The 112,142-nt window shown below is 62.2% G+C and carries 115 protein-coding genes (1 of these 115 only partly in view); 45 read left to right on the forward strand and 70 right to left on the reverse strand.

What is annotated here, in order from left to right:
• The 17 genes from HX812_RS02740 to HX812_RS02820 all read left to right on the forward strand — a co-directional run.
• On the forward strand, positions 1-150 hold the 3' portion of the coding sequence (locus HX812_RS02740) for a secretin N-terminal domain-containing protein (protein ID WP_038847896.1). 588 nt of this gene lie to the left of the window's left edge; only the last 150 of its 738 coding nucleotides appear in the window; the start codon falls outside the window, past its left edge; it ends in the stop codon at positions 148-150.
• A gap of 491 nt (positions 151-641) precedes the next feature.
• Positions 642-1,967: an isocitrate lyase gene (gene aceA / locus HX812_RS02745; RefSeq protein ID WP_003174717.1), complete on the forward strand. Its 1,326-nt coding sequence runs from the start codon at positions 642-644 to the stop codon at positions 1,965-1,967.
• A gap of 657 nt (positions 1,968-2,624) precedes the next feature.
• Positions 2,625-3,038 carry an NADH-quinone oxidoreductase subunit A gene (locus HX812_RS02750; protein WP_003219575.1) on the forward strand — a complete coding sequence of 138 codons (414 nt, stop codon included), beginning with the start codon at positions 2,625-2,627 and terminating at the stop codon, positions 3,036-3,038.
• Between the two features lie 10 nt (positions 3,039-3,048).
• A complete protein-coding gene (locus tag HX812_RS02755; RefSeq protein WP_016975544.1) occupies positions 3,049-3,723 on the forward strand; it encodes an NADH-quinone oxidoreductase subunit B family protein in 675 nt (224 codons plus the stop codon).
• Positions 3,724-3,796: 73 nt separating this feature from the next.
• Positions 3,797-5,581 (forward strand): NADH-quinone oxidoreductase subunit C/D, encoded by a 1,785-nt coding sequence (gene nuoC, locus HX812_RS02760; protein ID WP_033896875.1) that lies wholly within the window; start codon positions 3,797-3,799, stop codon positions 5,579-5,581.
• A gap of 2 nt (positions 5,582-5,583) precedes the next feature.
• Positions 5,584-6,081, forward strand: coding sequence for an NADH-quinone oxidoreductase subunit NuoE (nuoE, locus tag HX812_RS02765; RefSeq protein WP_033896837.1), 498 nt, complete (start codon positions 5,584-5,586; stop codon positions 6,079-6,081).
• Positions 6,078-7,433 (forward strand): NADH-quinone oxidoreductase subunit NuoF, encoded by a 1,356-nt coding sequence (gene nuoF / locus HX812_RS02770; protein ID WP_003174722.1) that lies wholly within the window; start codon positions 6,078-6,080, stop codon positions 7,431-7,433. Before nuoE ends, nuoF begins: the two co-directional genes overlap by 4 nt.
• 135 nt (positions 7,434-7,568) lie before the next feature.
• Positions 7,569-10,283 (forward strand): NADH-quinone oxidoreductase subunit NuoG, encoded by a 2,715-nt coding sequence (gene nuoG, locus HX812_RS02775; RefSeq protein ID WP_038850298.1) that lies wholly within the window; start codon positions 7,569-7,571, stop codon positions 10,281-10,283.
• A complete protein-coding gene (gene nuoH / locus HX812_RS02780; protein WP_017137518.1) occupies positions 10,280-11,287 on the forward strand; it encodes an NADH-quinone oxidoreductase subunit NuoH in 1,008 nt (335 codons plus the stop codon). Before nuoG ends, nuoH begins: the two co-directional genes overlap by 4 nt.
• An 11-nt stretch (positions 11,288-11,298) precedes the next feature.
• Complete coding sequence (gene nuoI, locus HX812_RS02785; RefSeq protein WP_003174725.1) at positions 11,299-11,847, forward strand: NADH-quinone oxidoreductase subunit NuoI; 549 nt, start codon at positions 11,299-11,301, stop codon at positions 11,845-11,847.
• A 9-nt stretch (positions 11,848-11,856) separates the two neighbouring features.
• Positions 11,857-12,360 carry an NADH-quinone oxidoreductase subunit J gene (gene nuoJ / locus HX812_RS02790; RefSeq protein WP_016974946.1) on the forward strand — a complete coding sequence of 168 codons (504 nt, stop codon included), beginning with the start codon at positions 11,857-11,859 and terminating at the stop codon, positions 12,358-12,360.
• Positions 12,361-12,362: 2 nt separating this feature from the next.
• Positions 12,363-12,671 carry an NADH-quinone oxidoreductase subunit NuoK gene (gene nuoK, locus HX812_RS02795; RefSeq protein ID WP_003174727.1) on the forward strand — a complete coding sequence of 103 codons (309 nt, stop codon included), beginning with the start codon at positions 12,363-12,365 and terminating at the stop codon, positions 12,669-12,671.
• Positions 12,668-14,521 carry an NADH-quinone oxidoreductase subunit L gene (gene nuoL, locus HX812_RS02800; RefSeq protein ID WP_038850297.1) on the forward strand — a complete coding sequence of 618 codons (1,854 nt, stop codon included), beginning with the start codon at positions 12,668-12,670 and terminating at the stop codon, positions 14,519-14,521. The genes nuoK and nuoL overlap by 4 nt, the downstream gene beginning before the upstream one ends.
• A gap of 64 nt (positions 14,522-14,585) precedes the next feature.
• Entirely contained in the window at positions 14,586-16,118 is a 1,533-nt protein-coding gene (gene nuoM / locus HX812_RS02805; protein ID WP_010209575.1) for an NADH-quinone oxidoreductase subunit M, read from the forward strand.
• A gap of 7 nt (positions 16,119-16,125) precedes the next feature.
• Positions 16,126-17,589: an NADH-quinone oxidoreductase subunit NuoN gene (gene nuoN, locus HX812_RS02810; RefSeq protein ID WP_028616809.1), complete on the forward strand. Its 1,464-nt coding sequence runs from the start codon at positions 16,126-16,128 to the stop codon at positions 17,587-17,589.
• A 238-nt stretch (positions 17,590-17,827) separates the two neighbouring features.
• On the forward strand, positions 17,828-18,178 hold the full coding sequence (locus tag HX812_RS02815; protein WP_038850296.1) for a toxin: 351 nt from the start codon (positions 17,828-17,830) through the stop codon (positions 18,176-18,178).
• A complete protein-coding gene (locus HX812_RS02820; RefSeq protein WP_033896843.1) occupies positions 18,168-18,482 on the forward strand; it encodes a DNA-binding transcriptional regulator in 315 nt (104 codons plus the stop codon). The genes HX812_RS02815 and HX812_RS02820 overlap by 11 nt, the downstream gene beginning before the upstream one ends.
• 35 nt (positions 18,483-18,517) lie before the next feature.
• On the opposite strand, the gene tagF is transcribed toward HX812_RS02820, so the two are convergent.
• The 16 genes from tagF to HX812_RS02900 form a co-directional block, all read right to left on the reverse strand.
• The gene (tagF, locus tag HX812_RS02825) at positions 18,518-19,063 is read right to left on the reverse strand and encodes a type VI secretion system-associated protein TagF (protein ID WP_038850295.1); all 546 of its coding nucleotides are present in this window, start codon (positions 19,061-19,063) and stop codon (positions 18,518-18,520) included.
• Positions 19,064-19,072: 9 nt separating this feature from the next.
• Positions 19,073-22,636, reverse strand: a complete 3,564-nt coding sequence (tssM, locus tag HX812_RS02830; protein ID WP_050572497.1) for a type VI secretion system membrane subunit TssM — start codon at positions 22,634-22,636, stop codon at positions 19,073-19,075.
• Between the two features lie 2 nt (positions 22,637-22,638).
• Entirely contained in the window at positions 22,639-23,910 is a 1,272-nt protein-coding gene (icmH, locus tag HX812_RS02835) for a type IVB secretion system protein IcmH/DotU (RefSeq protein ID WP_038850294.1), read from the reverse strand.
• A gap of 15 nt (positions 23,911-23,925) precedes the next feature.
• Positions 23,926-25,257, reverse strand: a complete 1,332-nt coding sequence (gene tssK, locus HX812_RS02840) for a type VI secretion system baseplate subunit TssK (protein ID WP_038850293.1) — start codon at positions 25,255-25,257, stop codon at positions 23,926-23,928.
• A gap of 27 nt (positions 25,258-25,284) precedes the next feature.
• Positions 25,285-26,703, reverse strand: a complete 1,419-nt coding sequence (tagH, locus tag HX812_RS02845; protein ID WP_177128212.1) for a type VI secretion system-associated FHA domain protein TagH — start codon at positions 26,701-26,703, stop codon at positions 25,285-25,287.
• An 18-nt stretch (positions 26,704-26,721) separates the two neighbouring features.
• Entirely contained in the window at positions 26,722-28,683 is a 1,962-nt protein-coding gene (locus HX812_RS02850) for a type VI secretion system Vgr family protein (protein WP_038850292.1), read from the reverse strand.
• A 6-nt stretch (positions 28,684-28,689) separates the two neighbouring features.
• Complete coding sequence (tssH, locus tag HX812_RS02855) at positions 28,690-31,329, reverse strand: type VI secretion system ATPase TssH (RefSeq protein ID WP_038850291.1); 2,640 nt, start codon at positions 31,327-31,329, stop codon at positions 28,690-28,692.
• Positions 31,322-32,341: a type VI secretion system baseplate subunit TssG gene (gene tssG, locus HX812_RS02860; RefSeq protein WP_038850303.1), complete on the reverse strand. Its 1,020-nt coding sequence runs from the start codon at positions 32,339-32,341 to the stop codon at positions 31,322-31,324. Before tssG ends, tssH begins: the two co-directional genes overlap by 8 nt.
• Positions 32,326-34,203 carry a type VI secretion system baseplate subunit TssF gene (tssF, locus tag HX812_RS02865; protein WP_038850290.1) on the reverse strand — a complete coding sequence of 626 codons (1,878 nt, stop codon included), beginning with the start codon at positions 34,201-34,203 and terminating at the stop codon, positions 32,326-32,328. Before tssF ends, tssG begins: the two co-directional genes overlap by 16 nt.
• Positions 34,200-34,718, reverse strand: coding sequence for a type VI secretion system baseplate subunit TssE (gene tssE, locus HX812_RS02870; RefSeq protein WP_038850289.1), 519 nt, complete (start codon positions 34,716-34,718; stop codon positions 34,200-34,202). Before tssE ends, tssF begins: the two co-directional genes overlap by 4 nt.
• A 149-nt stretch (positions 34,719-34,867) precedes the next feature.
• Entirely contained in the window at positions 34,868-35,350 is a 483-nt protein-coding gene (locus HX812_RS02875) for a type VI secretion system tube protein Hcp (protein WP_016978511.1), read from the reverse strand.
• A gap of 22 nt (positions 35,351-35,372) precedes the next feature.
• Entirely contained in the window at positions 35,373-36,872 is a 1,500-nt protein-coding gene (tssC, locus tag HX812_RS02880) for a type VI secretion system contractile sheath large subunit (protein WP_033896856.1), read from the reverse strand.
• 78 nt (positions 36,873-36,950) lie between these two features.
• Positions 36,951-37,451: a type VI secretion system contractile sheath small subunit gene (gene tssB / locus HX812_RS02885; protein WP_033896857.1), complete on the reverse strand. Its 501-nt coding sequence runs from the start codon at positions 37,449-37,451 to the stop codon at positions 36,951-36,953.
• Positions 37,452-37,488: 37 nt separating this feature from the next.
• Entirely contained in the window at positions 37,489-38,502 is a 1,014-nt protein-coding gene (gene tssA / locus HX812_RS02890) for a type VI secretion system protein TssA (protein ID WP_038850288.1), read from the reverse strand.
• A gap of 78 nt (positions 38,503-38,580) precedes the next feature.
• Positions 38,581-39,606 carry a catalase family peroxidase gene (locus HX812_RS02895; RefSeq protein WP_038850287.1) on the reverse strand — a complete coding sequence of 342 codons (1,026 nt, stop codon included), beginning with the start codon at positions 39,604-39,606 and terminating at the stop codon, positions 38,581-38,583.
• 51 nt (positions 39,607-39,657) lie between these two features.
• A complete protein-coding gene (locus tag HX812_RS02900; RefSeq protein WP_038850286.1) occupies positions 39,658-40,575 on the reverse strand; it encodes an anti-sigma factor in 918 nt (305 codons plus the stop codon).
• 482 nt (positions 40,576-41,057) lie between these two features.
• Here HX812_RS02900 and HX812_RS02905 point away from each other — a divergent pair, with 482 nt between their 5' ends.
• Positions 41,058-41,609, forward strand: coding sequence for an RNA polymerase sigma factor (locus HX812_RS02905; RefSeq protein WP_080642447.1), 552 nt, complete (start codon positions 41,058-41,060; stop codon positions 41,607-41,609).
• Positions 41,610-41,753: 144 nt separating this feature from the next.
• Here HX812_RS02905 and HX812_RS02910 read toward each other — a convergent pair whose 3' ends face one another.
• Positions 41,754-42,578 (reverse strand): arylamine N-acetyltransferase, encoded by an 825-nt coding sequence (locus tag HX812_RS02910; protein WP_038850285.1) that lies wholly within the window; start codon positions 42,576-42,578, stop codon positions 41,754-41,756.
• A 120-nt stretch (positions 42,579-42,698) separates the two neighbouring features.
• Between HX812_RS02910 and HX812_RS02915 the strand changes: the two genes are divergently transcribed.
• A complete protein-coding gene (locus tag HX812_RS02915) occupies positions 42,699-42,935 on the forward strand; it encodes a DUF6555 family protein (RefSeq protein WP_016979650.1) in 237 nt (78 codons plus the stop codon).
• 104 nt (positions 42,936-43,039) lie between these two features.
• Here the strand turns inward: HX812_RS02915 and HX812_RS02920 are convergent, their stop codons facing one another.
• Together HX812_RS02920 and HX812_RS02925 are read right to left on the reverse strand one after the other, a co-directional pair.
• A complete protein-coding gene (locus tag HX812_RS02920; RefSeq protein WP_038850284.1) occupies positions 43,040-43,414 on the reverse strand; it encodes a tautomerase family protein in 375 nt (124 codons plus the stop codon).
• A gap of 6 nt (positions 43,415-43,420) precedes the next feature.
• Positions 43,421-43,744 (reverse strand): carboxymuconolactone decarboxylase family protein, encoded by a 324-nt coding sequence (locus HX812_RS02925; RefSeq protein ID WP_038850283.1) that lies wholly within the window; start codon positions 43,742-43,744, stop codon positions 43,421-43,423.
• Positions 43,745-43,851: 107 nt separating this feature from the next.
• On the opposite strand from HX812_RS02925, the gene HX812_RS02930 reads away from it, so the two are divergent.
• A complete protein-coding gene (locus HX812_RS02930) occupies positions 43,852-44,739 on the forward strand; it encodes a LysR substrate-binding domain-containing protein (protein WP_038850282.1) in 888 nt (295 codons plus the stop codon).
• A gap of 114 nt (positions 44,740-44,853) precedes the next feature.
• Positions 44,854-45,084: a hypothetical protein gene (locus HX812_RS02935; RefSeq protein ID WP_038850281.1), complete on the forward strand. Its 231-nt coding sequence runs from the start codon at positions 44,854-44,856 to the stop codon at positions 45,082-45,084.
• Between the two features lie 290 nt (positions 45,085-45,374).
• Here the strand turns inward: HX812_RS02935 and HX812_RS02940 are convergent, their stop codons facing one another.
• Entirely contained in the window at positions 45,375-45,890 is a 516-nt protein-coding gene (locus HX812_RS02940) for a GNAT family N-acetyltransferase (protein WP_038850280.1), read from the reverse strand.
• Between HX812_RS02940 and HX812_RS02945 the strand changes: the two genes are divergently transcribed.
• Positions 45,883-46,146 (forward strand): hypothetical protein, encoded by a 264-nt coding sequence (locus HX812_RS02945; RefSeq protein WP_038850279.1) that lies wholly within the window; start codon positions 45,883-45,885, stop codon positions 46,144-46,146. The genes HX812_RS02940 and HX812_RS02945 overlap by 8 nt on opposite strands.
• 36 nt (positions 46,147-46,182) lie before the next feature.
• Here HX812_RS02945 and HX812_RS02950 read toward each other — a convergent pair whose 3' ends face one another.
• From HX812_RS02950 to HX812_RS02960, 3 genes are all read right to left on the reverse strand, one after another.
• Positions 46,183-46,629 carry a GNAT family N-acetyltransferase gene (locus HX812_RS02950; protein ID WP_038850278.1) on the reverse strand — a complete coding sequence of 149 codons (447 nt, stop codon included), beginning with the start codon at positions 46,627-46,629 and terminating at the stop codon, positions 46,183-46,185.
• Positions 46,630-46,937: 308 nt separating this feature from the next.
• Positions 46,938-47,138: a DUF6021 family protein gene (locus tag HX812_RS02955; protein ID WP_038850277.1), complete on the reverse strand. Its 201-nt coding sequence runs from the start codon at positions 47,136-47,138 to the stop codon at positions 46,938-46,940.
• Positions 47,139-47,152: 14 nt separating this feature from the next.
• A complete protein-coding gene (locus tag HX812_RS02960) occupies positions 47,153-47,329 on the reverse strand; it encodes a hypothetical protein (RefSeq protein ID WP_016979666.1) in 177 nt (58 codons plus the stop codon).
• 114 nt (positions 47,330-47,443) lie between these two features.
• Here HX812_RS02960 and HX812_RS02965 point away from each other — a divergent pair, with 114 nt between their 5' ends.
• Entirely contained in the window at positions 47,444-47,965 is a 522-nt protein-coding gene (locus tag HX812_RS02965) for a DUF3087 family protein (RefSeq protein WP_038850276.1), read from the forward strand.
• Here HX812_RS02965 and HX812_RS02970 read toward each other — a convergent pair.
• From HX812_RS02970 to HX812_RS03015, 10 genes are all read right to left on the reverse strand, one after another.
• Positions 47,962-48,429 carry an MEKHLA domain-containing protein gene (locus HX812_RS02970; RefSeq protein WP_235165510.1) on the reverse strand — a complete coding sequence of 156 codons (468 nt, stop codon included), beginning with the start codon at positions 48,427-48,429 and terminating at the stop codon, positions 47,962-47,964. The two genes, HX812_RS02965 and HX812_RS02970, sit on opposite strands and share 4 nt — an antisense overlap.
• A gap of 16 nt (positions 48,430-48,445) precedes the next feature.
• Complete coding sequence (locus tag HX812_RS02975; RefSeq protein ID WP_038850274.1) at positions 48,446-49,576, reverse strand: MFS transporter; 1,131 nt, start codon at positions 49,574-49,576, stop codon at positions 48,446-48,448.
• Positions 49,577-49,623: 47 nt separating this feature from the next.
• The gene (locus HX812_RS02980) at positions 49,624-50,988 is read right to left on the reverse strand and encodes an MFS transporter (protein ID WP_038850273.1); all 1,365 of its coding nucleotides are present in this window, start codon (positions 50,986-50,988) and stop codon (positions 49,624-49,626) included.
• Between the two features lie 86 nt (positions 50,989-51,074).
• Positions 51,075-51,527: an alpha/beta fold hydrolase gene (locus HX812_RS02985; RefSeq protein WP_050572494.1), complete on the reverse strand. Its 453-nt coding sequence runs from the start codon at positions 51,525-51,527 to the stop codon at positions 51,075-51,077.
• Entirely contained in the window at positions 51,520-52,269 is a 750-nt protein-coding gene (locus tag HX812_RS02990) for a DNA-binding domain-containing protein (RefSeq protein WP_038850272.1), read from the reverse strand. Before HX812_RS02990 ends, HX812_RS02985 begins: the two co-directional genes overlap by 8 nt.
• Complete coding sequence (locus tag HX812_RS02995) at positions 52,266-53,090, reverse strand: DUF692 domain-containing protein (protein WP_038850271.1); 825 nt, start codon at positions 53,088-53,090, stop codon at positions 52,266-52,268. The genes HX812_RS02990 and HX812_RS02995 overlap by 4 nt, the downstream gene beginning before the upstream one ends.
• Before the next feature lie 54 nt (positions 53,091-53,144).
• Positions 53,145-53,417, reverse strand: a complete 273-nt coding sequence (locus HX812_RS03000) for a hypothetical protein (RefSeq protein WP_038850270.1) — start codon at positions 53,415-53,417, stop codon at positions 53,145-53,147.
• A 26-nt stretch (positions 53,418-53,443) separates the two neighbouring features.
• Positions 53,444-54,205 (reverse strand): alpha/beta fold hydrolase, encoded by a 762-nt coding sequence (locus HX812_RS03005; protein ID WP_010209550.1) that lies wholly within the window; start codon positions 54,203-54,205, stop codon positions 53,444-53,446.
• Between the two features lie 18 nt (positions 54,206-54,223).
• On the reverse strand, positions 54,224-54,631 hold the full coding sequence (locus HX812_RS03010) for a DoxX family protein (RefSeq protein ID WP_033901356.1): 408 nt from the start codon (positions 54,629-54,631) through the stop codon (positions 54,224-54,226).
• Entirely contained in the window at positions 54,628-54,900 is a 273-nt protein-coding gene (locus tag HX812_RS03015) for a DUF2282 domain-containing protein (RefSeq protein WP_010209548.1), read from the reverse strand. The genes HX812_RS03010 and HX812_RS03015 overlap by 4 nt, the downstream gene beginning before the upstream one ends.
• A gap of 575 nt (positions 54,901-55,475) precedes the next feature.
• Here HX812_RS03015 and HX812_RS03020 point away from each other — a divergent pair.
• Positions 55,476-58,292, forward strand: coding sequence for a winged helix-turn-helix domain-containing protein (locus HX812_RS03020; RefSeq protein WP_038850299.1), 2,817 nt, complete (start codon positions 55,476-55,478; stop codon positions 58,290-58,292).
• Positions 58,293-58,505: 213 nt separating this feature from the next.
• Positions 58,506-61,976: a hypothetical protein gene (locus HX812_RS03025; protein ID WP_038846103.1), complete on the forward strand. Its 3,471-nt coding sequence runs from the start codon at positions 58,506-58,508 to the stop codon at positions 61,974-61,976.
• A 54-nt stretch (positions 61,977-62,030) separates the two neighbouring features.
• Here the strand turns inward: HX812_RS03025 and HX812_RS03030 are convergent, their stop codons facing one another.
• The 14 genes from HX812_RS03030 to HX812_RS03095 form a co-directional block, all read right to left on the reverse strand.
• Entirely contained in the window at positions 62,031-62,438 is a 408-nt protein-coding gene (locus tag HX812_RS03030; RefSeq protein WP_038846100.1) for a hypothetical protein, read from the reverse strand.
• Between the two features lie 74 nt (positions 62,439-62,512).
• Positions 62,513-63,559 (reverse strand): EscU/YscU/HrcU family type III secretion system export apparatus switch protein, encoded by a 1,047-nt coding sequence (locus HX812_RS03035; protein WP_033901353.1) that lies wholly within the window; start codon positions 63,557-63,559, stop codon positions 62,513-62,515.
• 3 nt (positions 63,560-63,562) lie between these two features.
• Positions 63,563-64,375, reverse strand: a complete 813-nt coding sequence (sctT, locus tag HX812_RS03040; protein ID WP_016978389.1) for a type III secretion system export apparatus subunit SctT — start codon at positions 64,373-64,375, stop codon at positions 63,563-63,565.
• A 6-nt stretch (positions 64,376-64,381) separates the two neighbouring features.
• Positions 64,382-64,651 (reverse strand): EscS/YscS/HrcS family type III secretion system export apparatus protein, encoded by a 270-nt coding sequence (locus HX812_RS03045; protein ID WP_016969171.1) that lies wholly within the window; start codon positions 64,649-64,651, stop codon positions 64,382-64,384.
• A 10-nt stretch (positions 64,652-64,661) separates the two neighbouring features.
• Complete coding sequence (gene sctR / locus HX812_RS03050) at positions 64,662-65,315, reverse strand: type III secretion system export apparatus subunit SctR (RefSeq protein ID WP_017137580.1); 654 nt, start codon at positions 65,313-65,315, stop codon at positions 64,662-64,664.
• On the reverse strand, positions 65,312-66,313 hold the full coding sequence (gene sctQ, locus HX812_RS03055; protein WP_038846096.1) for a type III secretion system cytoplasmic ring protein SctQ: 1,002 nt from the start codon (positions 66,311-66,313) through the stop codon (positions 65,312-65,314). Before sctQ ends, sctR begins: the two co-directional genes overlap by 4 nt.
• Complete coding sequence (locus HX812_RS03060) at positions 66,310-66,756, reverse strand: hypothetical protein (RefSeq protein ID WP_016978393.1); 447 nt, start codon at positions 66,754-66,756, stop codon at positions 66,310-66,312. Before HX812_RS03060 ends, sctQ begins: the two co-directional genes overlap by 4 nt.
• A gap of 16 nt (positions 66,757-66,772) precedes the next feature.
• A complete protein-coding gene (locus HX812_RS03065; RefSeq protein ID WP_033901351.1) occupies positions 66,773-68,095 on the reverse strand; it encodes a FliI/YscN family ATPase in 1,323 nt (440 codons plus the stop codon).
• A complete protein-coding gene (locus tag HX812_RS03070; RefSeq protein WP_038846094.1) occupies positions 68,092-68,676 on the reverse strand; it encodes a FliH/SctL family protein in 585 nt (194 codons plus the stop codon). Before HX812_RS03070 ends, HX812_RS03065 begins: the two co-directional genes overlap by 4 nt.
• The gene (locus HX812_RS03075) at positions 68,673-69,287 is read right to left on the reverse strand and encodes a hypothetical protein (RefSeq protein ID WP_038846093.1); all 615 of its coding nucleotides are present in this window, start codon (positions 69,285-69,287) and stop codon (positions 68,673-68,675) included. The genes HX812_RS03070 and HX812_RS03075 overlap by 4 nt, the downstream gene beginning before the upstream one ends.
• Positions 69,284-70,066 carry a type III secretion system inner membrane ring lipoprotein SctJ gene (sctJ, locus tag HX812_RS03080; protein ID WP_038846091.1) on the reverse strand — a complete coding sequence of 261 codons (783 nt, stop codon included), beginning with the start codon at positions 70,064-70,066 and terminating at the stop codon, positions 69,284-69,286. Before sctJ ends, HX812_RS03075 begins: the two co-directional genes overlap by 4 nt.
• 4 nt (positions 70,067-70,070) lie before the next feature.
• On the reverse strand, positions 70,071-70,505 hold the full coding sequence (locus tag HX812_RS03085) for a hypothetical protein (RefSeq protein WP_016978397.1): 435 nt from the start codon (positions 70,503-70,505) through the stop codon (positions 70,071-70,073).
• Between the two features lie 8 nt (positions 70,506-70,513).
• Positions 70,514-70,747, reverse strand: a complete 234-nt coding sequence (locus HX812_RS03090; protein ID WP_028616832.1) for a hypothetical protein — start codon at positions 70,745-70,747, stop codon at positions 70,514-70,516.
• Positions 70,748-70,759: 12 nt separating this feature from the next.
• Entirely contained in the window at positions 70,760-71,323 is a 564-nt protein-coding gene (locus HX812_RS03095; RefSeq protein ID WP_038846109.1) for a hypothetical protein, read from the reverse strand.
• A 48-nt stretch (positions 71,324-71,371) separates the two neighbouring features.
• Here HX812_RS03095 and HX812_RS03100 point away from each other — a divergent pair, with 48 nt between their 5' ends.
• Positions 71,372-72,136 carry a tetratricopeptide repeat protein gene (locus HX812_RS03100; protein WP_038846088.1) on the forward strand — a complete coding sequence of 255 codons (765 nt, stop codon included), beginning with the start codon at positions 71,372-71,374 and terminating at the stop codon, positions 72,134-72,136.
• 80 nt (positions 72,137-72,216) lie between these two features.
• On the opposite strand, the gene HX812_RS03105 is transcribed toward HX812_RS03100, so the two are convergent.
• The 7 genes from HX812_RS03105 to HX812_RS03135 all read right to left on the reverse strand — a co-directional run bounded on the left by HX812_RS03105 (position 72,217) and on the right by HX812_RS03135 (position 77,870).
• The gene (locus HX812_RS03105) at positions 72,217-72,597 is read right to left on the reverse strand and encodes a hypothetical protein (RefSeq protein WP_016977620.1); all 381 of its coding nucleotides are present in this window, start codon (positions 72,595-72,597) and stop codon (positions 72,217-72,219) included.
• Positions 72,598-72,611: 14 nt separating this feature from the next.
• Positions 72,612-73,892, reverse strand: a complete 1,281-nt coding sequence (locus HX812_RS03110) for a type II and III secretion system protein family protein (RefSeq protein ID WP_038846086.1) — start codon at positions 73,890-73,892, stop codon at positions 72,612-72,614.
• Positions 73,889-76,021: a type III secretion system export apparatus subunit SctV gene (gene sctV, locus HX812_RS03115; RefSeq protein ID WP_038846083.1), complete on the reverse strand. Its 2,133-nt coding sequence runs from the start codon at positions 76,019-76,021 to the stop codon at positions 73,889-73,891. The genes HX812_RS03110 and sctV overlap by 4 nt, the downstream gene beginning before the upstream one ends.
• Positions 76,018-76,353: a lipopolysaccharide assembly protein LapB gene (locus HX812_RS03120; RefSeq protein WP_016977474.1), complete on the reverse strand. Its 336-nt coding sequence runs from the start codon at positions 76,351-76,353 to the stop codon at positions 76,018-76,020. The genes sctV and HX812_RS03120 overlap by 4 nt, the downstream gene beginning before the upstream one ends.
• On the reverse strand, positions 76,353-76,709 hold the full coding sequence (locus HX812_RS03125) for a hypothetical protein (RefSeq protein WP_038846082.1): 357 nt from the start codon (positions 76,707-76,709) through the stop codon (positions 76,353-76,355). Before HX812_RS03125 ends, HX812_RS03120 begins: the two co-directional genes overlap by 1 nt.
• 26 nt (positions 76,710-76,735) lie before the next feature.
• Positions 76,736-77,623 (reverse strand): FHA domain-containing protein, encoded by an 888-nt coding sequence (locus HX812_RS03130; protein ID WP_038846080.1) that lies wholly within the window; start codon positions 77,621-77,623, stop codon positions 76,736-76,738.
• A gap of 85 nt (positions 77,624-77,708) precedes the next feature.
• A complete protein-coding gene (locus HX812_RS03135; RefSeq protein WP_016969018.1) occupies positions 77,709-77,870 on the reverse strand; it encodes a hypothetical protein in 162 nt (53 codons plus the stop codon).
• 601 nt (positions 77,871-78,471) lie between these two features.
• Between HX812_RS03135 and HX812_RS03140 the strand changes: the two genes are divergently transcribed.
• Positions 78,472-78,933, forward strand: coding sequence for a winged helix-turn-helix domain-containing protein (locus HX812_RS03140; RefSeq protein WP_038846108.1), 462 nt, complete (start codon positions 78,472-78,474; stop codon positions 78,931-78,933).
• Positions 78,934-79,048: 115 nt separating this feature from the next.
• Positions 79,049-79,570, forward strand: a complete 522-nt coding sequence (sodC, locus tag HX812_RS03145; protein WP_038846078.1) for a superoxide dismutase family protein — start codon at positions 79,049-79,051, stop codon at positions 79,568-79,570.
• Here sodC and HX812_RS03150 read toward each other — a convergent pair.
• On the reverse strand, positions 79,567-80,427 hold the full coding sequence (locus tag HX812_RS03150; RefSeq protein ID WP_038846076.1) for a Dyp-type peroxidase: 861 nt from the start codon (positions 80,425-80,427) through the stop codon (positions 79,567-79,569). The two genes, sodC and HX812_RS03150, sit on opposite strands and share 4 nt — an antisense overlap.
• Positions 80,428-80,565: 138 nt before the next feature.
• Here HX812_RS03150 and HX812_RS03155 point away from each other — a divergent pair, with 138 nt between their 5' ends.
• A complete protein-coding gene (locus HX812_RS03155; RefSeq protein WP_038846073.1) occupies positions 80,566-82,182 on the forward strand; it encodes an NADP-dependent glyceraldehyde-3-phosphate dehydrogenase in 1,617 nt (538 codons plus the stop codon).
• Positions 82,183-82,205: 23 nt separating this feature from the next.
• Positions 82,206-83,264: an FUSC family protein gene (locus tag HX812_RS03160; protein WP_038846105.1), complete on the forward strand. Its 1,059-nt coding sequence runs from the start codon at positions 82,206-82,208 to the stop codon at positions 83,262-83,264.
• A 181-nt stretch (positions 83,265-83,445) separates the two neighbouring features.
• Here HX812_RS03160 and HX812_RS03165 read toward each other — a convergent pair whose 3' ends face one another.
• Positions 83,446-84,204 (reverse strand): TetR/AcrR family transcriptional regulator, encoded by a 759-nt coding sequence (locus HX812_RS03165; RefSeq protein WP_038846067.1) that lies wholly within the window; start codon positions 84,202-84,204, stop codon positions 83,446-83,448.
• Positions 84,205-84,562: 358 nt separating this feature from the next.
• Here HX812_RS03165 and HX812_RS03170 point away from each other — a divergent pair, with 358 nt between their 5' ends.
• Genes HX812_RS03170 through HX812_RS03185 form a run of 4 tightly spaced genes read left to right on the forward strand, consistent with a single transcriptional unit; the run spans position 84,563 to position 89,186 of the window.
• On the forward strand, positions 84,563-85,267 hold the full coding sequence (locus tag HX812_RS03170; RefSeq protein WP_038846064.1) for an ABC transporter ATP-binding protein: 705 nt from the start codon (positions 84,563-84,565) through the stop codon (positions 85,265-85,267).
• Positions 85,264-86,481, forward strand: a complete 1,218-nt coding sequence (locus HX812_RS03175; protein WP_038846061.1) for an ABC transporter permease — start codon at positions 85,264-85,266, stop codon at positions 86,479-86,481. The genes HX812_RS03170 and HX812_RS03175 overlap by 4 nt, the downstream gene beginning before the upstream one ends.
• Positions 86,474-87,952, forward strand: coding sequence for a TolC family protein (locus HX812_RS03180; protein WP_038846057.1), 1,479 nt, complete (start codon positions 86,474-86,476; stop codon positions 87,950-87,952). The genes HX812_RS03175 and HX812_RS03180 overlap by 8 nt, the downstream gene beginning before the upstream one ends.
• Positions 87,942-89,186 (forward strand): efflux RND transporter periplasmic adaptor subunit, encoded by a 1,245-nt coding sequence (locus HX812_RS03185; RefSeq protein WP_038846054.1) that lies wholly within the window; start codon positions 87,942-87,944, stop codon positions 89,184-89,186. Before HX812_RS03180 ends, HX812_RS03185 begins: the two co-directional genes overlap by 11 nt.
• Positions 89,187-89,328: 142 nt before the next feature.
• On the opposite strand, the gene HX812_RS03190 is transcribed toward HX812_RS03185, so the two are convergent.
• The 11 genes from HX812_RS03190 to HX812_RS03240 form a co-directional block, all read right to left on the reverse strand.
• A complete protein-coding gene (locus tag HX812_RS03190) occupies positions 89,329-90,723 on the reverse strand; it encodes an FAD/NAD(P)-binding protein (RefSeq protein ID WP_038846053.1) in 1,395 nt (464 codons plus the stop codon).
• 12 nt (positions 90,724-90,735) lie between these two features.
• Positions 90,736-91,503, reverse strand: coding sequence for an ABC transporter ATP-binding protein (locus HX812_RS03195; protein ID WP_038846051.1), 768 nt, complete (start codon positions 91,501-91,503; stop codon positions 90,736-90,738).
• 3 nt (positions 91,504-91,506) lie between these two features.
• Positions 91,507-92,847 carry an ABC transporter substrate-binding protein gene (locus HX812_RS03200; protein ID WP_038846048.1) on the reverse strand — a complete coding sequence of 447 codons (1,341 nt, stop codon included), beginning with the start codon at positions 92,845-92,847 and terminating at the stop codon, positions 91,507-91,509.
• A gap of 21 nt (positions 92,848-92,868) precedes the next feature.
• Positions 92,869-93,918, reverse strand: coding sequence for a branched-chain amino acid ABC transporter permease (locus HX812_RS03205; protein WP_038846047.1), 1,050 nt, complete (start codon positions 93,916-93,918; stop codon positions 92,869-92,871).
• Between the two features lie 4 nt (positions 93,919-93,922).
• Entirely contained in the window at positions 93,923-94,804 is an 882-nt protein-coding gene (locus HX812_RS03210) for a branched-chain amino acid ABC transporter permease (protein ID WP_038846046.1), read from the reverse strand.
• Positions 94,804-95,574, reverse strand: coding sequence for an ABC transporter ATP-binding protein (locus HX812_RS03215; RefSeq protein WP_033901330.1), 771 nt, complete (start codon positions 95,572-95,574; stop codon positions 94,804-94,806). The genes HX812_RS03210 and HX812_RS03215 overlap by 1 nt, the downstream gene beginning before the upstream one ends.
• A complete protein-coding gene (locus HX812_RS03220) occupies positions 95,571-96,473 on the reverse strand; it encodes an AMP-binding protein (protein ID WP_038846044.1) in 903 nt (300 codons plus the stop codon). The genes HX812_RS03215 and HX812_RS03220 overlap by 4 nt, the downstream gene beginning before the upstream one ends.
• Positions 96,474-96,531: 58 nt before the next feature.
• A complete protein-coding gene (locus HX812_RS03225) occupies positions 96,532-97,911 on the reverse strand; it encodes an LLM class flavin-dependent oxidoreductase (protein WP_038846042.1) in 1,380 nt (459 codons plus the stop codon).
• Positions 97,911-98,237, reverse strand: a complete 327-nt coding sequence (locus HX812_RS03230) for an acyl-CoA dehydrogenase (RefSeq protein WP_038846041.1) — start codon at positions 98,235-98,237, stop codon at positions 97,911-97,913. The genes HX812_RS03225 and HX812_RS03230 overlap by 1 nt, the downstream gene beginning before the upstream one ends.
• Before the next feature lie 9 nt (positions 98,238-98,246).
• Positions 98,247-99,443 (reverse strand): SfnB family sulfur acquisition oxidoreductase, encoded by a 1,197-nt coding sequence (locus tag HX812_RS03235; RefSeq protein WP_038846039.1) that lies wholly within the window; start codon positions 99,441-99,443, stop codon positions 98,247-98,249.
• A gap of 154 nt (positions 99,444-99,597) precedes the next feature.
• The gene (locus HX812_RS03240) at positions 99,598-100,161 is read right to left on the reverse strand and encodes a helix-turn-helix domain-containing protein (protein ID WP_038846038.1); all 564 of its coding nucleotides are present in this window, start codon (positions 100,159-100,161) and stop codon (positions 99,598-99,600) included.
• A gap of 92 nt (positions 100,162-100,253) precedes the next feature.
• Here HX812_RS03240 and HX812_RS03245 point away from each other — a divergent pair, with 92 nt between their 5' ends.
• The 7 genes from HX812_RS03245 (at position 100,254) to HX812_RS03275 (ending at position 107,352) form a co-directional block, all read left to right on the forward strand.
• Positions 100,254-101,183 carry a DMT family transporter gene (locus HX812_RS03245; protein ID WP_038846035.1) on the forward strand — a complete coding sequence of 310 codons (930 nt, stop codon included), beginning with the start codon at positions 100,254-100,256 and terminating at the stop codon, positions 101,181-101,183.
• A gap of 129 nt (positions 101,184-101,312) precedes the next feature.
• The gene (locus tag HX812_RS03250) at positions 101,313-104,234 is read left to right on the forward strand and encodes a monovalent cation/H+ antiporter subunit A (protein ID WP_038846033.1); all 2,922 of its coding nucleotides are present in this window, start codon (positions 101,313-101,315) and stop codon (positions 104,232-104,234) included.
• Positions 104,234-104,578: a Na+/H+ antiporter subunit C gene (locus HX812_RS03255; protein ID WP_003192163.1), complete on the forward strand. Its 345-nt coding sequence runs from the start codon at positions 104,234-104,236 to the stop codon at positions 104,576-104,578. The genes HX812_RS03250 and HX812_RS03255 overlap by 1 nt, the downstream gene beginning before the upstream one ends.
• Positions 104,575-106,257, forward strand: coding sequence for a monovalent cation/H+ antiporter subunit D (locus HX812_RS03260; RefSeq protein ID WP_038846030.1), 1,683 nt, complete (start codon positions 104,575-104,577; stop codon positions 106,255-106,257). The genes HX812_RS03255 and HX812_RS03260 overlap by 4 nt, the downstream gene beginning before the upstream one ends.
• Entirely contained in the window at positions 106,254-106,742 is a 489-nt protein-coding gene (locus HX812_RS03265; RefSeq protein ID WP_038846028.1) for a Na+/H+ antiporter subunit E, read from the forward strand. The genes HX812_RS03260 and HX812_RS03265 overlap by 4 nt, the downstream gene beginning before the upstream one ends.
• The gene (locus HX812_RS03270; RefSeq protein WP_038846025.1) at positions 106,739-107,017 is read left to right on the forward strand and encodes a K+/H+ antiporter subunit F; all 279 of its coding nucleotides are present in this window, start codon (positions 106,739-106,741) and stop codon (positions 107,015-107,017) included. The genes HX812_RS03265 and HX812_RS03270 overlap by 4 nt, the downstream gene beginning before the upstream one ends.
• Entirely contained in the window at positions 107,014-107,352 is a 339-nt protein-coding gene (locus HX812_RS03275) for a Na+/H+ antiporter subunit G (RefSeq protein WP_016977444.1), read from the forward strand. The genes HX812_RS03270 and HX812_RS03275 overlap by 4 nt, the downstream gene beginning before the upstream one ends.
• Before the next feature lie 126 nt (positions 107,353-107,478).
• On the opposite strand, the gene HX812_RS03280 is transcribed toward HX812_RS03275, so the two are convergent.
• Positions 107,479-107,937 carry an HIT family protein gene (locus tag HX812_RS03280; protein ID WP_038849497.1) on the reverse strand — a complete coding sequence of 153 codons (459 nt, stop codon included), beginning with the start codon at positions 107,935-107,937 and terminating at the stop codon, positions 107,479-107,481.
• Between the two features lie 101 nt (positions 107,938-108,038).
• On the opposite strand from HX812_RS03280, the gene HX812_RS03285 reads away from it, so the two are divergent.
• Positions 108,039-108,368: a helix-turn-helix domain-containing protein gene (locus tag HX812_RS03285; RefSeq protein ID WP_038849474.1), complete on the forward strand. Its 330-nt coding sequence runs from the start codon at positions 108,039-108,041 to the stop codon at positions 108,366-108,368.
• On the opposite strand, the gene HX812_RS03290 is transcribed toward HX812_RS03285, so the two are convergent.
• Positions 108,365-109,147, reverse strand: coding sequence for an SDR family oxidoreductase (locus HX812_RS03290; RefSeq protein WP_038849475.1), 783 nt, complete (start codon positions 109,145-109,147; stop codon positions 108,365-108,367). The genes HX812_RS03285 and HX812_RS03290 overlap by 4 nt on opposite strands.
• Positions 109,148-109,383: 236 nt before the next feature.
• On the opposite strand from HX812_RS03290, the gene HX812_RS03295 reads away from it, so the two are divergent.
• Together HX812_RS03295 and HX812_RS03300 are read left to right on the forward strand one after the other, a co-directional pair.
• Entirely contained in the window at positions 109,384-110,136 is a 753-nt protein-coding gene (locus tag HX812_RS03295) for a 3-oxoacyl-ACP reductase family protein (protein WP_038849476.1), read from the forward strand.
• A gap of 23 nt (positions 110,137-110,159) precedes the next feature.
• Positions 110,160-110,747, forward strand: coding sequence for a TetR/AcrR family transcriptional regulator (locus HX812_RS03300; protein WP_038849477.1), 588 nt, complete (start codon positions 110,160-110,162; stop codon positions 110,745-110,747).
• Here the strand turns inward: HX812_RS03300 and lepB are convergent, their stop codons facing one another.
• A complete protein-coding gene (gene lepB, locus HX812_RS03305) occupies positions 110,748-111,416 on the reverse strand; it encodes a signal peptidase I (protein ID WP_038849479.1) in 669 nt (222 codons plus the stop codon).
• A 111-nt stretch (positions 111,417-111,527) separates the two neighbouring features.
• On the opposite strand from lepB, the gene HX812_RS03310 reads away from it, so the two are divergent.
• On the forward strand, positions 111,528-112,079 hold the full coding sequence (locus HX812_RS03310; RefSeq protein WP_038849481.1) for a dihydrofolate reductase family protein: 552 nt from the start codon (positions 111,528-111,530) through the stop codon (positions 112,077-112,079).
• Positions 112,080-112,142: the final 63 nt, after the last annotated feature.

A 112,142-nucleotide genomic window follows, 5' to 3' on the forward strand; every position in this document is an offset into this window, starting at 1 on the left:
ACAACTGTCAGCGGGCGACTGGGCGAGTGGATTCCCCTGGCTGGCATCAATCGTGAAACCCAGGCCGACAAATCCTCTACAACCCGCAGCTACTCTACTCAGGGACGCGATGACCTGACTGTGCGGGTCAAGGTCGACACCCTGAACTGAAGCACCAAAAACTGACTGATGAGTCGTATTAGACTAAAGATGTAGTGCTTTAAAAAAAGCACTACAAAACATTTGACGATCCAAAAAAGCATGGGCATGATGGCCTCGCTCCCGCTAATCAGGGGCCCTGGCAAGGGCCTTCGGATCGCGCTCCAAGCTACCCACCTGAGCCGATTCGTGTCTGTACCGCCCACAAGGCGTGTTTGACTTTGGTTGCGACTGGAACGAAGTTGTCCCGAGGGACGGAAGCTAACCAGGTAACCCGGCAACACGCTGCTGAACAACCAAGGGCCCACGACGCCTGAAGACAGTTCTCGGCCCGCCTTTACCTAATCCACCCTCTCGCCAATCGTTCATCCCGTCGCATTCCCCGCCAGACCCGACATGACCGCCTAAGCTTCTGGTCAGCGAGCAGCCCTGCCCCAGCATTTGAATGCAGGGCTGGCAAATGGATTTTTCCACCACAAGAAGACGCGACGAGGTTTACTTCCATGGCACTGACACGCGAACAGCAAATTGCAGCCCTCGAAAAAGACTGGGCTGAAAACCCACGCTGGAAAGGCGTGACCCGCGCTTATTCCGCTGCTGACGTCGTCCGCCTGCGTGGCTCGGTTCAACCTGAGCACACCTTTGCAAAACTCGGCGCCGAGAAGCTGTGGAACCTGGTGACCCAAGGTGCCAAGCCTTCCTTCCGTCCCGACAAAGATTTCGTCAACTGCATGGGCGCCCTCACTGGCGGCCAGGCAGTGCAACAGGTGAAAGCCGGTATCCAGGCGATCTACCTGTCCGGCTGGCAAGTGGCAGCGGACAACAACTCCGCTGAATCCATGTACCCCGACCAATCGCTGTACCCGGTGGACTCGGTCCCAACCGTGGTCAAGCGCATCAACAACTCGTTCCGTCGTGCCGACCAGATCCAGTGGAAAGCCGGCAAGAACCCAGGCGACGAAGGCTACATCGACTACTTCGCGCCGATCGTGGCCGACGCGGAAGCCGGTTTCGGCGGCGTGCTGAACGCCTACGAACTGATGAAGAGCATGATCGAGGCTGGCGCTGCCGGCGTGCACTTCGAAGACCAACTGGCATCCGTGAAGAAATGTGGCCACATGGGCGGCAAGGTACTGGTTCCGACCCAGGAAGCGGTACAGAAGCTCACCGCTGCCCGCTTGGCTGCTGACGTTGCCGGTACTCCTACCATTATCCTGGCGCGTACCGACGCCAACGCTGCGGACCTGCTGACTTCGGACTGCGACCCGTACGACCAGCCATTCGTGACCGGCGAGCGCACCCAGGAAGGTTTCTACAAGGTACGTGCCGGCCTGGACCAGGCGATTGCCCGAGGCCTGGCCTACGCGCCGTACGCCGACCTGATCTGGTGCGAAACCGCCAAGCCGGACCTGGACGAAGCCCGTCGTTTCGCCGAAGCGATCAAGAAGGAATACCCGGACCAACTGCTGTCCTACAACTGCTCGCCTTCCTTCAACTGGAAGAAGAACCTGGACGACGCGACCATCGCCAAGTTCCAGCGTGAACTGTCCGCCATGGGCTACAAGCACCAGTTCATCACCTTGGCCGGCATTCACAACATGTGGCACAGCATGTTCAACCTGGCGCACGACTACGCCCGCAACGACATGACCGCCTACGTGAAGCTGCAAGAGCAGGAGTTCGCTGACGCCGCCAAAGGCTACACCTTCGTGGCGCACCAGCAGGAAGTGGGCACCGGCTACTTCGACGACATGACCACCGTGATCCAGGGCGGCACCTCGTCCGTGACCGCGCTGACCGGGTCGACCGAAGAAGAGCAGTTCCACTAAGCACCGCGTACACGGCCACTGCGGCCCCAAGGAAGACCTAACCGCAGTGCCGCACAACAATCACGCCCCGACTGGTTCGGGGCGTTTTTTTGGGCGATAAGAAGCCTCCTGACACAATGAAGATCAAAATGTGGGAGCGGGCTTGCTCGCGAATGTGGTGTATCAGTCACTGATGTGCTGATTGACCCACCGCATTCGCGAGCAAGCCCGCTCCCACAAGGGGAATGCATTCAGCCTGAGGGTTTTGCGCAAAACATTGATCCAGAGCGGTGTTCGCGTGGATCAGATCGGTTAAAAGATCCCCGTCAGCAACTAAGCGGCACTCTAGCAAGTAACGGCAACTTCCCTCGCCACACGAGAAACATTCGCTTAAACCCCACGCAAACAATATTCATTATCATTTGGCGCATGAAAACTTCGTTACAGGATAAACAAAACACATTTGATTAAATGCCCGCTAATGCCCACCACACAAGGGCTACAGCCCCACGAAGGTGCACTATGTCCTTATTCCATCGAATAATTTCGCTATAGGAATTTTACTTGCCCGGTGTTTAGCCATAAAATCACCGCGATTGATTGCAGTGCGACATATCGTCACTGCATCGTTACTTTTTCGAGCTCAGAGACCTTTGCTCTCTGTTAAGGATTTCCAGCATGACCGAAGCGACAGGACTCATGGCCCACAACTGGGGCTTTGCCATTTTCCTCCTCGGTGTTGTCGGCCTCTGCGCCTTCATGCTCGGTGTCTCCAGCCTCCTCGGGTCAAAAGCCTGGGGCCGCAGCAAAAATGAACCGTTCGAGTCCGGCATGCTGCCTACAGGTGGCGCCCGCTTGCGGCTCTCAGCCAAATTCTATCTGGTCGCGATGCTGTTCGTGATCTTCGATATCGAAGCCCTTTTTCTCTTTGCCTGGTCTGTGTCCGTCCGCGAAAGCGGCTGGACCGGATTCGTCGAAGCTCTCGTTTTCATAGCAATTCTGTTGGCAGGCCTTGTCTACCTATTTCGAGTGGGCGCCCTTGACTGGGCTCCGGAAGCTCGTCGTAAGCGGCAAGCGAAGCTGAAACAATGAGGCTTTGGCGATGCAATACAATCTCACCAGGATCGACCCGGATGCTCCTAACGATCAGTACCCCATCGGCGAACGGGAAACCGTCTCCGATCCGTTAGAAGATCAAGTCCACAAAAACATCTACATGGGCAAGCTTGAAGACGTGCTGAGTGGCGCGGTCAACTGGGGGCGTAAAAACTCCCTGTGGCCGTACAACTTCGGCCTTTCGTGCTGCTACGTGGAAATGACCACCGCCTTCACGGCGCCCCACGACATCGCGCGCTTTGGCGCCGAAGTTATCCGGGCATCACCGCGCCAGGCGGATTTCATGGTTATCGCCGGCACCTGCTTCATCAAGATGGCGCCGATCATCCAGCGTCTCTACGAGCAAATGCTCGAACCGAAGTGGGTTATCTCCATGGGTTCGTGCGCCAACTCCGGTGGCATGTACGACATCTACTCCGTCGTTCAGGGGGTGGACAAGTTCCTGCCCGTGGACGTCTACGTGCCTGGCTGCCCGCCCCGCCCTGAAGCGTTCTTGCAAGGCTTGATGCTGTTGCAGGAATCGATCGGCAAGGAGCGTCGCCCGCTGTCCTGGGTCGTTGGCGATCAAGGCGTGTACCGCGCCGAGATGCCTTCGCAAAAGGAAGAGCGCCGCGAACAGCGAATCGCAGTCACCAACCTGCGCAGCCCTGACGAAGTCTGATCCAGCCCGCTTCTTTAAATAGAACGAACACCTGGCTTCATTCTTTACGTTGACCGAAAGCGATAAAAAAACCATGACTACAGGCAGCGCTCTGTACATCCCGCCTTATAAGGCAGACGACCAGGATGTGGTCGTCGAACTCAATAACCGTTTTGGCCCTGACGCCTTCACCGCCCAGGCCACACGCACCGGTATGCCGGTGCTGTGGGTGGCGCGTGCCAAGCTCGTCGAAGTCCTGACCTTCCTGCGCAACCTGCCCAAGCCGTACGTCATGCTCTATGACCTGCATGGCGTGGACGAGCGTCTGCGCACCAAGCGTCAAGGGCTGCCGAGCGGCGCCGACTTCACCGTGTTCTACCACCTGATGTCGCTGGAACGTAACAGCGACGTGATGATCAAGGTCGCACTGAGCGAAAGCGACCTGAGCATCCCGACCGTCACCGGTATTTGGCCCAACGCCAGCTGGTACGAGCGTGAAGTCTGGGACATGTTCGGTATCGACTTCCCAGGCCACCCGCACCTGACGCGCATCATGATGCCGCCAACGTGGGAAGGTCACCCGCTGCGCAAGGACTTCCCTGCCCGCGCCACCGAATTCGATCCGTTCAGTCTCAACCTCGCCAAGCAACAGCTTGAAGAGGAAGCCGCACGTTTCCGTCCGGAAGACTGGGGCATGAAACGCTCCGGCACCAACGAGGACTACATGTTCCTCAACCTGGGCCCGAACCACCCTTCGGCTCACGGTGCCTTCCGCATCATCCTGCAACTGGACGGCGAAGAAATCGTCGACTGCGTGCCCGACATCGGCTACCACCACCGTGGTGCCGAGAAGATGGCCGAGCGCCAGTCGTGGCACAGCTTCATCCCGTACACCGACCGTATCGACTACCTCGGCGGCGTGATGAACAACCTGCCGTACGTGCTCTCGGTCGAGAAGCTGGCCGGCATCAAGGTGCCCGACCGCGTCGACACCATCCGCATCATGATGGCCGAGTTCTTCCGCATCACCAGCCACCTGCTGTTCCTGGGTACGTATATCCAGGACGTCGGCGCCATGACCCCGGTGTTCTTCACCTTCACCGACCGTCAGCGCGCCTACAAGGTCATCGAAGCCATCACTGGTTTCCGCCTGCACCCGGCCTGGTACCGCATCGGTGGCGTGGCCCACGACCTGCCGAATGGCTGGGAGCGCCTGGTCAAGGAGTTCATCGACTGGATGCCCAAGCGTCTGGACGAGTACCAAAAGGCCGCGCTGGATAACAGCATCCTAAAGGGTCGTACCATTGGCGTCGCCCAGTACAACACCAAGGAGGCCCTGGAATGGGGCGTCACCGGTGCTGGCCTGCGTTCCACCGGTTGCGACTTCGACCTGCGTAAAGCGCGCCCGTATTCCGGCTACGAAAACTTCGAATTCGAAGTCCCGTTGGCGGCCAATGGCGATGCCTACGACCGTTGCATCGTGCGCGTCGAAGAAATGCGCCAGAGCCTGAAAATCATCGAGCAATGCATGCGCAACATGCCGGCAGGCCCGTACAAGGCGGATCACCCGCTGACCACGCCGCCGCCGAAAGAGCGCACGCTGCAGCACATCGAAACCCTGATCACGCACTTCCTGCAAGTTTCGTGGGGCCCGGTCATGCCGGCCAACGAATCCTTCCAGATGATTGAAGCGACCAAGGGTATCAACAGTTATTACCTGACGAGCGATGGCGGCACCATGAGCTACCGCACCCGGATCCGTACCCCAAGCTTCGCCCACTTGCAGCAGATCCCTTCGGTGATCAAAGGCGAGATGGTCGCGGACTTGATTGCGTACCTGGGTAGTATCGATTTCGTTATGGCCGACGTGGACCGCTAAGCATGAACAGCACGCTTATCCAGACAGACCGTTTCACCCTGAGTGAAACCGAGCGCTCGGCCATCGAGCACGAGCTGCATCACTACGAAGACCCGCGCGCGGCGTCGATCGAAGCCTTGAAGATTGTCCAGAAGGAACGTGGCTGGGTGCCGGACGGCGCCCTCTACGCCATCGGCGAGATCCTCGGCATCCCTGCCAGCGACGTTGAAGGCGTGGCCACGTTCTACAGCCAGATCTTCCGTCAACCGGTTGGCCGCCACATCATTCGCGTATGCGACAGCATGGTCTGCTACATCGGTGGCCACGAGAAAGTGGTTGACGCGATCCAGACCAAACTGGGCATCGGCCTCGGCCAAACCACCCCGGACGGCCGCTTCACGCTGCTGCCGGTGTGCTGCCTGGGCAACTGCGACAAGGCGCCGGCGTTGATGATCGACGACGACACATTCGGTGACGTGCAGGCAACTGGCGTGACCCAATTGCTCGAGGGCTACCCATGACCCTGACTTCTTTCGGCCCGGCCAACCTGATCAAGCGTTCGCCTGAAACCCACCCGCTGACCTGGCGCCTGCGTGACGATGCCGAGCCGGTATGGCTCGACGAATACCAGGCCAAGAACGGTTACGCGGCGGCGCGCAAAGCCTTTGCCGACATGGCCCAGGACGATATCGTCCAGACCGTGAAAGACGCAGGCCTGAAAGGCCGCGGCGGTGCAGGCTTCCCCACGGGCGTGAAGTGGGGCCTGATGCCCAAGGACGAATCCATCAACATCCGCTACCTGCTGTGCAACGCGGATGAAATGGAGCCGAACACCTGGAAAGACCGCATGCTGATGGAGCAACTGCCCCATCTGCTGATCGAAGGCATGCTGATCAGCGCCCGTGCACTGAAAACCTACCGTGGCTATATCTTCCTGCGTGGCGAGTACACCACCGCCGCCAAGCACCTCAACCGTGCGGTAGAAGAAGCCAAGGCAGCAGGCCTGTTGGGCAAGAACATCCTGGGTTCCGGTTTTGATTTCGAACTGTTCGTACACACCGGCGCCGGGCGTTATATCTGCGGTGAAGAAACCGCACTGATCAACTCCCTCGAAGGCCGCCGCGCCAACCCGCGCTCCAAACCGCCCTTCCCTGCCGCCGTCGGCGTGTGGGGCAAGCCGACCTGCGTGAACAACGTTGAAACCCTGTGCAACGTGCCGGCAATCATCGCCGACGGCGTGGACTGGTACAAATCGTTGGCCCGCGAAGGCAGCGAAGACATGGGCACCAAGCTCATGGGCTTCTCCGGCAAGGTCAAGAACCCTGGCCTGTGGGAACTGCCGTTCGGCGTGACCGCCCGCGAGCTGTTCGAGGACTACGCCGGTGGCATGCGCGACGGCTACACCTTGAAAGCCTGGCAGCCAGGTGGTGCCGGTACTGGCTTCCTGCTCCCTGAGCACCTCGACGCACAGATGTATGCCGGCGGCATCGGCAAGGTCGGCACCCGGATGGGTACGGGCCTGGCGATGGCGGTGGACAACACCGTGAACATGGTCTCGCTGCTGCGCAACATGGAGCAGTTCTTTGCCCGTGAATCCTGCGGCTTCTGCACCCCATGCCGCGACGGTCTGCCGTGGAGCGTGAAGCTGCTGATGGCCCTGGAAAATGGCGAAGGTCGCGAGGGTGATATCGAAACCCTGCTCGGCCTGGTCGGTTTCCTCGGCCCAGGCAAGACCTTCTGTGCTCATGCACCGGGCGCCGTGGAGCCATTGGGCAGCGCCATCAAATACTTCCGCTCGGAGTTCGAAGCCGGCATCGCGCCTACCAGCGCCGCCGTCCCGCCTCTGGCAAGGCCGATCGTAGTCGGCGCGTAACGCTTAAAAAGGCGAAGGGTCCGTGCCCTTCGCTTTCTCATGGGCTGACGCCGTAAAGGCTGTGTTGATGCCCATGAATAACAAGATTCCATTAGCCACGCCCGCTGACAACGGGCCAACGAAGAACTTTGAACCATGGCCACTATCCACGTAGACGGCAAAGCGCTCGAAGTCGATGGGGCAGACAACCTGTTACAGGCATGTCTCTCACTAGGCCTCGACATCCCGTATTTCTGCTGGCACCCCGCGCTTGGTAGCGTCGGTGCCTGTCGCCAGTGCGCGGTCAAGCAATACACCGACGAGAACGACACCCGTGGTCGTATCGTCATGTCCTGCATGACCCCAGCCACCGACAACACCTGGATCTCCATCGACGATGAAGAATCCAAGGCGTTCCGCGCCAGTGTCGTCGAATGGCTGATGACCAACCACCCCCACGACTGCCCGGTCTGTGAGGAAGGCGGTCACTGCCACCTGCAAGACATGACGGTGATGACCGGCCACAACGAACGCCGTTATCGCTTCACCAAGCGTACCCACCAGAACCAGGACCTCGGCCCGTTCATTTCCCACGAAATGAACCGCTGCATCGCCTGCTACCGTTGCGTGCGCTTCTATAAAGACTACGCCGGCGGCACCGACCTGGGCGTGTTCGGCGCCCACGACAACGTGTACTTCGGTCGCGTTGAAGACGGCGTGCTCGAAAGCGAGTTCTCCGGCAACCTCACCGAGGTCTGCCCGACCGGTGTGTTCACCGACAAGACGCACTCCGAGCGCTACAACCGGAAGTGGGACATGCAGTTCGCCCCGAGCATCTGCCATGGCTGCTCCAGCGGTTGCAACATCTCCCCGGGTGAGCGCTACGGTGAACTGCGTCGCATCGAAAACCGCTTCAACGGTTCGGTCAACCAGTACTTCCTGTGCGACCGTGGCCGTTTCGGCTATGGCTACGTCAACCGCGAAGACCGCCCGCGCCAGCCGTTGCTGGCCAATGGCGGCAAGCTGAGCCTGGACGACGCGCTGGATAAAGCCGCCGACCTGCTACGCGGCCGCAACATCGTCGGTATCGGTTCGCCTCGCGCCAGCCTCGAAAGCAACTTCGCGCTGCGTGAACTGGTCGGTGCCGAGCACTTCTACAGCGGTATCGAAGCCGCTGAGCTGGAGCGCATCCGCCTGGTCCTGCAAGTGCTGAACGACAGCCCGCTGCCGGTTCCGAACATGCGCGACATCGAAGACCACGACGCCATCTTCGTCCTCGGTGAAGACCTGACCCAGACCGCCGCGCGCATCGCCCTGTCCCTGCGCCAGTCGGTCAAAGGCAAGGCCGAAGACATGGCCGACGCCATGCGCGTCCAGCCTTGGCTCGACGCCGCGGTGAAAAACATCGGCCAGCACGCGCTGAACCCGCTGTTTATTGCAAGCATCGCTGAAACCAAGCTCGACGATATCGCCGAAGAATGTGTGCACGCAGCCCCAGACGACCTGGCCCGTATCGGTTTCGCCGTGGCCCACGCCCTTGACGCCAGCGCGCCTGCCGTCGAAGGCCTGGACGCTGAAGCCGTTGAACTGGCTCAGCGTATCGCCGACGCCCTGCTGGCCGCCAAGCGTCCACTGATCATCGCCGGCACCTCGTTGGGTTCCAAGGCGTTGATCGAAGCCGCTGCCAACATCGCCAAGGCCTTGAAGCTGCGCGACAAGAACGGTTCCATCAGTCTGGTCGTGCCGGAAGCCAACAGCCTTGGCCTGGCCATGCTCGGTGGCGAGTCCCTGGACGCTGGCATGCAAGCGGTGATCGACGGCAATGCCGACGCCATCGTGGTGCTGGAAAACGACCTGTACACCCGCACCGATGCCGCCAAGGTTGACGCTGCGCTCAACGCCACCAAAGTGCTGATCGTTGCCGACCACCAGAAGACCGCCACCAGCGAACGTGCCGACCTGGTCCTGCCAGCCGCCACCTTCGCCGAAGGCGACGGTACGTTGGTCAGCCAGGAAGGCCGCGCCCAGCGCTTCTTCCAGGTGTTCGATCCGAAGTACATGGACGCCAGCATCCTGGTTCACGAAGGCTGGCGCTGGCTGCATGCCCTGCGCGCCACCCTGCTGAACCAGCCGATCGACTGGACCCAGCTCGACCACGTCACTGCCGCCACCGCCGCGAGCGCGCCGCAACTGGCCCGTATCGTCGACGCAGCACCGTCCGCCGCGTTCCGCATCAAGGGCATGAAACTGGCCCGTGAACCGCTGCGTTATTCCGGTCGTACCGCCATGCGCGCCAACATCAGCGTGCACGAACCGCGTACTCCACAAGACCCGGACACCGCGTTTGCCTTCTCCATGGAAGGTTACTCGGGCTCCGCCGAACCGCGCCAACAGGTGCCGTTCGCCTGGTCGCCGGGCTGGAACTCGCCACAAGCCTGGAACAAGTTCCAGGACGAAGTCGGTGGTCACATCCGTGCTGGCGACCCAGGCACCCGCCTGATCGAAAGCACCGGTGACGCGCTGAACTGGTTCGCTGCCGTACCGCGTCCGTTCAACCCGGCCCAGGGTACTTGGCAGGTTGTGCCGTTCTTCCACCTGTTCGGCAGCGAAGAGAACTCTTCCAAAGCCGCGCCGGTTCAAGAGCGCATCCCAGCCGCCTACGTTTCCCTGGCCAAGTCCGAAGCCGACCGCCTGGGCGTCAACGACGGTGCCTTGCTCAGCCTGAACGTGGCCGGCCAGACCCTGCGTCTGCCGCTGCGCATCAACGACGAGCTGGGCGCTGGCCTGGTTGCACTGCCGAAAGGTTTCGCCGGCATCCCAGCGGCGATCTTTGGCAAAACCGTTGACGGTCTGCAGGAGGCAGCGCAATGACTTGGTTCACGCCGGAAGTAATTGACGTGATCATTTCGGTGGTCAAGGCCATCGTGATCCTGTTGGCCGTGGTCGTCGCGGGCGCCCTGCTCAGCTTCGTCGAACGTCGCCTGCTGGGCTGGTGGCAGGACCGTTACGGTCCGAACCGCGTTGGCCCGTTCGGTATGTTCCAGATCGCCGCCGACATGCTGAAAATGTTCTTCAAGGAAGACTGGACCCCGCCGTTTGCCGACAAGGTGATCTTCACCCTGGCACCGGTCGTGGCCATGAGCGCCTTGTTGATCGCCTTCGCGATCATCCCGATCACCCCGACCTGGGGCGTGGCGGACCTGAACATCGGCTTGCTGTTCTTCTTCGCCATGGCCGGTTTGTCGGTCTATGCGGTGCTGTTCGCCGGTTGGTCGAGCAACAACAAGTTCGCCCTGCTGGGCAGCTTGCGGGCTTCGGCCCAGACCGTGTCCTATGAAGTGTTCATGGGCCTCGCGCTGATGGGCATTGTGGTGCAGGTCGGCTCGTTCAACATGCGCGACATCGTCGAGTACCAGGCGCAGAACCTGTGGTTCATCATTCCGCAGTTCTTCGGCTTCTGTACCTTCTTCATTGCTGGCGTCGCCGTGACTCACCGTCACCCGTTCGACCAGCCGGAAGCGGAACAGGAACTGGCCGACGGTTACCACATTGAATACGCCGGCATGAAATGGGGCATGTTCTTCGTTGGCGAGTACATCGGCATCATCTTGATCTCGGCCCTGCTGGTTACGCTGTTCTTCGGCGGCTGGCATGGTCCGTTCGGCATCCTGCCGCAGTTGGCGTTCTTCTGGTTCTTCCTGAAGACCGCGTTCTTCATCATGTTGTTTATCCTGCTGCGCGCGTCCATTCCGCGTCCACGATACGACCAGGTGATGGATTTCAGCTGGCGCTTCTGCCTGCCACTGACCCTGATCAATTTGCTGGTGACGGCTGCCGTTGTGTTGTTGAACACGCCAGCCGGCGCGGTTCAGTGAGGATTTGACCCATGTTCAAATATATTGGCGACATCGTTAAGGGTACCGGTACCCAGTTGCGAAGCCTGGTGATGGTTTTCGGCCATGGCTTTCGCAAACGCGACACCCTGCAATACCCGGAAGAAGCGGTGTACCTGCCGCCGCGTTATCGCGGCCGTATCGTGCTCACCCGCGACCCCGATGGCGAAGAGCGTTGCGTAGCCTGCAACCTGTGCGCCGTGGCGTGCCCGGTGGGTTGCATCTCCCTGCAGAAAGCTGAAACCGAAGACGGTCGCTGGTACCCGGATTTCTTCCGCATCAACTTCTCGCGCTGCATTTTCTGCGGCCTCTGCGAGGAAGCTTGCCCGACCACTGCGATCCAGCTCACGCCGGATTTCGAGATGGCCGAGTTCAAACGTCAGGACCTGGTGTACGAGAAAGAAGATCTTTTGATCTCTGGTCCCGGTAAAAACCCTGATTACAACTTCTATCGTGTTGCAGGTATGGCCGTTGCCGGTAAGCCGAAAGGCGCCGCACAAAACGAAGCCGAGCCGATCAACGTGAAGAGCTTGCTGCCTTAAGGAAGAAAGATGGAATTCGCTTTCTATTTCGCGTCCGGTATTGCAGTGGTGTCCACGCTTCGCGTGATCACCAACACCAATCCTGTGCACGCCTTGCTCTACCTGATCATTTCGTTGATCGCCGTGGCCATGACCTTCTTCGCACTCGGCGCCCCGTTCGCCGGCGTGCTGGAAGTGATCGCCTATGCGGGCGCCATCATGGTGCTGTTCGTGTTTGTGGTGATGATGCTCAACCTGGGGCCGGCTTCGGTCGCCCAGGAGCGCGTCTGGCTCAAGCCCGGCATCTGGCTCGGCCCGGTCATCCTGGCAGCGCTGCTGCTGGGTGAACTGCTGTATGTGCTGTTCGCTCACCAGAGCGGCCAGGCCATCGGCCACACCACCGTAGACGCGAAAGCCGTGGGCATCAGCCTGTTCGGCCCGTACCTGCTGGTGGTCGAACTGGCTTCGATGCTGCTGCTCGCTGCAGCCATCACCGCCTTCCACTTGGGCCGCAACGAAGCCAAGGAGCAATGACGATGCCTGCTATCCCTTTGGAGCATGGTCTGGCGGTCGCCGGCATCCTGTTCTGCCTTGGCCTGGTCGGCCTGATGGTCCGCCGTAACATTCTGTTCGTGTTGATGAGCCTGGAAATCATGATGAACGCCGCTGCACTGGCGTTTATCGTTGCGGGTGCACGTTGGGGCCAGCCGGATGGACAAGTCATGTTCATCCTGGTGATCAGCCTGGCAGCCGCCGAGGCCAGTATCGGCCTGGCGATCCTGCTGCAACTGTATCGTCGCTTCCACACGCTTGATATCGACGCTGCCAGTGAGATGCGCGGATGAACATGATCTTTCTGACTTTCGTATTCCCCCTGATCGGTTTCCTGCTGCTGTCGTTCTCTCGCGGACGCTGGTCGGAAAACCTCTCGGCCCTGGTCGGTGTGGGCTCCATTGGCCTTTCGGCCATCGTGACCGCCTACGTCATCTGGCAATTCAACGTGGCGCCGCCGGAAGGCGGTCACTACACCCTGGTGCTGTGGCAGTGGATGTCGGTGGAGGGCTTCAAGCCCAACTTCGCCCTCTACGTCGACGGCCTGTCGATCACCATGCTCGGCGTGGTGGTGGGTGTGGGCTTCCTGATCCACCTGTTCGCGTCCTGGTACATGCGCGGTGAAGCCGGTTACTCGCGCTTCTTCTCGTACACCAACCTGTTTATCGCCAGCATGCTGTTCCTGGTGCTGGGCGATAACCTGTTGTTCCTGTACTTCGGCTGGGAAGGCGTGGGCCTGTGCTCGTACCTGTTGATCGGTTTCTACTACAGCAACCGCAACAACGGTAACGCCGCACTCAAAGCCTTTATCGTGACCCGTATCGGTGACGTGTTCATGGCCATCGGCCTGTTCATCCTGTTCCAACAGGTGGGCACGCTGAACATCCAGGAACTGCTGGTGCTGGCACCGCAGAAATTCCAGGTTGGCGATTTCTGGATCACCCTGGCTACCCTGATGCTGCTGGGCGGCGCTGTCGGTAAATCCGCGCAACTGCCGCTGCAAACCTGGCTGGCGGATGCGATGGCCGGTCCTACCCCTGTTTCCGCACTGATTCACGCGGCAACCATGGTGACCGCCGGTGTCTACCTGATCGCCCGTACCCACGGCCTGTTCACCCTGGCGCCGGACATCCTGCATCTTGTCGGCATCGTCGGTGGCGTGACCCTGGTGCTGGCCGGCTTCGCCGCGCTGGTACAGACCGACATCAAGCGGATCCTCGCCTACTCGACCATGAGCCAGATCGGCTACATGTTCCTGGCCCTGGGCGTTGGCGCCTGGGACGCGGCGATCTTCCACCTGATGACCCACGCTTTCTTCAAGGCCCTGCTGTTCCTCGCTTCCGGTGCGGTGATCGTTGCCTGCCACCACGAGCAGAACATCTTCAAGATGGGCGGCCTGTGGAAGAAACTGCCACTGGCCTACGCCAGCTTCATCGTCGGTGGTGCCGCCTTGGCCGCCCTGCCGCTGGTGACCGCCGGTTTCTACTCGAAAGACGAAATCCTCTGGGAAGCCTTTGCCAGCGGTAACCAGAACCTGCTGTACGCAGGCCTGGTGGGTGCGTTCATGACCTCGCTGTACACCTTCCGCCTGATCTTCATCACCTTCCACGGTGAAGCCAAGACCGAAGCACACGCAGGCCATGGCATCTCGCATTGGTTGCCGTTGTCGGTGCTGATCATCCTGTCGACCTTCATCGGCGCCCTGATCACCCCACCGCTGGCCGGTGTCCTGCCAGAAAGCGCCGGCCATGCCGGTGGCGCTGCCAAGCACAGCCTGGAAATCGCCTCGGGCGCCATTGCCATCGCCGGTATCCTGCTGGCGGCCCTGCTGTTCCTCGGCAAGCGTCGCTTCGTGACCGCCGTGGCCAACAGTGGCATTGGCCGTTTCCTGTCGGCCTGGTGGTTCGCTGCCTGGGGCTTCGACTGGATCTACGACAAACTGTTCGTCAAGCCTTACCTGGCCATCAGCCATGTACTGCGCAAAGACCCGCTCGACCAGACCATCGGTTTGATCCCGCGTGCCGCCAAGGCCGGTCACACCGCCCTGAGCCGCAGCGAGACTGGCCAGTTGCGCTGGTATGCAGCGTCCATGGCTGCCGGTGCGGTACTGGTGATCGGCGCCATCGTCGTGGTAGCGGCCTGACCATGTCTATGAACCTTGCGAACATTGCCAACTTTGCGAACTTGCGAAAGGAAACGAGCCTGTCATGATTCTGCCCTGGCTAATCCTGATCCCCTTTATCGGCGGCCTGCTCTGCTGGATGGGTGAACGCTTCGGCGCCACCCTCCCCCGCTGGATTGCGTTGCTGACCATGTCCCTGGAACTCGCTCTTGGCCTCTGGCTGTGGGCCCATGGCGACTATTCATTTGCTCCGGCACCGGGTGTCGATCCAACCTTCGCGCTTGAATTCAAGCACGTGTGGATCCAGCGCTTCGGCATCAACGTGCACCTGGCCCTCGACGGCCTGTCGCTGTTGATGATCCTGCTGACCGGCCTGCTGGGTATCCTCTCGGTACTCTGCTCCTGGAAAGAGATCCAGCGTCACGTGGGCTTCTTCCACCTGAACCTGATGTGGATCCTGGGCGGCGTTGTCGGCGTGTTCCTCGCCCTCGACCTGTTCATGTTCTTCTTCTTCTGGGAAATGATGCTGGTGCCGATGTACTTCCTCATCGCGCTCTGGGGTCACAGTTCTTCGGACGGCAAGAAAACCCGGATCTACGCGGCGACCAAGTTCTTCATCTTCACCCAGGCTTCCGGCCTGATCATGTTGGTGGCGATCCTGGGCCTGGTACTGGTCAACTTCAACAACACCGGCGTGATTACCTTCAACTACGCCGACCTGTTGAAAACCAAGATGTCCCTGACCACCGAGTACATCCTGATGCTGGGCTTCTTCATCGCGTTCGCGGTGAAGCTGCCGGTGGTGCCGTTCCACTCCTGGTTGCCTGACGCTCACGCCCAGGCGCCGACCGCAGGTTCCGTGGACCTGGCCGGTATCCTGCTGAAAACCGCTGCCTACGGCCTGTTGCGTTTCGCCCTGCCGCTGTTCCCGAATGCCTCGGCCGAGTTCGCGCCGATCGCCATGACCCTGGGTCTGATCGGGATCTTCTACGGTGCGTTCCTGGCCTTCGCACAAACCGACATCAAGCGTCTGATTGCCTTCTCGTCCGTTTCCCACATGGGCTTCGTGCTGATCGGCATCTACTCCGGCAGCCAACTGGCGCTGCAAGGCGCCGTAATCCAGATGCTGGCCCACGGTGTCTCGGCCGCTGCCCTCTTTATCCTGAGTGGCCAGCTGTACGAGCGCCTGCATACCCGTGACATGCGTGAAATGGGTGGTGTGTGGTCGCGCATCGCGTACCTGCCGGCGATCAGCCTGTTCTTCGCCGCCGCGTCCCTGGGCTTGCCGGGCACCGGCAACTTCATCGGCGAGTTCCTGATCCTGATGGGTGCATTCGTGCAAACACCGTGGATCAGTGCGATTGCTACCTCCGGCCTGGTGTTTGGTTCGGTCTACTCGCTGATCATGATCCACCGCGCCTACTTCGGCCCGGCCAAGTCCGACACCGTCCTGCAAGGGATGGATGCTCGCGAACTGATCATGGTGCTCGGCCTTGCGGTGCTGCTGATCTACATCGGCGTGTACCCGCAACCGTTCCTGGACACTTCTGCCGCAACGATGCATGGCGTGCAGCAGTGGTTCGGCACCGCCTTCTCTCAACTCGCTTCGGCCCGGTAAGAGCGCTATGGAATTCACGATCCAACACTTTATCGCGCTTGCGCCGCTGCTGATTACCAGCCTCACCATCGTGGTGGTGATGCTGGCAATCGCCTGGCGCCGCAATCATTCGCAAACGTTCCTGCTGTCCTGTGCGGGTCTGAACCTGGCCCTGCTGTCGATCATCCCGGCCCTCAAGGTCGCGCCATTGGCGGTCACGCCGTTGATGATGGTGGATGACTTCGCCCTGCTGTATATCGCGCTGATCCTGGTCGCGACCCTCGCCTGCGTCACCCTCGCCCACGCCTACATGGGCGAAGGCGGCACCGGTTACCCAGGCAACAAGGAAGAGCTGTACCTGCTGATCCTGCTGGCTGCGGCCGGCGGTATCGTGCTGGTCAGCGCACAGCACCTGGCGGGCCTGTTCATCGGCCTGGAACTGCTGTCGATCCCGACCTACGGCCTGGTGGCCTACGCCTTCTTCAACAAGCGCTCGCTGGAAGCCGGCATCAAGTACATGGTGCTGTCGGCCGCCGGTTCCGCGTTCCTGTTGTTCGGTATGGCCCTGCTCTACGCCGAAGCTGGCAGCCTGAGCTTCACCGGTATCGGTCACGCCCTGGCCACTACCAACATGCCTGCGCCAATCGCCCAACTGGGCCTGGCCATGATGTTGATCGGCCTGGCGTTCAAGCTGTCGCTGGTGCCGTTCCACCTGTGGACCCCGGACGTGTACGAAGGCGCCCCGGCGCCGGTGGCGGCGTTCCTGGCCACCGCGTCGAAGGTTGCTGTGTTTGCGGTGATGGTGCGTCTGTTCCAGATCTCCCCTGCTGCCAACACCGGTGTGCTGAGCACCGTGCTGACCGTGATCGCCATCGCGTCGATCCTGTTCGGTAACCTGCTGGCCCTGACCCAGAACAACCTCAAGCGTCTGCTGGGTTACTCCTCCATCGCGCACTTCGGCTACCTGCTGATCGCCCTGGTGGCGAGCAAAGGCCTGGCCGTGGAAGCCATGGGCGTGTACCTGGTCACCTACGTGATCACAAGCCTCGGTGCATTCGGCGTGATCACGTTGATGTCCTCGCCGTTCAAAGGCCGTGACGCCGACGCCCTGTACGAATACCGCGGCCTGTTCTGGCGCCGTCCGTACCTGACCGCCGTACTGACCGTGATGATGCTGTCCCTGGCCGGTATCCCGCTGACCGCAGGCTTCATCGGTAAGTTCTACATCGTCGCCACCGGTGTTGAAGCCCATGAATGGTGGCTGGTTGCCTCGCTGGTACTGGGCTCCGCGATTGGCGTGTTCTACTACCTGCGCGTGATGGTCACCCTGTACCTGATCGAGCCAAACCTGCGCCGTGTGGACGCCGAGCTGCATTGGGAGCAGAAGGCAGGCGGCGTGATGCTGCTGGCCATCGCCCTGCTCGCGTTCTTCCTGGGCGTGTACCCACAACCGTTGCTCACCCTGGTGCAGCACGCGGTACTGGGCGTTTGATCGCTTAGCGGGATGCAGTCAACAAAACGGCGCCTTCGGGCGCCGTTTTGCGTTTCTGGGGGAGTGGCTTTTACCCTCCCCTATTCACGGAAATTTCCTCAGCCATCTGCCTCCTCATCCGGCATCTACTCGATGAAGGCCGCCGTATGGTGTCTGCGTTTTAGGAAAGTTCCCACAGCAGGGTCACTTGACCCATCGCGGGTGGGCCACCAAACTATACGCAGGCTACGTACAGAACATGGATGCTCTATTTATCGAACTGCCGGCCTTCGAGCGGCATCGCAAGGACTATCTGAGTGACGAGCTTTTCCAGGGTTTTCAACAAGAGTTGATGAAAAACCCGGAAGCAGGAGATGTGATCGAGGGAACAGGCGGACTGCGCAAGGTTCGCTTCGTCGATGAGCGACGCAACAAAGGCAAGCGCGGTGGCCTGCGGGTCATTTACTACTGGTGGTCGGGCGGCACGCAGTTCTGGCTGTTCACCCTGTACGGCAAGCACGAACAGGATGACCTGACACCACAGCACAAAAAAGCCCTAAAACACCTGCTGGACAGGGAAATCAAAGCGAGAACACATCATGAAACGTGAAATCTTTTCCGAACTGGTCGAAGGCTTCGACGCCCTGGCAGACGAACGCCAAGGCAAAGTCACCCTGCGAACCCACAAGGTTCACCTCAAAAACCTGGCGCCACTCACCGCCGAGGAAGTGGTCGCGGTGCGCCAACAACTCAACCTCTCCCGGTCGGTGTTCGCCATGTACCTGCGCACCAACACCCGCACCCTGGAAAACTGGGAGCAAGGCCGGGCCAAGCCGAACGCCCAGGCTGCTACGCTGATCCGCCTGGTGGCACGTTTCCCGGAAACCGTGGCGCAACTTGCTGCATTGGGTTGATCAGCAAAGCCCCGACAGGTTCGGGGCTTTTTCATTCAGGGCCATGGGCCGCCGAGCATGTCGGCATAGGTCTCAGCATCGGGCAATCCCTCCCCTTCCCAACGCGTCGGCGCAACGTGGGGGGAACCTTCGCTCCAGAACAACACCCGCATGGCGGGATCTGCTCGTTCGATAAGCATGGGCAATGGCAACGCCTGTACTGACTCATCAAATACTTCGAGGGAAAACGCCTCGCTCAAGGCTGACAACGCCAAGCGCTCCACCTCACCATGCCAGGTCGCATCCAACAGCAGCCCGTCTCCAACTGCCGCAGCAACGGTCAGTGGAAAATAGCGCCCCACCCGATCCACACTGGGAATCATCACCCCGGCCCAGCCTTGTTCACCAAATACACCCGCCGTCAACGCAAAGTGCCAGATCGGACTGCACAGATACACCTCCAGCCATTGCTCGCCCAGACGCTCATGACTGCACTGCAAACCGGCCTGCAACCAGGCGTCCCACGGGCCAAGGAATTCCGGTGCCAAGCGACGACTGACAAAGTCTCCCAGGGTGGGAACCTTGCCGAAAAATCCATTCATGGTGGTTTCCTAAAAGCTGCCCGGGCAATGGAACGGCTCGAAGCTGTCGCGGCGGAATGGGTTGATCACACTGCTAGCGCGCAGCAGATACGCCACCCGATGGCCTTCCAGGTTGAAGGTCAGTTGCAGCTGTTCGCCCTGGGTGTTCACCACAGCCTTGTCCATCATGCGCAGCCAACCCCAGGGGCCGTCACTGCGCAGTGGGCTGGCCAGCCCTGGCGTGGCGTCCAGACGCACCAGGCCGCCGGACTTGCCGCTGGGCAGCGAGATACTGGCAAAGTCGGGCACAGTTCCGGCGTCAAACACCACCGGCTGGCCATCGATATCCAGCGTGACCTTGCTCAGTGCCGGGTCTGCCCCCAGGGGTTTCAAGTCAAAACGCATGGACGGCTGGCGCGCACCGGCCACGAAGAACATATCGCGCAACCTGGCGCCACGCTGGAATTGATTGAGTACATCCTGGGAGATATTCAGCGGCGTCACGCCAGTTGAACGCCAACGCCACTGGCTGCCGCTCATGTCGACATACGCCGCAAGGTTTTTGCTGAAAAAATCGTCCATCAACCCACCTGGGCCGAAAAACTTGCCGAAGTCATCGGCGGTGGCATCGCGGGCCGAGCTGCGCACCAGCGGATAACGCCCATCGATGGCCGCCCGACAGAACGGTGCGCCGCTCGCCTCCCATAGTGCATTCAACCGGGCTTTTTCATTGCCAAGGGTCAGCGCCGTGCCCCCCGATTCCACATCCCGCAGCAGCGTCGACAACGGCGCAGGCTGCGTGTCACCCGAGCGTTTCAAGCGCCCCAACACCTCGTTGGAAGGTGCCGGCGCAGCACTGCGGCGCGCGGCGTCAGCGCTGTCGAAGAATTGCCCGGCGTCCTTCAACGACGCCAACACCTCATCCACCGGCTGCGGGCCGGTGCCGTTGCCCACCAAGCGATGCAGCGCGGCGAAATGCTGGTCCACCGGGTTGGCCGACGCGTCCGCCACCGGTGCCGGGCTATCGCCACCCAGCGCCGATTGCAGCTTTTGCGTGGCCGCAGCGATCTTGTCGCGCACGCGCTGATCGGTGTCCTTGACTGTGGTCGAGGTCAACGCCCCCTCCAGCGTGGTCTCCTTCGACACCGCCACCAGCAACGCGCGCAACGGTGAATCACTGGCGGCGAGCACATTGGTCACCAACGAGGCCTGGCCAAGGCTGGTCAACGGTGCCAGGTGCACATCCGCGAGGAAACTGTCCCATTGGCGGATGTAATCGGCGTAGTAAAGCTCCAGCACCGCCGCCTGCATGGCCGGGATGGCGCCGGCAATCTGCGCCGACTCCTGGCGGTCCAGCACCCAACTGTCCTTGGCCATCTCGGCCACGGCCTGCGGGGTCTTGCGAGTCAGTTCTCGGTAGCCGGCGATGCTGTAGACGCCACTCACCCCACGGGACAACGGCTCGCCACTGGCACGGGTCATCAGCGACGAAACATCCCGCCCCACCGCACTGTTCACACTCAGCTCGGGCAGGTGTTGCTGATCGACCTGGCGCTTCACCCGGTTATAGATGCGCTGGGACAACGGCATACTCGCCAGCGCCAGGCGCACCTTGGCCACCAACGCGCTGTCCAGTTGCACCGGCTCGGCCTCGTCGTCAGCTTCCAGCAGCGCCGCAACATGGTCCGACAGTTGCTGCAACTGCGCAGGCGTGGCCTGGGGCAGTTCGCGACGCCAGTCCACATCGACCCAGGCCTGCACCGAAGGCGCGTCGAAGAACTGCCGCTCGCCGAGCATCAAGTAGGCGCGCAAGGTTTCGTAAAGAAACTCCTGATTGCTCGCATCGCCACGGCGCAAGGCGTTTTCCAGGTTGGCGACGATATGCGGCAACAAGGTGCTGCGCAGCAAGCGCCGATACAACGTGACCGCGCCCGCACCGAGCTTGTGGCCCTGGTACAGGCCCATGCGGCTGAGCAACGGCACACTGCGGTCGTCGTCGCTGTAGCCGCTGGGCAACGCGCGCGCGGCATTCAGCAGCGGCAGGGTAACCAGCACATCGCCTTCGGCCGGCAGTGACTTGGCCAATTGCGCGACGTTGGTGGCGGCACTGGACGCATCGGCGATCAGTTGCAGGTTGCGGGTATAACTGATGGTCATGCCGACCAGCAGCAGGACGAACGCCACACCCGCAGCTATGCGCCCCGCCCGGCCGAGCAGACGTCGGCGCCGTTGCTCCTGGTGATTGACCCCGGCGAGCCCGGCTTCCTTGAAGATCACCTCGCGCAGCAGGCGGGTGATGAAGTAACTGCGCCCACTGGCGACATTCGGTGCCAACACCTTGCGGCCGAGGCCGAAGGACGCCGCCAGCGAGGTCAGCACCCGATCGATCGGACTGCCCTCCTGGGTGCCACTGGTGAAATACACACCCCGCAGCAGTGCCGGTTCCTGGTAGCGATTGGCTTCAAAGACTGTATTGAGAAAACGCGTGAGGCCGTCGCCCAGGCTGGCGAACTGTTGCGGGAAGCTGTAGAGCAACGCGCGTCGTGACAAGTCACGCTCCTGTTGCAAACGCTCCAGCACACGCCGTTGCAACTGACGCTCCAGGGCATCGAACTCGCCCGGGAACGACGCCAGGCCCGTTTCCACCTGGGGTGGCTGGGCCAACGGAAAGGTCACGCCCCACACCTGCGCGCGTTCGTCGCGGCCGAAGGTTTCGAAGAACTCCGAAAAGCCCGCGAGCAAGTCGCACTTGGTGATGATCACATACACCGGGAAGCGCAGGCCCAGGCGCTCGTACAGCTCATTGATGCGCGCGCGGATCGCCACGGCCTGGGCCTGGCGCTGGGCGTCGGTCTGTTGCAGCAAGTCGCTGACGCTCAAGGCCACGATCACACCGTTGACCGGGCGTTGGCGGCGGTACTTTTTCAGCAGGTCGAGGAAGCCGCCCCACGCGGCCTTGTCCACTTCGGTGTAGCTGTCCTGGGTGGTGTAGCGCCCGGCAGTGTCGAGCAGCACCGCTTCATCGGTGAACCACCAATCGCAATGCCGCGTGCCGCCGACACCGCCGATGGCACCGCTGCCCATGGCCTCGCGCAGGGGAAATTGCAACCCGGAATGGGTCAGTGCCGTGGTCTTGCCGCTGCCCGGCGCGCCAACAAACATGTACCACGGCAATTGATACAGGTACTGCCCGCTCATCTTCCAGCCAGGATTGGCCTTGCGCAGCACCGCCATGGCCGAACGCATGCGTTCGCCCAACTCGGCCACTTCGGCCTGGGACTCACGCACGCCGGGCGCCACCGTTGGCGCATCGGCCACGCCCGCCATCAAACCACGGTTGGCACGCCAGGCCCGCCACAGGCGCCAGGCAAAATAGCCGGCCCACACCAGCACGAACAAACCGATCAAACCCCAGCGCCGCGACTCCGGCGCCAGTGGCTCGCTGCCGTTGAACGCCAGCAACGGGCCCTCGTACCACACCAGCAGGGACAGCAAGGCCACACCGATCAGCGACAACAACCAAGGCTTGAGCAGCCACAGGATGAAGCGCTCCACCGGGGACCATAACAACGAAAACAGCGTCGAAAAATTCATGGCTATTGCGCCTGGGAAGGGATCAATACGGTGATATCGACGCGGCGGTTACGCGCGCGATTCGCCGCTGAATCGTTGGGCACCAAGGGTTCGGCTTCGCCACGGCCTTCGCTGCGGTAACGCTCCACCGGCCCGGCCCGTTGTGCCAGCAAGCGTGCGACGGTCTTGGCCCGCGCCTGGGACAGGTCAAAGTTGGAGCCCAGTCGTGAGGTCGCCGAGGGCCGCACGTTGTCGGTATGCCCGACCACCACCACATCCCCCGGCACCGTAGCCAGGGCATCGCCGATGCGCGTAAGCAAGCCGTCGAAGTTGCTCGACACTTCGGCACTGCCGGAGGCGAACACCCCATCGCCGCGCAGGGTGATGACCGAGCGATCAGCGCTGTCTTTCACCGCCACTAGCCCCTGGGCCACTTCCGGCGCGAGGAACCCGGCCAGGCGCACGGGCGCAGGCGTGGCCGGCACCGCCACCTTGAGCGGCGAAGCCACACGGATCGCACCGAGTTGGGCAAACACCGGGTCGGACGCACGATTGAGCAACCAGCTGTAGGTCAGTTGCACGCTCAACAGCAGCACCGCCGCCACCGATGCCAACACCCACAACGGTACCCGCCGCAACATCGAGGCCTGCGGCGCTTCGGCACCGCGCCAACGCGGTGACAGGTCTTGTTCCTGATTGCCACGTTGCTGGTTGATCAAGTGCAGCAGGCGTTCACGCAACAACCCCAACTGATCCAGGCCGCGATCCAGCACGCGATAACGTCCTTCCAGGCCCAGCGCCATGCACAGGTACATCAACTCCAGCACATCGATATGGGTGCGCAGGTCCTGGCTCAGGCGCTGCAGGATCATGAAGAACTTCTCGCCGCCCCACGCCTCGTTGTGGAAGGTCACCAGCAGGCTGCGGCTGCCCCACACTCCGGCGCCCCACGGGGTGCTGGCGATGGTTTCGTCGACCAGGGTGCACAACGCGTAGCGCGCGGCGGCCACGGTTTCCACGTCGACCTGGCTGGCGCGGGCCTGGGCTTCGAAGGCCTGCACCGCCTGGATCAGGCGCTGGCGCAGGCTTTCCATATCCGGCATGGCCGTGAGACTGCGCAACGGCACCACCAGGTCCAACAGCGGGTTGGCGGCACGCACCAGCGGGTTGAGCCCCTGGCCCTGCAACACCATGGCTTCGCGCTGTACCGGTGTTACCGGCGGTGCTGCCCTGCGTCCGCCTGGAGTGGGAATCAGCAGGGTGCGATCCGGGTCGCCTTCAAAAGTGTCGTTCACGTCAGTCACCTTGCCTTAGTTGCGGATCGCCCAGAACTGCATGTCCAGCCCTGGGAACACCCCGGCGATATGCAGGGCAAAGCCGGCCGACTGGCTCAGCAATTGCCAATATTCGCTGCTGCGATCGAGTTCGAAATAGGTAAAGCCGGCGTGGAACGGCAACTGGCGTGGCGCCACCGGCAAGGGGCGCAGACCGATGCCCGGCAGTTGCAGGTTGACCAAGTCGCGAATCTTCTCCACCGAGCCGATCTTCACCTGCGGCGGGAAGCCGTTGCGCACGCTCTCGGCGGACATCTGCGCCTGCACCGCCAGGATAAAGGTGGCCGAACGCAGCAACTCCTGGTCGGGCAGCACCGCCACGCGAATGCCGTACTGACGCTCCTCCAGCGGGATCGCGATGGCGCGCGCATCCATCACCGTCGACAGTGCGCGGCGCAGGTCGAGTATCACCGGGGCGAAGGTTTCCGCCAGGGCCGCATGGCGGTACGCCGGGTAGGCAGAGGCACGCTTGTCATCGCGGGTAAAGGTCGCCAATTCACCGGCCAGGCTCGCGAGGTCGCGGTACAACTGCTCGGGATGCAGGCCAGTCATCGCGGCCAAGTGGCGCACCAACGGCAGGCTGCGATTGAGTACCTGCAACAGCAGGAAGTCGGCGATTTCTGCGGCGCCGCTACCATCGGGTTGAGTCAGGCGCGACGCCAGCGCCTCGACCCGCTGCTGCACCAGGCCCAGCAGCTCATCGACAAACGCCCCCAGGCGTTCGGCGGCACGGATGTCCAGGCACGGCGGGCAGTAAGTGCGGTCGAGCACCACGCTTTTGTCGGCACGTTTTTCCACCACATGGGCGATGCCCAGGGTGGTGTAGGCATCCGCTACATCGCCTTCAAACGCCAGGCGCAGGCGCAGTTTGCCGATGCTCATCAACGCGCTGCTGTCCAGGCCATTGCTGTCCCAGGCTTCGTACTCGCTGCTGCGATGGCGGGCGAAGTTTTCAAAACCGGGGTTGTCATCCACCTCCGACACGCCAGGACGCAGGCTGGGCAGCGCCAACACCACTTTCAGGTCGCGGGCGTCGCTAGGGATCTCCAGGGGCAACGGCATTTCATCGCCGAAAGGCAGGCCAACCGGCGTGCCGTCAGGCAACACGCCGCTGAACGACAACAAGGACAACTTGCCCATGGCCAACTGCTGCGGGTCGATTTCCAGCGTGGAAAAACCCCAACTGTAAGCACGCAAGGCACTGACGCGGGCTTCCAGTTGGGCCTGCAGGAAACGGTCATGTTGTTGCAGGTGTTGAGGCTGCAACAGCATGCCTTCGGACCAGACGACTTTGTTATTCCAGGACATGAATTCTTCTCAATAAAAGGGCTGGAGTCAGGAGCGCATCCGCGCGACCTGTTCCTCATAAGCCTTGGAAAACAGCTCACCAAACAATCGCTGCAAATCCTCATCGGCATCCCGTGCCAGGTCTTCGTAGCGCTCCACCAAGCGGTCCCACAACCGCGCCTTGCGCCGCGCCGGCATCCATTTGTCCAGCGCGCCATGGGTGGTGCGGCGTTGCTCGACCCGTGCCGGATCAAAGCGCTGCACCACCGCGCCAAGGGCCGCGCGCATGCCGGCGATCACCGCCAGTTCATGGGCCTTGAGGTCTTCAAACGAGGCGTTCATCGCCTTGACCGGGCGCATATAGGCCGGCGAGTCGCCACCGAGCATCTGGGTCAGGGCGCTGTCGGCGTCGGGGAAGAATTTGAGTGGGTTGTTGGAATAGGCGCCGATCATGGTCATGTCGATATGGCTTTCGCGCTTGGTCAGCGCGCGGGCCATGAGCACATCCATGGTGCCGGTGGTGGTGGCGCGGAGCATTTCGCCGACCAACTGGGCCAGCTCCGTGGGGGTACGGGTGGTGTGCAGGTCGGGGAGGCCCAAGCCTTGGAGCAACGCATGCAACACAGCGTCATCACTGTTGGACGCGGTCAATGTGGGAGCGGGCTTGCTCGCGAAGGTCTCCAAGACGATCGGTTGTTCCTGGATGACCGCGTTATCGTTCTTCGCGAGCAAGCCCGCTCCCACATGGGGTTCCGGGGCAACCGTGGGTTGGGTGGACAGGCCAAACAACGGGTCGTAATCCTCCGGAATCACCTGCGGCTCCGCTTGCCACAACGGCGCGTTGAACGCCTGCAACTGCGGCGGCACGTGGTCACTTTCAGTGCCGCGAAACGCCGGCGTCAGCGATGGATTCAACCCCAACGGGTCCGACAACGGCATGGCCCCGTCAAACAACGAGCCGCCCTCCAGGATGCGCGCACCGGCCAGGTCATCATGCAGCAGCACCGGCACCACCACTTCAGGGTTGCGCACCAACGGCTGGGGCACTTCCAGGGGTGGCAGCGGCGCGGCCACGGGCGGCGGTGGAGGCACAAACAACGGCGGCAGGATCCGCGTCGCCAGGGCATCGTCTTCGGGTTCGACGGCGGCTGGCTGCTCCAGGCGTACTTCCAGGGCGTAATCACCGATCACCAGGCGATCGCCCTCCTCCAGCACGCGCTCGCGCCCGTTACCCAGCGGACGCTCATTGACCAGGCTGGGATTGCTGCCGGTGTCAGTCAGGTAAAACTCGGCGCCACGCAGCTCGATGCGCGCATGCACCCGCGAAATGTACTTGCCTGGGTCGTCCAGGGTCAGGTCATTGTCCGGCCCTCGGCCGATGGAGCCACCCACCTCGGTAAACCGGCAGATCACGTCACCGGGCATCGGTTGGTCGCGGTAGCTTTTGACCAGCAGGATCAGGTTCATAGCGGGCTCCTGTAAGGGTTATTTGCCATCGTCGGCCTCCTTGGGCGGCAACGGCACGCCGGCAGGTCCGGTGGCGGCCGACAGCGCCAGCGCGGTCGCGGCAGTGCCGGCCTGGGGCAAGGGGATGGGAATGGTCGAGGCGAGAATCATCGCCGGGGTGATCGTGAGAAAGGTCGTGCCGACCTTCATGGTGATGGTCGCCCCGGCTTCGATCACCACGTTCATGCCACCCTTGATATGCACGTCGAGGCCGGCAGTGACGCCGGTCTTCAACTTGCCATCGATGATCATCTGGGTGCCGGCAGTCATCGACACCGCGCCCGTGGCTTTCTCATTGCGATTGCCGCCCACCGAGGAATGCCGGTCACCGCCGACCTTCTCGCGCAGGTCGTTGTCGACTTTTGAATGGCGGTCACCGCCGACCCAGTCCAGGGAGTCCTTGAGCACCCGCTGGTCGAGGTTCTTCTGGGCGTGCAGAAACACCTGCTCCGCGCCTTTCTTGTCTTCGAAACGCAGCTCGTTGTAGCCACCGCCGCCCTTGGATGAGTTGCTTTTGATCGTCGAACGCGTGGCATTTTCCGGCAGCGCATAGGGCGGCAGGGTGTCGGCGTTGTAGACACTGCCGGTCACCAGCGGTTGGTCGGGGTCGCCTTCCAGAAAACTCACCACCACCTCCTGGCCGATACGCGGCGTGTACAACGCGCCCCAGCGTTTGCCGGCCCAACCCTGGGCCACACGAATCCAGCACGAACTGTTTTCATCGCGCTTGCCTTCGCGGTCCCAGTGGAACTGCACCTTGATGCGCCCGTATTTATCGGTCCAGATTTCCTCGCCTTGCTTGCCCACCACCATGGCCGTCTGCGGGCCGTGCATCAGCGGCTTGCGCGACACACACGGCGCACGGAATTGCTGCTGGCGCGACAGGGCCACGAACTCGCAGGTGAGCACCGGCTCAGGATGGTCCGGCGGCGTGGGCTCGTAGGTGTCCGAGGACAAGCGATAGCGCGCCTCCAGCAACAGGAATTGCGCGTTCTGCTCGCTGCGCGGGTGTTCGGTCAAGGTCATCAGCGCGCCCGGAAACAACCCGCGCGCGCGGGTGGCGCCAGTGACGCGCTGGGTGCCGGTGTGCAGCGACTCGATCAGCGTGCGCGCGTAGGTTTCGCCCTGTTTGCGCTCGGTGTACTTGCCGGGGTAGTCGTAACGTTCATGACGCGACTGCGGGTAACTGCCGGCCAGGGTCGACTTGGCCAACAGGTTGGCGCTGGGCTTTTCGAAGTCGAAGTCCTGCAGGGTGTAGCCGCCCGGCTCCACCTCGCCACTCATGCGCCAGTCGTAGATCACTTCGCTTTCGCGCATGGCGTGGTCTTCGGCGGGCATGAAACGCACCTGGGCGTACCCCGGCGCGGGCGAATGGGCACCGTAAGAATCAGCCAGTACCAAAGTGTGACGCCCGGCCGCGCTCTTGAAGAAGTAGTAGATGCCCTGCTGTTCCATCAAGCGGCTGACAAAATTGAAGTCGCTCTCGCGGTACTGCACACAGTAGGTCAGCGCCTTGTAGCTGGCGCTCAAGCCCGAGGTGTCGACATCCGCAATGCTGTAGGGCGCGAACACCTGCTTGAGGATGTCCGGCACGCTCAGTTCCTGGAAAATCCGGCAGTCGCTGGCCAACGTCAGGAACCACAGCCACGGTCGCAACACCGCCGTGTAAGTGGCGTAACGCCCCTGGCGACCGGTGAACGCGAAGTGGCTGACGTGCCCGTTGAAGTAGCGGCTGCCGCCCTTGGGCAGGTCCACCGCGACGGTCATCTGGGTGGCCAGCAGGTCATCGATATTCAGGTCGGCCCGTTCGCTGTACAGCTCCAGCCGGTATTCGCTGAGCTGAGACAGGCCCTCCTGCGCCTGCATGCGTCGAAACAGCAGCACGTCGGTGCCCAACACGCTGGTGAGCTGTATTTCACGGTGAATCTGTAAGGTCGCCATAGTCGGTTACCGGTCGGCCTCGCAAAACGCATAGGCAAATTCACCGTTTTCCACGCTGACCTGTACCTGAGTCGCCGGCGTGCCCTGCAGCAGGCGCTTGAGAAACTCGGTACTGATCGCCGGCAGCATCGAGTTGGTCAGGATCGCGTCGATCATCCGCCCGCCGCTTTCCAACTCGGTGCAACGGCTGGCGATCAGCTCCACGACGTCCTCGCTGAAGGTGAACGGGATCTTGTGGCCCTCGGCGATGCGTTTCTCGATACGCCCCAGTTGCAGGCGGATGATGCTGCCGAGCATGGCGTCGCTCAGCGGGTAATACGGGATGACCACCAGGCGTCCAAGCAGTGCGGGCGGGAACACCTCCAGCAAAGGCTCACGCAGCGCCTTGGCGATGGTGTCCGGCGCGGGCATGCTGGTTTGCGGGTGGCGGCACAGGCGGCTGATCAACGCGGTGCCGGCGTTGGTGGTGAGCAGGATCAGGGTGTTCTTGAAGTCGATGATCCGGCCTTCGCCGTCCTCCATCCACCCCTTGTCGAACACCTGGAAAAACAGCTCGTGCACGTCCGGGTGGGCCTTCTCCACCTCGTCCAGCAGCACCACGCTGTACGGCTTGCGTCGCACCGCTTCGGTCAGCACGCCGCCTTCGCCGTAGCCCACGTAACCGGGCGGCGCGCCCTTGAGGGTGGAGACGGTGTGCGCCTCCTGGTACTCGCTCATGTTGATGGTGATAACGTTCTGCTCGCCGCCATACAACGACTCGGCCAGGGCCAGCGCGGTTTCGGTCTTGCCCACCCCGGAAGTCCCAGCGAGCATGAACACGCCCACGGGTTTTCCGGGGTTGTCGAGGCCGGCGCGGGAGGTCTGGATGCGCCGTGCGATCATCTCCAGCGCATGGTCCTGGCCGATGATGCGCTGGCCCAGGCGGTCGGCCAGGCGCAGCACGTTTTCGATCTCGTTCTTGACCATGCGGCCCACGGGAATACCGGTCCAATCCTGCACCACCGAGGCGACGGCCTGTTCATCGACGCTGATGAGTACCAGAGGATGTTCGCCCTGCTGTGCGATCAATTCGTCCTGCAGTTGGCGCAGCTCGGCCAGGCCAGCTTCGCGGTCATCGGACTCGGCCAATTGACTGCGCAGGCGCTGGATCTGCTCCACCAGCGCCAGCTCGTTATCCCAGCGCCCCTCCACTTCGTCCAGGCGTTCACGTTGACTGGCCAGCAAGGCTTCGACCGAGACGCGACGGCTGGCGGTGTCCACGCCAATGGCGGTCTCGCGTTCGATGATTGCCAGCTCGGTTTCCAGGGACTCGATACGGCGCCGACTGTCATCCACCTCGGCCGGGGTCGCGTGCAGGCTGATGGCGACGCGAGCGCAGGCTGTGTCGATCAGGCTGACGGCCTTGTCTGGCAGCTGCCGCGCCGGGATGTAGCGGTTGGACAAACGCACCGCCGCTTCCAGCGCCGAATCGAGGATGTGCACCTGATGATGGTTCTGCATGGTTTCGGCAATGCCGCGCAGCATCAGGAGCGCGCGGGCTTCATCCGGTTCGTCCACCTGCACGGTCTGGAAACGTCGGGTCAACGCCGGGTCTTTCTCGATGTGCTTCTTGTACTCGGCAAAGGTCGTCGCGCCTACCGTGCGCAAGGTGCCTCGGGCCAGTGCCGGCTTGAGCAGGTTGGCGGCATCGCCGGTGCCGGCAGCACCGCCCGCGCCGACCAAGGTGTGGGTCTCGTCGATGAACAGCACCACCGGCTTGACGCTGGCCTGCACCTCATCGATCACCGAGCGCAGGCGCTGTTCAAACTCGCCTTTCATGCTCGCGCCGGCCTGCAACAGGCCGACGTCGAGGGCCAGCAGCTGTACGTCCTTGAGGCTGGGCGGCACGTCGCCACGGGCGATGCGTTGGGCAAACCCTTCGACCACGGCGGTCTTGCCGACGCCCGCCTCGCCCACCAGGATCGGGTTGTTCTGGCGGCGACGCATGAGGATGTCGATCACCTGGCGAATCTCTTCATCGCGACCGACGATGGGGTCCATCGTGCTCGTACGCGCTTGTTCAGTGAGGTCGACGGTAAAGCGCTTCAAGGCTTCCTGCGGTTTGCTCGGGGCCAGCGCGCCGAGGTCTTCGCCGGGCGCCTGGTAGCCGTCGCTGGCGCTCATCCGGGCTTCGGGGGAGTCCTTGAGCAACGCTGCGAATCGTTCGCTCAAGTCATCGATACCGACCTTGTTGAATTCACGGGAAACCCCATACAAGCCGTTGCGCAGGCTGGGGGTTTTCAGGAGTGCCAACAGTAAATGGCCGGAGCGCACCTGGGACTCGCCGAGCATCAACGTGGCATACACCCACGCACGTTCGACGGCCTCTTCCACTTGCGACGACAAGTCGGTGACCGACGTCGAACCACGGGGCAAGCGGTCGAGGGCCGCCGTCAGGTCACGGGCCAATACGGCCGGGTCGATGCCGTAATGGCGGATCAGCCGCAGCAGGTCCGAGTCGGTCAGTTGCAGGATCTGCTGCAACCAGTGCACCAGCTCCACATAGGGATTGCCGCGCAGCTTGCAGAACACGGTGCTGCTTTCAATCGCCCGGTAGCACAGGCTGTTGAGTTTGCCGAAAAGCGCGACGCGACTGATATCAGCCATGGGCAGGTCCTTGAGGGGTAATGGAGAGGCGCGGGTTGATCAGCAACTGCCGATCATCCTGCTCGGGGGCCTGGCTGCTCAGCCAACTGGTCCAGCCCAGGGGCGCAGAACCGAGGCGCAAGCCAGGCAGTTGTTCTTTCTTGACGATCAAGTTGACGTCCCAATCCAGCGCCAGGCCGACGTATTGGCGCACCCAGTCCTGCACGCGCTGCAGGCTGTCGCCACCGGGCAGCAGGCGACGGGTTTGCGCCAGGTCAAGGGGGCCGATCAAGAGGCGGAACTTGTGCTGGGTGTTCCAGACTTTCCTGCCCATCACGGTGGTCTGGCCGAGTACGGCGGCATCGGGGCCGCTGCGCAGCGCGCACAGGCCGTCAGCGGGCAATTTCATCCAGTGGCCGACAAACTGCTCGACCCGCACCGGCACGCCGAGGTAGTCGGTCAGTAGCGCGGCCAAGCCCTCGGCATTGCGCGTCTGCGGGCCCAGGCGTCCGGCGAAGTGCAGCTTGGCCACGTCGGGCACTGCGTTGCGGTCCAGCAATGACGTCTGGCCGATGCCGATCAGGGAGCCCAGGTACTGCGCAAAACGGTCCGTTCCCGGGCGGTCCAGGCTCACCGCTGGCTGGGCGCTGGCCCAGGCGCGGTAGAACAGGCTGATCATACGGTGGTGGAACACGTCGCAGAACGCCGCGAGTGTGGGGTCGTTGCGGTTGCGTTGGCGGTCGCGGATGTATTCGGTGAGGTGAATCGGCAAGGGGCCGTTGGCGCCCATCAGGCCAAAGAAATTCAACAACAACTTGGGCGCAGCGCCGGGCGTGAGCGCAGCGATCATCGCCGGCTCGAACGCCAGCGACGGCTGCTGCCCGAACCGCACGGCCTCATCCGCCGGGCGCGCGGCCTGGCCGATGCGCGGCAAGTGCGCAAACGCGCACTCCAGCTGACGCAGCGCGCCGTAGAAATCGAAGCGCGCCGGGTGCGCCTCCAGGGCGCCGAGCAGGGTCAGAGGATCTCGCATCTGCCCACCCGCGCCGGCCATTGCATGATCACGCCACGCGTGGTGCTCTTGATCAACGTTTCGGTGAACGCGTTGAGCGACACGTACTTGGCAAAAAACTGCTCCAGCACCGAGCCCAGCACAAATACACCAGCGCCTTCGAACGCCGCTTCATCCAGGGTCACGCAGACCTGCAAGCCACGGCCATAGGTGATCGGCCCTGGCAACGGCAGGCGCCGCACGATGCTTTCGGCTGTCACCGAACGCAGGCCTTCGATCTGCTTGTGGGCGGCTTCGTCTTCAATACGGCAATACAGGCGCAGCAACTCGCGCAAGGCACTGGCGCCCTGCTCCTTGTCCTGGTCCAGCAGCGACAGGTAGTTGAGGGACAAATGGCTGACCAGCCGCCATGCGGTTTCGCCCTCGGCAAAGGATGGCGCCGGCACCGTGGGCCCGGTGAGGCATCGCACCGCCTGCACCGGCGCGCCGGACTCGACGCTAAAATCAGTGCGGCCACTGCCCACCGGCATGCTCAACACCAGGTCGCGGTTGCTGCACAGGGTGTCGATGCCCAACTGGCGCAGGTCGCTGCGGTGCGGGGCTTCCTGGGCGTCCACCAGGGACAGGAACAACTCGCTGCCGATGTAGCTGGAGCGCGGGCCTTGGCGGTGCTGTTGCTCGGACAACACCCGCGCATCCCGGCGCACTTGGTAAAAGGCGTTAGGCGGCTTGCGGGCGTGCAGATCATTGGCGCGGTAGAACGACTCGAAGGTCTGACTGGCTTCTGCACCACTGCCATAGCCGGTCACACCTTCGATCTGGTAGATCTCGTAATCCATCGGCCGCGTGCGGTCCGCAATCACGTGGTATTCCGACTGCTGGTCGGACAGGTGCACACGCTCGGCGCGCATCGGGAACAGGTTGATCGCCGGCGTGCAGTAAAGGCCGAAATTGGCTGCGCTGAGGCTTTGTTCCAACAGCGGATCGAGCTTCTTGAACAGCACGATCACGTCCAACTGTTCAGCGCTGCAGCGGCTGACGCTATTGGCCAGTCCCACCACGTCGGCAAACATGAAGCGCTGCGGCATGGCGAAGTATTCCTGCAACAGCCGATAGCCCTGGAACTGACGCGGGCCGGTGGGGAGCAACGCTTCGCTGTCGCTGTAGCCCAGACTGCGAATCGCGCTCTTGGGCAGGAACTGGTGCCAGTCCACATGCTCCTGCACCGGCATCACCAGCACGCCGACGGCCTGGGCCAACAGGTGTTCAAGGATGCGCGACGGCATCGCGTCGCCGCCACGGATGTGCAGCGGCAGGTTATCGAGGGACAGGTCGCTGAAGGTCAGGCCGGCACCGACCCTGAGGCGCAGGCGCAGGGCCGCCTTGACCCCGCCGAGGCGCGACAGATCAACACCCGCCACGTGTGCGCCGCAGGCAAAGTAGCGCGCCTCGACCAGCTCGACCGGCCACAGGGTCACATCATGGGCAGTGCGGAATTCGCAGGCGGTCTGGTCGCCCTTGCCCAATTGGCTGTGCAGCGCGGTGTCGCGTGGCACCTTGAACCCAGAGGCCAGGCTGCCCTCGCCCATGTCCGGCTGCAATTGCACCACCGCCATCGACGGCGTGGGCGCCAGGTATTGCGGGTACACCAGCTCCAGCAAATGGTTGGTAAAGCGTGGGAACTCGGCGTCGATCTTCAACTGCACCCGCGCCGCCAGAAAGCTGAACCCCTCCAGCAACCGCTCCACATAAGGGTCGGCACAGGCGTAGGTTTCCAGCCCCAGGCGTCCAGCGACCTTGGGGTAGTCACGCGCGAACTCACCGCCGACTTCCCGCAGGTGAGCCAGTTCACGTTCGTAATAGCGCAGCAGTTTGGCGTTCACCGCACGTCCCTTGTCTCGATATCGAAGACCCTGGCCTCGCCTGCTTCCAGGTCGAGTTCGGTCTTCAGGTACAGGCGCTCGGGCAACGGTTGGCCCCAGAGTTCGCCATGGATTTCAAAGGCCATCTGGTTAGGACTGGCCGTGGCCCCCGAGGGCGCCACCGGCACCACCCGCACGCTGTTGCGTAAAATCCGCGGTTCAAAATCCCAGATCGCCTGGCGGATGCGCCGCCCAAGCTCGTCACGGTCCAAACCGGCGGCGGTCTTGCCGGCAAGATCCGGCAGACCAAAATTGACCACCGACTGCATCGCCAGTGGGTAGGCGCTCAAGTCACGAAAACTGCCCAGGCTGGTGCTGTTGAGCAGCCACCCCAGGTCACGCAACACCGCCTGGCGCAGGCCGCGCATGGACAGCACGCGCTTGTCCCGAGGCTCCACGGCATGCTCGGTGTCGTCATCGCTCAGACGGTCCAGCAACGACGGTTGCAGGCGTTCGCGACTGGTGAGTTCAGCCATGGGGTGGATCTCCCTCTAAACGTTGTGGGTGTGGTTGTGGTGAGCGGGCTTGCTGTGGTGAGCCCGCTCACCACAGAAGCATGCTCGCCACAAGAAGCCTGCTCAGCACAAACACAACAGGCTCTATACCCACACCGAAGACTGCCGCATCAGATTTTCTGGTTCTTTTCCAGGTCCCACTTCTTCGGTGTGCCGGTGATCACGGTGTCGCCGGTGAAGGAGTCGAACTCGTAGCTGATGGTGGTGAAGTTGATCGAGATGGTTTCGCTCGGGCGCTCGCCGTTGCTGCTGGCGGAGTAGGAACTGATGATCGCGCTGCCGAGGATCAACTTGAGGAACACCTGTTGCTTCTTGTCCGGGCCGCCGGTCTGGATGAAGTGGATCTCGGCATCACCCAGGCTCTTGCCGCACACGGCCTGCATGAACAGGTCGGCGGAGGCCAGGTCGGTGACCTTGGTCATGGAGATTTCCGAGAACGACGGGTTGCTGGTGTCGCGGTCGGCGCCGCCGCCGCTGGTGGATATCGCCCGGCCGACACCCATCTGGATCGCATCGATGGTGATCCAGTCCTTGTGCCCGTCGACGGTGGAAGTGCCTTTGATCTGGGTGCCTTTGAAGTTCAGCAAAATCATGGTGGTTACCTTTCAGGGTTGATCAGTTGGATTTGGTGGACGGCAGCTTGGAGACCAGGCGCAGGGACACGGTCAGGCCTTCGAGCTGGTAGTGCGGGCGCAGGAAAAACTTGGCGCCGTAGTAGCCGGGGTTGCCTTCGATTTCTTCCACCACCACTTCAGCGCCGGCCAGTGGCTTGCGTGCTTTGTCAGCGTCGGTGGCGGTGGCCGGGTTGTGTTCCACGTAGCGGCCGATCCAGTTGTTGAGCCAGATCTGCATGTCGTCGCGCTCCTTGAACGAGCCGATCTTGTCGCGCACGATGCACTTCAAGTAGTGGGCGAACCGGCAGGTGGCGAACAGGTACGGCAGGCGCGCGGCCAGGTTGGCGTTGGCGGTGGCGTCCGGGTCTTCGTACTCGGCCGGCTTGTGCATCGACTGCGCGCCGATGAAGGCCGCCAGGTCGCTGTTCTTCTTGTGCACCAGCGGCATGAAACCGTTCTTCGCCAGTTCCGCTTCACGGCGGTCGCTGATGGCGATTTCAGTCGGGCAGGTCATGTCGACGCCGCCGTCATCGGTCGGGAAGGTATGCACCGGCAGCCCTTCCACCACACCGCCGGATTCGATGCCGCGAATCTGCGAGCACCAGCCGTAGTGTTTGAACGAGCGGTTGATGTTCACGGCCATGGCATAGGCGGCGTTGGCCCAGGTGAAGTCCTTGGCGCCAGCGGCGTCGGTGGTTTCTTCGAAGTCGAACGCTTCCACCGGATTGGTCTTGGCACCGTAAGGCGCGCGGGACAGGAAACGCGGCATCGCAAGACCCACATAACGCGAATCTTCACTGGCACGGAAGCTGCGCCAAGCTGCGTGTTCCGGGGTCTGGAAGATTTTGGTCAGGTCGCGCGGGTTGGCCAGTTCCTGCCACGACTCCATCAGCATCACGCTGGGGTCGGCGGCGGTGATCAACGGACAGTGCGCCGCCGCACTGACGCGGGCCATCTGGGTCAACAGCTCCACGTCCGGGGCGCTGTTGTTGAAGTAGTAGTCGGCCACAAACGCGCCATAGGGCTCGCCACCGAACTGGCCGTATTCCTCTTCGTAGAGTTTCTTGAAGATCGGGCTCTGGTCCCAGGCCACGCCCTTGAACTTGCGCAACGTCTTGTGCACTTCGTTCTTGGAAATGTTCATCACGCGGATCTTCAGCGACTCGTCGGTCTCGGTGTTGTTGACCAGGTAATGCAGGCCACGCCAGGCGCTTTCCACGCCCTGGAATTCCTCGTGGTGCAGGATGTGGTTGACCTGTTCGGTAAGCTTCTGGTCGAGGGCGGCGATCAGGCCTTCGATGGTGCCCAGCACGTCGTGGGGCATCAGCTGAGTGCCTTGCAACGCTTGCTCGGCCAGGGTGCGCACGGCGGTTTCCACCGCTTCCTTGGCTTTGTCGGTCTTGGGCTTGAACTCTTTTTGCAACAGGCTGGCGAAGTCGCCGGCGTCGAACTCGGTGGTGACCAGCGGCTGTCCGGCCTGTTCCGATTGCGGAGTGGACATGACGGTTTCCTCGAATTTTGGGCAAAGCCTCCCCGTACCGGGGCAAACGAGGCTCCGGCAGAGTCAGCGGTTATTCAGTTATTCAGGCTGTTTGGGCGCAGTGCTCAAAGCCTGCATCACGCTCGGGTCGGCGAGCAGTTTGGCCAGCAGTTCCTCGGCACCCACCTTGCCGTCCATGTAGGTCAGCAGGTTGGACAATTGGCTGCGCGCGGTGAGCAGTTGGTTGAGGCTGGGCACCTTGCGTGCGATGGCAGCCGGGCTGAAATCGTCCATGGTTTCAAAGGTGATCTCCACCGGCAGGTTGCCCTCGCCGCTCAGAGTGTTGGGCACCTGGAACGCCACGCGCGGCTTCATCGATTTGAGGCGCTCGTCGAAGTTGTCGATGTCGACTTCCAAAAACTTGCGCTCGGCCACCGGCGGCAACGGCTCGGCGGGTTTGCCGGAGAGGTCGGAAAACACCCCCATCACGAAGGGCAACTGCACGGTTTTTTCCGAGCCGTAGATCTCCACGTCGTATTCGATCTGCACACGTGGCGCCCGGTTGCGAGCGATAAACTTCTGACTGCTTTCTTTGGCCACAGGACGAGCTCCGGTGAGTGGGTTTGATACAAAAGGGTCAGTTGTCGCTGTTGCGAATACCGCTGACCAGCGCCAGTTGCGCAAGACCATCGGGAGCGAGGTCTTGCAGCAATTCCATGAAATTCTTGTCGATCAGTTTCTTCGCCCGTTGCAGCAGGAACGGCACGGGGCTGGCCGGTTCGTGGGTCTGGAAATAGATGCACAGGCGGTCGAGCGTCTGGCGCGCGTCTTCACGGCTGTTGATCTCGCCACGGTTGGGTTGCGGCGTTAAGGCCGGGGCATCGGCCGTGATAACCGGTGCTGCCACATCCAGTTGCGGACGACGGATCACGTCACCGGCACGCCGCAACAGTGTGGCCAGGCTGCTCAGATCGATAGCGCGGCCGACGCCGACTTTCTCCGTGAGCAGCTGCTCGATCTGCACACTCAGCGCCAGGGCCTGGGCCAAAGCGGTTTCGGTGGCGTTAAGCTCAAGTGGGTCCGCCTCGGCCAACGCGCCTTCGATCACGGCCGGGCTGAGGTCACCGCTGGGTTCGGTGGTGGCCAGGTCGATCTGGCGCAGGCTCAAGCTGCCCACACTGCGTGCCGTGATCAACGGCGTGCCCAGCAGGTCGCGCAACAACCCGGACGGCTCGCAGAGAAACGCCAGGATGTTGATGCGCAGCAGCGGGTCGTGGTCATCATCGGGATCAAGTTGGGGATGCAGGCCATCCCAGCAGTGTTCCAGCAACCCATGGATCAGTTGCAGGCCCGCAGCCAGGCCGGAGATACCGTGCAGGTTGAGCTGGGCGCGGGTCAGCCAGATTGCCAGGCGCAGGTCGCGGCTACGCTCCAGCAGCGGCAAGGCCAGCAACATCACCCGCTTCCAGTTCGGTTCGATGGCTTGGGTGATGGTGTCGCCGTATTGCACCTCGGGCTTGCCCAGGGCTTCTTCTTCCAGCTCGAGGAATTCAGGGTCGTATTCGACGTTCACGCCGCCGCCATTTGCCTCGCCCAGGGGCAAGGCCAGCGCGGTGAAATCCAGTGGTTGAGCGTCGGTGGGCAGGCCCATCGCAATTCCCTCGTTCAAGTTGTTCTGGGAATAGAACAAGCGAGGGAAATGATTTATTCCGAGGGCTTGGAAAAATTCTTAACGCAGGCGCTCTTCGCTGATGCGCCGGCGATGGGATTCGGCATAGGCCGCCTTGCGCGCCAGCAGCAGCGGGTCATCCGAAGGCGCAATCCCCGCTGGCAACTCCAGCGGGTTGAAGTCGATGTCGCGGCACGCACCGTCGACCTGGGCTTGCTGGTCATCGATCACCAGCACACCGGCATCGATCTGCCGACGCCCCTCGGGCCAGCGCACGGTGGCATCGGTGGTGACATCGCCAGGATCGGCCAGCGTGATAATCAGGTGCCAGCGTACCGGCCCCTGCTCCAGTTGCGTGGCAAAGCCGAAGGCGAGGAAGTCGGGGTCGCTGCGCTGCGCGGCGGTGATTGCTTTGTACGGTGTCTCGGGCACCATGCTCCAACGCACGAACCGTTCCTGGCCCTGGGCGTTGATCATGCGAAAGGCGTTGACGCTGTAGTACGTGGTGTTATCAAAACCGGAAGAGCCTGGATGGTCAGCGAGCCATTGTTCGAACGGGCGCATCTCCGGATGGGCGCGCTTGAAGGCCTGCATCTTTTGCGGGTCCGGAGCGTTATCGCCATAGGTCGGCATCGAGGCGCGCAACTGCTGGTAAAGACCTTCGGGGGTGTTGACCGGGAACACCGGCACGGAATTCATCGCCATGTACCAGGCGTCGCCCTCCGAGCCCGCCAGGCGCAACGCCATGCTGCGGATCATGCCGTGCACGTCGGCCTGGGCCGGGTCACCCCCGGCAGCGGACAGGCGACCGATCAACGGCACTGTGCCGCGCTGCAACATGGCGGCGTGGGAAACCTCTGTCGCATTGCCGTTGCTTTCAAAGTGGCCGCTGATGCACTGGCCCTTGGCATGGTTACGCCGAAACCCGGGATGGGCACCGCCCGCGACGGCCTCCATTTCATCGACGATCTTTGCAGCGGAGGGTGACGGCGAATACAACAGCCACATACCGATGCCGGCGATCACTGCGACAGCCAGGGCGAAGGACAAACGGAGGTGTTTTTGCAGCGGAAAAGTTCTTTTCATCGCGCTATCTGGGATCACGGCATCGGGAACCAATGCCCGACCCCAGCATGGTTATTTCTGGAGCGCGGCGATCCACATCGGTGACGGCGCCCCGGCAAACAACTGGGCGGCACTTCGGTCGGCGACAAGTCGGGCAACGGCGTTAAGGTCCACACCTTCGGGCTCGCCGATCAGGGCGTAGCCCAGTTCAGACTGGCGCCACGTTACTACGTTCATTTGCGCGACGCTTTGCTGGGTGATGGACTGATCGGGCTTGGGCTCTTTCATCACGCACAAGGCCACCGGCGCGCCATTGGCCGGCAGGTACACCAACTGGATCAGCGCCTTGTTGTTGAAGCGCAGGCGCTGCACGCGCTTGAACGTCAGGCCGGCGGAACTGAGGTCGGGAACGCGCAGGGCCAGGCCGTCGATATCACGGATATCCGCGAGGGTCTTGGTAATGGCATCCGTCGGTTGCGCGCCGTAGGCCACGGTTTCACGGGTGTACAGATGCTGGTAGGCAGCCGCCTGTTGAACCCATGGCGAGGCCTGGGCAACGGCGGGCGCGGTGGTCTCGATACCCGGCTTCAGCGCACCGCTGAATGCACCAACTTGAAGCACCAAGGCATAACAGGCTGCACCGGCAACGAACGTCAGCGCGGGCCATGCAAATTTAGGTTGGAAGAATGCGAACAGGCGGGAGAAAACGCTGTCTGTCTTTTCGTCGGAAACTTCAGCGCTACGGGAAGGAGCCGGTTCAGCCGTGTGCTGAGCCGCCAACGCAGCAATGTTGAGCTTGAGACTTTCAGGCACCGGCGGCAGGTTCTGCCGGGCAAAGGCTTCCTCATAAGGCAGGCACGAAGCCATCAACCGGGAGACTCGTTCAGCCAGGTCCGGTGAAGCGTCTATGAGCCGCTCTAGCTCCTGGTTCTGTTGCGACGAAAGCTCGCCGTCAACATAGGCCATTAGCAAGGCATCATCCGCTACCATGGGTTTTTCTCTCCGTTTGTATTCATCAGTTTCTGCAGGGTGATTCTCAGCCTTGTGGGCCGAAGCGGCGAGCCGGCGGGTAGCGACAAGCCATCATATTGATATCAGCTTCACGGTTGCAACAAGTCAAAAAACTTTAAAGCAAGCGGCGAATACTCGGTGACACGCACAAATACTTTAAGAGAACACCCTGGAATCTAAAATATTCCCAGGGCCTGATAAATCTTATATGTTTCACTCCGTGTCAGGGTATTTTTCCTGACACGGCTGCCAGAATCATTGGCCTGTAACCTGCATAAGCTGTCATTAACCTTTCAATGACGATCCAAATCGGTACACTTTGTCAGCATCTTGATACAATTCTTCGACACCCAGGACCCTCAGCACCGCAAAAAGGACGCCGCGACACAGGCATCCGCTACGGTATCGACCTCGTAGCCTGACCGCTCCATTTTAGGCATCAAGAAATAATAAGAGGAAATATGTCGATCACCGGTGCTGATTTACCCGCACTGCTTCCCGAACTGTTGCCACGCCTGTGGGCCTTTGCGTTGCGCATTTCCGGCGACAAGCATGATGCCGAGGACCTGGTCCAGCTCGCCTGTGTCCGCGCGCTGGAACGGGCCCATCAGTTGCAACCCGACACCTCGGTACTGAGCTGGATGTTTTCCATCGTGCACTCCACCTGGATCAACGAACTGCGTTCACGCAAAGTGCGCAGCCGTTCGCGCATGGACTGGAACGACGAATTCCTCGAAACCGTCAGCGACCCCGAGGCGCCCAACCCGGAGTCCGACCTGATGCACCGCCAGATCATCGAAGCGGTACAAAAACTCCCCGATGGCCAGCGCGAAGTGATGCTGCTGGTGGGCGTGGAGCGCTTCAGCTACAAGGAAGCCGCCGAAATGCTCGACCTGCCGATCGGCACCATCATGAGCCGGCTGTCCCGTGCGCGTCAGGCGATCGGCACGCTTTTTGATTCGCCGAAAAGCAAACCTTTGCGCGCTCGACCGGAGAGTTCTTCCGCGAGCTGAAACCGCTCTAAACTGGCGTCCTGAACGGGACCACCCTAAGGACTACGCCACCCCTCCCCCCTTGCCGCGAAAGGCGCAGGGACCCAGCCTCGCCCGCCGCCACCGGCACGTCGCCCTTCAGGTTCAGCGAAGGCTCTATCTCAATCAATGGGTCACTAGCAAGCCGTCAAGGGCTGCCCGCAGCTCCAGCGTGACCGGTACACGAATCTCGAAAGTTTCCGTCAACACCTGCAGCACCTCGTCGGCACTGGCGAGCGCGCGCTTTTCACTCGGCCGGTCCAGGTAGTGAATTGCATAGTTGGCATTGTTCAGCGTGTGCCGTCTACCCGCAGCCAATCGTGCAACCTTCAATTGGCCAACGAATACCGAGTCCGGGTGGGTGGAGACATACCAGTTGCCGATTTCATAATCGATGACCGCCTGCACTTGCAGATCGAACACATACAGGCCGCGCCACTCCTCGGCCACTTGCGCCCACAGGGTGTAACTGCCCTGCCCGTCGAAGCTCAGTCTATAAGGCTCATGCGCCGTGGACTGCACCGCCTCGGTGTCCAACAACAACGGACTGCTGGGCACCATGCCGCCAAAGCCGACATCGGTGATATAGCGCACGCCATCCAACGTCACCAGGCTCAAGCGATGGGTACGCGCCGTCCGCGCATCCGGCGGCCCACCCATCACCACCCGCCCGGTGATGCCGCGCGCGTCAAAGCCGAGTTCCTGCAACAACGCCAGGAAAATCTGGTTCAACTCGTAGCAATACCCACCCCGCCCCTCCAGCAGCACTTTCTGCTCGACACTGGCCAAATCGATTGGCACCGGCAGGCGCATCAGGCTGGACAGGTTCTCGAACGCAAAGGTGCACACATGACGCAGTTGCAGCTCCCGCAAGGTGTGCAAGGTCGGCGCTGGCGGCGAGTCATAACCCAGGCGTTGCAGATAGAGGCGGCTATGGATCAACAGTGACATGGCGCAATCCTTGGGCGCGGGAGGAAGGCGACACTATGCCGCGCCGACAGACAGATTGTCATTTTGAATGAACCTTTTTGAACGCTGCCCTATCCATCTATAACAACACAGGGAGGCAACATGAGTACCGCAAAAATCTACACCATCAACTACCAGCTGCACGGCAAACCAAAATCCTTTGTGGTGCGCGCCGAAGTGATGAACAACGCCGAAGCCTGGCACTGGGCGGCGGTGGATGCCGATATCGCCCATGTAAGCCGCGTGGGGCGGGTTGGGCATGAACAAGTGAAGAAGACGACCCGACCGTGGGCAGAGAAGTTTGGGATTACGGAGGTGACGTGGGTGGCGCCGAAGTGAGGGGGGAAAGCCCCGCTGGGTGAGGCGGGGCTTTCTGGGTAGTCGCAGCTATTCGTAAATGACGCCTTTCGGCCATCCGTACAGGCGATGCATAAACTTGCAGGCTAGTTGCCCCGCCCGCCTCCAAACGACCACTCGTCACCGGCTGTAGTCGAAATCACCACCATCACATCCTCGGCGTTCAGTCCCGTCGCCCGCTCCAATTTTTCAACCAGATCGCGGTAAAAACGCTGCTTGGTCTCAACACTTCGAGGACGGCCGGCGGTTATCGCGATCAGCACAAAATCATGGCTACGCGGCCCACCCAAGTAATGGGGGTCGAATATCAGCTCGCCAACCTCATGTTGGTGAATAGCCTGGAAGCGATCAGTCTTCGGCACCTCGAAGCTCTCGACCAAGGCGTCGTGCAACCCGTCAGACAGCGCGTGTAAATACTCGACCGACTTCCCACGGTGCAGTGAAATTCGTGCAAACGGCATCAACGGTTACTCCTGAGGTGTTGGAAGGCTGGCCTGTAGTTCACTGAGCACATTCAACGCCGAGGCGGCTGTTGGCCAACCTGAATAAAACGCCAGATGGGTGATGACCTCTGCCAGCTCCTCAACACTCAAGCCGTTATCCAGTGCACGTTTCAAATGAAAAGGCAGCTGTTCCAGACGGTACATCGCCACCAGCGCGGCCACTGTCGCCAGGCTGCGCTCACGGGGACTCAATTGCGTACGCGTCCACATGTCACCAAACAATACGTCGTCAGTCAGCTCGGCAAATTTTTGCGGGTAGCTGCGCTGGTGTTCTCGCCCCGTGATCATCGTTTTTCCCCCTAAAGTCCCTATTGACGAGGAAAAACTATCAACTCGCGATAGTCCCGAATATCAGATTTAATAGCACCCATAATCCCGAATTAGTGGACCGTTGAATGCGCCGCCCAACCTTCGATCTTGACGTATTGCGTACCTTCGTCACCGGCGTGGAGTTCAACAGTTTTGCCAGAGCGGCGGATCGTCTCGGTCGTTCGACGTCTGCCATCAGCGCCCAATTGAAGAAACTCGAAGAGCAGGTCGGTACGCCGATCCTGGCCAAGTCCGGCCGCGGGCTGGCCTTGACCCCCACGGGAGAAACACTGCTCAGTCATGCCCGCCGTTTGCTGGAGCTGAACGACGGCATTTTTCAGACTCTACACGAAGGCCAAACCGCCGGAACCCTACGCCTCGGGCTTCAAGAAGACTTTGGCGAGCATTTCCTGAGCGATATCCTGCGACGTTTCGTCCAGGCTTACCCGAGGGTCAGTCTCGAAGTCAGGATCGCCCGTAACGCCGAACTGCTGGCGCTGGTCGAACGCTCCAATCTGGACCTCGCCCTGACCTGGGACACCGGGCACACGTCACCCTATGCCACACATCTGGGCGAAACACAGATGCACTGGATCGGCGCCCGCGATACACCACTGCTGACGGCCCTTGACGACTCACCGTTGCCTTTGATCCTGTTCGACGCGCCTTGCCTATTGCGCAGCGCCGCCACCCAAGCGCTGGATGCCGCACACATTCCCTGGCGAATTGCCCTGACCAGCCCCAGCGTCGGCGGTATCTGGGCTGCCGTCGCCGCCGGACTGGGCCTGACACTGCGAACCCGCATTGGGCTGCCGAACCACTTGACCGTTGTATCGGGCTTGCCCCCCGTGCCAAGCCTTGGCTATGTGCTTCACTGCGATAACGACGACCCGAGTCCCGCCACCCAACAATTGATCGCGTTAATCAAAACGAGCCTGCAAGAGCAGGCGTTTCGATTCACGCTTACGAAATGATCGAAAGCACCCGAGGGTTCAACTCGGACGACGGCAATGGATTAGAGTGGGCTACATAAATCCAAACCCCAGCAGTTTTCCACACATCTGTTTATAGCCAGGAGCGACGTTCCCATGAGCGGGCTGTATGAGAAAGCCGAGTTCGCCTTGCGAGCCAAAGACAGTACGGCCTTCTGGGCTGCACTCGCCGGTGTCGACGCACAAAGGACCGCGCCACTTTTGGCGAAACTCCTGTTGGAAGACTGGCATGAAGAGCATGAAGATATCGTTTTTGAGTTGGGGCTAATCGGGGAAAACTGCGCGACGCCCGCGATTGCGCAAGCCGCGCAGAAGAATTTCGAATAACTGATCAGGTGGGGCAACCTGGAAGAGTTCCAGCGCAAGTGCGCTTATGCATTAGCGCGTATTGGCTCTGGCGATTCGAAGGTAGCGTTGGAGCTTATGGCGCAGCAGTTCGACACAGGCCTGGGCAAGTATGCTGAGGAAGGGCTGAGGCATTGGGCTGTGCCGGTTAAAAAGCGGGGTTAGTGGGTGGATTTTTTTGAGTCTAGATGACAGATTCTGGCCGAGAGCTGCCACTCACGAACGACTGCTTTCGGCCAGAAGCAGTACGTCGACGGGCTTGATAAAGATGATTACACCGGTGGTATTTGGTAAACAACCGAGTCGTATTTGGCTGATGTGCGCGTTTCGAAGATGATCCCACCCAGAGCCTCGGCAATACGTCGACTCGCATGGTTGTCCGTCGCAACGGGGTAGATGAAAGTTTTTGCTACCAGTCGCTGGCTGGCCCACTGAACAATCGCTTGGACCGCTTCACATCCAAAGCCCAACCCGTGTTTATCTTCACGAATCCAGATACCCAGTTCCGGTGTTTCACTGTGGGTATCATGTAACCCAGCCAGGCCAGTAAAACGAGCTTCGTCTAGTTGTCTAATCGCGAACACAAAGTCGCTGCCATCTGCGATTGAAGGCAGCCACTGCCGCCAGACTTTTGCATACTCATCAAGAGAGGCAGATGGTTCCCACGACATGTAGCGCGTCAACGACGCAGTTATACAAGCGAAGGATTCAACAGCGTCCTGCGCGCAGAATGGCTCAATACTCAGGCGTGGCGACTGAATGCAGATTTCGCGGGTATCGATGGGCATTGTAGTTTCCTTATCAGAGGTGCAGCACTCCGTTCATGTCCAAGAAAAGTATCATGCTGATCGTTTCTTCCGGGAAAGGGGGCAGATTTATTTCTGGAAAAATAAATCTGTCCCCTTTTCGGCCATCAGCGGCGCGGGCACAAGTCTGGGACTGTGCGGCACCGCATCGGGATTAAGGACCTTATTCGGAAAAATCCTTTCTCCGAAGGGTGATGCGATCGAGCTGCCGAATTACGAGCACCCGCAGCGGACGTAGACACGAATGTCCGCTTCTGGCCAAAACCTACCCACATCAATCGTTACTCAACTCCACCCTATGAGTCGCACCCCCATCCTCTACCCGCACAAAGCCACAGCGCAGGTAAAACGCGCTTCCCTCGACAGTATCGGTATTAAGCCTCACGCTTCTAAAGTGCAAAGCAGCATGAACAAGCAGCGCATTCACCAGCCTCTGACCAACATACTGCCCCCTAGAACCAGGCACCACGTACACACGTCGCAACCTCCCGACACTGGCCTCAGCGTAGGGATCAACTGAAAGCCCCCCGATCCCCACCATTCGCTCGTTCAAGTACGCTGCCATCAGGCACTCTCCAGGCGCATCGAAGCGATTAGCGCCTGACTGCCACTCCGAGATCAATCGGGTAAGAAACCTGAAACCCTCAGCCACCGCCGCCTTCTCAAGGTCTGCAATCTGTGGCGGTAGGTGTGTGATCGGTTGAATCTCCGCCTGGTTCATCCGTACTCCCTGGCTTGGCAAAAAACACTGGCGGCGCGGCTGGAAAACCCTAGAGCAACGCCTCTATTTGCCGGCGATTTTGCAACTGGACAGTTGGCACCTCTGGCCCCACCGCCGGGCGCGTCTTCTCGATGCCAGGGCGCGAGTCACGGTCGAAATTCCACACGTAGCGCAGGAAGGTCAGGAGCTCCCGGTCGAGCTCCCCGCTACAGCCGTCAGGCATGTGGACGACCAATGGTCAGTGACTGACTGGTGCCGGTCAACTCCTTACCTTCTGCAGGATGCAGGTATGGGAAGGTCGCACAGACTCAAGGCTTCAAGTCGCCCAACGGGTCGTAAGGCGGCTTTTTCTCATCCCTGTGTTTCTTCTCCTTATCCAACGGCGCAATCGCCGGTCCGATAGGATCCACCTGCGGATCCGCCACATCCGGCGAATCCGGGTCAAACCCCAGTTCATCCTTGCCACTGGAATGTTCGCCCGAAGCCGGGCCTTTGGGTGGGTTACTCACGGCGTTCTCCTCGTTCAGAGTGGGCGGGCCTTGTCATGCAGGTTTTCCAGGTCTTCCTCGACGCGTTCCACGTCGTCGTCCTGACGCTCTGCCGGGTCGTTGGGGCGCAACGCATCGTTGTCGCGCTCTTCTTCTCCGGGTGTGCGGTCAGGGTTTGGGGTGCCGGGCGGTGGCTGGTTGTAGTCGGACATGATGGTTCACCTCGAAGGGGTCTACACAGGTTTAGAGAAACCGCCGTGCGCCATCGTTCAACTTGTTTGCCTAGGCGTGAGATGATGCGCGCCCCTTCTGGAGGCATGAACCGGATGTTCGAGCTCAAACCCTGCGACCCTGTCACCTTCCGCCAACAGACCCGGCGCAGCACGTTGATTGTGGCGGTGCTGTTCCTGGCCTTGGCGATGTTGCTGTCGAGCCTGGCGGTGATGCTGTTTGGCCAGCCTGGCGGGGATAATTTCCGCTTTAATGTCGGCGGTGTGTTCGCCGGGGTGCTGATTACGGTGGCGCTGGTGCGCGGGCCGTTCTGGAGCCAGCCGTGGCTGGCGGCGGCGGTGTATGGCTGGCAGCTCAAGCGCAACCTGATGAGCGTGACCAATGTGATGCACAAGGTCACCGAGCGGGTGCAGGCGAATGACCCGACGGCGATCAAGGTGCTGCGTTTTTATCACTTGGGCCTGACGCAGATGCATGAGCTGGACGCCAACTCCAGCGCCCAGGTGCAACTGGTCGCTGAGGTCGAGGCGCATAAGGCCAAGATGCAGGCGCTGGGGATCGATCCCGAGCAGACCCGGTTCGACCCCGCCTGGCTGGAGGCCTTTAAAAGCGCTTAGGCCAGCACGCCGATGCGTTGCGCGTCGGGCCAAAACAGCGCGGCCTGGCCGCAGGGTTGCCCGGCGTCGTCGAGCAGGGTCCACACTACCCCGGCGTGGATCATGAAGGGCTGATCAAAGGCATCTACGCGCCAACCGCTGTAACCGGCGGCGATGCCGTTGGCGGTGACTTGCTCCAGTAGCACCTGGCGCGCGGCGCGGTCGAGTTCCGAGGCGCTGAAGCGTGAAGGCATATCGATGAAGCGCTCGCGCGGGTATTTGAAGCACTGCAACGCGCAGTCATTCACGTAGGTAAAACGCGGGTCTGCGGCGCCGTCATGGGCGAGCAGGCTGTAGGGCGCGTCGCGGTGCAGCCAGGCCAGGCGCTGTTGCGGGTCGAGGTGGTCGGGGGCCGGCAGTCCCTGGCCGGTCCAGTGTCGATACGCCTTGTCCAGCACGCCTACGAAGTCTTCTTGATGGGACACGCACAACCTCACATCGTCAGTTGGAAATCTTTGCCCGCCAGCAGAACACCGCGCTGACGGCAATGGCCGCACCGGCCAGGCCAAACACCCAGGGCGCCGAGGCGATCGGCAGCAGCAAGCCGGCGAGCAAGGGCCCGAGGCCTGCGCCGATATCGCGCCACACAGCATTTGAAGCCAGCGCCGACACGCGCAGGGAACCGGGGTTGCGCTCGGCGACCAATGTCGTCACCAGCGGCAGTTGCAGCGCACGCAACACCAGCACCGCCGCCGCGCCGACAATCACCCAGTAACTGCCGAATGCGGTCAGGGCCAGGGCACTCAGGAACGAAAACAGCAGCAGCATCGAGGTTGCGCCAAACCGCTGGGCCGCACGACCGCCCAGGGGGCTCAGGAGCATTTCCGAGACGTACCGCAGCGCCATTAGGCCACCGGCGATCAGCACCGCATCGCCGCCCAGCAGCTTCTGCGCCTGGATCGACAGGCCGAAGATAAACAGCCCGTCCAGCGCCACCCCCTCGATAAACGACCACATCGCCACGCTGTCCGGCCACTTGAAGCGCCGCCCCGGCGTGCTGTGCAAGTCATGCCCGACCGTAGGCAAGCCGCGCGCCATCCACAAGCCCACCAGGCAGCAGCCGGCCAGAATCAGAAAGATCGGACGCGGCCCGGCCATCAATGTCAGCCAGCCGCCCAGGGGCAACGCCAGCATCGGCCCCAGGGCGATCAGCGCGCGGGAACGCCCGGCCCGGCGTGCGGCACCGGCGGGTTCCGAGGTGGCCAATACTTGGGTCGACAGGTTCAACGCAGCAAAACACAGGCCCCACACCAGGCGCAGGCAGAGCAAGGCGGCGAAGCCGGACAAAAGCGAGTTGCCCACGGCGCACAGAGTGGCAGCGCCGGCGGCGATCATGCAGGTCAGGCGGTCGCCGTTGCGCGCGTAGAAATTGAGCACATGGCGATAGCCGAAAATCCGCACCAGGCGGTTGGCCGCCAGCAGCACACCGGCCTGGGCCAGGGTGATGCCGAAGGCCTGGGATTCCATCGGCAGCAGCAGGTAGAGCAACACGTCGCTGGGCAGGCATAACGCCAGGGTCAGAGCGGCGCGGCGGGAATGGGTATCAGCGGTGCGGAGGGCCAGGCTGGACATAAATCTGGAAACATCCCGAAATATTCAGGTCGCCACGGTAGCGTTAATCAGCCCTTTTTCCCATAGGGAAACAACCGCAGACCACTGGCCACCGCACCGACCAAGGCAAACCCGCAGCCCAGCCACAGTGCATATTGCGGCCCGCTGCCCAGGGACAGGTGGAAACACAAGGCCACCAACGACGCGCCCAACGTCTGCCCCAACAACCGCGAAATCGCCACGATGCCACTCGCCCCGCCGCTGCGGGCCAACGGCGCGCTGGTCATCAAGGCCTTGAGATTGGGTGACTGGAAGAAGCCGAAACCCGCCCCACATAACGCCATGCGCCAGCCGATATCCAATGCCGATGCACCGCTGCCCAGGGTCGCGAGCGCGGCCATGCCCACGCTGAGCATCAACAGGCCGATGCCGCACAGCACGCCCAGGTTCACGCGGTCAGCCAGGCGCCCCGCCACCAGCGCCATTATCGCCACAACCGCGGGCCACGGCGTCATGAGGAAACCGGTTTCCACCTGGCTATGCCCCAGCACCGCCTGCAACAGGAACGGCAGCGACACAAACGCCAGGCCCTGGGCACTGAACGCGCAAATGGCAGTGAGGGATGACAAGGCAAACACCGGACGCTTGAACAGATCCAGCGCGAGCATCGGCGCCGGGTGCCCGGCCTGGCGCCGCAGCAGCAATGTGCCGCACACCAGCGCCACGGCGATCAGGCCCAAGGTCAACGCGCCCTGGGCGCCGTGCACCGCCGTGCCCAAACCCAACACCAACAACGCAAACAGCCCCGCGCACAACAACGCGGCAAGGCGATCGAACGCGTGCCCGGTCATCGGCAGGGTCGGCAACGAGCGCAGGCCCAGCGCCAGCGCCAGCAAACCCAAGGGCACGTTGATCAGGTACAGCCAGTGCCAGGTCGCCACCGACAGAATCGCCGATGCGGCGGTCGGGCCCAGGGTAAACGCCAACCCCACCACCAGCGAGTTGTAACCCAGCCCCCGACCGAGCATTTTTGACGGGTAGATATGCCGCAGCAGCGCCGTGTTCACGCTCATGATCGCCGCCGCGCCCAGCCCCTGCACCACCCGCGCCGCCGTCAGGGAGACCAGCGACCCGGCCAGCCCGCAAAACAGCGACGAGACAATAAACAGCAGCAACCCGCCGAGGTACACCCGGCGATGCCCCAGCACATCACTGAGGGACGCAAACGGCAGCACCGTGGCGATAATCGCCAACTGGTAGGCATTCACCACCCAAATTACCGAGGCGGAATCGGTGCCAATCCCCTCGGCCAGGGTCGGCAACGCCGTGTTGACGATGGCCGTGTCCAGGGTCGCCATGCCGATCCCCAGGGAGATCGCCATCACGGCCGGCAGGCGTTTATTGAGGGGCAACCCATCGGCAACAGAAGACATGGACAATCCGCGCAGGTGACAAAGGCGTTTAGATTAAGGGCTGCGGCGAATTTTTTCAGTGCTGGATTGGCTGGCTGTCAGTATTTTCATGTTCGCCAGTGCCCGGTCTTGGCCATCACCTCTACCGCTTCGGCGAAACCGGCCTGGGGTGCGCTGTTCAAGGTGACCAGGCCCACACAGCGGCTCGGTTTCAATGCCGCGGCACGCACGGCCACTCGCCCGCCCGCCTCCACACCCGCCAACACCGCCTCGGGGATATGCAACGCGTTCATCAGTTCCAGCACATCCTGGCCTTGCGCCGCCTCATCCTGCCCGCGCAGGTTGGGGACAATCACCCGAAAACCCTGAGCCGCCAACGGTCCGCTGACCGCTGCAAACGCGTTCACATCCGCCGCCAGCAAGATAATCGCCCGGCCCTCCTCCGGCCCGAAGGCTTCATAACGGATCTCGCCGTCATCGGTGCTCACCTGCTGCACGGCCAATGCCGGTGCGGCCATCACCACTGCTGCCAACAGCAAAAAACCACGACGATCAAACATGACGGACTCCCACTATTAATTCACTGCCCAGCCAACCGGCCAGGTATTCCCCTGCCTGCATCACACCCGCTTCTTCCCCCAGGCGCTGCACCAGGAACTCACACAGCCCGGCGAAACTGCCGTCGGCCTGTAGCTGTTGCACGGCCAGTAGTTCCAGCGCATCTACCTGGCGCAAACGCGACGTGAACTGCCGCCGCCACACCAGCAAGCCGCCCGCTTGTTCCAGCATCACCGCTTCCGGCGCGGGCGCTTCCTGCCACAGCGCCGACCAGATGGCTTCGGCATTGGTGGTCAGGGCGTGGCAGCGCAACGACGGCGTCAGTTGCAACACGGCCGTGTCCCAATCCAGCTCGGCCAAGGCCTCCAGGGCCAACGGCTGTGCATCGGCGGCGACAAAGGCTTCATTCAGGGCCGACTCGATCCAGGCCAGTTCATGCACATCGGGGTTGCGCGGGAATACGTCCTTCAAGGTGGCGTAGAAGCCCTCCGGATACGCGTCCAGCGTCCAGGCGTGGGGCGGATGGTTGTCGATATGGGTGATGCTTGCGGCCAGGAAGGCCTCTTCCCCGACCCAACGGCGCAGGTTGGGAAACGCCTGCTCCAGGCAACCCACCAACTGCGCGCGGTAGTTGTTCTGGTACACCGCCAGGCCGGCGTGATGATTGCCCAGCGCCTGCGCGGATTCATCCGAGGCACTCACCAACCAGCTGCGAAAGGTCTGTTGTAGCTGTGCCAGGTTCATCGTTGCGCTCCCAACGTGCGGGCCATGGCCAATTCCTGGAGCAGCTCGGCCAGTGGCGGGATCTCATCGTCGCGCTCGATCATGGTCGCCACCGGCCCCAGCCGGGTCATGGCCTGGGCGTACAGCTCCCAGACGCCGGTGCACACCGGGCTGTCATGGCTGTCGATCAAGATGTCGCGGCCTTGACTGTGGCCGGCCAAGTGCACCTGGCGCACACGTTCGGCAGGAATACCCTTGAGAAACGCCTGGGCGTCGAAACCGTGGTTGCTGGCACTCACGAACACATTGTTGACGTCCAGCAGCAGCTCGCAGCCGGTGCGCCGGGCCATGGCCGCGATAAATTCCCACTCGGTCATGGAGGCGCCTTCGAACGCCAGGTAACTCGACGGGTTCTCGAACAGCATGGTGCGGCCCAGCACGTCCTGGGCTTGCTGGATGTTGGCGCAGACCCGGTCCAGTGCCTCTTCGGTGTACGGCACTGGCAGCAAGTCATGGGAATTGAAGCCACCGCTGCGCGACCAGCTCAGATGGTCGGACACGAACAGCGGTTCAACCTCGTCTACCAGTGACTTGAGGCGCTTCAAGTAATCCCCGTCCAGCCCTTCGGCGGTGCCGATGGACATGGACACACCGTGCAGCGCCACCGGGTACCGTTCGCGCACCTGACGTAAAATGTGCCGGGGCTGGCCGCCCGCGACCATGAAGTTTTCGGAGATCACTTCGACGAAATCCACGGGCACCGAGGTCTCCAGGAAGTCGCAGTAATGCTCCTTGCGCAGGCCCAGGCCGTAGCCTGAAAAGTGCGGGTTGGATGTCGACATGGCGGATCTCCGCAAAGAATAAGTGGCGAGCCCACGAGGGGCCCGCCGGGTGGATTACTTCGGTTCGGTCAGGGTGCCGCCGGCCTTGAGGCACTCGGACGGGGTCTTGACGATCACGCCTTCGCCTTTGCAGCTGTTGAGGCCTTTGCAGTCGTTCTTGGCGGTGGCGCACAGGCTGGTGCCTTTGCAGGTGTTGACGCCGTAGCAGCGGCCGGGTTTTTCCGGCTGGTCGGCGGCGCTGGCAGCGGTGGCGAACGAAGCCGAAGCCATGGCGATCAGGGCAGCAGCGGCAGCGAGGCTAAGACGGGATTTGAGTGCAGTGTTCATGGGTGCTTCTCCGGGGTTGGGGTGAATTACTTGATAACGGACGCAGCGTCTTCGATGACTTTCGCCACAGCCTCAGGCTGGGAGATGTACACCGAGTGGCTGGCCTTGATTTCGGTGACCTTGGAACCGGCACGCTTGTACATCCAGCGTTGCAGGTCCGGGCTCAGGGCGCGGTCTTCGGTGGAGACCACGGCGTAGGTCGGTTTTTTGTGCCAGGCCGCGGCCCACACGGTGCCGCCGAACAAGGCAGTGGTCGCCGGCACTTGGGAGGCGGCCATGAAGTCGGTGCGGTTGGTGGTCAGGTCGGCCGCAAAGTCGGCGTTGAATTTGGTACGGTCGAAGAACAGATGACCGTCGCGGCTGGCCTTGATGTCATCGCTGGGCGCCGGCATCGAGCCGATCAACTGGGCCATGTTCTCGCCCACTTCCGGCTGCAACGCCGAGACGTAGACCAGCGACTTGACCTTGTCGCGGTCACCGGCAATCGAGATCACCCCGCCACCGGAGCTGTGACCCACCAGCACCACCGGGCCGACTTGCTGCTCCAGCACCTCGCGGGCCTCGGCCACATCGGCGGCCAGGCTCTCGTGGCCCTGGTGCACCACGGTGACCTTGTAGCCCTTGTGAATCAGGATGTCGTGCACCACACGCCAGCCGGAACCGTCGACAAACGAACCGGGCACGATCACCACGCTTTTACCGGTGCCGGGCTGCGGGGCATCGGCCGCCTGGGCCAGCATCGGGACAGTCAGGGCCATGGCAATGGCCAGGGAAGAAAGCATACGCATTGGAAATCTCCATCAAAGTTAAGAACGTTTGCCCAAGATCAGGCGGTCCAACGACCAGGCCCCACCGCCGTACGCCAGCAGCGGCAACAACAAGCCCGCCCAGGTCAGGTGAACCGGCCAGGCGGCGGGGTACACAAACACCTCGATCACCAGGGTCATGCCCAACAGCGCAGCCGCAGCCGGACGGGTCAGCAGGCCCAGCACCAGCAACAGCGGGAACAGGTGCTCGGCATAAGTCGCCAGGTGCGCAGCCCAGTCCGGCGGGATCAGCGGCAAGGCGTACTCCGAACGGAACAGCGTGTAGGTCGACGGCTTGAGCTCAAGAAACCCCGTGACCTTGGTGCGCCCCGACAGGAAGAACACCGCCGCAATCGCCACCCGCGCCACCAGCAACAGCAGGGCTTCGGGGAGCAGGCGCTGGATCACGGCTGCTCCGTCAGGCTGCCAAAGCCTTTAGGGGTCTTGATCTGGGTGCAGGTGCCTTTGTCCACCAGCACCCAGGCGTTGCCCTGGTAGTCGGTGGTGGAGGTGGCAGCGCACGAAGTGCCAGCGCCTGCGGCGCAATCGTTGGCACCGGCCAGGGCCACGCCGAAGCATTTTTCCTGGGGCTTGGGTTCATCGGCATGGGCCACGGCCGCGAAGGCACTGAGGGACAGGGCGAGGGTTGCCGCGAGGGCTGCGTAAGGACGCTTCATGGGGTGAGTCTCCTGGCTTGACTGAGTGTGGCCAGGGCGCCTTGGGGTCGGTGACCGCCTGCGCCAGCTGGTGTGCAGAGTTAAAGCCAGGCGTGTATCCGGTCTGTGTCGCGAACGCGATAGAACGTCATGCGGGTGTATCAGGATGGTGCGGGGATACAGTTCGATACACAGTCAATAAAACAATGCCAAAACCCCGGCGGTTTATTCGGCATCCCGAACGACACAATTAGAAATATTCGCCTTTCCGAACGAAGGCTCTTACGGGCCGCCGACGACCGCAAAAATCACCATAAATTTCATACGGTTGTTGTCATGTTTGTTACATGCCAACTGGCATACATTCTGCTTTATCCGTGTTTCTGGTAATAAAATGTTTCAGCTCTGAGACAGTCTCATCCTCTGAAGCATGGCCGGCGATCCACCAATAAAAACCACCACGCCCCAAAGGAGGGCGGCCTTCCGACCTTTTGATCGACATCAACTTTCCAAGACTGCTGCTGCACATCTGCACCCCAAAAAGGGCGAACGGCCTGATCGCCGAAAACAAGCCCGACTATAAAAAGGACGATTTGATGAGCTCGAGCAAGAACCACGCAGTGTCCTTCCTGGACGCAGACCACCCCACGCCGGCCACCCCGGACAGCACCATTGGCTTTGGCCCTTTCCTACTCCTGGCAAGGCAGCACGTATTGCTGCGCAACGGCGAGCCGGTGACCCTCGGCAGCCGTGCGCTCTACCTGCTGATTGCCCTGGTGACCCGCGCCGGCGAACTGCTGGAGAAATCCGAACTGATCTCCTTCGCCTGGCCCAAGGTGGTGGTGGAGGAATGCAACCTGCGCGCGCAGATCGTCGCGTTGCGCCGGGCCCTGGGTGACGATGGCAACTTCAGCTACATCGTCACGGTGCCGGGTCGGGGTTATCGTTTTGTCGCGCCCGTCACGGTACTGGCTCCCGGTGAAGAGCACCTGCCGGTGCCTTATGTGCGGGTGGATGAGCCCAACCTGCCGACGTCGACAGCTGAAGTGATCGGCCGCGACGCCTTGATCGCCAGCCTGGCCGACCAGGTCATGAGCCAGCGCTTCGTCACCCTCACCGGCCCCGGCGGCATCGGCAAGACCACCGTGGCCATGGCCGTGGCGCAGCGCTTGGCCAGTGAACTCAACTTGGGCAGTTGTTTTGTCGACCTGGCCCCCGCCACCAGCGGGCAATGGGTGGCCGGCATGCTCGCCAGCGCCCTGGGCATCCAGACGGTCAGCGAAGACCCACTGCACGGCGTGGCCGCCAGCCTGGTCAACCGCCGTCTGTTGCTGGTGCTGGACAACTGCGAACACGTGCTGCCGGCCACCGCCGACGCCGTGGAAACCCTGCTGCGCAGCGCACCTCAATGCCATGTGCTGACCACCAGCCGCGAACCCCTGCGCGCCGACGGTGAACGGGTGCACGACCTGGCACCGCTGCAAGTGCCCGACGCACACGCCAGCCTCAGCGCCCACGAAGCCCTCGCCTGGTCCGGCGTGCGCCTGTTTGTGGAAAGGGTGCGCGCCCTCGACCCCGACTTTGTGTTCGGTGATACCGATGTCGCGGCGGTCTGTGCGATCTGCCGCAAGCTCGACAGCAACGCCTTGGCGATCGAGATCGCCGCCGCCCGCGTGCGCACCTTTGGCATCCAGGACCTGGTGGGCCTGCTTGACGGCAGTTTCCGCCTGCAAATGACCGGTCGACGCACCGCCCTCGCCCGCCATCGCTCCTTGAGCGCCACCCTGGATTGGACCTACGCCATGCTCAGTGGCGATGAACAGGCGATGCTGCGTCAGCTCGCGGTGTTCACCGGTTCCTTCACCCTGGAAGCGGTCAAGTCGATGACCGCCAGCAGCAGCCTCGACCCGCGCAACGCCCTGCCCCTGCTCGAAAGCCTGATGGACAAGTCACTGCTGATCGCCGGTGAGTCCAAGGCGCTCAAACGCTATCGCCTACTGGAAACCACCCGCGCCTACGCCCTGGAAAAACTCAGCGAACAAGGCGAAACCCGCTCAACCTGCCAACGCCATGCACGCTATGCCCTCGGTATGTTGCAGGAGGCCGGGCAGACCCTGGATGGCCTGTCGCCGGAAACCTGGCTGGCGCTCTACGGCCCGGAAATCAACACCATCCGCGCGGCGCTCGATTGGGCCTACTCGCCCAGCGGCGACTTGGCATTGGGCATCGAACTGACCCTGGGTGGCGTGCCGCTGTGGCTGCGCTTGTCCTTGGTCAGCGAGTGCCGCACCTGGGTCGACAAAGGCCTGGCCAGCGACGGCCTCGTCCCACTGCCGTTGCGCCAGCGCATGCTGTTGCAGACCGCCCTGGCCAGTGTGCTGATGCTCACCTACGGCACCGGCAGCGAAATGCGCGAAGCCTGGCGCCAGGTGCGCGAAGACGCCCGCGACCTCGGTGATGCCGAGCACAAATTGCGCGCGTTGTGGGGTTTGTGGACCGACCGCTGCGGCTGCAACCAGTACACCGAAGCGCTGGAACTGGCCGAGCGCTACATCGCCCTGAACAGCAGCGGCAGCCACCAACTGCTCGGCAAGCGCATGCGCGCCGTGGCGCTGTTCCACATGGGTGACCTGCTGGGCGCACGGCAGAATATCGACGAAGCGCTCGGCTCTCCGTCGGCGCCGCGCTCGCACATCATCGACGTGCACTTCGACCAACGCATCGCCGCGCGCTGCCTCAAGGCCAAGGTGCAGCTGCTCGAAGGCGATGTCGACCCGGCACTGCGCCTGATCGGCCAGTGCGTCGACGAAGCCATCTCCCTCGATCACCCCGCGACCCTTTGGTACACCCTGTGCCTGGGCGCAATCCCCCTGGCGTTGCTGGCGTCCAACCTGCCGAAAGTGCGCTACTACCTGGGGTTGCTGCAAGACAGCACCACCGGCCAGGACCTGCATATCTGGCGGCAATTTCGCCTGTGCTTTGAAAGCATCCTGCTGATCCGCGAAGGCTCGCCGGAAGCCGGCGTGCCGCAACTGGGCGAAGCCCTGCATCACCTGCAAGGCCAGGGTGACAGCCAGCTCTACAGCCTGCTGCGCTGTGAATACGCCCTGGGCCTGGCGCGCCTGGGCCTGGAAAAACTCGCCCTGGAAGTGCTGGAAGACACCCTGCAACTGGCCCTCGGCCGCCACGAACGCTGGTTCGCACCGCAGATGTTGCGCATCAAGGCACAACTGACCCTGCGCCAGGCCCACTTCGGCTCGGTGGACAAGGCCAAAGTACTGCTGCGCCAGGCGTGGGTGGATGCGCAATTGTCGGGCGCGCATTTTTGGCGGGCGCAGATTGCGACGGATTTGGCGCGGCTTCAGGAGCCCAAATTGCGTATCGCCTCCCTGCCCCGCTTCCAGCACCGCTAGAAACGTCAATCTGGAATGATTTTCTGTGGTGAACGGGCTTGTTGTGGTGAGCAGGCTTGCCCAGCTCACCACAACAAGCCCGCTCACTACAGAGATGACAGGGGTATTTCACAGCTGTGAAAGCTTGTGCGATCTTGCCAAAAGCCGTCTTTTTACCCCCCGCCAACGCCTAGTATCGAGTCCTCGTGCGCCCCCACTCACATGGACTGAAGAATGATCAACCGACCCGAGAAAGCCGCCTCGCCCCGCGTCAGTGAAACCCGTGCGCCGGAGCGCGTTTTTGATGCGGCGCTGAACAAGGCCAAGACCCTGGCGGCCACCGGGGCCAGCAATCAACAGCTCAAGCCGGACGACTACAAGGAGGTCACCGCCCTGCCCGCCAAGCTGGATATCGACAAGCTCAAGGTGGTGGCCGAAGACAAGGACGCCGGGGTGATCTATTTCGAGCAGGACGGCAACAAATTCAAGATCACCCGCGAAGGCGCGGACAAGGTCCAGGAAGGCTTCGACCTGCTCAAGGGCCTGCATTTCGGCCATGCCGTGGCGCCAGTCAACCAAGGTGGGCCGGATGAGGGCACGCCGCTCTACGACCTGCTGCACACCCTGGCCGAAACCCAGGGCACACCGGCCGGCAAGCAAATCCGTGAAGCGCTGGGCAACCCTGACCAGCAGCTGTTGCGCGAAGACGACCCCACCGTGCGCCTGGCCAACATCAAGTCGGTGGGCGAAGCCCAGGACGGGGTCGTCAAGGTCGAGATGGAAAACGGCCAGACCCTGGTGATCGCCGAATCGCTCACGCCCGAGGCGTTTGCCAGCTACAACAACGCCGGCGTGACCAAAGAGGCCCTCAACGACGGCAAGGCCAAGGGCTTTGAAGAAGTCACCCGTCTGCCCGGCGACCTGGATTTCAGCCAGCTCAAAGTGGTGTCCGAAGACCCCAAGTCCGGGGTGATCCTGTTCGAACACCAAGGCAAGAAATACATGATCAGCCAGTCCGAGGCCGCACTGCCGCAGCCCGGCGCGGACCTGAGCAACCCCGACCCCAACGCCGGCAGCAGCCTCTACACCTTCCTGCAGGCGGTGCACAAAAGCGAAGGCACCCAAGCGTTCGACTACATCAAGAATGCGCAGTCGTTGCCTGGCCAGGAACTGCTGCGCAAAGACGAAGCCAGCCTCAAGCTGGGCGACATCAGCAAGGTCGATGCGCCCATGGACGGCATCCTGGTGGTCAACGGTGCCGACGGCAAACTGCTGGTGGTGTCCAAGGACATCACCCCCGAAGCCTTCGCGGCCTACACCGCCAAGGGCCAGAGCCTGGCCGGTATCGAAAAAGCCAAGGGCGACGGCTACAGCCTGGCCGGGCCGAATGCCTACCTGGCGTCGACCGAAGACATCATGAGCGTTGGCGGCGTGGGCGATTACGGCCCAGGGTTGATCGCCTTCACCCAACACAAACCGGGTGGCGCCGAAGAGAAAATTATCGTCAGCGAAGACACCAACCCGCAGATGTTCGAACAGATTTCGGGCTATCGCACCGACATCGCCCAACAGACCACCGACGTCGACAAACTGCGCGCCGACAACGGCTTGCCGCCGCTCAAGGACGTGTCCGTCGACAACCTCGTCACCACTGAAAAAGACGAAAGCGGCAACCCATTGAGCGTGCAGGACCTGTCGATGAAAACCCTGGTGGACAGCTACCGCGCCGGGGTCAAGGACGGCAGCATCGGCAAGGATGACCCGCGCGCCAAATTCCTGCGCGCGGTGGAAGCCAAGAGCATGGCCGACAACGGCATGTCGATCATTCCCGAGCATGGTTTCGGCAACCAGGGCATCGCCACCACGCCCATCGACGTGACCTCGCGAGATGTGCGCGACAACATCTTCGACACCCAATCCATCGACAAGACCATCAGCGCACTGCTGGGCGACTCCACTATCCAGGCCGACATCAAGGCCAACCACGATGCGGCCCTGGGCAAGGTCGACGGCGGTCAGGCCAAGGTCGACGAGGTGCACCAGAAGCTGATCGACAGCACCTCCTCGGAGAATTTCACCAAATACATCAAGGCCTTGCAGGACGATGGCAAGACCGAGCTGGCCACCCAGGAAATCCAGACCGCCTACACCGCCCTGGCCGACATCGACCCGGCCAAGGCCGACAACTTCCTGCAAAACCTGCAGATTGACGGCTACACCGACGCCGTCGAAAAACTGATGGACGACCCAAGCAAGATCAGCGACGACAACACCGCCCTGGCCACCACCGACAACACCCTGGCCATCCTGTCCATGCTCAAGGGCGGTGCCGATGGCCTGCCGCGCCAGGCGCTGGGGGTGTATTCCAAGTTCGTCGACCAGTTGCTCAAGGACAAAGGCGCTGCTGCCGACTTCGGCAAGGCGATGATTTCACTGGGTGACACCTGGCAGAAAAACGGCGTGATCAGCTTCAGCGACATCGAACACGCGGTGAGCAAGGAGATCATGCCGAGCCTCAGCGAAGAGAACCGCAGTTCATTCGTGAAGAACCTGACCTTCCTCAAGGACAACGGCGTGCTCGGCTCGGTGGGCGGCGCCATCGGCATGGGCCGGATCGTCTACCAACTGGCGGGGCAAGGCGGAAAATTGGCCGATACGCCGATGAAACGCCTGGGGATCGCCAACGACTTCCTCGGTTTCCTCGGCACAGGCTCCCACTTCGCCACCCTGGGCCTGAAGGTCTACGACAAGCTGCGCGGCACCAACGCCTACAAACTGATGGGCTTCGACCGCTCGTTGCCCGACCTGTGGGCCAAGCCCGGCGAGGGGTACCACGCCCTGCCCAAGGACGCCGAAGCGGTGCAGAAGAAGTATTTCGACATCGTCGACCAGGCCATGGACGACGGCAAGGACGTGGGCAAGGTGCTCAACAGCGGCGGCTGGAGCGATGAGGGCGCGAAGAAGGTCCAGGAAGGCATCGAAAAAGGCATCGCCAGCCGTGGCGGCGTGGTCGGTGCGGGCTTTGGCGCCAAGTTCGCCAGCAGCGCGATCAAGGTGATCGGCATGGCCACCGACGTCGCCGGCGGCGTGATCAGTGTGGTGCAGGCGGCCTTCACCCTGCGGGATGGCGTGCGCGAAAAAGACCCGGTGAAAATCGCCTCGGGTTCATTGTCGATGGCCGGTGGCGTGAGCAGCCTGGTCGCGGCAGGCGGCGGTGTGCTGACCACCCTCGGCGTTACCGGGCGCATCATTCCGTTCCTCGGGCCGGTGGGCTTCCTGATTTCCGGCGCGTTGTCGTTTGTCGGCGCGATCCTCAGCACCGTGCAGTCGCACAAGCTGCACAAGATCTCGATGCAGAACTGGGACCAGATCCAGGACTTCAAGCAGGACGGGCTGCTCAAGCCGAACGGCGATGAGGCTTATGTGTGGCTGCAGACTTACCTGTCCGACTGGGGCCAGCGCGATGCACCACAGGACCAGAGCATCTTTGACTTTCGCAAGGACGAATGGGATGCGCGCTCGAGTATCCGTGGCGGCGATCATCGGCGCGATCACCCGGATTACATTGGCGACGGCAACAACCGCAATTCGGAAGACTACAAGTACTCGCTGAAACCGTCGGAGTGGACCAACGACAACCACGACATCATCTGGCGAGTCGGCGACGGGTATGGCGGCGACTATCACGATGTAGACAAGCCCTGACCGGCACCCTCACGCTGGCTGCACACTTTAGGGCGCGCAGCCAATGGCGTAAGGTCAGTAATAAATCTGAGCGGAGACCTGCGCATTCCCGTACTGAATGCAATTGCACGGTTTGGACGACAATGCGCCAGCAGCCATCCCGGGATTCCAGGGCCCGATGATGCCGTCCCTCTTGCCATTGTCATCCACCGAATCGAGGGAATTAAGCACCCGATCGCGCTTGAGGACTTCCTGGGCCAGCTGGGTCTCTTTGTCCTTTTGTGCATCCCCGGTCAGCGGGCGTCCAGCCACCTCACGGATCTTGTCGGCGGTTGCATTCCCGGTTTTCGGGTCCTTGAAGGCTTGAAAGTTATTCCCAAACTCTTTTGCCAGTTGTGAATCCGACATCTGGGAGAAGCCATTGTCGTTGGGCCGAGTGTACGCGCCGGATATTTGCTGCACAGATATGCTGACGATTGCCATGATTGAGGTGTCCTGGACTGTTCTGCAAAACTCTGTGGCGGACGTGTTCCTTCCAGTTCCAGCGCCTGAACACGCTAAATCAGGCGCGCGGCGACCAACCAATCCGCCACCGCCTGGAACGACGCATCCGGCACCGGATCACCCGGCACGGTCTTGCGCGCAATCTCCGCCGCCAGGCCTTTGTCCGGCGCGTGGGGAATGCCCAGGTCATACGCCTCCTGCAACATCAACAGCGCCTCCTCCGGCGAGGCCCGGCACACAATCACCGGCACCGGCGTTTCCCCGCGCACGTAACGCACACCAATCACCCAGCCGTCGGTGGTGCCGATCATCATCGACGCGCGGTTCAAGCCCAGCTTGGTGGCCAAGGCCTGCATCTCATTGCGCTGGCGCCGGCGTTCACTCTTGATCAGCGGGTCGCCGTCGATGTCCTTGCGCTCACGCTTGGTCTCGCTGCGGGTCATCTTCATGTCGCGGCCGAACAGCCAGCGCTGCATCATCACGTCCACCCCGCCCACCAGGATGAACGCGCAGAGTACGGTAAATACCAGTGGCTTGAGCACCAGGAAGAAGGTCGATTCCATGCACTCGGCGCCGCAACGCGACGACTCCATCAAGGCCTGCAACGCATGCTTGCCGACCACATAGAACGCGATCGCCAAGACATGCACCTTGATCAGGCCCTTGATGAACTCCACCAGGTTGCGCAGGGCAAAGATTTTCTTCATGCCCTCCGCTGGGTTGATGCGTTTGAACTCGGGCTTGATCGGGTCCACCGAGAACACAAAGCCGCGCATGGTGATGATGTTGGTCAGGATCACCACGCCGGTGGTCACCGCCATGACCGGCAAGGTGATGCCGATCACCAGTTGCTCGGCATGGTCGAGTACCCGAGGCCACACCGTGGCGAACGGCTCAATGTAGATCTGTGCGGTGAGGTCAATCAGCGCCGTGACCTGGGCCTTGGCCCGGGGCGCGAGGATCGAGATGCACAGCGTACAGAATAGGATGACCATGCCCGACACCAGGTCCTGGCTCTTGGCGACCTGGCCTTTCTTGCGCGCGTCCTGGAGCTTCTTGTCCGTGGCCGGCTGGGATTTCTCTTCGCTGGTATCGGCCATGGGCTACTCCATGCCAGCCAGGGTCTTGAGCAGTTCGACGGTGCCGCGAAACTCCGCCAACTGATCAAGCATCATCGGAATCAGGAAGCCGATGTAGATCACCATCAGGATCGTGAAAAACAGGTTCTTCACCGGCAACGACAGGTCGAAAATGTGCAGGTTCGGCGCCATGCGTGACAGGTAGGCGAGCATCAGGTCCGTCACCAGCAGCGCGATCAATAGCGGCGAGACCATCAGCACGCCGACGCGCATGATCTGATCAAGGATCGACAACACCGCCAGCAATGCCGAGCTGGCGAATACCGGGGTAAACGAGGTGACCGGCCAGAGTTGGTAGCTGTGGTAATACCCGTCGACCATCAGGATGAACCCCCCGGACATGAAAAACAGCGTGATCAGCATCACCGTCAGCAACGTCGCCATCACGCTGGACTCCCCGGATGACAACGGGTCCACCAACTGCGCCATGGTCGAGCCGCGTTGCAGGTCGATCAACTCCCCCGCCACTTCAGCGGCCCAGAACGGAATACCAAACAGCAGGCCGATCAAGATACCGATGAGGAACTCCTTGATCAGCAACCCGGCGATAAACACGCTGCCGTGTTCGGGCATCGAGGTCAGCGCTTCGAACACCGGGAAAAACATCGGGATGGAAATGGCCACGGCCACGCAGCCGCGAATCATGCCGGTGAGGCCGAGGCGGTTGAAGGCCGGGGTGATCACCACCACGCCCATGGCGCGGCAGGCGGCGAGCGAGGCGGAGCTGATCACCGGGTAGGCGACCTCCAGGAACTGCGCGGTCAGGCTGGCATCCATGGGCGGTCAGCGCGTCCACATCGGGAAGTTGTCCAGCACCTGGCCACCGAGTTCCGCTACTTGCCCGGCGAGGACCGGGCCCAGGAACACGATGGTCAGCAACACCGCCACCAGCTTCACCACCTGCGGTAGCGTCTGGTCCTGGATCTGCGTCAGCGCCTGGAACAGGCCCACGCTCAACCCCACGATAATTGCCACGCCCAGCGCTGGCGCGGAGAGCATCAGCACGGTCATCAGTGCCTGTTTCATCAATGACAGGAATACGTCCTGGCCCATGGGTCGTGCCTCAGCCGTAACTCAGAATCAAACCGTGCATCAAGCGCGACCAGCCGCTCAGGGACACGAATAAAAAGATCTTCAGCGGAATGGAGATCAGGTTCGGCGAGACCATCGACATGCCCATGGCCATCAGCACGTTGGACACCAGCAAGTCCACCACCAGGAACGGGATGTACAACAGAAAGCCGATCTCGAAAGCGCGGGTCAGTTCCGAGCTGACGAACGCCGGAATCAACACCACCAGGTCATCATCGCGCAGGTCGGCACGGGCCTCCGGCGACCAGATAGTCTCGGTGGCCTGCACGAAAAAGCCGCGCTCGGATTCATTCGCGAAACGCTTGAGGTGCGCCTGCAGCGGCGGGCGCAAAGCGTCGCCTAAATCCTTGAGTTGCTCGACATGCTCGATATTGAGGTCGCGCCCTTCCACTTGCCGGTACATGTCGCCAATCAACGGCGTGGTCACGTACACCGACAGGATCAATGCGATGCCGTACAGCACCAGGTTCGGCGGCGTCTGTTGCACGCCCAGGGCGTTGCGGATCAGGAACAGCACCACCGAGATCTTCATGAACCCGGTGAGCGTCACCACCGCCAACGGGATCAGCCCGATCGTCGCAACGACCAGGATGATCTCGATCAGGTTCGGCTGATAACCGGTCATGGGGTGGCGAAACTCAGCAGGCGCACGCCCAGGCCGTCACCGATTTTCACCAGTTGGCCCTGGCCGACGCGACGGCCGTTGACCATCAGGTCGACGCTGTCCACGCCCGGCGTATTGAGCTGCAACAGGCTGCCCGCGCCCAGTTCGCGCAATTGCGCCAGGGTCAGCTCCAGCGTGCCGACCTGGCACACCAGTTTCAACGGCAACTCATCCAGCGCCGCGGCGGCATCAACATCAGTCATGGGGTTCTCCGGTTCCACAAAAGGGGCTTTCAAGGCTTCCTGCAGGCGCAGGACTTCACCCTGGTATTGGCAACGCGCCTGCAGGCGGCCGTCGAGGTCAAGTAGCAGGCCGGGGCCTTGGTCCAGCATCAGCACATCGCCGGGGCGCAGGCTGCGCAGTTCGCCGAGGCTCAGCCACTGCCGCCCCGCCACCACCGTGAGGGTCTGGTGCAGGGCCAGCAACGGCTCGTGTTCGGGCTGGGCGTAGTGCGCGAGCAACTGCGCCACCCGCACGGCGGCGCTTTCGCTCAGGTCCAATTGGGCGCTCATAGGCGGCTGGTTGGCGAACGTCAGTTCCAGCGTCACGTGCACGGCAAACGGGTCTTGGCCTTCGTTCACATCAAGCAACTGCACGGGGTGGCCGAGCAGCGGCTCGAGGGTCTCGATGAGGTCGAGCAGTGCCAGTTCCAGCAACAACGAACGCGCCAGCGCGGGCAACGGTTGCACATCGAATGACAGCGCCAGCGGCAGCAACAACTGCTCCATCGCTGCGGCGGACAACCGCAGGCGCGCGGGTGCGCGGCCGAGTAACAGCAGCACGTCACGCGGCGCGGCGAGGGCTTGCGGTTCGGTGGCCCAGCGCACACTCAGGTCCTGCCCGGCGAGGCGGCCTTGCCAAGGGCGACAGCGGCGATGCAATAGGTTATGCAGGGCCAGCAACGCTGGATCGTAGTGGGTCAGCCACGGCGACAACGGGTCGGCAAGGGCTGCAATCATGTGCCGACGCCTTCGTCACGCAGCTCGCCCACGCGGCGCTCATCGCTCTCACGGCCTTCCAGCAGGCTTTGCCAGGCGTCGGATTGACGCTGGCGGCTCAGGCGCTCCTGGCGGAACAGGTCGCGCTCGCGCTCCTGGCTTTCAAGCGTGGTGGACACGTGGGTCACGTCGTTTTCCAGTTGCTGCTGGTCATCCGACAGCCCGCGCAACCGATCCTGGGCCGCCTGCCAACTGGCCACCGACAGCCCTTCGGTGAGCGAGGCATACACCTGCCGCGCTTCCTCGGCGATGGCTTCACGGTGCAGGCGCAGTTGCTCCTTGGCGTCGGTGAGCACGCCGTGGGTCTGTTCGCAGCGTTGTTGCTGGGCGGCCAGTTGGCTGGCGGCGCGTTGTTCACGCAAGACCCGCAGGGTTTGCAGGGTGCGCAGTTGCTCGGTTTTCATTGGGTTTGCTCCTTGTTCATGCCAACACCCGGCGCATATGGGCCAGGGTCTGTTCCAGGTTGCTCGGCTCGCCTGCGTTCTGGCGCAGGAAGGCTTCGATAGCGGCGTGGCGGTTGATTGCTTCGTCGGCCAGGGGGTCGCTGCCGGCGGAGTACTCGCCGACGCGGATCAGCATTTCGATCTCGCCATACCGCGCCATCAATTCGCGGATGCGCATCGCCAGGCGCTTGTGTTCTTCACCGGCGACCTGCTCCATCAAACGGCTGCGGCTGCGCAACACATCCACCGCCGGAAAGTAGTTGCGCTGGGCCAGCTCGGCGCTGAGGGCGATGTGCCCGTCGAGGATCGAACGGGCTTCCTCGGCTACCGGATCGCTGGCGGCATCACCCTCGGTGAGCACGGTGTACAACGCGGTGATGCTGCCGGTGGGGCCGGGGCCGGCGCGTTCCAGCAGGCGCGGCAAGGCCGAGAAAAACGACGGCGGATAACCACGCCGTGTCGGCGGTTCGCCCACGGCCAGGCCGATTTCGCGCTGGGCACGAGCGAAGCGGGTCAGGCTGTCCATCAACAGCAACACGTTGCGGCCTTGGTCGCGGTGGTATTCGGCCAGGGTGGTGGCGACAAACGCCGCGCGCACCCGCTCAGCCGCCGGGCGGTCCGAGGTGGCAACCACCGCCACGGTGCGCGCACGGGCCTGGGCGTCGAGCTGCACGTCGAGCAGTTCGCGCACTTCCCTGCCCCGCTCGCCGATCAGGCCGATCACGATCACATCGGCTTCGCTGTTGCGAATGATGCTGGCCAACAGCGAAGACTTACCCACGCCGGGCTCACCAAAGATCCCCATGCGTTGGCCCTGGGCCAGGGTCAGCAGGCCGTCGATGGAACGAATGCCCAGCGCCATGGAACGCACGATCAACTGCCGGGAAAACGGTGCCGGAGGTTCGGCGTGCAGCGGGTAATGCTGCAGGGCCACGGTCGGCGGGAGGCCGTCGCCGTCGAGAAAATCGCCCATGGGGCTGATCACCCTCCCCAGTTGCGCATCACCCACGGCGACGCCCAGGGTCTCGCCGGTGGCGGTGATTTGAGTGCGGGTGGACAGCCCTTCCATGGAACCAATGGGCGACAGGATCGCCTCGTCACCGTCAAAGCCGATCACCTCGGCGCTCAGGCTGCGGGCGCTGCCGGGGTCGCGCAGTTGGCACAGCTCTCCGATGCTCGCGCCGGCCACACTGGCCCGCAGCAGTACACCACGAATGCTCAATACCGTACCGTGCATGGGGCGCAAGCGTGCTTGCGCCAAGCGCCCGGACAGGCGTGGCAGCAGCTGTTCCAGGTTCATGCCACGCCCTCTTCGGCGAACGGCAACAGGCTGCGCCGCAGGTTTTGCAATTGGGCTTCGAGGCCCAGTTCCACTGATCCAGCCGGGCTGTTCAGGCGTGCCTGGCCGGCGTGCAACTGTTCGTCTGCATCCACGGCAATCGCCAGCCCTTCCAGCTTGAGGCGTTGACGCAACGCATCGACCTCTGCAGGCGGCACCCACAGGGTCAACGCCTGGTCCTGGCGAAACGCACTCAAGGCCTGGCGGGTACTGCGTACCACGCGGTCGGCGCTGTCCAGCTCGCCCAGCACTTCACGCACAATGCCCAAGGCCAGGTCGGCCAGGGACGCTTCCAGGCTGCTCAAGTAGTGCTGTACCTGGGACTGGGTGTGCAGCAGCAACTGCGCGACCTGCTCAGCCCCGGCTTGGCGGGCGCTTTCGAAGCCTTCGGCGCGGGCGCTGCTCAGCCATTGTTCGCTGTCGGCCTTGATCTGTTCAGCCTGTTGTTTGGCCGCTTGCAGGAAGGCAAAGCCGTCGCTCCATAACGCGGCGTCTTCGGCGCGCAGGATGCGGGCGGTGGGACGGCTCGGCAATTCGCTCATGGCGTCATCTCCTCGGCCAGCAGGCACGCGGCGGCGGCCTGGACAATTTCCAGGTCACGGGGCACTCGGGCGCTGTGGCCCTGGGGGAAGGCGAAGCGCAAACGCAACCAGCCCTGCCAATCGGCATGCTGGGCGTGCAGCCAGGCGGCGACACAGCCTTGGCCGTCGCGGTCGATGGCCTCGATCAATTCGCCGGGATCGCGCAGTAAATCCGCTGCGCCGCCGAGTTGACGCAGGGCCAGGGCTGAAACGAAGACTTCAGCACCCAGGCCTTCGCGCAGCTCATTGACCACCTCGCGGCGGATCTCCCGACTCAGGGTCGCGGCATGCCAGATCGCCCCGCACAGCCTCGGCAAGCGGGCGAACTGCGCGGGTGACAGCAGCAATACCGACAAGTCCGCCGCCAAGGGCGTGACCAACTGGTCCATGGGCGCCAGTTGGTAATGGCTGACCAGCAACTGCTCCAGGCGCTGGCGAAAACGCGGCTGGCCGTGCATCGCCTGCAGCACGGCGTCGGGCAATTCATCGGCAAAACACGCGCCCAGGCTCGGCCCGCGTACAAACTGCAGGGGCTCGGCGATCAGCCCCTGCCAACGCTCGAACAGACTCATTCACCCTCCTTGAGCACATACAGCGCCTGGGACTGGCGACGCGCCCATTGCTGACGGGCCAGCACTCCCACGGCGCCGAGGGCGATCAACAGAAGCGCACCAAACATCAGCCGCGCCTGGGGCAAGTTGTCTTCCAGCAGCCACAGGCCCATGAAGCGGGCCAGGCGCGGCTGTGCCGGGTTATTGCTGATGGCCACAGCGGCTTTGATTGCCGTCACCGAAACGCCGTCGTAACTCAGGCCGGAAATACCGTTGGCGACCAGGGTCTTGATCTGCGGGATTAGCGTATTGATGTCGGTGCCTGGGTCGTAACGCACCAATACCGAGGCCGAAGACGGCGAAATCACGCGCTTGAGCAAGTCGTTGTCCGGCAGCACCACGTGCACGCGGGCGGCGACGATGCCGTCGATCTGCGACACCGAGTGCGACAGCTCTTCGCTCAGCGCATAGATCATCTGCGCCCGCTCCTGCACCGGCGACGACACCAGGCCGTTGCCCTTGAACACCTCGCCCATGTTGGAAAAGCTCTGTTGCGGCAGGCCGGCGTTGTCGAGCAGGGTCATGGCTTCGGCAAAGCGTGACTCATCGACCACCACCTTGAGCTGGCCGTTGTCCTGGGCCTTGCGTTCCGCCGGGATGCCACCGCGCAGCAGCACCGCGACCATGGCGTTGGCGTCGCGCTCGCTGAGGTTGGTGTAGAGGTCGGTGTTGCAGGCTTGCAACAGGCTGGCGAGCAGGCCGATCAGCAGCAGGCGCAAGGCGCGGTTGGGGCTTGGCATGGCGTTATTGGCCCTTGAGCAGTGTGTTGGCGGAACCGGAAATCTGCGTCGCACCGCGCACCACCATCTGGGTTTCGATGGAGTAGTCGAACATCTTGCCCAGGGAGTGGACGATCTGGTCGACCTGTTGCTCACCGACCTTTTTCCCCGGCTCGCCTTGAGGTGAAGCGCTGGCGGTGCGGATCTCTGCCGAAGCCGGTGGCGGCGCCGACGGGTTGTTGGTGAGCAGGTCGGCGCGCTCGGAAAACGCCCGCGTGCGGTCGATGAAACTGTTCATGCGCTCCATCAGGCCCGAGCCGATCTGGTGCGGGCTGGCGCCTTCGGGCATGCCCTTGGCGGTGTTGGCCATGTGCTCGAACAGGTTCTGCGAGGCCCCGGCGGGCCCCGCGCCGGCAGACGGCGGCAGCGCCGAAGCGCCGGCGGCGAGACTGATAGTCATAGGGGTTCCTACTCTTCGTCGTCATCGGACATGGCGTCGTTCAGCAGTTCCTGCATCTTCGGCATGATGATGAACTGACCGCCGATGGTGACCGCCTGGGTGATCAGCGCATCGGTGAACTCGGGGTCATCGGCTTCGTTGGGTTTGTCGGCGGCCTTGGCGTTATCCACCGCGGCATTGAACTTGGCTTCAGGGCTGGCGCCACCAGGGGCGAGATTGCTGTCTACGGCCGTTACGGACATGGTGCTGCTCCTTTACTGGGTTGGGGTTTCGGTACTGACTTGCGCGCCACGGAACACCCGCACCCCGCGCTCGCGCGCCACCGTGGCGGCCACGACCTTGGGTTGCAGGTGATCCACATGCTGTTGCACCAGCGCCAGGTACGGCGGTGGTCCGGACACGAACACTTCATCGCCCTCGGGGCCGTTGCGCATGGACAACTGCTGGCCGAACACATCGAGGTTGCTGAGGTAGGCCTGCAACTGGTCGAGGTCCAGGGCGTTGGCCTTGAAAAGCTTGGTGCTGATTTCATCGCTGGCATTGAGGTACAGCAGGTTGCCGTCGAAGTACCAGGTGAGGCCGTTGGTGCTGCACAGGGTCTGCAGGAATTCGCCGGCAGTGGCGCCGCGAATCGTGCTGCGGGCCTTGCCGCGCACCTTGTCTGAAAGCACCAGGGGCACGTCGAGGTTGTGGCCGAATTCTTCCAGGGCGCTGCGCACATCCTGGTCCACCAGCACGTAGGCATAGGGCTGGGAGAACCACGCCGGTTCTTCGGCGGCATTGGCAAAACGGCTGCCGAACAGGCATAGGACAGCCAGCAAAAATATGCTTACATGGCGTCCGCCTTCGCCAGACGAGTTGTGACGATGTCCAAGAATTTTCTGCTCGCCAGTACCCTGTTGCTGGCGGCCTGCTCCAGCAAGCCCGCGACCGATTCCGACAAGTCGTTGCAACTGGCCAATGACCTGAGCAAGCGCGGCGACTACGCCAGTGCGGCCGCGCTGTACGAGCGTGCGGCGCAGCAACCCGGTGCCGGCATCGAGTTGTGGCTCAAGCTCGGCCAGGCCAGGCTCGACACCAAGGATGCGCTGGGCGCCGAGCGGGCTTTCCAGCAAGCCCTGGGGTTCGATGCGCACAATGCCGACGCCCTGCTCGGCCTGGGCACCGCGCAATTGCAGTCGGGCAAGACCCAGCGTGCCGTCACTGCCCTGGGCCAGGCGGTGGAGATTGGCGGGTTGCCAGTGGCCTACACCCGCCTGGGTGTGGCGCAGATCCTCAATGGCCAGGCCGCTGCGGCGCAAACCGCGTTCGCCAAGAGCCTGAGCCTCAAGCCCGACGACCTCGACAACCGCTGCAACCTGGCCCTGGCGTATGCATTGGGTGGGCAGTCGCAGCTGGCGTTGGAGACCATCGCACCGGTCGCGCAGTCGCCCCGCGCCTTGCCCCGGCATCAGCGTAATGAGTTGTTGGTGATGGTGTTGGCGGGGTATGAGCAGCGGGTGGCGGGGTTGCCGCTGGATGACATCCCTGCTGCCGAGCGGGAGCGGTTGGTGGTGGAGGCCAAGCGCATCAAGGCTATCAGTGATCCGGTGGCGCAGGCTCGGGAGTTGGGGTTGGTTGATCCGCGTTGAGCCTGTTGTCGCGAGCTCACCACAACAAGCCGGCTCGCCACAGTGGATGTGTTCAATGCGGGAGGTGTGATGTTCAAGGGTCATTGCTGGCCTCCCGCTGCGCCGGCCTTGGCTTCCTGCTGGTCCTTGCGCCGCTGCAATTGCTCGCGGTCGAAACCTTCGATGTACACCTGGGCAGCGCGGCCCACGGGCGCGGCCATCACCGGGCCGGTTGTGCGGCCTTGGGTCAGGTCTTGCTTGCGCTCGACCATTTGCATCAGGTTCAGGTTGTTCGCGCAGCCCAACGCCAGGGTCGGCTTGAAGTCTTCGCCCAGGCCGATGGTGTCCGTTGCCGGAGGCTGCTGACACTGGGTCGGCAAGCCATCCGCGCGGTACTCGGACGAGTAATACGTCGGCGCCAGGTGGGTCTGGCAACCCATCAGCGCCAGGGGCAACAGCATCAATACGCGTAAAGCAGTCATGGCAGTCCCCCTGATCAATTCATGTAGAAACCGAACGCCCCGCCGCTGCGCGGTCCGGTGGCCGCTGCGGTAGCCGGTTGTGCGTCGAGGGGCGTGGCGAGGGTGCGACCACGCACCGGCTCCACCAGGTACGGGGTGATGAGGATCACCAGTTCGGTTTCATTGCGCTGGAAGCGCTTGGAGCGGAACAGGTTGCCGAGGATCGGCAGGTCGCCCAGCAGTGGCAGTTTCTCGATGTCCTGGCTGCTTTCGCGCTGGAACAGCCCGGCAATGGCGAAGGTCTGCCCACTGCCGACCTCCACCCGCGTATCGGCGCGGCGCACGCTGAAGGACGGCACGTGGAAGTTGCCGAAATCCACAGTGCCGCCGCTGACCACGCTGCTGACTTCCGGGCGCACTTGCAAGGCGATGCGGCCGTTGGGCAGCAGGGTCGGGTTGAACAGCAACGACACGCCGAACGACTTGTATTCGATGCCCACCAGGTCACGGTTGACTGGCACCGGGATCGCCACTTCGCCACCGGCGAGGAAGCTGGCGGTCTGGCCGGTCATGGCGGTGATATTCGGTTCGGCAAGGATCTGCAACACGCCGTTGGCCTGCAACGCATCGAGCATGCCGTCGATATTCACGTTGCCTGAACCGGCACCTGCTGCTGCCAAGCCGCCTGCCGTGGCGGCGGCCAGTGGTCCGCCGGTGATCAGGCCGAAGGAGAAGGTGCCGTTGTTGAACATGGCGTTCCAGTTCACACCGTAGTGCAGCAGCTCGGAGCGCGACACCTCGGCAAAACGCACACGCAGGTTCACTTGGGCGGAGCCTGCGTATTCGGTGGTGTTGATCGCGCTCTGGAAACCTTGCCCCTGAGGGTTGAGCAAGGCATTCAGATCGGTCGCTTCCGCCACCGAACCCAGAGTGCCCTTGGCGACCAGACGGTTACCGGCGCCGCTGATCTGTGCGCCGTTGCCGGGGTGCAGCGCCTGCATCGGAGTGCTCACCGCCTGGCTGCCACTGCTCACGGCCAGGGTCAGGCTCGCCAGTTGTTTGCCGTCGCTGCCCAGGGCAATCAGGCTGGTGTTGCCCGGCGCTTTGCCGAAAATATAGATCGTGCTCGGCGACACCACTTGCAGGTCGGCCACATTCGGCTCGGCCACCAGTACTGAATCCACCGGCGCGACAAAATGCAGGATGCGCCCTTCACCGGAGGCCAGGGCAATCGAGCCCCCGGCACCGGCCGCGATTTCCTGAGCCTGGCTCACACACGCAAAAACACTCAGCAACAGCACACAAAAACGCATCATGAGGCGGACGCCAGGGGGGTGACGGAAGCCGCGGCAGGCGCGCGGCGGTTGGAGATTTCGGTGAGGCTGATGGTCACCAGCGCTTGCAGGTTGTACTCGGTGGCCAGCTCGCGGAACGACAGCACCGCCAGCTCCAGCTCACCGCGCAGTACCAGGCGGCGCAGGCTGCGACGCAGTTCCGGGTGCACCAGCAACACCGCACTGTTGACCTCGCGGGTGTTGTCACAGGCCTGGCGCAGTTGGGCGAGCAAGGCGCGGCTGACTTCTTCGGGGATCAGTTCGCGCTGCGGCTCCTGGCGGCGCAATGAGGCACGCAGTTGATCTTCCAGGCCCGGCGCCAGTACCAGCGCACCGATCACCCGGTTGCGGTCGGCGTATTGATGGCTGATCTGCCGCGCCAGCGCGGCGCGCAAGTGTTCGGCCAGGCGCCCGGCGTCGGTTTCGCGGGCGCCCCACTCAACCATGGCTTCCAGCAAAGCGCGCTGGTTGCGGATCGACACGCCCTCGCCAACCAACAGGCGCAAGGTTTCGGCCACCCGTTGCAGCGGCACCAGGCGCAAGGCCTCCTTGACCAGTTCACCGTAGGTCGCCTCGGTGCGCTCCAGCAGCAGGCGGGTTTCCTGGATGCCGAGGAAGTCGGCGGCATAGCGACGCAGGCTACGTTCCAGCACGCCGCGCAATACTTCGTCGGGCAGCAGGAAGCCGATGCCGGCGTTGCGCAGGGTGTCTTCGTGCTGGCGTTCGACCCAGTGGGCGCTGCGACCATTGAGGGGGGAATCGGCCTGCACAGTGGCGATGTCCAGCAGCTGCACATGCACCGGATCGTCCTGCACCAGGAGGCAGTTGATCGGCAATTCGCCCTCGCTCACCGGCACGCCTTCCAGGGACACACGGAAACTGCCCGGCGTGGCCTTGGCCTCCATGTAGATGCCCGGCAGCGGCATGTCCACGCCGAGTTCGGTACGCAGGTCATGGCACAGCGCTTCGACGCGCTGGCGCAGCAGTTGGCGCGGCGCGCTCTGGGACACACCGCTGCCGAGGGTCAGCAGCACACGGGTATCGGGCAGCAGGTTGTCATCCAATTCGGCCTGCACTTCGACCACCGGTTCCGGCGTCTCGACCAGCGCTTCGAGTTCTGGCTGGCGATGATGCCGGCGATACATCATGAACGCCGCACCACCAAACACCAGGGACAGCCCGAGGAACACCCAGGTCGGAAACCCTGGCAGCAGGCTCACGCCAATCATGATCAAGGCGGTCAAGCCCAGCGCACGGTAACTGGCGCCCAGTTGCTTGATGATCTCGCTGCCCAGGTCCCCCGCTTCGCCGTCGCTGTTGACGCGAGTGACCACGGTGCCCGCCGCCACGGAAATCAGCAGCGCCGGAATCTGCGCGATCAGGCCGTCACCCACGGTCAGCAACGAGTAGGTGTGCACCGCGACGCCGAAGGGCATGTCGCGCTCGATCATGCCGATCAACATGCCGCCGAGCAGGTTGACCGCAAGGATCACCAGGCCGGCGATGGCATCGCCTTTGACGAACTTCATGGCGCCGTCCATCGCGCCGAACATCTGGCTTTCACGTTCCAGCCGCGAGCGACGGCGACGGGCTTCGGCCTGATCGATGTCGCCGTTGCGCAGGTCGTTGTCGATGCTCATCTGTTTGCCGGGCATCGCATCCAGGGTGAAGCGCGCAGCCACTTCCGCCACACGCTCGGCCCCCTTGGTGATCACCACGAACTGCGCCACGGTGATGATCAGGAACACCACCATGCCCACCACCACTTGCCCGGCAATCACAAAGTCGCCGAAGGCCTTGACGATATGGCCGGCGTCGCCGTGCAGCAGGATCAAACGCGTGGTGGTGATCGACAGCGACAAGCGAAACAATGTGCTCAACAGGATCAGCGGCGGCAGCGCGGAAAATTCCACCGAATGGCCGATGTAGAACGCCACGATCAGGATCAGGATGCTCAGGGCGATGTTAAGGCCGATCAACGCATCCACCAGGTAGGTGGGCAGCGGGATGATCATCATCACGACCGCCATCAGCATGAACGCAACGATGATCACGTCGGTACGCTGCGCAGCGAGGCGCGCCAGGTTGTTCAGGCGGTTGAGTGCACTCATGCGCCAGCCCTGCGTGCGGCCAGGTAGCGTTTGAAGCATTGGCGCGCTTCGTCCTTGCGCTCGCCGTACCACAAGGCGCGGGCGCGCAGCAGCAACAGGCTGGCAGATTCGCCTTCCAGCGCCACCAGGCGGTCCAGGGCACTCAGGGCGCGGGCGGCGTCGCCGCTGTCGGTGAACGCCAGCACCAGCGAACGCAGCAACACACCGTCGTGGGGTGCGACGCTGACGGCAATCAGCAGCATCACCAGCGCGCGCTGGGACTGGCCGTTACGCCGATACAGCTCACCAATGCCCTTGAGCAGTTGCACGGCGTCGTCGTTTTCGCGGGCCATCAGGTATGGACCTCCGAGCGTTGCTGTTCGAGGTTGCGGCGCATCTCGATCTCTTCGCCGATCAGCTCGATGGCCAGTGCCTTGATGTGTGGCTCGGCGTCCAGGCCGGGCAGGATGTGTTCCATCACATGCTCCAGCAGCTCCAGCGAACGCGCGCCGCCGAACAGCAACGAGTCGACGCCAGCGGCGGCGGTGAGTGCTTCGAGGTCACTGCGCAGGGAGCGGCGGGTCTGGGTCTTGCGGGTCTTGAGCACCGCTTCGAAGGCGGTGGCCTGGCGCGCGTTGACCGGGCGAACCGCTTCGACCGGCGCACTGCGCACATCACTGGGAATCAACGGGCGGGGTTCGACTTTCATCCCAGGGCCTTAGCTTAAAAGCATGGTCACAGCGTGAAGGTGAAGCGCTCCTCGCCACGGGCGAGGATCACTTGGTTGTTTTCGATGCGTTCCAGCACCCAGTTGTCCGCCAGGGCTGCGCCGGGGTACAGGCGCTTGCCGCTGTCGTTGATCACGTAGGGCTGGGCGCCAAACCATACGGCCTGGAAGCGCACGCGCGGCGCGGCGGCATCGGCGCGGGCCGTCACACGCGGGTTGAGCACGACCTGCTGGCCGTAGCGCTGGTCAAACGCCTGCTGCAAGGCCAGCCACTGTGGCTTTTGCGACTGTTCAAAGGTGCCGGTGGCGCTGAGCTGGCCGTTGCTGTCACTGATTTTCACGGTATCCAAGCGGGCGGTTTGTAGCTGCTGCTCCAACCAGGCCTTGGCTTGCTCGCGGGACGGTTTTTTCAGCGGCGCAACCTCGTCGGCCACGACCGTTGCGGGCAACAGTGGCGCTTCGCTACGAACCGCCAGCGCCCCCGCACAGATAAACAGCAGGACGGTCGCGACAATCCAGGGGGTGATTTTGCGTGGGGCGTCCGACGGTTTTTCAGCGCCACCAGGCACAGCCAGGCTCACACCCGCCGTGCCGATCCGCAGTTGCAACGGCAATCGCGCGCGATGGCCGTTGCCGTGGGGAATACGCACATTGCCGGCGAGCAACACGTCACCGCCCAGCGCTTCGACCGCCACTTGGTCGCCTTCAAACCGCAGGCGCAGGTGCAGGCCGGCAATGCCGGGATCGGTGAGTACCAAGTCGGCCGCCAGGTCGGCGCCGAGGGTATAGACCGGCTGGTCGAGCACCAGGGAACTGCCCTGGTGCAAACCATCGGTCACGGTCAAGGTCGGTGCGCCAGTAGCGGCGACCGGCCCCAAGGAAATCAAGGCTGTCATGGTTGGGTTTGCCCCCTTGAGCATGTGCAACGGGGTCAAGCATCAGAGGGTAAACGGGCAGCGCCGGCGCCGCCCGTTTGGCGAATCAGTTCTGCGGACGCTGTTTGGTGGCGTCGAGCTCCGCTTTTTTCGCGGTGCTGATTTCGGTGATCTTGGCCGACTTCTCGATAGCCATGTTGAAGGTCGCTTCCATCTTCGCGATAGCGTCGTCGGCGCCGCCTGCTTTTACTGGTGGGACATCAGCCATGTTCATCTCCTTGCATCGATAGGGAAGTTATTCAGTTGCGCAACAGCAAGCTGAAAGTATGCAAACCGGTGAATGCCCAAAACGTCAGACAGTGAGCCTTCGAACTGCCGTCGGTTTGCATGGGTTCCATACTACTCACGATCAAAACGCCTTCGCTGTGAAAGCTTGTGAAACGTTCCGCACAGGCGCTGTGAAAGGTTTGGCTCAACCTGGCGTTGAGAAAAACTCATCCATTTAGGGTCACGGAACTTTCAGAAAAAAACCAAGACACGCTGCAGGCCCCGTTTTACGGGGACCTTTCAACGATGAGCACAACGGACGTGAGCAATAAGGCGCGATGCAAACGAGCTATGAAGCAAGGCATGGCAATTATTTTCGCGACGACTTCACATTTCTCGCTAATAGCCTTTTGCCCAACTTCCCAGATATTTCCATTTGTAACAACAGCGACTTAATCATCGCGTTTGATAGCCCCTCCCAAGCAGCCTTATTGCTGGGAGAACAACTTTCCTCCGCGCCCGTTAGTGCAACTGCACTAATAACCAAAGGACTCGTTCACGGGCCGGCTATATATAAAACTTCCAGGTGATCTATGACCGACATGAATGATTCACCCACATCGCTCCTCGACAACGACGGTTGCGCTGAGATTCACTTCGGCCCTTATCGACTGCTCCCCAAGCGCCATCAACTGCTCAAGCACGGGCAACCCGTGAACCTGGGCAGCCGCGCGCTGACACTGCTGATCGCCCTCGCCTCGCGCCCCGGCGAACTGCTGAAGAAAACCGAACTGCTCGACATTGCCTGGCCGAAACTGGTGGTGGAGGAATGCAACCTGCGCACGCAGATCAAGACCCTGCGTCGCACCCTCGGTGACGATGAAGCGTTTTACATCGCCACGGCACCCGGCCTGGGCTACCGCTTCGTGGCGCCCACCTGGTTCGAGCGGGCGCCAAAACCGGCGGTGAGAGAACCGGTGGTGCTGGGTGTGTATGGCTGCCGCCATTGTCGCGGCGCGGGGATGGTGCCGCTGTTTGCACAGATGGGTATGCAAAACAGTTGATGGCCCGAGGTTATTCCGTTGGAAAAATATGTTTTTTCCAACGGAATGTTTGCCGCAGCCCAATCGTTGTTATTCCTGAAACTGCCCAACACCCATGACCTTCAGGAACGCTTTTATGAATCGCTCTATTCTGTTCGGCCTGCTCAGTCTCTTCGCGGTCGGCTCCGCCCAGGCGGCTTCGTTGCAAGTGCCGGTCAACCTGGTAAGTGCCGATGGCGCGCCACAGCCCGTCGGTAGCATCACCATCAGTGAATCGGCCTACGGCTTGATTTTCACCCCTGATCTCAAATCCTTGCCAATGGGCGTGCACGGCTTTCATATCCATGAAAACGGCAGCTGTGAAGCGGGTGTGAAAGACGGCGTGAAAGTCGCGGCACTGGCCGCTGGCGGGCACTTCGATCCGGAGAAGACCGGCAAGCACCTGGGCCCTTACGCCGACGGCCACTTGGGTGACCTGCCGGCGCTGTACGTGAACATGGACGGCACCTCGAACAACCCGGTGCTGGCGCCCCGCTTGAAAAGCCTGGCACAGATCAAGGGCCACGCGCTGATGATTCATGCCGGTGGCGACAACCATTCCGACATGCCCAAGCCATTGGGCGGTGGCGGCGAGCGGCTGGTGTGCGGTGTGATTTAAGCCAGCGCGCTCAGGTCCAGGCGCCCATCCTTGATCGGCGGGCACCAGTAGTAACCGCCGGTCAACGGTGTGCTGATGCGGTACAGGCCATCGACAATCCCATCTTCCAGCCCGCTCATGCGGCGCAGCTGCGCTTCGAACGCATCGAAGGAATGGCCGAACGCGAGGAACATCAACCCGGCCTGGCCGTTCTCGGCCCATGGCATCGAACGGCGCACTACGAAGGCTTCCGGGGTGAAGCTTTCCTGGGCGGTGCGTTTGGTGTGGGCGGACTCGGGGGCGTCGTCGAGTTCTTCGTTGTCGCCATGGCGGCGGCCGATGATGTGGTCGCGCTCTTGCGCAGGCAAGGCGGCGAAGCCGTCGAGGTCGTGCTGCCACTGCTGGATCGCGGCAAAGCTGGCGCCGCTGTCGGTCAGGGCCGCTTCAACGGCCGCGTCGTCGTGGGGGTTCTCGGTGCCGTCTTCGTAGTCGGTGAGGTCGAAACCGGTCTTGTAGCGGAAGCCTTCGGTCATCTGCACCAGGCGGAACGCCGGGGCCAGAGCCTTTTCGAAGGCGCGGCTGCGCAACAGCAATTCACCGCGGTCCACGCCGTGCAGCCATACCCACAACGCTTGTTGGGTTGACGGGTTATGCGCGCCCGGCCCGCTGACCGTGGGGAATGTGCGCAAGCCTTCAATCCGGGCGCCCAAGGCATTCACCAGTGGTTCGCCAAAACCCACCACCGCCGCCGAATCGGTCAACTGCACCAGCGCGTCCAACGCAGCGGGTACGGCGGCCAGTGAGTCCACGGCAAAAAACAGATGGCGTGCCTGCAACGGCACCGGTGCGGCAAGAATGCCCGGCTGGTACTGACTCATGTGAACTCCTTCTGAAAAGCCGCGCAGTTTAACCGTCAGGCGCATGGCTGCGTACAAGAAAGCGCGCAAGCCTTGCCATAGAGCCTGTTGTTGGGTGACTCTCTAGTCATGTTTTGCAACTATTCCAGGGGTAGCGACATGACCACCAGCAACCTGCTCGCCCAGCTGTTTCCCGCTTCCGCCGCCGAGATTCCCGAGCCATTCCAGCTGGGGGCGCCCATTGAACAGCGTGATTACCTGGTCGATGGCCAGTTGCAGGTGTGGAATGGCCCCTTGGCCAAGGTGCAGAGCCCGGTGCAGTTTGGCGACGAACGCGTACACATCGGCAGCACGCCGCTGCTGGACGCCGACACCGCCCTCACCGCTCTGGATGCCGCCGTGCGTGCCTATGACCGTGGCCAGGGTGAATGGCCGACGATGCGCGTGGCCGAACGTATCCAGCACGTCGAAGCCTTCCTGCGCCGCATGCGTGAACAGCGCGATGCAGTCGTCAAACTGCTGATGTGGGAGATCGGCAAGAACCTCAAGGACTCGCAGAAAGAGTTCGACCGCACCTGCGACTACATCACCGACACCATCAATGCCCTCAAGGAACTCGATCGTCGCTCCAGCCGCTTCGAGTTGGAACAGGACACCCTCGGCCAGATCCGCCGCGTACCGCTGGGCGTGGCCCTGTGCATGGGGCCCTATAACTATCCGCTGAACGAGACCTTCACCACGCTGATCCCGGCGTTGATCATGGGTAACACCGTGGTGTTCAAGCCGGCCAAGCTGGGCGTGCTGCTGATCCGCCCTTTGCTGGAAGCGTTCCGCGACAGCTTCCCGGCCGGGGTGATCAACGTGATCTACGGCAGTGGCCGCGAAACCGTCAGCGCGCTGATGGCCAGCGGCAAGATCGATATCTTTGCGTTCATTGGCACCAACAAGGCCGCCAGTGACTTGAAGAAACTGCACCCCAAGCCGCATCGCCTGCGCGCAGCACTGGGCCTGGACGCGAAAAACCCCGGCATCGTGCTGCCCGAAGTGGACCTGGACAATGCCGTCAGCGAAGCCGTCACCGGTTCCCTGTCGTTCAATGGCCAGCGCTGCACCGCGTTGAAAATCCTCTTTGTGCATGAAGACGTCGTCGACCGTTTCATCGAGAAATTCAACCAGAAGCTGGCCACGCTCAAACCCGGCATGCCGTGGGAAGACGGCGTGGCGCTGACGCCATTGCCCGAAGTGGGCAAGGTGGATTACCTCAACGGCCTGGTGGCTGACGCCGCGCAACACGGTGCCAAGGTGGTGAATGCGCACGGTGCCGAGAGCCGCGGATCGTTCTTCTACCCGGCGGTGCTGTACCCGGTGAGCCCGCAGATGCGCGTGTACCACGAAGAGCAGTTCGGCCCGGTGGTACCCATCGTGCCCTACCGCGACCTGGAGACCGTGATCGACTACGTGCTGGACTCGGATTTCGGCCAACAGTTGAGCATTTTCGGCACCAACGCCGTGCAAGTCGGGCGCCTGGTGGACACCTTCGCCAACCAGGTCGGCCGGATCAATATCAACGCCCAGTGCCAGCGCGGCCCGGACACGTTCCCGTTCAACGGGCGCAAGAACTCGGCCGAGGGCACGCTGTCGGTGCATGACGCCTTGCGTGTGTTCTCGATCCGCACCTTGGTGGCGACCAAGTTCCAGGAGAGCAACAAGGCACTGGTCAGCGACATCCTGCGTAACCGCGATTCGAGTTTCCTGACCACCGACTACATTTTCTAGAGGAAGATTCGTCGTTGATTAACCTGCATCTGCCTGTGTTTGCCCGGCGCCTGTTGCGCCCCCTGCTCGACCCGTACCGCCGCTATCGCCATGCCAAGCTGATCCACGCCGTGCGCGTGTCCATCGGCTTGCTGGCGACGATCCTGCTGACCACCGGCATCAACCTGCCCCACGGTGAGTGGGCGTCGGTGACCATGCTGGTGGTGATCGGCGGGTTGCAGCACCACGGCAATATCGGCAAGAAAGCCGTGGAGCGCGCCTACGGCACCTTGATCGGCGCCAGTGTCGGCTTGCTGCTGGTGGTTCAGGAAGCCTACGTCGGCCAGCCATTGCTGACTTACCTGTTGATGTCGGTGGTGTGCGGGTTCTTTTCCTATCACGCCATCGGCAAGGGTGGGTACACCGCGCTGTTGTCGGCGATCACCGTGTTTATCGTCGCCGGCCACGGTGACAACCCGCTGTCGGATGGGTTGTGGCGCACGGTCGATATTCTGATCGGTATCGCCCTGGCCCTGGCCTTTTCCTTTGCCCTGCCGCTGTACGCCGTGTACTCCTGGCGCTACAACCTGGCCAGCGCGTTGCGCGATTGCGCCGCGATCTATAGCCGGATCATCAATGGCGAGTCCGTCACCAGCGATGAACACCTCAAGCTGCTCAATCGCCTGAATGCGGCGATGTTGCAGTTGCGCTCGCTGATGCCGTCGGTGTCCAAGGAAGTGCGCATCTCCATGACCGAACTGGACGCGATCCAGCGGCATCTGCGCATGTGCATCAGCACCTTGGAAATTCTCGGCAACACCCGGCCCGACCCACGCGATGAACAGGCGATGGCGCGCATGCAGGTGATGTTGAAGGCCGAGCATCGGCAGATCCGCGTGCAACTGGTGGGGATGGCGCGAGCGTTGAAGTCGGGGGTGACGGAGCGCTTGGAGCGGCAGAGCCATACGGGTATTGAGCCGGCACTGGATGCCCCGGTGTACAGCGCGTTGGATGGTTATCGGCTGCTGACACTGCAACTGGCACAGAACGTGGATGCGATGCGCCAGCGGTTGGCCAAGAGCGCGGGGCGCTGGAAGATCTGAATGCATCGGGCGGAACAGGACATTTCCAATGCGTTTACAGATTTCAAGAATTTCACACTTTCCCTTACAAAGTTTTCACGTTTTATTCACATCCCGGAACGTAGTGTGAAGCCTCATCCGTTACAAATGTTGCATATCAAGCCCGCCGCCCCAGCGGGCTTTTTTTTGCCTGGGATTTGAGTCAACGCGCGGCCTTGCTCGCTGGCGCGGCGGACTGCTCGCGAATCGCCCGCTGGGTATCCAGCACCTTGGCCAAGGCATGGTCCGCCTCCGGGCTTTGCTGTGGCACGCGAATCGCCGCCGACACCAACGTGATCAATTTGGCCATCACCTCGGCATCCGTGGCCGGACGGCCCAGGCTCATGGAGTTCATCAGCAGGCGCAACTCAGTACCGGCCATCACCCCGGAAATCGCCTTGAGTGCAAATTGCAGGCGCACCCCCAGTTCATTACGCGGCAGATCCGGCAGGGCCAGGGCAAAGGCTTCGAAGAACCGCTGGAACACCGGCTGGTAATGCACCTTGAGGTATTCCTGGATAAACGGCGACGTGTCGCTGTACACCCGCCCCAGGAAGCGGATAAACGAACGCCCTTCCCCACTGGCGCTGGCGGGATCGCTGCGTTCCAGGCCCATGGCCGGGGCAAACAGCACACCGAGCAGGGTGTCGCAATCCAGCGGGCCGTCGGCCTGCGCCTCGCAGCGCGCGAGCAATTCCAGGCGCTGCTCGTTGAGCGGCTCCAGGCGCTGCTTGAGCAGGGTTTGCATCAGGGAATCCTTGTCCCCGAAGTGGTAGTTCACCGCCGCCAGGTTCACCTGGGCACGCTCGGTAATCTGCCGAAGCAGAACGGCGTCGTAGCCATACTTGATGAAGAGAGCCTCTGTCGCATCCAGCAATCGAGTCTTGGTGATGTTTGGAGCGCTGACTTTCTTCGCGACCATAGAAGTTCCACGTAGGAAATATTGTTTAAAAAAATAATTTGATTTTTTATACCGGGGCCCTCGTTCGAAAGCAAGTAGTGACACACCGCCATATGATCGAAAGCCTTGGCCGACGGGCCCGTCGGCGACAGGCAAGCGGGTTTTCCCCAACCTCCCGACCGCTTTGAGTAGGCCTTTTCCCAAGCTGAAACCGCTCTACATCGACGGCTGGCGAAGCGGCTGGAAGGCGGTTAGTATTCAAACAATATTTTAAAAACAAGAAACAAAAACCGGTCCATGACGCACCCTGACGCGCCCCGAACTTGTTACAAGGCTTTACGGGGACTCTGACGACGGCGTCGAGACTGAAGGCGTATTCATGACAGATACTCCCGCGCACCCAGGCTTGATCTCCCTGCAAGGCATCGGCAAACGCTATCAGCTGGCCGGGCAGCACCTGTCCATTCTCAATGATGTGTGCCTGTCCATCGCCCGTGGTGACAGTTGCGGCATCCTCGGGGCCTCCGGCTCCGGCAAAAGTACCCTGCTCAATATCCTCGGCCTGCTGGACCTGCCCAACTGCGGCCAGTACCACTTCGCCGGCCACGATATCTTCAACGCCACGCCCGATGAACTGGCGGCGATCCGCAACCAGCAGATCGGTTTTGTGTTCCAGAGCTTCAACCTGTTGCCACGCCTCAGCGCCCTGGACAATGTCGCCCTGCCCCTGAGTTATCGCGGCGTGTCGCGCCATGAATCGGTGGAACAAGCCCTGCGTATGCTTGAACAGGTCGGCCTGGCCGACCGCGCTCACCATCGCCCCGCCGACCTGTCCGGCGGCCAGCGCCAACGCGTCGCCATTGCCCGGGCGTTGGTGGGCAAGCCCTCGGTGATCCTGGCCGACGAACCCACCGGCAACCTCGACAGCACCACCGCCCAGGACATCATGGACCTGCTGCTGGCGCTGAACCGCGAGCAACAGGTCACCCTGATCATCGTCACCCACGACCCCCACATCGCCGAGCGCCTGGACCGCAAGATCCTGGTGCGCAATGGCGTGGTGCACGAGGCCGGGCGCCCATGACGCAGCGGGTAAGGAGCAGCCTGTGGGTCGAACAAAGCCTCAGCCAACTGCTGCATGAAGCCTTCGTTAGCTTGCGCACCCTGGGCAAGCGCTCGATCCTGGCCCTGCTGGGTATCGTGATCGGCAGCTCGTCGGTGGTGGCATTGATCAATATCGGCAATAACGCAGCGGTAGATGCCGCGATGATTTTCAAGGACATGGGCACCGACACCCTGATCGCGCAGTTCCCCCCCAAGGGCTCCAGCACGGTGCCGATGCCCGCGCGCCTTGACCTCGACGCCGTACGCCAGACAGTGCCAGGCATCGACCATATCGGCGCCCTCACGTTGTTCAGCGGGCCCGTGGTGTTTCATGGTCGTACCGTCAACGCCAACTTCGTCGGCAGCACGCCGGACATCAAGGACGCGATGCGCCTGGCGGTGCAGCAGGGGCGCTTCCTCTCGGGCTTTGATGCCAATGAAACCTACGGCGTGATCGGTGACCAAGTGGCCCAGTCACTGAGTGCGCCGGGCGATCCCCTGCAATTGGGCGATCGCGTGCGCATCAACGATTACCTGTTCCTGATCGTCGGCATCCTGCGCAACCAGCCACGAGCGATGCTGATGCCGGTGCAAGCCAACGATTCGCTGTTCATTCCCGCCGAAGGCATGCGCCGCATCTATGCAACCCCGCAGATTGGCAACGTGATCATCCGCGCCGCGCCCGGCCAGGACATGGAACGTATCGCCCAGGACGCGGCCGCCGCGTTGAGACCCCGACTTCCCGACCACGATGTGGACATCCAGGTGCCCCAGCAAATGATCGACGGCATGACCCGGCAAAGCCGCACCTTCGCTTACCTGCTGCTGGCCCTGGGCGCGATCTCGCTGGTGGGCGGTGGCGTGGGGGTGATGAACGTGATGCTGATGAACGTCTCGGAGCGCCGCCGCGAGATCGGCATCCGCATGGCCCTGGGTGCGCGCCAGCGGGATATCCGCAACCTGTTCCTGCTCGAAGCCGTGACCCTCACTGCCGTCGGCGCGCTTTGCGGCGCGGTACTGGGCATGACTGCCGCCTGGCTGTATGCCTGGCTGTCGGGCTGGGAGTTTGCCTTGGCGGTCGCCGCCTTGCCGCTGGGGGTGGGCAGTACTTTGCTGGTGGGGTTGTTCTTCGGCATTTACCCGGCGGTCTCGGCCTCACGCTTGCAGCCGGTGGAGGCCCTGCGCGATGAATAAATGGCTCTGGCTGCTCGCATTCGCCAGCCTGCCCGGCATGGCCGCCGACGTGGTGATCAAGCCATCGGCACCCAGTACCACCCGCAGCGGCTATGACCGCAGCGTCTCGTTGAATGCCCAGGTCACCACCCTGACCCTGGGCGATGCGGTGTACCTGGGCCTGCGCAACAACCCGGCGATCCGCAGCGCCTACCTGCAACGGGTGGCGCAGAAGTTCGACCTGCGCGTGGCCGAAGATGTGTTCAACCCCAAGCTCACCCTCAACAGTTATTACCGCACCAACCGTGGCTCCGCCGACAACACACGCAATGCCAACCTCGCGCCGGCCACCAGCCTGCTCAGCGAATACGGCACGCGCCTGAGCATGGCCTGGACTCAACAACTGAACACCGCCGACCGCGCCGGCCGTTACCGCAGCGACGGCCTGGACCTGGCAATTATCCAGCCGCTGCTGCGCGGCGCCGGCTGGGACGCCACCACGGCGCCGCTGCGTCTGTCGCGCCTGTCGGAACAGGCCAACCGCCTGAACCTCAAGGCCACCGTGGCGCAGACCATCAGCCAGATCATCGCCACCTACCGCGAACTGCTGCGCGCCCAGGAGCAACTGAGCATCGTGCAGGACGCCCTCAAGCGCTCCGGCACCTTGCTGGAAGTGAACAAGGCGCTGATCAATGCCGGGCGTATGGCGGAGTTCGAAATCGTGCAGACCGAAGCCGATATCGCCACCCAGCAACTGGGCGTGGAAGAAGCGCAGAACCAGCTGGACACCAGCCGCCTGGCCCTGCTGCGTCTGCTGGCGCTGGACCTGTCGACGCCAATTCGCGCCACCGAGGCCCTGGAGGCCCAGCCCGTGCAGATCGACAAGCGCCAGGCCTTCAACCTCGCGCAGACCCAGCAGCCGGAATACCTTGCCGCGTTACTCGGCAGCCAACAGGCCGACCTCAACCTGGTGATCGCCAAGGATTCCGGGCGCTGGCAGGTGGACCTGGTGGCCGGTGCCAACCAGATACGGGCCAACACCGACAACGACGCCGGTCGTTCCAATAACCGAACCTGGGATAGCTACGCTGGGGTGCAGGTGCAAATCCCCATCGGCGATATCAGCACACGCCAGGCTGAAGTACGTGCGCGGGTGAATGTGGAGGATCAGGAGATCCGTATCACCGATGCGCGCCAGGAGCTGGAGCGCAGCGTCAACAATGTGGTGCGCGACCTCGGCACCCGCTGGCGACAATATGAAATCTCCCAGCGCGCCGTCGAGCTGTCGCGGCGCAAGATCGACATCGAACGGGAAAAACTCAGCGCCGGACGCTCCACCAACTTCCAGGTGCTGAGTTTCGAGACCGACCTGCGCAACGCCGAAAACGCAAGGCTCAATGCGCTGATCGCTTATTTGAACGCCCAGACCCAGCTCGACTTGACCCTGGGCATGACGCTGGAAAGTTGGGAAATCGCCCTCAATGACTACTAATCAGAAACGCCTGCTGGGTGCTGTAATTATCCTGTTGCTGGGCGGCGTGGGCCTGGCCTTGCGCAGCCCGGCCTCCGATCCGGCCGGCAGCGGCGAACAGTGGCAAGCCGTCCAGCCCGACGCGCTAGTGCACCAGATCGGCCTGGTGGGCAAGATCGAGCCCGACACCACCATCACCCTCACCGCACCATTCGACGGCAACGTGCAAGCCAACCTGGTGGAGCAAGGCCAGCGGGTCGAGGCCGGCCAGGTGCTGCTGCGCATGGACCCGGCCACCCTGGAAGTGCAACTGCGCGACGCCCTCTCCGCCCAACTCAAGGCCCGGCGTACCGTGCAGGAAATGCAGGACTGGGACAACGGCCCCACCGTCAGCCGTGCGCGCCGCAGCTTGCGCACCGCCGAAATGACCGCCGGCAATACCCAGCGCAAACTCACCGAGAGCGAAAACCTGTTTCAGCGCGGCATCATCCCGCGTAACGAACTGGACGACCTCAGGCAACAGACCCAACAGCAACAGCTGGACCTCGCCTCCGCCCGCAGCGAACTGCAACAGGCCGTCAATCAGGGCAAGGGCGAGTACCGCCAGATCGCCGACATGGAACTGACCAACGCCACGGTGAGATACGACGCCTTGCACAAACTGCTTGAAGGCAAAGAAGTCAAGGCGCCGTTCTCCGGCATCGTGGTGCCGCCGCCGGGCAATAATTCGACTCAGGCTGGCGGCAGCAACACGGCTCCAGTGCAGGCCGGCAGCAAGGTCAGCCAGGGTCAGGTGCTGTTTGGCCTGGCGAACATCGAACGGCTTAAAATCGTCGCCAAGGTCTCGGAACTCGACATCAACCAATTGCATCAAGGCCAGGCCGTGGAAGTGCTGGGCGATGGGTTTGACGGCGAGCGGCTGAGCGGCTCGGTGAGCGTGGTGAGCGGCTTGGCGATTGCCAATGACAGCCAGGGCAGTGCGCAGTTTCCAGTGACCTTGTCGATCCCCAAGCTTACGTCGCAGCAGTTGCAACGGGTGCGACTGGGCATGAGTGCGCGCTTGACCATCGTGACCTACAACAACGCGCAGGCGATGGTGATTCCAAGCCAGGCGATTGGGCCGGATATGACGGTGGAATACCGCGAGGCGATGGATAAGCCGGTGGAGCGGGTGAAGGTGACGACCGGGCAATCGACGGCGCAGGGGGTTGAGGTGTTTGGGCTGAAACCGGGACTTGTGAAAACCTCAAGATAAATGAAGATTCAAATGTGTGAGCGGGCTTGCTGTGGCGAGGGAGCTTGCTCCCGTTGACTGCGCAGCAGTCTCCGGCTTTTTAGGGGCGCTACGCACCCCAGCGCAAGCAAGCTTGCTAGCCACAGCAAGCCCGCTCCCACATTCAGATTTGTGTCAGCTTTGCGGCCAAGGCCTTCGCTTGCAGCGCCACATCCGTCACCGCTGTGCTTTCCCACCACATCCCCCGCAACGGCGGTCCCATGGCGAACAACCGAGGGCTGACCTGCCCCAGGGCATCCACCACTGCCCCCGAAACATCCGCCGCAATCCCCAACGCCAACGGCCCAGGCTGGATCAGCCCACGCTTGAGCAATTGCCGGGGCAACGGCCGGGCCACACGGCGCCAGTCGTATTCGATACCGCTGGAGTTGATCAGCGCCGCGCCGCAAACCTGCTGCAACGCCTGCTCACCCCGGTAGCGCACACCAATGGTCACGCCCTCGACCGAAGGCTCCAGGCCTTTGAACGACGCCGCTCGAATCCGCAACCGCCCCTCATCATGTAAGCGTGCCACCAACTGCGCACTCAACGGCGGCGAACGGTGGTGATGGCTTTCCCACCACGGCCGCACATGGCGCACGAACTGGCGTTTTTCGCGCTCACTGGCCTGGCTCCACAGCCGGCCGATATGCGCACGCACCGTGTCCAGCGGCGCCTGCCAATCGATGCCCTGTGCTTGCGCCAGAGCGCATTGCCGACGCACCTCGCGCAGCAATTGCCGAGGGCTGCGCAGGCGCTGATCTTCGCCAAGGAAATCCACCCAGCTCGGCGGCTGCCGACGCACATGGGGCAACAGGCCGTGGCGCGAGAAAACCTCGATGGGCCCACGATGCCCGGCCTGTTCCAGGGACACCACCGCATCAACCATGGTCAGCCCGGAACCGATGATCAGCACCGGCGCCTGCGGGTCAATCGCGGTCATGGCTTGCACATCCCAGGGATCCACCGCCGCTGCGTTCAACCCGCTGGACTCGGTCTGCGGTGTGCGCGCCGCCGGGAACATGCCGGTGGCCAATACCGCAACACCGCCGCGCAATTGCTGGCCGTCATCCAGGGTGAGCAGTGCTGAACCTTGGTCGACCTGCAGGTCGACCCCTTCAGCACGTACATGCTCGACGCTGGAGGCAGACTGCGCCTTCGCCTCGGCCAAGCGTTGCTGGGCATACAAACCGAAAATCCCGCGCGGCGGGAACAATTCGCTGATCGGCACAGGCTGCTGACGCGACTCCGGCCAGCCGCCCGCACCGATGTACTCGGTGAGCCATCGAGTCAGATCGTCGGCATTGTCCGGGTCGACACTCATGCGCGCCGCATTGCCGTTCAGGGTGTGGCCCAGTTCGACAGCGCTATAGGCCTCGCCCCGGCCGAGTTCGGCACGCGGCTCGATCACCAGGATCCGGCGCCGACCCGGCAGGCGCAGCAGTTGCACGGCCAGCATCGTGCCGCTCAGGCCGCCGCCGATGATCAGTACATCAGCGTTGCGGATGGATTCAGTCATGCAGAGTCGCCCTTACTGTTTGCCCAGGTAAATGTCATGCAAGTCACCCCGCGCCAACAACTCAGCGGCGCGGCCACTCAAGGCCACGCGGCCAGTATCCAATACGTAGCCGTGGGACGCATAGCTCAGTGCGACATTGATGTTCTGCTCGGCGATCAGGAAGCTCACCTGCTGCTCACGGTTGAGTTGCGCGATGATCTCGAAAATCTCCTGCACGATCATAGGCGCCAAACCCATGGACGGCTCGTCGAGCAGTACCAAAGTAGGACGGGTCATCAACGCCCGGCCGATGGCGACCATCTGTTGCTCGCCGCCCGAGGTGAGCCCGGCGCGGGTGTGGCGCTTGGTCTTGAGCCTTGGGAACCAGGCGTAGAGGCGCTCCAGGTCCTGTTCCATGTCCTTGCGGCTCAAACGCCGCACGAAGCCGTCGCTGCGCAGGTTGTCTTCGACCGTGAGTTGGCCGAACACATGACGACCTTCCAGCACGTGGACCATACCCTGGCGCACGCGCTGGCTGGGATCGACACCGGCCAGATCCAGGCCCGCGTATTCGATCACGCCCCGGCTGACCTCGGCCCGCTCGGCGCGTACCAACCCCGAGATCGCCTTGAGCGTGGTGCTCTTGCCGGCGCCATTGGCACCGAGCAAGGCGACGATGGCGCCCTTGGGCACGCTCAGCGACACCCCGGCCACCGCGAGGATCGCGCCGTCGTAGATCACTTCGATGTCGTTGACCGTCAACAGTGACGGGCTGGCGGATTCAGCGGCGGGCTGGCTCATGCTTTATTCATCCCCGGTGCAGGTGCGCGGTGTCAGGCCTTTTTCCTTGGCGAAGGCGGCGGATTTTTCATCGATCAAGGGACGCAGCAGCGCGCGGTCGGCGGCGATCCACTCGCTGATCAGCGTCCAGTTGGCGCCGTCCCACTGCTGCACCCGCGCCGAGCCGCCACCTTCGTGGTCACGGCACGACAGCTTGAGGTTCTGCATCAGGCCCAGGTAGCCCATGTCCTTCAAGCGGGCGTCGTCAATGTTCAGGTGTTCCAGGCCCCAGCGACCCTCTTCGCCATTCAGCGGACGCTTGCCGAACTTGGCCTGGCCGGTGCGGATCGCTTCCACCGCCACGGCGGCGTTCACCAGGCCGGAGTTGTAGTAGACGCTGCCGAAGTTTTTCAGGTCCTTGAGGTCGCTGTGGCCCTTGTCGAGGATGGATTGCTTGAGGCGCTTGTGGATCTCGAAGTCGGCACCCGCCGGGTACGGCGTGAGCGCCAGGTAGCCCTTGGCGGCGGCACCTGCGGGTAACACGTCTTCGCTGGAACTGGCCCAGATGTCGCCGATGATATGGTCCACCGGGAAGCCGAAGCGCGCGGCGGTCTTCACCGCGACCGGGGTCGATACGCCCCAGGTGCGCAGGAACACCCAGTCCGGGTTGGCTTGGCGCACCTGGCGCCATTGCGCGGACTGTTCGTTGCCGGGATCGGCCACTGGGATCTGGATGTTTTCAAAGCCGTACTTTTCCGCCAGCAATTTCAACGGGCCGAGGGTTTCGCGACCATAGGCCGAGTCGTGGTAGACCGTGGCGATCTTCTTGCCCTTGAGCTTATCGAAACCACCTTCGCGCTGGGCGATGTAGTTCACCAGGGTCGAGGCCTCACTGTAGAAGGTCAGCATCACCGGGAAGTTGTAGGGGAACACGGTGCCGTCGGTGGCTTCGGTGCGGCCGTAGCCGAGGGTGATCAGCGGGATCTTGTCCACTTCCGCGCGCTCGCTCAGGGCATACGCCGCCGGTGCGCCGTTGGGCTGGTACACCGCGACCGGCGCGCCATCCAGGCCATTCTTGAAGCGCTCGTAGCACTCGATGCCCTTCTCCGCCGTCCATTCGGTCTCGCATTCCTGCCACACCAATTTAACGCCATTGATGCCGCCTTCGACCTCGTTGATATAACGCAAGTAGTCGATCATCCCGGCCCACACCTGCACGCCGCTGGAGGCATAGGCGCCGACGCGGTAGGTGGCCAGGGGAATGAATTGCTGGTCCGGCGAGGCCATCGCCTGGGGAACAGCACCAGCCAGGGCGGCCAGCGCAAACGCAGCGCCGGCCAGGGAACGTTTCAAGGATGCACGCATGGGAATTCTCTTGAGGGAATGTTAGAAACGCAGCGGCCACTGCCGCACATGGTCACGCAGGTTGTGCAACAGGCGAATCAAGCCCTCGGGTTCCTTGATCAGGAACACGATGATCAACACGCCAAAGATGATTTTCTGCAGGTTCTGCAACTGCCCCGCATCCACCGAACCGCCAAACAGCGCCTGCCCTGCGTGGCTGAGGAAAATCGGCAACAAACTGATGAAAGCCGCGCCGACAAAGTTGCCGGCGATGCTGCCCATGCCACCGATAATGATGATGAACAGGATCTGGAATGAACGATTGATATCGAAGCTGCTGGCGCTGGCCGTGCCCAGGTAGGCAAAGGCCCACAGCGCGCCGGCGATGCCGAGGTAAAACGAGCTGACTGCAAACGCCAGGCGCTTGTAGCGCACCACTGGGATGCCGACCACGGCGGCGGCGGTGTCCATGTCGCGGATCGCCATCCAGTTGCGCCCGACCTGGCTGCGCACCAGGTTGATCGCGGTCCAGGTCAGCAGCAGCACCGTGACCAACGTCAGCAGGTAACGGCCCAGCGGCGTGTTGAGGTCGTGGCCGAACAGCGCAAGCTTCGGCGCGGAAATGGTCCCGGACGAGCCGTAGTTGTAGAACCAGGGGAATTTGACGAACAGCCACTCCAGGAAAAACTGCGCGGCCAGGGTGGTGACCATCAGGTAGAAGCCCTTGATCCGCGAGCTGGGCAGGCCGAACAACAGGCCAACCAACGCGCTGATAATCCCGCCGCCGAGCAGCGCCACCGGCAAGCCCAGTTCCGGCAGGCGCAGCAAAAAACCGTAGGTGGCGAACGCGCCGACGGCCATGAAGCCGGCAGCGCCCACCGAGGTTTGCCCGGTATAGCCGGTGAGCAGGTTCAAGCCCAACCCAGCCAATGACAGCACTAAAAAAGGAATCAGGATCGCATTGAGCCAATAGTCATTGCCCCACAGCGGCACCACGACAAAGGCCAGCGCCAACAGGCCAATCAGGCCCCAGGAAATGCGCCGCTGGATCAGCAGCAACGGCGCGGTGTGTTGAGCAGCAGGGATCGACATGGTTTCAGACTCGCTCGATGGCGCGCTCGCCAAACAGGCCGGCGGGACGGATATACAGGAAGGCCAGGGCCAGTACGTAGGCGAACCACGGCGTGATGCCGCCGCCGATCAAGGGGCCGATGTACACCTCGGCCAGGTTCTCCGCCGCGCCGACGATCAACCCGCCGACAATCGCCCCGCCAATCGAGGTAAAACCGCCGATGATCAACACCGGCAAGGCCTTGAGCACCACCAGCGACAACGAAAACTGCACCCCTTGGCGCGCGCCCCACAGCAGCCCGGCCACCAGCCCGACAATCCCGGCTACCGCCCAGACGATCTGCCAGATACGGTTGAGGTTGATGCCGATGGACAGCGCCGCTGTGGTGTCATCCGCTACCGCGCGCAGCGACACGCCGATGCGGGTCTTGTTGAACAGCAACGCCAGCACGGTCACCAGCACCACCGCAGCGGCCGCGGCGATCAGGTCGAATTGGCTGAGCATCAGCGGGCCGATGAACAGCGGCACGTCGTCGATGCCCAGGTCGAGGGCGCGCACTTGCGAGCCCATCAAACCCTGGGCCAGGCCTTCGATAATGAACGACAGGCCCAAGGTGGCCATGAACAGGGTGATCTGCGAACGGTTTACCAGCGGCCGCAACACCAGGCGCTCGATGAGTAAGGCGCCGATGATCATCACGATCACGGTCAAGAGCAGCGCCACGGCAAACGGCACGCCTTGATCATGCAGGCTGACAAAGGTCAGCGCGGCAAACAGCAGCATCGAGCCCTGGGCAAAATTGAACACACCGCTGGCTTTGTAGATCAGCACGAAACCGATGGCGACCAGCGAATACATGGTGCCGGCGAGCAGACCGCCGAGCAGGGTTTCAAAGAAAAACGTCATCAGTGCACCACTCCCAGGTAGGCCGCGATCACCTCGGGATTGGCCTGCACTTCGGCGGGCGTGCCGTCGCCGACCTTGCGCCCGTAATCGAGCACCACCACGTGGTCGGACAGCCCCATGACCACGCCCATGTCGTGTTCGATCAACACCACGGTGGTGCCAAGGTCGCGGTTCACGTCGGCGACGAAGCGCGCCATTTCCTGTTTTTCCTCGGCGTTCATGCCCGCCATGGGTTCGTCGAGCAGCAACAGGCTGGGCCCGGCGATCAAGGCGCGGCCTAGCTCAACGCGCTTTTGCAGGCCGTAAGAGAGGTTGCCCACCAGCACATCACGTTGAGCTTGCAACTCAAGAAATTCGAGAATGCCCTGGGCGCGCAGGCGGAACGCTTCGGCTTCTCGGCGTGCGCGGGGTAAGCCCAGGGCTTGTTCAATAAAGCTGCTGCGCAGGTGCCGCGACAGGCCGGTAAGGATGTTGTCGAGCACGCTCATCTTCTTGAACAGCGCGTTGTTCTGGAAGGTGCGACCAATGCCCCGGCGCGCGGCGCCCAACGGGTCAATGCGGTGGAAGTGCTGGTCTTCGAAGACGATCTCGCCGGCATCGAAGCGATACACGCCATTGAGTACGTTGAGCAACGAACTTTTGCCTGCACCGTTAGGGCCGATCAGCGCGCAGATCTCGCCGCGCGCCACCTCGAAGGACAAGGCATTGATCGCCTTGACCCCCTTGAACGACAGCGAGATATCCCGCACCTGGAGAATGGCTTGGCTCATGCGATGTCCCGTTTGAATTCCGCCAGCCACACCGGCGAAGGGGTGGATTTGAGGGGTTGCCAGATATAGGCCAGGCGCTGGAAGCCGAGCAGCTTGCGCACACGGTTTTTCAACAGGCGGCGCAGGCCGCTTTGCGGGTGGGTGATGGCCCAGTCGCACAGGCGTCGGCGCCAGGTGCCATGGGGTGCCAGGCGGCTTTCGATTTCGTCGGCCAGGTGCTGCAAACGTGCGGGCGATAACAGCAGGCCGGTGGGCGCCACTTCACTGCGATCACGCCGGGCTGAGGCTGGGCTTTCCGGGAAGGCCAGGCCATGGCCGCTGTTCAGCCATTGCTCCAGCACGACCGCCAGGCCGCCCTGCCAGTGCGTGCCCTCTTCGCTCCACAATGCGGTTTCGCCGCTGGGTTGCCACCAGCGGGCGAGGTGTTGAGCCGGGTCAACCGGACCCAGCAATTGGGCGAAGTCCAGCAGGTTGGCCGATTGCCAATGCCGCACTTGCTGGCGGTCCTGGGTGTAAGAGTGGGTGGGACGGATGCGCCACAGCTGTTGTTGCAACGCGTCGACCACAAGGTCGTCAGCCAGGGTCAGGACTTGCCCGCCGATGGAATGAGCCGCCAGTGCCAACAGCAACAGGTTCGGCTCGAACGCCCCGCTGAGGGCCAAGCGCGATTGCGCGTCAAAGCCCTGCTGGCGCAAGCCATCGGCCAGGCGTTCCACATCCCGCAAGGTGTCGATCCAGCGCCACGCATGCCACTGACCCTGGCGTTTGTGGCGCAAGGCGGTGTGCAGCGGCGTGATCTGTGCCCAGTGGTGCAGTTGTTCCAATGCCTTGGGCAGGTTGCCGAGCAGTTCGGCGGGCCATTCCGGGGCCAGCGGACGTTTGAGTTCGTGCACGCTCATAGGGAGGTTCTCCTATTCAGGTTGTGTGCGTGCGGTGGTCCGCTGGCGGGGTGATCAGTTAGATTGCGTTGGCCTTGAGGTCGCGGTAACCGGCGCCGGGGTGATTGGCGCCCAACCGCGCACCGTCACCCAACAACTTCTCGCGCAGCGTTCCCTGGGCATATTCGGTCTTGTACACCCCGCGCTTCTGCAACTCCGGCACCAGCAGGTCCACGGCGTCGATGAAGGTTTCGTGGGTCAGCGCATAGGCCAGGTTGAAGCCGTCTACATCGGTTTCCTCGACCCACTCCTGCAACAGGTCCGCCACGGTTTCCGGGCCGCCGACAAACAGCGGGCCAAAGCCGCCGATGCCGACCCAATCGGCCAGCTCGTTGGGCGTCCAGACCTTGTTCGGGTCGGCAGTGGAGAAGGCTTCCACCGCCGATTGGATAGCGTTGGTGTGCACATGCTTGAGGGGTTCGTCGGGTTTGAATTGGCTGAAGTCGATGCCGGTCCAGCCGGAGATCAACGCCATCGCGCCTTCATAGCTGACGTAGGATTTGTACTCGTCGAACTTGGCCTTGGCCTTGGCATCGGTCTCACCGACGATCACGGTCTGCAGGTTGAAGATCAGGATTTTCTTCGGATCACGCCCCGCCTCGGCGGCACGCCGGCGGATGTCGGCGACGGTCTTTTTCAGCAGCACCTTGGACGGTGCGGCGACGAACACACACTCGGCCTGCTCGGCGGCGAACTGTTTACCTCGGCTGGACGCGCCGGCCTGGTACAGCACCGGCGTACGTTGCGGCGAGGGTTCACACAGGTGAATACCGGGCACCTGGAAGTGTTTGCCGACATGGCGGATCTCATGGATCTTGCTCGGGTCACTGAAAATCCGGCGCTCGCGGTCACGCAACACGGCGCCCTCCTCCCAGCTGCCTTCCCAGAGTTTGTAGCAAACCTCTAGGTATTCCTCGGCGTAGTCGTAGCGCGCATCGTGTTCGGTCTGGGCTTTCTGGCCGAGGTTCTTGGCGCCACTTTCCAGGTAGGAGGTGACGATATTCCAGCCGATGCGGCCCTTGGTCAGGTGGTCCAGGGTGGAGAGACGGCGGGCGAACGGGTAGGGATGCTCAAAGGACAACGAAGCGGTGAGGCCAAAACCCAGATGCTCGGTGACCAAGGCCATCGGCGCGATCAGCGACAACGGATCATTGACCGGCACCTGCGCCGCCTGGCGAATCGCCGCGTCGCCGTTGCCGTTGTACACGTCATAAATGCCCAGCACGTCGGCGATAAACAGGCCGTCGAACTTGCCGCGTTCAAGGATCTTGGCGAGGTCGGTCCAATACTCCAGGTCCTTGTACTGCCACGAACGGTCACGCGGGTGCGCCCACAGGCCGGGCGATTGGTGGCCGACACAGTTCATGTCGAAGGCATTCAAGCGTATTTCACGGGACATCAAAGCACTCCGTTGAGGTGGTAGTTGCCGACAACCTGGTATTTCCAGCGCAGCGGGTCGTCAAGGGTCGACGGCAGTGCGGTGCGTTGGCCGGTCAGTTCGAATTCGGCGTTGCTCGCGGCAATCAAGGCTTCGGCGGCGGCGATCTGCGCTTCGGTGGCGGCCACCGGGCTTGGGTGGGTTTCAGCGCGTTCCAGCAAGGCGGCGGCCACGTCAACGCGGATCTGCAGATCGCCGAAGCGGCTGATCACATAGGGGTCCTCGCTTGTCTCGACATGGCGGCGGGTGCTGTCCAACAGTTGGCGCGCAAGGCTCAGTGCGGTCATGGTTAATCCTCAGTTCCAGGCGTGCCGCGCGGGCTTCACGCCGTTGAGCACGAAATTGCCGATCAGGTGGTACTTCCAGCGCGCCGGGTCGTGCAGGGTGTGGGTGCGTGCGTTGCGCCAGAAGCGGTCGAGGTTGTGTTTGCCGGTGACCGACCGGGTGCCAGCCAGTTCGAAGAGCTTGCTGCTGGCGAGCAAGGCGGTTTCGGCCGACAGCACTTTGGCCTGGGCAACCACCAAGGAGGCCTGGGCCACGCTGTCTTCACTTGGCTCGGCGAGGGCACGGTCCACCGCCAGGCCGGCCTTGGCGAGGATGGCTTCGGTGCCGTGCACGCGCCACTCCAGGTCGCCGATGGCGGCGATGGTGAACGGGTCCTGCCAGCCGTGATCCTGCTGGCTGTCGATCCAGGGCCGCGCCTGGCGTGCATAGATCTTGGCCTGTTCAAGGGCGCCCAGGGCGATGCCGGTATCGACGGCTGCCTGGATGATCTGTGAAATCGGGCCGTTGGCGGTGGGTTGGTCGAAGGCCTGGTGGGCGGGGATCACCGCGCTGAGAGGCACGGTTACGCCGTCAAGGGTCACGCCGCCGCTGGCGGTGGTGCGCTGGCCGAAGCCGTCCCAGCTGTCGATCACACTCAGGCCTTGGGCATCGCGCTCGATAAAGGCGATGAAAGCCTGGTCCTTTTCGTTGTTGCCGACGGTGGGCACTATATGGGCGAACAACGCGCCGGTGCAGTAGAACTTCTCGCCGTTGATTTGCGCGGTGTCGCCGTGGAAACGGATCTGCGTGTCGAAGGTGCCGGCGTTCTTGCTCTTGGCTTCGGAGAAGGCATTGCCGAAGCGATAGCCGGCGAGGACCTTGCCGAAGTAGTAGCGCTTTTGTTCCTCGGTCGCGGTTTGCAACAGGATGTCCACCACGCCCAGGTGGTTCTGCGGGATCTGCCCGAGGGACGGATCAGCAGCAGAGATCAACTTGATGACCTCGGCCACGGTCACATACGACACCTCGGCACCGCCGTAAACCTTGGGAATGGTGATGCCCCACAAGCCGCTCGCGGAAAATTCGTCGAGTTCGGCAATGGGCAGGCGACGCTCACGGTCGCGCTCGCTGGCGTCGACCGCGAACCGTGCAGCCAGGCGCGTGGCGACCTCGATGGCTTCCGCGTCCGAGCGGATGATATGGGCAGGGTGTTGAGGGTGGGCTGACATGGGCCGACTCCAGGCTCCGAGGGGATACTGGAGTGATTGCAGGAGTCGTGCCTGAATGTAATCGCCAATAAAATCAGCGATTTGCTGGTCATTCAGCGCAACATGGCGCGTTTCAAAGCAGCAAAGTGTCCATCCACTGTTGCCGGGCGAACAGTTAGATCACCACGTTGCGCACAAACCGCACAGGCACATCGCCGTCATTGCGATAGCCATGCACGTGGCGGCTGGCGAACATGTAAAACTCGCCGGCGGCGACGTGTTTTTCTTCCTCGCCCACCAGCAGGGTGAGGCAGCCTTCGAACACGAACAGTTGCACGCTCCAGCCTTCCGGGTCGGGATCGGGGCTGTAGCGGTCACCCGGCTCCAATTGCATCTCCCACAACTCGACTTCACGCCGCGCCGTGGCCTTGGCCAGCAACACCGCCTTGCTGCCGGGGATTTCACCGGCCCAGGCCAGCTCATTGATGCGGCTGTGGTCGGGGGCATCCGGCGCCTGGATCAGGTCGCTGAAGGCCACGTCCAACGCTTCGGCCACACGGTCGAGGGTGGACAGGCTGACGTTCTTCTCCCCCGCCTCGATGGCCACCAACATGCGCCGGCTGACCCCGGATTTTTCCGAAAGCGCGGTCTGGCTCAGGTCGGCGGCATGGCGCAGGCGACGCACGTTCTGGCTGACGTGCTGCAGGACCGAGGCCCGGTGTGGATTTTCTTTGTGCACTATATTGCTCAATGGGTGGGTGTGCGCAGTATACTGCCCAGCGTGCGGCGCATTGTGCGGTCCGTGCCCTTCCCTTGCAAGACCGAGCCGCCATGACCACCGCGAACGCCTCCCCTCGTTTCAACCGTTTCAGCAAAGCCGAATGCATCCTGGTGGTGATCACCATGATCTGGGGCGGCACCTTTTTGCTGGTGCAACACGCGATGACCGTCAGCGGGCCGATGTTTTTCGTCGGGCTACGGTTTGCGGCGGCGGCGATTGTGGTCGGTTTCTTTTCCTTGCGCACGTTGCGTGACCTGACGCTGTTCGAGTTGAAGGCCGGCGTGTTTATCGGCGTGGCGATCATGTTTGGCTACGGGCTGCAAACCATTGGCTTGCAGACGATCCTGAGCAGCCAATCGGCGTTTATCACGGCGTTGTATGTACCGTTCGTGCCGTTGCTGCAATGGCTGGTGTTGGGACGCCGTCCAGGCTTGATGCCGAGCATTGGCATCATGCTGGCGTTTACCGGCTTGATGCTGCTGACCGGGCCGGCGGGCGCTTCGCTGAATTTCAGCCCCGGTGAAATCGCCACGTTGATCGGCGCCGTCGCGATTGCCGCTGAAATCATCCTGATCAGCGCCTTTGCCGGGCAGGTGGATGTGCGCCGGGTGACCGTGGTGCAACTGGCCACGGCGTCGTTGCTGTCGTTCCTGATGGTGGTGCCGATGGGCGAGGCCTTGCCGGGGTTCTCGTGGCTGCTGCTGTTCAGTGCGGTGGGCCTGGGCTTGACCAGTGCGGTGATCCAGGTCGCCATGAACTGGGCGCAGCAAAGCGTTTCGCCCACCCGAGCCACGTTGATTTATGCTGGTGAGCCGGTGTGGGCAGGCGTGGTGGGACGGATCGCCGGGGAGCGCTTCCCGCCGATTGCGATGCTGGGCGCGGCGTTGATTGTGGCGGCGGTGATTGTCAGTGAAATGAAGACCAAGGCACAAAAGGCGCTTGCAGTGGACAATGAGCTGGAGCAGGAACATCAGGGCTAAGCGGGGCATTGAAACAATGCCAAATGGGAGTTTTCGGCCTACCTTGTAGGATCCTGCCACATCTTGCCGTTTGGTGATCGAGAAAGCGGCACGTATGATGCATCCCAAACTCCCGCAGATTAGAAGCCTATGTCCCTGATAGTTCTACTGCTTCTGCCGTTCGCTGGCAGCTGTCTGGCGGCCTTGCTGCCGCACAATGCACGTAACACCGAATCCCTGTTGGCCGGCCTTGTGGCCCTGGTTGGCACCATTCAAGTCGCCCTGCTCTACCCCCAGATCGCCCACGGTGGCGTGATCCGCGAAGAATTCATGTGGTTGCCCAGCCTCGGGCTGAACTTCGTGCTGCGCATGGATGGGTTTGCCTGGCTGTTCTCGATGCTGGTGCTGGGCATCGGCACGCTGGTGTCGTTGTATGCGCGCTATTACATGTCACCGGACGACCCGGTGCCGCGCTTCTTCGCGTTTTTCCTGGCGTTCATGGGCGCCATGCTCGGGCTGGTGATCTCCGGCAACCTGGTCCAGATCGTGTTCTTCTGGGAACTGACCAGCCTGTTCTCGTTCCTGCTGATCGGCTATTGGCACCACCGCGCCGACGCGCGACGCGGCGCGTACATGGCGTTGATGGTCACCGGTGCCGGCGGCTTATGCCTGCTGGCGGGCGTGATGTTGCTGGGGCATATCGTCGGCAGCTACGACTTGGACCAGGTGCTGGCAGCAGGCGATCAGATTCGCGCGCACTCGCTGTACCCGGTCATGCTGGCCCTGGTGCTGATCGGTGCCTTGAGCAAAAGCGCGCAGTTCCCCTTCCACTTCTGGCTGCCTCACGCAATGGCGGCGCCCACGCCGGTTTCGGCGTACCTGCACTCGGCAACGATGGTGAAGGCCGGCGTGTTCTTGTTGGCCCGCCTGTGGCCGTCGCTGTCTGGCAGCGAAGAATGGTTTTATATCGTCGGCGGTGCCGGCGCGATTACCCTGCTTCTCGGCGCTTACTGCGCGATCTTTCAAAACGACCTCAAGGGCCTGCTGGCCTATTCCACCATCAGCCACCTCGGCTTGATCACCTTATTGCTGGGCCTCAACAGCCCACTGGCCGCCGTCGCTGCGGTGTTCCACATCCTCAACCACGCCACGTTCAAGGCCTCGTTGTTCATGGCCGCAGGCATCATCGACCACGAAAGCGGCACCCGCGACATTCGCAAGCTCAGTGGCCTGGTCCGCTTGATTCCCTTTACCGCGACCCTGGCGATGGTTGCCAGTGCGTCCATGGCCGGGGTGCCGTTGCTCAACGGTTTCCTGTCCAAGGAAATGTTCTTCGCCGAAACCGTGTTCATCTCCTCCACCGCCTGGGTGGAATTTGCCCTGCCGGTGATCGCGACGGTCGCCGGTACATTCAGCGTGGTCTACGCGCTGCGCTTCACCATTGATGTGTTCTTTGGCCCGACTGCCACCAACCTGCCGCACACGCCCCACGAACCGCCGCGCTGGATGCGTGCGCCGGTCGAGCTGCTGGTGTTCACCTGCCTGCTGGTGGGGATTTTCCCGGCCCAGGTGGTCGGTTCGATCCTCGCCGCTGCCGCCTTGCCTGTTGTCGGTGGCGTGCTGCCGGAGTACAGCCTGGCCATCTGGCACGGTTGGAACGCGCCGATGATCATGAGCCTGGTGGCCATGTCCGCTGGCGTCGTTCTGTATCTATTGCTGCGCAAGCAACTCAAGCGTGGCCGCTTCAAATACCCGCCCATCATCAGTTACTTCAACGGCAAACGCGGCTTCGAGCGCAGCCTGGTGGTGATGATGCGCGGGGTGCGCAAGATCGAGAAACGCATCAGCACCAAGCGCCTGCAGACCCAGTTGTTCCTGCTGGTGTTGGTGGCGGTGATCGGCGGCATGATCCCGATGCTCAACAGTGGCCTCAGTTGGGGCGACCGGCCGAAGATCCCGGGCTCCATCGTGTTCGTGACCCTGTGGCTGCTGGCGATTGCCTGTGCCCTCGGTGCCGCCTGGCAAGCCAAGTACCACCGGCTGGCGGCCCTGACCATGGTCAGCGTGTGCGGCCTGATGACCTGCGTGACGTTCGTGTGGTTCTCGGCGCCGGACCTGGCGCTGACCCAGTTGGTCGTCGAAGTGGTGACCACGGTGCTGATCCTGCTCGGTCTGCGCTGGCTGCCACGGCGGATCGAAGAAGTGTCGCCACTGCCAAGCTCCTTGCGCAAGGCGCGCATCCGGCGCCTGCGGGACTTCCTGTTGTCGACCGTGGTCGGCGGCGGCATGGCGCTGCTGTCCTACGCGATGCTGACGCGCCAGACGCCCAACGACATTTCCTCGTTCTACTTAAGCCGTGCCCTGCCCGAAGGCGGCGGCAGCAATGTGGTGAACGTGATGCTGGTGGACTTCCGCGGCTTCGATACCCTGGGTGAAATCACCGTACTCGGCGCCGTGGCGCTGACGGTGTACGCCCTGTTGCGCCGCTTCCGTCCCTCCAAGGAAAGCATGCAACTGCCCGCGCAACAGCGCCAGTTGGCGCCGGACGTGGCCACCGACCTGGTCAACCCACGCCAGGCCAGCGACACCGCTCTGGGCTTCATGATGGTGCCGGCGGTGCTGGTGCGCCTGCTGCTGCCGATTGCTCTGGTGGTGTCGTTCTACCTGTTCATGCGCGGCCACAACCAACCGGGCGGCGGGTTTGTCGCCGGCCTGGTGATGTCGGTGGCGTTTATCCTGCAATACATGGTCGCCGGTACGCAGTGGGTCGAGGCGCAGATGAGCCTGCGGCCGATGCGCTGGATGGGCTTCGGGCTGTTCTCGGCGACGCTGACCGGCCTCGGAGCGCTGTTTGCCGGGTATCCATTCCTCACCACCCACACCTGGCACTTCAGCCTGCCGCTGCTCGGCGACATTCACATCGCCAGCGCGCTGTTCTTCGATGTCGGCGTGTACGCCATGGTCGTCGGCTCGACGCTGCTGATGCTAACCGCCCTCGGTCACCAATCCGTGCGGGCCCATAAACCGAGCAACCAGGCCAAAGTGGTTGCCGCAACGGAAGGAGCCGCCTGATGGAAGAAGTCATCGCAATTGCCATTGGGGTCCTGGCGGCCTCCGGCGTCTGGCTGATCCTGCGGCCACGGACCTTCCAGGTGGTGATGGGCCTGTGCCTGTTGTCGTATGGGGTCAACCTGTTCATTTTCAGCATGGGCAGCCTGTTTATCGGCAAGGAGCCGATCATCAAGGACGGTGTGCCGCAAGACCTGCTCAACTACACCGATCCCCTGCCCCAGGCACTGGTGCTGACGGCCATTGTGATCAGCTTCGCCATGACCGCCTTGTTCCTGGTGGTGCTGCTCGCCTCCCGTGGCTTGACCGGCACGGACCATGTGGACGGCCGGGAGCCCAAGGAATGACGTGGATGAATCAAATGATCGTCGCGCCGATCCTGCTGCCGTTGCTGACCGCCGCATTGATGCTGATGCTCGGCGAGAAGCACCGTCCGCTCAAGGCGCGCATCAACCTGTTCTCCAGCATGATCGGCCTGGGCATCGCAGTCTTGCTGCTGTACTGGACGCAAAAAGGCGGCCCCGGCTCGATTGGCGTGTACCTGCCGGGCAACTGGCAAGTGCCGTTTGGCATTGTGCTGGTGGTCGATCAGTTATCGGCGCTGATGCTGGTACTCACCGGCATCATCGGCGTGAGTGCGCTGTTGTTCGCCATGGCCCGCTGGGACCGCGCAGGCACCAGTTTCCATGCGTTGTTCCAGGTGCAGATGATGGGGTTGTACGGGGCCTTTCTCACCGCCGACCTGTTCAACCTGTTCGTGTTCTTCGAGGTGCTGCTGGCGGCGTCCTATGGCTTGATGCTGCACGGTTCCGGGCGTGCGCGGGTGTCGGCGGGGCTGCATTACATTGCGATCAACCTGCTCGCGTCGTCGCTGTTTTTGATTGGCGCGGCGATGATCTACGGGGTGACTGGCACGCTGAACTTCGCTGACCTGGCGCTGAAAATTCCGCTGGTGCCGGAGGCAGATCGTGGCCTGTTGCACGCCGGTGCGGCGATCCTGGCGACGGCGTTCCTGGCCAAGGCCGGCATGTGGCCGCTGAACTTCTGGCTGGCGCCCGCGTATTCTTCGGCGAGTGCGCCGGTGGCGGCGATGTTCGCGATCATGACCAAGGTCGGCGTTTACACCGTGCTGCGCCTGTGGACTCTACTGTTCTCCGGCCAGGCCGGTGCGTCGGCGCTGTTTGGCGGGGACTGGCTGGTGTATGGCGGCATGGCGACCATCATCTGCGCCGGGTTGGCGATGGTGGCGGCGCAGCGATTGGAGCGCATGGCCAGCTTGAGCATTCTGGTGTCGGCGGGGATCCTGCTGTCGGCAGTCGGTTTCGCCCAGCCAAGCCTGACCGCGGGCGCGCTGTTCTATCTGGTCAGTTCTACCTTGGCATTAAGCGCGCTGTTCCTGCTGGCCGAATTGATCGAGCGTTCACGCTCGGCCAACGACCTGCCGCTGGACGAAGAGATCGATGCGCTGCCTAAAGCCATGGAGTCCTTGCACCCACGTCCCGGCGTCAACCTCGATGATGAACAGCAAGCCGTGGTCGGCCAGGTGATTCCCTGGACCATGGCCTTCCTGGGCCTGAGCTTTATCGCCTGCGCCCTGCTGATCATCGGCATGCCGCCGCTGTCCGGGTTTATCGGCAAGCTCAGCCTGTTGAGTGCGCTGGTCAATCCACTGGGCCTGGGTGTCAGTGTTGACGCGCCAATCCGCCCGGCGGCCTGGGGTTTGATGGCGCTGTTGATCCTCTCGGGTCTGGCCTCGTTGATCGCCTTCGCCCGCCTCGGCATCCAGCGTTTCTGGACCCCGGAAGAGCGTCCTTCGCCGCTGCTGCGTCGCTACGAGTGCCTGCCGATCTTCTTCCTGCTGGGCCTGAGCATCCTGCTGACCTTCAAGGCCGAGCCGCTGATGCGCTACACCCAGGACACGGCCGTCAGCCTGAACAACCCAGAACACTACGTGATGGCGGTGATGGCCACGCGCCCGGTGCCGAGCCCTGAAGCCAAGGCCGCCGCGCTGGAGGTGCAGCCATGAAGCGTCTGTTCCCTGCTCCGTGGTTGTCGCTGGCGTTGTGGCTGTTGTGGCTGGTGCTCAACCTGTCCGTGAGCCCCGGCAACCTGCTGCTGGGCGCGCTGCTGGGTTTTCTGGCGCCGCTGATGATGGCGCCGCTGCGGCCGTTGCCGATCCGCATTCGCCGCCCTGGGGTGATCATTCGCCTGTTCTTCCTGGTGGGCCGCGATGTGATCATCTCCAACCTGCAAGTGGCCTGGGGCGTGCTGATCTGCAGCTCCCGTCCACCGCGTTCGCGCTTCATCAAGATCCCCCTGGACCTGCGCGACGCCAACGGCCTGGCGGCGTTGTCGATGATCACCACCGTGGTGCCCGGCACCATCTGGTCGGAACTGGCGCTGGACCGTAGCATCCTGCTCTTGCACGTGTTTGACCTGGAGGATGAAGCGTCCTTCATCGAGCACTTCAAGACCACCTACGAACGGCCCCTGATGGAGATCTTCGAATGAGCGCCCTGCTCTCCAATGCGATCCTGCTCAGCCTGTTCCTGTTCTCGCTGGCCATGGTGCTGACCTTGGTGCGCCTGTTCAAAGGCCCCTCGGCCCAGGACCGGGTATTGGCGCTGGACTACCTGTACATCCTGGCGATGCTGATGATGCTGGTGCTGGGCATTCGCTACGCCAGTGACACCTACTTTGAAGCGGCGCTGCTGATTGCGCTGTTCGGCTTCGTCGGCTCGTTTGCCCTGGCGAAATTCCTGCTGCGTGGGGAGGTGATTGAATGATGCCGTTATGGATGGAAGTCGTCGTGGCCGTGCTGCTGGTGTTGAGCAGTGTGTTTGCATTGATTGGCGCGATCGGCTTGCTAAGGATGAAGGACTTCTTCCAGCGCATGCACCCGCCGGCATTGGCTTCGACGTTGGGGGCGTGGTGTGTGGCGCTGGCGTCGATCATCTACTTTTCGGTGCTCAAGTCCGGCCCGGTGTTGCACGGCTGGTTGATTCCGATCTTGTTGTCGATCACGGTGCCGGTGACCACGTTGCTGCTGGCGCGTACGGCGTTGTTCCGTAAGCGTATGGCGGGGGATGATGTGCCTGCCGAGGTCAGCAGCCGGCGCTGATCCCTGAAAAGTACGCGGTCAAAAATGTGGGAGCGGGCTTGCTCGCGAAAGCGGTGTATCAGGAACACATACAGTGACTGACACTCCGCTTTCGCGAGCAAGCCCGCTCCTACATTTGGTTTTGTGCTAGGCAAAAGATCGAATGTGCGCCGCCAGTTCGGACAACTCAGCATCATCCGCCCGCCCATGATCATGGGACGAGATATAGCCTTCATACGCCTCGAAGAACTTGTCCACCTTCGAACTCAACGGTTTGAACCCGCTGTCCGAACCGGTGCCATGCATGGGAAACAACTTCGCATGCAGATGATCCACGCCATACCCCTCCATGATCAGCCCCGTGCGCGCCACATCGGGAAACGCCCGGTCGATCTGCAACGCGGTCTTCTTCGCCGCTATCGCGAGCCCGGCCAACACTTCATCCGACTGCGCAAACGCATAGCTGCCGTAATGCTGTTTGGGAATCACCACGCTGAAACCCGGCGTGTTGGGGAAAATCGACAAAAATGCCATATGCTGCTCGTCTTCCCATAGGATGTGCGCCGGGGAAGTTTTTCGAACAATGCTGCAGAAAATACATTCCATTTGAATCTCCGCCAGTTGGGTCGTGGCGACCATCTAAAGCCAGGATGGGGCGGGCGTCAAAGCAAATGGAAACTTTCAGACATGTCCTAAGGACGTATGCGATGAGCAAAACCTACACCCCTGCCACCGCCGCAGCCGACGTCGAAACCACCCTCGCCTGGCTCGGCGGGCGCTGGAAATTGATCATCCTGTTTCATCTGTTCGGCGGCCAGGTGCAGCGTTATTCCGACCTTGAGCGGCTGATCCCGGAGATCTCGCAGAAGATGCTCGCCCAACAACTGCGCCAGCTTGAAGCCGATGGCCTGGTGCAGCGCACCGTCTACCCGGTGGTGCCGCCGAAAGTGGAATACCGCATGACCGAATGGGGTCAGAGCCTGTGCCCGGTGCTGGATGGCCTGCTTAAATGGCAGGCCGCCAAGCCTGTGATCTAGACCGTGGGCACGGTGCCGCCGTCGATCACGTACTCGGTGCCACTGATCGACCCGGCGCGGGGCGAGACCAGGAACGCGATCAAGTCCGCCACTTCCTGAGGCTTGGCCGGCCGGCCCAGCGGAATGCCGCCCAACGCTTGCATAATGATCTGCTTGCCGCCTTCGTAATCCGTGCCCGCCTCATCTGCCAGACGCTCTGCCAACGCGACCGCCGCGTCCGTCTCCACCCAGCCCGGCGAAACCCGCACCACCCGCACGCCCTTGGGCGTCACTTCTTTCGACAGGCTCTTGCTGTACGTCGCCAACGCCGCCTTGGCAGCGGCATAGGCCGTGGTCGATTCCGGCAACGGCAGCTCCCGCTGGATCGACGTAACATGAATGATCACCCCGGCCCCGCGCTCGACCATCCCCGGTAACAGCGCCCGATCCACCCGCACCGCCGCCATCAGGTTCTGACCCAGCGCATTCATCCACTGCTCATCATCGAGCACCGCAAACCCCCCACCTGGCGCACTGGAACCGCCGAGGACATTGACGATGATATCCACACCGCCAAACTGCGCCTTCACCGCCTCGGTGGCGCTGGCACAACCGGCCGCAGTGCCCAGGTCGGCGGCAATGAAATGCACGCCCTCGGGTGGCGTACCCGCTGCCGAACGCGCGACCGAAATCACCTGGGCGCCCTGTTCCTGCAACACGGCAACCACCGCCGCACCGATGCCCTTGGTGCCGCCCGTGACCAGCGCGCGAAGGCCTGTCAGTCCGAGATCAAAGCTCATGAAAACTCCTCCTGGGTAAACGAAGACCCCAGGATAGGAACGTGATGGACAGGCCACAAGAACGCACGAAAAGGTAATGGGCTCACTCAAAAGTAAGTATCGGGCTTCAGGAGGGCACAGGCCATGAGCAAGGGACAACCCAGTTAAAGATTAATTAATCCAAAAATAGCTTGGCGCACTCTAAGAGGCCTGATAGGGTTTAGTGGATTAATTAATCCACTAATACAGGCATCACCATGACTGCTCAACTCTCTCGATTCCACAGCAAAGTCGCCTTGGTCACCGGCGGTTCCCGCGGTATCGGCGAAGCCATCGTTCGCCGTCTCGCCGCCGAAGGCGCTGCGGTGGCCTTCACTTATTCTTCTTCCAGCGCAAAGGCCGATACGCTTGTCAGCCAGATCGAAAGCCAAGGCGGCAAAGCCCTGGCCATCCAGGCTGACAGCGCTGATGTGGCAGCAATCGAGCGCGCGGTAGCACATACCATGGAGCGTTTTGGCGCCTTGAATATACTGGTCAACAACGCCGGTATCCTGCTACGCGGTACCGTCGATGAGTTCAGCCTGGAAGACTTCGACCGCATGTTTGCGGTGAACGTCCGTGCGGCATTCGCGGCGGCCAAAGCCAGTTCTGCGGTCATGCACAGCGGTGATCGCATCATCACCGTTGGCAGTGTCGTGGCGCAACGTTCAGGCTTTCCGGGTGCCAGTGTCTATAGCATGACGAAGGCCGCGATCGCCGGTATGATTCGCGGCCTGGCCATTGATTTTGCCCCACGTGGCATCACCGTCAATAACGTCCAGCCCGGCCCGACCAGCACCGACATGAACCCCGCCGACGGACCGCATTCCGACCTGGTCAAAAGCCTGGTCCCGCTGGGTCGGCTGGGCACCGCCGACGACATCGCCGGCATGGTTGCCTACCTCGCGTCCGAGGAAGCCGCCTTTGTCACCGGTGCCAGCCTGACCATCGACGGTGGTTACCTGGCCTGATCCTTCATTTGCAGAGGTACCCCATGGCAAGACCCAGAGCATTCGACCGCGACCAGGTGCTGCAACAGGCCATACGTGTGTTCTGCGACAAGGGCTTCGCTGCAGCGTCTACCGAGGAACTGATGCAGGCCATGGGGCTCAGTCGCCAAAGCATGTACAACACGTTTGGCGACAAACGTCAGTTGTACTTGCAGGCCATGGCCGAGTATCAGCGCAATGGCGTTGACGATCTGATCGGGCGCCTCAACCAGGGCCAGACGCCGCTGCAGGCCATTCACGACACCTTGCAATCCTTCGCCACCCGCGCCTTGCGCGAAGGTACCGCGGGCTGCATGGGCGTCAATGCCATCTGCGAATTCGGCCAGGAGGACGAAGAAATCAATCGACTCACCGCCCACAGCACCGAACGCTTGCGCGATGCGCTGGTGCACACCTTAGGGCGTGCACGGGAGCAGGGAGAGTTGGCCCCCGACACCGATTTATCGGGCGCCTGCGATTTTCTGATGGCCACCCTCAGCGGCATGAAAATCGCTGGGAAGGGCGGTGCCACCGTGGAGCAATTGGCCAATATCGCCGTGTTCGCAATCCGCGCGCTGGGCGCGAACGCGTAGTCAGAGAATCGGCGCGCCAAACCTGTTCAGGCGTGGCACCCAGTGATCCAGGATCTCCGCCGACGCCAGCACATGATGCGCGCGCCCGATCAATAGCCGGCGCGGCACAAAGCCGATATACCGTGAGTCGTCGCTGTTATCACGGTTGTCCCCCAGCATGAAATAACTGTCGGCCGGCACAGTGACCGGACCAAAATTGCGCAGCGCCCGCACCGTCGGCATGAATTGCACCGTGCGCTGACGGTTGGCCGCCAGCTCCTTCAGCTTGATCCCCGGCACGGTACGGCCGGGCACAATGGGCTCGCTGATATCCTGCGCGTCACTGTAGGAAGCAGGCACGCCGTTGACCCACAACACCTCGTCTTTCATTTCCAGGGTGTCACCGGGTATGCCAACGATACGCTTGATCAGGCGCATGCCGTCCTTGGGCGACGAAAACGTCACCACATCGCCGCGTTGAGGGTTATCGAGCTTGGCCAGGGAAATATCCGTGAGCGGCACCTTGAGGTCATACGCCACACGGTTGACCAGCACCACATCGCCCTCCAGCAAGGTCGGACGCATGGAGCCGGAGGGGATGGGATTCCAGTCGGCCAAGGAGGTACGAAAAACGCCGAAGCACACCCAGAAAATGATGGCGTAACGGTAACGGATCAACCAACTTCGCATACATCCTCGCACTGCAGAAAGGGCGTCAGGGTTATTTCTTCGACATTCGGTTTTTGCATGGGCGGATTAAATTAACATTAGCGTCCAAGCGCACAAAAAGGAGTTTTCGCGATGGATATCAAATGCTCAGTCTTTATCGCTGCCAGCGTCGACGGCTTCATTGCCCGCTCGGACGGTGATATCGAATGGTTGCACCAACCCGCGTATGAAACCGCCGAGTTGAAGGGTGTGACCTATGAAAGCTTTATCGCTACGGTGGATGCGCTGGTGATGGGCCGAAAAACCCTGGAGAAGGTCCTGTCCTTTCCCGAGTGGCCCTATGAGGGTACGCCGGTCATTGTCCTGTCTCACCAGCAACTGGAAATCCCGGCGCATCTGGAAGGCAAGGTTGAGGTCATGGCGGGAGACGTGACCACATTGGTTGCGACGTTAGCCGAACGAGGCATGAAACATCTGTATATCGACGGTGGGCAGACGATCCAGGCGTTTCTTGAAGCCGGCCTGATCAATGAGCTGATCATTACCCGTATCCCGGTTTTGCTGGGGCAAGGTATTCCTCTGTTCAGCCTGGTTGGCAGTGGGCATGAGCTGCGCCATGTCGGAACCTACGTGTCGGACAATGGGTTTGTTCAGAGCAGGTATGACGTAGATAGTAAGCATTGAGGCCAAGCCCGCGTCCAAAAAAAACGCCCCGAACCAGTCGGGGCGTTTTTCATTCAGCGTTTA

It is taken from the genome of Pseudomonas sp. IPO3749, from assembly GCF_013386605.1.
Lineage (GTDB): Bacteria > Pseudomonadota > Gammaproteobacteria > Pseudomonadales > Pseudomonadaceae > Aquipseudomonas > Aquipseudomonas azotoformans_A.

Excerpts from the sequence above, each read along its gene's own strand:
- aceA (WP_003174717.1), top strand. The coding sequence starts at position 642 with ATGGCACTGACACGCGAACAGCAAATTGCAGCCCTCGAAAAAGACTGG.
- HX812_RS02750 (WP_003219575.1), top strand. The coding sequence starts at position 2,625 with ATGACCGAAGCGACAGGACTCATGGCCCACAACTGGGGCTTTGCCATT.
- HX812_RS02755 (WP_016975544.1), top strand. The coding sequence starts at position 3,049 with ATGCAATACAATCTCACCAGGATCGACCCGGATGCTCCTAACGATCAG.
- nuoC (WP_033896875.1), top strand. The coding sequence starts at position 3,797 with ATGACTACAGGCAGCGCTCTGTACATCCCGCCTTATAAGGCAGACGAC.
- nuoE (WP_033896837.1), top strand. The coding sequence starts at position 5,584 with ATGAACAGCACGCTTATCCAGACAGACCGTTTCACCCTGAGTGAAACC.
- nuoF (WP_003174722.1), top strand. The coding sequence starts at position 6,078 with ATGACCCTGACTTCTTTCGGCCCGGCCAACCTGATCAAGCGTTCGCCT.
- nuoG (WP_038850298.1), top strand. The coding sequence starts at position 7,569 with ATGGCCACTATCCACGTAGACGGCAAAGCGCTCGAAGTCGATGGGGCA.
- nuoH (WP_017137518.1), top strand. The coding sequence starts at position 10,280 with ATGACTTGGTTCACGCCGGAAGTAATTGACGTGATCATTTCGGTGGTC.
- nuoI (WP_003174725.1), top strand. The coding sequence starts at position 11,299 with ATGTTCAAATATATTGGCGACATCGTTAAGGGTACCGGTACCCAGTTG.
- nuoJ (WP_016974946.1), top strand. The coding sequence starts at position 11,857 with ATGGAATTCGCTTTCTATTTCGCGTCCGGTATTGCAGTGGTGTCCACG.
- nuoK (WP_003174727.1), top strand. The coding sequence starts at position 12,363 with ATGCCTGCTATCCCTTTGGAGCATGGTCTGGCGGTCGCCGGCATCCTG.
- nuoL (WP_038850297.1), top strand. The coding sequence starts at position 12,668 with ATGAACATGATCTTTCTGACTTTCGTATTCCCCCTGATCGGTTTCCTG.
- nuoM (WP_010209575.1), top strand. The coding sequence starts at position 14,586 with ATGATTCTGCCCTGGCTAATCCTGATCCCCTTTATCGGCGGCCTGCTC.
- nuoN (WP_028616809.1), top strand. The coding sequence starts at position 16,126 with ATGGAATTCACGATCCAACACTTTATCGCGCTTGCGCCGCTGCTGATT.
- HX812_RS02815 (WP_038850296.1), top strand. The coding sequence starts at position 17,828 with ATGGATGCTCTATTTATCGAACTGCCGGCCTTCGAGCGGCATCGCAAG.
- HX812_RS02820 (WP_033896843.1), top strand. The coding sequence starts at position 18,168 with ATGAAACGTGAAATCTTTTCCGAACTGGTCGAAGGCTTCGACGCCCTG.
- tagF (WP_038850295.1), bottom strand. The coding sequence starts at position 19,063 with ATGAATGGATTTTTCGGCAAGGTTCCCACCCTGGGAGACTTTGTCAGT.
- tssM (WP_050572497.1), bottom strand. The coding sequence starts at position 22,636 with ATGAATTTTTCGACGCTGTTTTCGTTGTTATGGTCCCCGGTGGAGCGC.
- tssK (WP_038850293.1), bottom strand. The coding sequence starts at position 25,257 with ATGTCCTGGAATAACAAAGTCGTCTGGTCCGAAGGCATGCTGTTGCAG.
- tagH (WP_177128212.1), bottom strand. The coding sequence starts at position 26,703 with ATGAACCTGATCCTGCTGGTCAAAAGCTACCGCGACCAACCGATGCCC.
- HX812_RS02850 (WP_038850292.1), bottom strand. The coding sequence starts at position 28,683 with ATGGCGACCTTACAGATTCACCGTGAAATACAGCTCACCAGCGTGTTG.
- tssH (WP_038850291.1), bottom strand. The coding sequence starts at position 31,329 with ATGGCTGATATCAGTCGCGTCGCGCTTTTCGGCAAACTCAACAGCCTG.
- tssG (WP_038850303.1), bottom strand. The coding sequence starts at position 32,341 with ATGCGAGATCCTCTGACCCTGCTCGGCGCCCTGGAGGCGCACCCGGCG.
- tssE (WP_038850289.1), bottom strand. The coding sequence starts at position 34,718 with ATGGCTGAACTCACCAGTCGCGAACGCCTGCAACCGTCGTTGCTGGAC.
- HX812_RS02875 (WP_016978511.1), bottom strand. The coding sequence starts at position 35,350 with ATGATTTTGCTGAACTTCAAAGGCACCCAGATCAAAGGCACTTCCACC.
- tssC (WP_033896856.1), bottom strand. The coding sequence starts at position 36,872 with ATGTCCACTCCGCAATCGGAACAGGCCGGACAGCCGCTGGTCACCACC.
- tssA (WP_038850288.1), bottom strand. The coding sequence starts at position 38,502 with ATGGGCCTGCCCACCGACGCTCAACCACTGGATTTCACCGCGCTGGCC.
- HX812_RS02895 (WP_038850287.1), bottom strand. The coding sequence starts at position 39,606 with ATGAAAAGAACTTTTCCGCTGCAAAAACACCTCCGTTTGTCCTTCGCC.
- HX812_RS02900 (WP_038850286.1), bottom strand. The coding sequence starts at position 40,575 with ATGGTAGCGGATGATGCCTTGCTAATGGCCTATGTTGACGGCGAGCTT.
- HX812_RS02905 (WP_080642447.1), top strand. The coding sequence starts at position 41,058 with ATGTCGATCACCGGTGCTGATTTACCCGCACTGCTTCCCGAACTGTTG.
- HX812_RS02910 (WP_038850285.1), bottom strand. The coding sequence starts at position 42,578 with ATGTCACTGTTGATCCATAGCCGCCTCTATCTGCAACGCCTGGGTTAT.
- HX812_RS02915 (WP_016979650.1), top strand. The coding sequence starts at position 42,699 with ATGAGTACCGCAAAAATCTACACCATCAACTACCAGCTGCACGGCAAA.
- HX812_RS02920 (WP_038850284.1), bottom strand. The coding sequence starts at position 43,414 with ATGCCGTTTGCACGAATTTCACTGCACCGTGGGAAGTCGGTCGAGTAT.
- HX812_RS02925 (WP_038850283.1), bottom strand. The coding sequence starts at position 43,744 with ATGATCACGGGGCGAGAACACCAGCGCAGCTACCCGCAAAAATTTGCC.
- HX812_RS02930 (WP_038850282.1), top strand. The coding sequence starts at position 43,852 with ATGCGCCGCCCAACCTTCGATCTTGACGTATTGCGTACCTTCGTCACC.
- HX812_RS02935 (WP_038850281.1), top strand. The coding sequence starts at position 44,854 with ATGAGCGGGCTGTATGAGAAAGCCGAGTTCGCCTTGCGAGCCAAAGAC.
- HX812_RS02945 (WP_038850279.1), top strand. The coding sequence starts at position 45,883 with ATGGGCATTGTAGTTTCCTTATCAGAGGTGCAGCACTCCGTTCATGTC.
- HX812_RS02940 (WP_038850280.1), bottom strand. The coding sequence starts at position 45,890 with ATGCCCATCGATACCCGCGAAATCTGCATTCAGTCGCCACGCCTGAGT.
- HX812_RS02950 (WP_038850278.1), bottom strand. The coding sequence starts at position 46,629 with ATGAACCAGGCGGAGATTCAACCGATCACACACCTACCGCCACAGATT.
- HX812_RS02960 (WP_016979666.1), bottom strand. The coding sequence starts at position 47,329 with ATGTCCGACTACAACCAGCCACCGCCCGGCACCCCAAACCCTGACCGC.
- HX812_RS02965 (WP_038850276.1), top strand. The coding sequence starts at position 47,444 with ATGTTCGAGCTCAAACCCTGCGACCCTGTCACCTTCCGCCAACAGACC.
- HX812_RS02975 (WP_038850274.1), bottom strand. The coding sequence starts at position 49,576 with ATGTCCAGCCTGGCCCTCCGCACCGCTGATACCCATTCCCGCCGCGCC.
- HX812_RS02980 (WP_038850273.1), bottom strand. The coding sequence starts at position 50,988 with ATGTCTTCTGTTGCCGATGGGTTGCCCCTCAATAAACGCCTGCCGGCC.
- HX812_RS02985 (WP_050572494.1), bottom strand. The coding sequence starts at position 51,527 with ATGTTTGATCGTCGTGGTTTTTTGCTGTTGGCAGCAGTGGTGATGGCC.
- HX812_RS02990 (WP_038850272.1), bottom strand. The coding sequence starts at position 52,269 with ATGAACCTGGCACAGCTACAACAGACCTTTCGCAGCTGGTTGGTGAGT.
- HX812_RS02995 (WP_038850271.1), bottom strand. The coding sequence starts at position 53,090 with ATGTCGACATCCAACCCGCACTTTTCAGGCTACGGCCTGGGCCTGCGC.
- HX812_RS03000 (WP_038850270.1), bottom strand. The coding sequence starts at position 53,417 with ATGAACACTGCACTCAAATCCCGTCTTAGCCTCGCTGCCGCTGCTGCC.
- HX812_RS03005 (WP_010209550.1), bottom strand. The coding sequence starts at position 54,205 with ATGCGTATGCTTTCTTCCCTGGCCATTGCCATGGCCCTGACTGTCCCG.
- HX812_RS03015 (WP_010209548.1), bottom strand. The coding sequence starts at position 54,900 with ATGAAGCGTCCTTACGCAGCCCTCGCGGCAACCCTCGCCCTGTCCCTC.
- HX812_RS03020 (WP_038850299.1), top strand. The coding sequence starts at position 55,476 with ATGAGCTCGAGCAAGAACCACGCAGTGTCCTTCCTGGACGCAGACCAC.
- HX812_RS03025 (WP_038846103.1), top strand. The coding sequence starts at position 58,506 with ATGATCAACCGACCCGAGAAAGCCGCCTCGCCCCGCGTCAGTGAAACC.
- HX812_RS03030 (WP_038846100.1), bottom strand. The coding sequence starts at position 62,438 with ATGGCAATCGTCAGCATATCTGTGCAGCAAATATCCGGCGCGTACACT.
- HX812_RS03035 (WP_033901353.1), bottom strand. The coding sequence starts at position 63,559 with ATGGCCGATACCAGCGAAGAGAAATCCCAGCCGGCCACGGACAAGAAG.
- sctT (WP_016978389.1), bottom strand. The coding sequence starts at position 64,375 with ATGGATGCCAGCCTGACCGCGCAGTTCCTGGAGGTCGCCTACCCGGTG.
- HX812_RS03045 (WP_016969171.1), bottom strand. The coding sequence starts at position 64,651 with ATGGGCCAGGACGTATTCCTGTCATTGATGAAACAGGCACTGATGACC.
- sctR (WP_017137580.1), bottom strand. The coding sequence starts at position 65,315 with ATGACCGGTTATCAGCCGAACCTGATCGAGATCATCCTGGTCGTTGCG.
- sctQ (WP_038846096.1), bottom strand. The coding sequence starts at position 66,313 with ATGATTGCAGCCCTTGCCGACCCGTTGTCGCCGTGGCTGACCCACTAC.
- HX812_RS03060 (WP_016978393.1), bottom strand. The coding sequence starts at position 66,756 with ATGAAAACCGAGCAACTGCGCACCCTGCAAACCCTGCGGGTCTTGCGT.
- HX812_RS03065 (WP_033901351.1), bottom strand. The coding sequence starts at position 68,095 with ATGAACCTGGAACAGCTGCTGCCACGCCTGTCCGGGCGCTTGGCGCAA.
- HX812_RS03070 (WP_038846094.1), bottom strand. The coding sequence starts at position 68,676 with ATGAGCGAATTGCCGAGCCGTCCCACCGCCCGCATCCTGCGCGCCGAA.
- HX812_RS03075 (WP_038846093.1), bottom strand. The coding sequence starts at position 69,287 with ATGAGTCTGTTCGAGCGTTGGCAGGGGCTGATCGCCGAGCCCCTGCAG.
- sctJ (WP_038846091.1), bottom strand. The coding sequence starts at position 70,066 with ATGCCAAGCCCCAACCGCGCCTTGCGCCTGCTGCTGATCGGCCTGCTC.
- HX812_RS03085 (WP_016978397.1), bottom strand. The coding sequence starts at position 70,505 with ATGACTATCAGTCTCGCCGCCGGCGCTTCGGCGCTGCCGCCGTCTGCC.
- HX812_RS03090 (WP_028616832.1), bottom strand. The coding sequence starts at position 70,747 with ATGTCCGTAACGGCCGTAGACAGCAATCTCGCCCCTGGTGGCGCCAGC.
- HX812_RS03100 (WP_038846088.1), top strand. The coding sequence starts at position 71,372 with ATGTCCAAGAATTTTCTGCTCGCCAGTACCCTGTTGCTGGCGGCCTGC.
- HX812_RS03105 (WP_016977620.1), bottom strand. The coding sequence starts at position 72,597 with ATGACTGCTTTACGCGTATTGATGCTGTTGCCCCTGGCGCTGATGGGT.
- HX812_RS03110 (WP_038846086.1), bottom strand. The coding sequence starts at position 73,892 with ATGATGCGTTTTTGTGTGCTGTTGCTGAGTGTTTTTGCGTGTGTGAGC.
- sctV (WP_038846083.1), bottom strand. The coding sequence starts at position 76,021 with ATGAGTGCACTCAACCGCCTGAACAACCTGGCGCGCCTCGCTGCGCAG.
- HX812_RS03120 (WP_016977474.1), bottom strand. The coding sequence starts at position 76,353 with ATGGCCCGCGAAAACGACGACGCCGTGCAACTGCTCAAGGGCATTGGT.
- HX812_RS03125 (WP_038846082.1), bottom strand. The coding sequence starts at position 76,709 with ATGAAAGTCGAACCCCGCCCGTTGATTCCCAGTGATGTGCGCAGTGCG.
- HX812_RS03130 (WP_038846080.1), bottom strand. The coding sequence starts at position 77,623 with ATGACAGCCTTGATTTCCTTGGGGCCGGTCGCCGCTACTGGCGCACCG.
- HX812_RS03135 (WP_016969018.1), bottom strand. The coding sequence starts at position 77,870 with ATGGCTGATGTCCCACCAGTAAAAGCAGGCGGCGCCGACGACGCTATC.
- HX812_RS03140 (WP_038846108.1), top strand. The coding sequence starts at position 78,472 with ATGAATGATTCACCCACATCGCTCCTCGACAACGACGGTTGCGCTGAG.
- sodC (WP_038846078.1), top strand. The coding sequence starts at position 79,049 with ATGAATCGCTCTATTCTGTTCGGCCTGCTCAGTCTCTTCGCGGTCGGC.
- HX812_RS03150 (WP_038846076.1), bottom strand. The coding sequence starts at position 80,427 with ATGAGTCAGTACCAGCCGGGCATTCTTGCCGCACCGGTGCCGTTGCAG.
- HX812_RS03155 (WP_038846073.1), top strand. The coding sequence starts at position 80,566 with ATGACCACCAGCAACCTGCTCGCCCAGCTGTTTCCCGCTTCCGCCGCC.
- HX812_RS03165 (WP_038846067.1), bottom strand. The coding sequence starts at position 84,204 with ATGGTCGCGAAGAAAGTCAGCGCTCCAAACATCACCAAGACTCGATTG.
- HX812_RS03170 (WP_038846064.1), top strand. The coding sequence starts at position 84,563 with ATGACAGATACTCCCGCGCACCCAGGCTTGATCTCCCTGCAAGGCATC.
- HX812_RS03175 (WP_038846061.1), top strand. The coding sequence starts at position 85,264 with ATGACGCAGCGGGTAAGGAGCAGCCTGTGGGTCGAACAAAGCCTCAGC.
- HX812_RS03180 (WP_038846057.1), top strand. The coding sequence starts at position 86,474 with ATGAATAAATGGCTCTGGCTGCTCGCATTCGCCAGCCTGCCCGGCATG.
- HX812_RS03185 (WP_038846054.1), top strand. The coding sequence starts at position 87,942 with ATGACTACTAATCAGAAACGCCTGCTGGGTGCTGTAATTATCCTGTTG.
- HX812_RS03190 (WP_038846053.1), bottom strand. The coding sequence starts at position 90,723 with ATGACTGAATCCATCCGCAACGCTGATGTACTGATCATCGGCGGCGGC.
- HX812_RS03195 (WP_038846051.1), bottom strand. The coding sequence starts at position 91,503 with ATGAGCCAGCCCGCCGCTGAATCCGCCAGCCCGTCACTGTTGACGGTC.
- HX812_RS03200 (WP_038846048.1), bottom strand. The coding sequence starts at position 92,847 with ATGCGTGCATCCTTGAAACGTTCCCTGGCCGGCGCTGCGTTTGCGCTG.
- HX812_RS03205 (WP_038846047.1), bottom strand. The coding sequence starts at position 93,918 with ATGTCGATCCCTGCTGCTCAACACACCGCGCCGTTGCTGCTGATCCAG.
- HX812_RS03210 (WP_038846046.1), bottom strand. The coding sequence starts at position 94,804 with ATGACGTTTTTCTTTGAAACCCTGCTCGGCGGTCTGCTCGCCGGCACC.
- HX812_RS03215 (WP_033901330.1), bottom strand. The coding sequence starts at position 95,574 with ATGAGCCAAGCCATTCTCCAGGTGCGGGATATCTCGCTGTCGTTCAAG.
- HX812_RS03220 (WP_038846044.1), bottom strand. The coding sequence starts at position 96,473 with ATGAGCGTGCACGAACTCAAACGTCCGCTGGCCCCGGAATGGCCCGCC.
- HX812_RS03225 (WP_038846042.1), bottom strand. The coding sequence starts at position 97,911 with ATGTCCCGTGAAATACGCTTGAATGCCTTCGACATGAACTGTGTCGGC.
- HX812_RS03230 (WP_038846041.1), bottom strand. The coding sequence starts at position 98,237 with ATGACCGCACTGAGCCTTGCGCGCCAACTGTTGGACAGCACCCGCCGC.
- HX812_RS03235 (WP_038846039.1), bottom strand. The coding sequence starts at position 99,443 with ATGTCAGCCCACCCTCAACACCCTGCCCATATCATCCGCTCGGACGCG.
- HX812_RS03245 (WP_038846035.1), top strand. The coding sequence starts at position 100,254 with ATGACCACCGCGAACGCCTCCCCTCGTTTCAACCGTTTCAGCAAAGCC.
- HX812_RS03250 (WP_038846033.1), top strand. The coding sequence starts at position 101,313 with ATGTCCCTGATAGTTCTACTGCTTCTGCCGTTCGCTGGCAGCTGTCTG.
- HX812_RS03255 (WP_003192163.1), top strand. The coding sequence starts at position 104,234 with ATGGAAGAAGTCATCGCAATTGCCATTGGGGTCCTGGCGGCCTCCGGC.
- HX812_RS03260 (WP_038846030.1), top strand. The coding sequence starts at position 104,575 with ATGACGTGGATGAATCAAATGATCGTCGCGCCGATCCTGCTGCCGTTG.
- HX812_RS03265 (WP_038846028.1), top strand. The coding sequence starts at position 106,254 with ATGAAGCGTCTGTTCCCTGCTCCGTGGTTGTCGCTGGCGTTGTGGCTG.
- HX812_RS03270 (WP_038846025.1), top strand. The coding sequence starts at position 106,739 with ATGAGCGCCCTGCTCTCCAATGCGATCCTGCTCAGCCTGTTCCTGTTC.
- HX812_RS03275 (WP_016977444.1), top strand. The coding sequence starts at position 107,014 with ATGATGCCGTTATGGATGGAAGTCGTCGTGGCCGTGCTGCTGGTGTTG.
- HX812_RS03280 (WP_038849497.1), bottom strand. The coding sequence starts at position 107,937 with ATGGAATGTATTTTCTGCAGCATTGTTCGAAAAACTTCCCCGGCGCAC.
- HX812_RS03285 (WP_038849474.1), top strand. The coding sequence starts at position 108,039 with ATGAGCAAAACCTACACCCCTGCCACCGCCGCAGCCGACGTCGAAACC.
- HX812_RS03290 (WP_038849475.1), bottom strand. The coding sequence starts at position 109,147 with ATGAGCTTTGATCTCGGACTGACAGGCCTTCGCGCGCTGGTCACGGGC.
- HX812_RS03295 (WP_038849476.1), top strand. The coding sequence starts at position 109,384 with ATGACTGCTCAACTCTCTCGATTCCACAGCAAAGTCGCCTTGGTCACC.
- HX812_RS03300 (WP_038849477.1), top strand. The coding sequence starts at position 110,160 with ATGGCAAGACCCAGAGCATTCGACCGCGACCAGGTGCTGCAACAGGCC.
- lepB (WP_038849479.1), bottom strand. The coding sequence starts at position 111,416 with ATGCGAAGTTGGTTGATCCGTTACCGTTACGCCATCATTTTCTGGGTG.
- HX812_RS03310 (WP_038849481.1), top strand. The coding sequence starts at position 111,528 with ATGGATATCAAATGCTCAGTCTTTATCGCTGCCAGCGTCGACGGCTTC.